General features: G+C 43.4%; 98 protein-coding genes, 4 pseudogenes and 1 riboswitch (2 of these 103 only partly in view). Of the genes and pseudogenes, 83 read left to right on the top strand and 19 right to left on the bottom strand.

All coding sequences use genetic code 11. The features are described 5' to 3' along the window. From FZ941_RS02070 to FZ941_RS02050, 5 genes are all read left to right on the top strand, one after another. Positions 1-2052: the 3' portion of an ATP-dependent Clp protease ATP-binding subunit gene (locus FZ941_RS02070; protein ID WP_148886657.1), read on the top strand. It extends 192 nt beyond the left edge of the window; 2052 of the gene's 2244 nt are visible here — the last part of the coding sequence; the start codon falls outside the window, past its left edge; it ends in the stop codon at positions 2050-2052. 208 nt (positions 2053-2260) lie between these two features. Beyond that, positions 2261-3601, top strand: coding sequence for a dihydrolipoyl dehydrogenase (gene lpdA / locus FZ941_RS02065; protein WP_148886656.1), 1341 nt, complete (start codon positions 2261-2263; stop codon positions 3599-3601). A 15-nt stretch (positions 3602-3616) separates the two neighbouring features. After that, positions 3617-4690: a thiamine pyrophosphate-dependent dehydrogenase E1 component subunit alpha gene (locus FZ941_RS02060; RefSeq protein ID WP_148886655.1), complete on the top strand. Its 1074-nt coding sequence runs from the start codon at positions 3617-3619 to the stop codon at positions 4688-4690. 18 nt (positions 4691-4708) lie between these two features. Continuing rightward, positions 4709-5740: an alpha-ketoacid dehydrogenase subunit beta gene (locus tag FZ941_RS02055; RefSeq protein ID WP_148886654.1), complete on the top strand. Its 1032-nt coding sequence runs from the start codon at positions 4709-4711 to the stop codon at positions 5738-5740. A 13-nt stretch (positions 5741-5753) separates the two neighbouring features. Continuing rightward, positions 5754-7013, top strand: a complete 1260-nt coding sequence (locus FZ941_RS02050) for a dihydrolipoamide acetyltransferase family protein (protein ID WP_148886653.1) — start codon at positions 5754-5756, stop codon at positions 7011-7013. A gap of 87 nt (positions 7014-7100) precedes the next feature. On the opposite strand, the pseudogene FZ941_RS02045 reads toward FZ941_RS02050, so the two are convergent. Continuing rightward, positions 7101-7289 (bottom strand): annotated as a pseudogene (locus tag FZ941_RS02045) (4-oxalocrotonate tautomerase); the annotation flags it as partial. Positions 7290-7449: 160 nt separating this feature from the next. Between FZ941_RS02045 and FZ941_RS02040 the strand changes: the two are divergent. The 31 genes and pseudogenes from FZ941_RS02040 (at position 7450) to FZ941_RS01890 (ending at position 39154) form a co-directional block, all read left to right on the top strand. Next, entirely contained in the window at positions 7450-8022 is a 573-nt protein-coding gene (locus FZ941_RS02040; protein WP_005589825.1) for a thymidine kinase, read from the top strand. A 35-nt stretch (positions 8023-8057) separates the two neighbouring features. Then, positions 8058-9137, top strand: a complete 1080-nt coding sequence (gene prfA, locus FZ941_RS02035) for a peptide chain release factor 1 (RefSeq protein WP_148886651.1) — start codon at positions 8058-8060, stop codon at positions 9135-9137. Next, positions 9137-9967 carry a peptide chain release factor N(5)-glutamine methyltransferase gene (gene prmC / locus FZ941_RS02030; protein WP_148886650.1) on the top strand — a complete coding sequence of 277 codons (831 nt, stop codon included), beginning with the start codon at positions 9137-9139 and terminating at the stop codon, positions 9965-9967. The genes prfA and prmC overlap by 1 nt, the downstream gene beginning before the upstream one ends. Continuing rightward, positions 9960-10550 carry an L-threonylcarbamoyladenylate synthase gene (locus tag FZ941_RS02025; protein ID WP_148886649.1) on the top strand — a complete coding sequence of 197 codons (591 nt, stop codon included), beginning with the start codon at positions 9960-9962 and terminating at the stop codon, positions 10548-10550. Before prmC ends, FZ941_RS02025 begins: the two co-directional genes overlap by 8 nt. Before the next feature lie 47 nt (positions 10551-10597). Then, positions 10598-11860, top strand: coding sequence for a serine hydroxymethyltransferase (glyA, locus tag FZ941_RS02020; RefSeq protein ID WP_148886648.1), 1263 nt, complete (start codon positions 10598-10600; stop codon positions 11858-11860). Position 11861: 1 nt separating this feature from the next. After that, positions 11862-12836 carry a nucleoid-associated protein gene (locus tag FZ941_RS02015; protein ID WP_148886647.1) on the top strand — a complete coding sequence of 325 codons (975 nt, stop codon included), beginning with the start codon at positions 11862-11864 and terminating at the stop codon, positions 12834-12836. Beyond that, positions 12836-13438: a lysozyme family protein gene (locus tag FZ941_RS02010; RefSeq protein ID WP_125371729.1), complete on the top strand. Its 603-nt coding sequence runs from the start codon at positions 12836-12838 to the stop codon at positions 13436-13438. Before FZ941_RS02015 ends, FZ941_RS02010 begins: the two co-directional genes overlap by 1 nt. 221 nt (positions 13439-13659) lie before the next feature. Then, complete coding sequence (locus FZ941_RS02005) at positions 13660-14157, top strand: GAF domain-containing protein (RefSeq protein ID WP_148886646.1); 498 nt, start codon at positions 13660-13662, stop codon at positions 14155-14157. Then, positions 14157-15821 carry a DNA polymerase III subunit gamma/tau gene (gene dnaX / locus FZ941_RS02000; protein WP_148886645.1) on the top strand — a complete coding sequence of 555 codons (1665 nt, stop codon included), beginning with the start codon at positions 14157-14159 and terminating at the stop codon, positions 15819-15821. Before FZ941_RS02005 ends, dnaX begins: the two co-directional genes overlap by 1 nt. Before the next feature lie 38 nt (positions 15822-15859). Then, positions 15860-16051, top strand: coding sequence for a DUF3272 family protein (locus FZ941_RS01995; RefSeq protein ID WP_148886644.1), 192 nt, complete (start codon positions 15860-15862; stop codon positions 16049-16051). 211 nt (positions 16052-16262) lie between these two features. Next, positions 16263-17546 (top strand): 3-phosphoshikimate 1-carboxyvinyltransferase, encoded by a 1284-nt coding sequence (gene aroA, locus FZ941_RS01990; protein ID WP_148886643.1) that lies wholly within the window; start codon positions 16263-16265, stop codon positions 17544-17546. Then, a complete protein-coding gene (locus FZ941_RS01985; RefSeq protein ID WP_148886642.1) occupies positions 17539-18015 on the top strand; it encodes a shikimate kinase in 477 nt (158 codons plus the stop codon). The genes aroA and FZ941_RS01985 overlap by 8 nt, the downstream gene beginning before the upstream one ends. Further along, positions 18012-18860, top strand: a complete 849-nt coding sequence (gene pheA, locus FZ941_RS01980) for a prephenate dehydratase (protein WP_148886641.1) — start codon at positions 18012-18014, stop codon at positions 18858-18860. The genes FZ941_RS01985 and pheA overlap by 4 nt, the downstream gene beginning before the upstream one ends. Beyond that, a complete protein-coding gene (locus FZ941_RS01975) occupies positions 18857-20194 on the top strand; it encodes an LCP family protein (RefSeq protein ID WP_148886640.1) in 1338 nt (445 codons plus the stop codon). The genes pheA and FZ941_RS01975 overlap by 4 nt, the downstream gene beginning before the upstream one ends. Positions 20195-20377: 183 nt before the next feature. Beyond that, positions 20378-21733, top strand: a complete 1356-nt coding sequence (rlmD, locus tag FZ941_RS01970; protein WP_148886639.1) for a 23S rRNA (uracil(1939)-C(5))-methyltransferase RlmD — start codon at positions 20378-20380, stop codon at positions 21731-21733. A gap of 331 nt (positions 21734-22064) precedes the next feature. Continuing rightward, positions 22065-23393 (top strand): annotated as a pseudogene (locus tag FZ941_RS01965) (terminase large subunit); the annotation flags it as partial. 106 nt (positions 23394-23499) lie between these two features. Beyond that, positions 23500-23988, top strand: a complete 489-nt coding sequence (locus FZ941_RS01960; protein WP_148886638.1) for a hypothetical protein — start codon at positions 23500-23502, stop codon at positions 23986-23988. Positions 23989-24100: 112 nt separating this feature from the next. Continuing rightward, the gene (locus FZ941_RS01955) at positions 24101-25387 is read left to right on the top strand and encodes a phage portal protein (RefSeq protein ID WP_148886637.1); all 1287 of its coding nucleotides are present in this window, start codon (positions 24101-24103) and stop codon (positions 25385-25387) included. A 212-nt stretch (positions 25388-25599) separates the two neighbouring features. Further along, entirely contained in the window at positions 25600-25974 is a 375-nt protein-coding gene (locus FZ941_RS01945) for a hypothetical protein (protein ID WP_148886636.1), read from the top strand. A 241-nt stretch (positions 25975-26215) separates the two neighbouring features. Further along, positions 26216-27982, top strand: a complete 1767-nt coding sequence (locus FZ941_RS01940) for a glycoside hydrolase family 13 protein (RefSeq protein WP_125381746.1) — start codon at positions 26216-26218, stop codon at positions 27980-27982. Positions 27983-28138: 156 nt separating this feature from the next. Continuing rightward, the gene (locus FZ941_RS01935) at positions 28139-28450 is read left to right on the top strand and encodes a hypothetical protein (protein WP_048763436.1); all 312 of its coding nucleotides are present in this window, start codon (positions 28139-28141) and stop codon (positions 28448-28450) included. Positions 28451-28692: 242 nt separating this feature from the next. Next, positions 28693-29580 carry a DUF4300 family protein gene (locus FZ941_RS01930; RefSeq protein ID WP_148886635.1) on the top strand — a complete coding sequence of 296 codons (888 nt, stop codon included), beginning with the start codon at positions 28693-28695 and terminating at the stop codon, positions 29578-29580. Positions 29581-29612: 32 nt separating this feature from the next. Beyond that, a complete protein-coding gene (locus FZ941_RS10590; RefSeq protein ID WP_187418366.1) occupies positions 29613-29789 on the top strand; it encodes a hypothetical protein in 177 nt (58 codons plus the stop codon). 8 nt (positions 29790-29797) lie between these two features. Next, entirely contained in the window at positions 29798-30253 is a 456-nt protein-coding gene (locus FZ941_RS01925; RefSeq protein ID WP_148886634.1) for a hypothetical protein, read from the top strand. 134 nt (positions 30254-30387) lie between these two features. Beyond that, a complete protein-coding gene (locus FZ941_RS01920) occupies positions 30388-30900 on the top strand; it encodes a DUF6630 family protein (RefSeq protein ID WP_148886633.1) in 513 nt (170 codons plus the stop codon). A 192-nt stretch (positions 30901-31092) separates the two neighbouring features. Next, positions 31093-32520: a helix-turn-helix domain-containing protein gene (locus FZ941_RS01915; RefSeq protein ID WP_148886632.1), complete on the top strand. Its 1428-nt coding sequence runs from the start codon at positions 31093-31095 to the stop codon at positions 32518-32520. A gap of 157 nt (positions 32521-32677) precedes the next feature. Further along, on the top strand, positions 32678-34186 hold the full coding sequence (gene glpK / locus FZ941_RS01910) for a glycerol kinase GlpK (protein ID WP_125381751.1): 1509 nt from the start codon (positions 32678-32680) through the stop codon (positions 34184-34186). 67 nt (positions 34187-34253) lie between these two features. Continuing rightward, positions 34254-36080, top strand: coding sequence for a type 1 glycerol-3-phosphate oxidase (gene glpO / locus FZ941_RS01905; RefSeq protein WP_148886631.1), 1827 nt, complete (start codon positions 34254-34256; stop codon positions 36078-36080). A gap of 73 nt (positions 36081-36153) precedes the next feature. After that, positions 36154-36855, top strand: a complete 702-nt coding sequence (locus tag FZ941_RS01900; protein ID WP_148886630.1) for an MIP/aquaporin family protein — start codon at positions 36154-36156, stop codon at positions 36853-36855. Positions 36856-37046: 191 nt separating this feature from the next. Then, complete coding sequence (locus tag FZ941_RS01895) at positions 37047-38084, top strand: M42 family metallopeptidase (protein WP_148886869.1); 1038 nt, start codon at positions 37047-37049, stop codon at positions 38082-38084. A 230-nt stretch (positions 38085-38314) separates the two neighbouring features. After that, positions 38315-39154, top strand: coding sequence for an alpha/beta fold hydrolase (locus FZ941_RS01890; protein WP_262366260.1), 840 nt, complete (start codon positions 38315-38317; stop codon positions 39152-39154). A 72-nt stretch (positions 39155-39226) separates the two neighbouring features. Here FZ941_RS01890 and FZ941_RS01885 read toward each other — a convergent pair whose 3' ends face one another. After that, on the bottom strand, positions 39227-40675 hold the full coding sequence (locus FZ941_RS01885; RefSeq protein ID WP_148886628.1) for an alpha-amylase: 1449 nt from the start codon (positions 40673-40675) through the stop codon (positions 39227-39229). A gap of 179 nt (positions 40676-40854) precedes the next feature. Here FZ941_RS01885 and FZ941_RS01880 point away from each other — a divergent pair, with 179 nt between their 5' ends. The 4 genes from FZ941_RS01880 to FZ941_RS01865 all read left to right on the top strand — a co-directional run bounded on the left by FZ941_RS01880 (position 40855) and on the right by FZ941_RS01865 (position 48122). Continuing rightward, the gene (locus FZ941_RS01880) at positions 40855-43899 is read left to right on the top strand and encodes a CocE/NonD family hydrolase (protein ID WP_148886627.1); all 3045 of its coding nucleotides are present in this window, start codon (positions 40855-40857) and stop codon (positions 43897-43899) included. A gap of 125 nt (positions 43900-44024) precedes the next feature. Further along, positions 44025-45638: a M20/M25/M40 family metallo-hydrolase gene (locus tag FZ941_RS01875; RefSeq protein ID WP_148886626.1), complete on the top strand. Its 1614-nt coding sequence runs from the start codon at positions 44025-44027 to the stop codon at positions 45636-45638. 110 nt (positions 45639-45748) lie between these two features. Continuing rightward, positions 45749-46492: an ABC transporter ATP-binding protein gene (locus FZ941_RS01870; protein WP_015604772.1), complete on the top strand. Its 744-nt coding sequence runs from the start codon at positions 45749-45751 to the stop codon at positions 46490-46492. Beyond that, positions 46482-48122, top strand: a complete 1641-nt coding sequence (locus FZ941_RS01865) for a hypothetical protein (protein ID WP_148886625.1) — start codon at positions 46482-46484, stop codon at positions 48120-48122. Before FZ941_RS01870 ends, FZ941_RS01865 begins: the two co-directional genes overlap by 11 nt. A 118-nt stretch (positions 48123-48240) precedes the next feature. Here the strand turns inward: FZ941_RS01865 and FZ941_RS01860 are convergent, their stop codons facing one another. The 3 genes from FZ941_RS01860 to FZ941_RS01850 all read right to left on the bottom strand — a co-directional run bounded on the left by FZ941_RS01860 (position 48241) and on the right by FZ941_RS01850 (position 50270). Further along, the gene (locus tag FZ941_RS01860; protein WP_222861806.1) at positions 48241-48987 is read right to left on the bottom strand and encodes a CPBP family intramembrane glutamic endopeptidase; all 747 of its coding nucleotides are present in this window, start codon (positions 48985-48987) and stop codon (positions 48241-48243) included. Between the two features lie 190 nt (positions 48988-49177). Continuing rightward, complete coding sequence (locus FZ941_RS01855; RefSeq protein ID WP_048791816.1) at positions 49178-49825, bottom strand: hemolysin III family protein; 648 nt, start codon at positions 49823-49825, stop codon at positions 49178-49180. Next, positions 49809-50270, bottom strand: coding sequence for a DUF1836 domain-containing protein (locus FZ941_RS01850; protein ID WP_187418365.1), 462 nt, complete (start codon positions 50268-50270; stop codon positions 49809-49811). Before FZ941_RS01850 ends, FZ941_RS01855 begins: the two co-directional genes overlap by 17 nt. Before the next feature lie 155 nt (positions 50271-50425). On the opposite strand from FZ941_RS01850, the gene yaaA reads away from it, so the two are divergent. Further along, on the top strand, positions 50426-51154 hold the full coding sequence (gene yaaA, locus FZ941_RS01845; RefSeq protein WP_148886623.1) for a peroxide stress protein YaaA: 729 nt from the start codon (positions 50426-50428) through the stop codon (positions 51152-51154). 244 nt (positions 51155-51398) lie between these two features. Here yaaA and FZ941_RS01840 read toward each other — a convergent pair whose 3' ends face one another. The 4 genes from FZ941_RS01840 to coaA form a co-directional block, all read right to left on the bottom strand. Next, positions 51399-52127 carry a TraX family protein gene (locus FZ941_RS01840; protein ID WP_148886622.1) on the bottom strand — a complete coding sequence of 243 codons (729 nt, stop codon included), beginning with the start codon at positions 52125-52127 and terminating at the stop codon, positions 51399-51401. Positions 52128-52429: 302 nt separating this feature from the next. Beyond that, positions 52430-52948 (bottom strand): DNA topology modulation protein, encoded by a 519-nt coding sequence (locus FZ941_RS01835; protein ID WP_148886621.1) that lies wholly within the window; start codon positions 52946-52948, stop codon positions 52430-52432. A gap of 65 nt (positions 52949-53013) precedes the next feature. Further along, complete coding sequence (rpsT, locus tag FZ941_RS01830; protein ID WP_001274000.1) at positions 53014-53250, bottom strand: 30S ribosomal protein S20; 237 nt, start codon at positions 53248-53250, stop codon at positions 53014-53016. A gap of 70 nt (positions 53251-53320) precedes the next feature. Beyond that, positions 53321-54241, bottom strand: coding sequence for a type I pantothenate kinase (gene coaA / locus FZ941_RS01825; RefSeq protein WP_148886620.1), 921 nt, complete (start codon positions 54239-54241; stop codon positions 53321-53323). Positions 54242-54335: 94 nt separating this feature from the next. Here coaA and FZ941_RS01820 point away from each other — a divergent pair, with 94 nt between their 5' ends. From FZ941_RS01820 to FZ941_RS01785, 8 genes are all read left to right on the top strand, one after another. Next, positions 54336-54923, top strand: coding sequence for a class I SAM-dependent methyltransferase (locus tag FZ941_RS01820; RefSeq protein ID WP_148886619.1), 588 nt, complete (start codon positions 54336-54338; stop codon positions 54921-54923). A 2-nt stretch (positions 54924-54925) separates the two neighbouring features. Further along, complete coding sequence (locus FZ941_RS01815; RefSeq protein ID WP_148886618.1) at positions 54926-56203, top strand: pyrimidine-nucleoside phosphorylase; 1278 nt, start codon at positions 54926-54928, stop codon at positions 56201-56203. Positions 56204-56220: 17 nt separating this feature from the next. Continuing rightward, on the top strand, positions 56221-56883 hold the full coding sequence (gene deoC / locus FZ941_RS01810; RefSeq protein WP_148886617.1) for a deoxyribose-phosphate aldolase: 663 nt from the start codon (positions 56221-56223) through the stop codon (positions 56881-56883). Next, the gene (locus FZ941_RS01805) at positions 56870-57259 is read left to right on the top strand and encodes a cytidine deaminase (RefSeq protein ID WP_045497048.1); all 390 of its coding nucleotides are present in this window, start codon (positions 56870-56872) and stop codon (positions 57257-57259) included. Before deoC ends, FZ941_RS01805 begins: the two co-directional genes overlap by 14 nt. Positions 57260-57330: 71 nt before the next feature. Next, positions 57331-58386 carry a BMP family protein gene (locus tag FZ941_RS01800; protein WP_061911253.1) on the top strand — a complete coding sequence of 352 codons (1056 nt, stop codon included), beginning with the start codon at positions 57331-57333 and terminating at the stop codon, positions 58384-58386. A gap of 136 nt (positions 58387-58522) precedes the next feature. Beyond that, on the top strand, positions 58523-60037 hold the full coding sequence (locus tag FZ941_RS01795; RefSeq protein WP_045497051.1) for an ABC transporter ATP-binding protein: 1515 nt from the start codon (positions 58523-58525) through the stop codon (positions 60035-60037). Positions 60038-60050: 13 nt separating this feature from the next. Then, on the top strand, positions 60051-61145 hold the full coding sequence (locus FZ941_RS01790) for an ABC transporter permease (RefSeq protein ID WP_148886616.1): 1095 nt from the start codon (positions 60051-60053) through the stop codon (positions 61143-61145). A gap of 1 nt (position 61146) precedes the next feature. Next, entirely contained in the window at positions 61147-62103 is a 957-nt protein-coding gene (locus tag FZ941_RS01785; protein WP_061911259.1) for an ABC transporter permease, read from the top strand. Between the two features lie 262 nt (positions 62104-62365). Here FZ941_RS01785 and FZ941_RS01780 read toward each other — a convergent pair whose 3' ends face one another. After that, positions 62366-63298, bottom strand: coding sequence for a polysaccharide deacetylase family protein (locus FZ941_RS01780; protein ID WP_148886615.1), 933 nt, complete (start codon positions 63296-63298; stop codon positions 62366-62368). Between the two features lie 132 nt (positions 63299-63430). Between FZ941_RS01780 and FZ941_RS01775 the strand changes: the two genes are divergently transcribed. From FZ941_RS01775 to FZ941_RS01735, 8 genes are all read left to right on the top strand, one after another. Further along, positions 63431-64717: a homoserine dehydrogenase gene (locus tag FZ941_RS01775; protein ID WP_148886614.1), complete on the top strand. Its 1287-nt coding sequence runs from the start codon at positions 63431-63433 to the stop codon at positions 64715-64717. 1 nt (position 64718) lies between these two features. Further along, positions 64719-65585: a homoserine kinase gene (gene thrB / locus FZ941_RS01770; RefSeq protein ID WP_148886613.1), complete on the top strand. Its 867-nt coding sequence runs from the start codon at positions 64719-64721 to the stop codon at positions 65583-65585. Positions 65586-65751: 166 nt separating this feature from the next. Continuing rightward, positions 65752-66654, top strand: a complete 903-nt coding sequence (gene murB / locus FZ941_RS01765) for a UDP-N-acetylmuramate dehydrogenase (protein ID WP_148886612.1) — start codon at positions 65752-65754, stop codon at positions 66652-66654. A gap of 202 nt (positions 66655-66856) precedes the next feature. Then, positions 66857-68014 carry an ABC transporter ATP-binding protein gene (locus tag FZ941_RS01760; protein ID WP_048763121.1) on the top strand — a complete coding sequence of 386 codons (1158 nt, stop codon included), beginning with the start codon at positions 66857-66859 and terminating at the stop codon, positions 68012-68014. Then, positions 67995-68801: an ABC transporter permease gene (locus FZ941_RS01755; protein WP_148886611.1), complete on the top strand. Its 807-nt coding sequence runs from the start codon at positions 67995-67997 to the stop codon at positions 68799-68801. Before FZ941_RS01760 ends, FZ941_RS01755 begins: the two co-directional genes overlap by 20 nt. Then, a complete protein-coding gene (locus FZ941_RS01750; protein ID WP_005590157.1) occupies positions 68798-69571 on the top strand; it encodes an ABC transporter permease in 774 nt (257 codons plus the stop codon). Before FZ941_RS01755 ends, FZ941_RS01750 begins: the two co-directional genes overlap by 4 nt. Further along, entirely contained in the window at positions 69568-70638 is a 1071-nt protein-coding gene (locus FZ941_RS01745) for an ABC transporter substrate-binding protein (RefSeq protein WP_148886610.1), read from the top strand. The genes FZ941_RS01750 and FZ941_RS01745 overlap by 4 nt, the downstream gene beginning before the upstream one ends. Positions 70639-70926: 288 nt before the next feature. Then, positions 70927-72078, top strand: coding sequence for an iron-containing alcohol dehydrogenase (locus FZ941_RS01735; RefSeq protein WP_148886609.1), 1152 nt, complete (start codon positions 70927-70929; stop codon positions 72076-72078). Between the two features lie 112 nt (positions 72079-72190). Here the strand turns inward: FZ941_RS01735 and FZ941_RS01730 are convergent, their stop codons facing one another. Next, positions 72191-73006 carry a Cof-type HAD-IIB family hydrolase gene (locus FZ941_RS01730; RefSeq protein WP_148886608.1) on the bottom strand — a complete coding sequence of 272 codons (816 nt, stop codon included), beginning with the start codon at positions 73004-73006 and terminating at the stop codon, positions 72191-72193. Between the two features lie 137 nt (positions 73007-73143). On the opposite strand from FZ941_RS01730, the gene proB reads away from it, so the two are divergent. The 7 genes from proB (at position 73144) to FZ941_RS01675 (ending at position 89347) form a co-directional block, all read left to right on the top strand. Continuing rightward, positions 73144-74253 carry a glutamate 5-kinase gene (gene proB / locus FZ941_RS01725; RefSeq protein WP_148886607.1) on the top strand — a complete coding sequence of 370 codons (1110 nt, stop codon included), beginning with the start codon at positions 73144-73146 and terminating at the stop codon, positions 74251-74253. Positions 74254-74349: 96 nt separating this feature from the next. Then, positions 74350-75612, top strand: coding sequence for a glutamate-5-semialdehyde dehydrogenase (locus tag FZ941_RS01720; RefSeq protein WP_148886606.1), 1263 nt, complete (start codon positions 74350-74352; stop codon positions 75610-75612). A 2-nt stretch (positions 75613-75614) separates the two neighbouring features. After that, complete coding sequence (proC, locus tag FZ941_RS01715; RefSeq protein ID WP_148886867.1) at positions 75615-76415, top strand: pyrroline-5-carboxylate reductase; 801 nt, start codon at positions 75615-75617, stop codon at positions 76413-76415. A gap of 387 nt (positions 76416-76802) precedes the next feature. Continuing rightward, the gene (locus tag FZ941_RS01705; RefSeq protein WP_148886605.1) at positions 76803-78074 is read left to right on the top strand and encodes a DUF2130 domain-containing protein; all 1272 of its coding nucleotides are present in this window, start codon (positions 76803-76805) and stop codon (positions 78072-78074) included. A gap of 11 nt (positions 78075-78085) precedes the next feature. Beyond that, positions 78086-78964 (top strand): tRNA pseudouridine(55) synthase TruB, encoded by an 879-nt coding sequence (truB, locus tag FZ941_RS01700; protein WP_148886604.1) that lies wholly within the window; start codon positions 78086-78088, stop codon positions 78962-78964. 284 nt (positions 78965-79248) lie between these two features. Further along, the gene (locus tag FZ941_RS10850) at positions 79249-88083 is read left to right on the top strand and encodes an LPXTG cell wall anchor domain-containing protein (protein ID WP_222861805.1); all 8835 of its coding nucleotides are present in this window, start codon (positions 79249-79251) and stop codon (positions 88081-88083) included. A gap of 115 nt (positions 88084-88198) precedes the next feature. Then, positions 88199-89347 carry a glycosyltransferase gene (locus FZ941_RS01675; RefSeq protein WP_148886603.1) on the top strand — a complete coding sequence of 383 codons (1149 nt, stop codon included), beginning with the start codon at positions 88199-88201 and terminating at the stop codon, positions 89345-89347. A 325-nt stretch (positions 89348-89672) separates the two neighbouring features. Here the strand turns inward: FZ941_RS01675 and pepT are convergent, their stop codons facing one another. After that, positions 89673-90896, bottom strand: coding sequence for a peptidase T (pepT, locus tag FZ941_RS01665; protein ID WP_015604808.1), 1224 nt, complete (start codon positions 90894-90896; stop codon positions 89673-89675). A gap of 283 nt (positions 90897-91179) precedes the next feature. On the opposite strand from pepT, the gene FZ941_RS01660 reads away from it, so the two are divergent. The 4 genes from FZ941_RS01660 to FZ941_RS01645 all read left to right on the top strand — a co-directional run bounded on the left by FZ941_RS01660 (position 91180) and on the right by FZ941_RS01645 (position 96092). Beyond that, entirely contained in the window at positions 91180-91812 is a 633-nt protein-coding gene (locus FZ941_RS01660) for a copper homeostasis protein CutC (protein WP_148886602.1), read from the top strand. An 11-nt stretch (positions 91813-91823) separates the two neighbouring features. Continuing rightward, positions 91824-92495, top strand: a complete 672-nt coding sequence (locus tag FZ941_RS01655) for an MmcQ/YjbR family DNA-binding protein (RefSeq protein WP_148886601.1) — start codon at positions 91824-91826, stop codon at positions 92493-92495. Positions 92496-92607: 112 nt separating this feature from the next. After that, positions 92608-94356: an ABC transporter ATP-binding protein gene (locus tag FZ941_RS01650; RefSeq protein ID WP_148886600.1), complete on the top strand. Its 1749-nt coding sequence runs from the start codon at positions 92608-92610 to the stop codon at positions 94354-94356. Further along, positions 94353-96092, top strand: coding sequence for an ABC transporter ATP-binding protein (locus tag FZ941_RS01645; RefSeq protein ID WP_148886599.1), 1740 nt, complete (start codon positions 94353-94355; stop codon positions 96090-96092). Before FZ941_RS01650 ends, FZ941_RS01645 begins: the two co-directional genes overlap by 4 nt. 187 nt (positions 96093-96279) lie before the next feature. Here FZ941_RS01645 and FZ941_RS01635 read toward each other — a convergent pair whose 3' ends face one another. From FZ941_RS01635 to FZ941_RS01625, 3 genes are all read right to left on the bottom strand, one after another. Next, the gene (locus tag FZ941_RS01635) at positions 96280-97569 is read right to left on the bottom strand and encodes a PLP-dependent aminotransferase family protein (RefSeq protein WP_148886598.1); all 1290 of its coding nucleotides are present in this window, start codon (positions 97567-97569) and stop codon (positions 96280-96282) included. Positions 97570-97707: 138 nt separating this feature from the next. After that, on the bottom strand, positions 97708-98220 hold the full coding sequence (locus tag FZ941_RS01630) for a transcription repressor NadR (RefSeq protein ID WP_148886597.1): 513 nt from the start codon (positions 98218-98220) through the stop codon (positions 97708-97710). Between the two features lie 38 nt (positions 98221-98258). Then, positions 98259-98783, bottom strand: coding sequence for an ECF transporter S component (locus tag FZ941_RS01625; RefSeq protein WP_148886596.1), 525 nt, complete (start codon positions 98781-98783; stop codon positions 98259-98261). Positions 98784-98992: 209 nt separating this feature from the next. Between FZ941_RS01625 and FZ941_RS01620 the strand changes: the two genes are divergently transcribed. The 5 genes from FZ941_RS01620 to FZ941_RS01600 all read left to right on the top strand — a co-directional run bounded on the left by FZ941_RS01620 (position 98993) and on the right by FZ941_RS01600 (position 103030). Then, a complete protein-coding gene (locus FZ941_RS01620) occupies positions 98993-99331 on the top strand; it encodes a zinc ribbon domain-containing protein YjdM (RefSeq protein ID WP_148886595.1) in 339 nt (112 codons plus the stop codon). 8 nt (positions 99332-99339) lie between these two features. Beyond that, complete coding sequence (locus FZ941_RS01615; protein WP_148886594.1) at positions 99340-99966, top strand: Pr6Pr family membrane protein; 627 nt, start codon at positions 99340-99342, stop codon at positions 99964-99966. A gap of 285 nt (positions 99967-100251) precedes the next feature. Then, positions 100252-100779, top strand: coding sequence for a bifunctional pyr operon transcriptional regulator/uracil phosphoribosyltransferase PyrR (gene pyrR / locus FZ941_RS01610; RefSeq protein ID WP_148886593.1), 528 nt, complete (start codon positions 100252-100254; stop codon positions 100777-100779). Further along, the gene (locus tag FZ941_RS01605; protein ID WP_045497156.1) at positions 100776-102056 is read left to right on the top strand and encodes a uracil-xanthine permease family protein; all 1281 of its coding nucleotides are present in this window, start codon (positions 100776-100778) and stop codon (positions 102054-102056) included. The genes pyrR and FZ941_RS01605 overlap by 4 nt, the downstream gene beginning before the upstream one ends. 56 nt (positions 102057-102112) lie before the next feature. Further along, positions 102113-103030 carry an aspartate carbamoyltransferase catalytic subunit gene (locus tag FZ941_RS01600; protein WP_148886592.1) on the top strand — a complete coding sequence of 306 codons (918 nt, stop codon included), beginning with the start codon at positions 102113-102115 and terminating at the stop codon, positions 103028-103030. Between the two features lie 146 nt (positions 103031-103176). On the opposite strand, the gene FZ941_RS01595 is transcribed toward FZ941_RS01600, so the two are convergent. Together FZ941_RS01595 and FZ941_RS01590 are read right to left on the bottom strand one after the other, a co-directional pair. After that, positions 103177-103743 (bottom strand): LytS/YhcK type 5TM receptor domain-containing protein, encoded by a 567-nt coding sequence (locus FZ941_RS01595; RefSeq protein ID WP_148886591.1) that lies wholly within the window; start codon positions 103741-103743, stop codon positions 103177-103179. 4 nt (positions 103744-103747) lie between these two features. Continuing rightward, positions 103748-104725: a nucleoside hydrolase gene (locus FZ941_RS01590; RefSeq protein ID WP_148886590.1), complete on the bottom strand. Its 978-nt coding sequence runs from the start codon at positions 104723-104725 to the stop codon at positions 103748-103750. Between the two features lie 121 nt (positions 104726-104846). Then, positions 104847-104891, bottom strand: a riboswitch (PreQ1 riboswitch). Between the two features lie 133 nt (positions 104892-105024). On the opposite strand from FZ941_RS01590, the gene FZ941_RS01585 reads away from it, so the two are divergent. From FZ941_RS01585 to whiA, 4 genes are all read left to right on the top strand, one after another. After that, entirely contained in the window at positions 105025-105405 is a 381-nt protein-coding gene (locus FZ941_RS01585; protein ID WP_015604822.1) for a RidA family protein, read from the top strand. Positions 105406-105473: 68 nt separating this feature from the next. Next, positions 105474-106364 carry an RNase adapter RapZ gene (rapZ, locus tag FZ941_RS01580; protein ID WP_148886589.1) on the top strand — a complete coding sequence of 297 codons (891 nt, stop codon included), beginning with the start codon at positions 105474-105476 and terminating at the stop codon, positions 106362-106364. After that, entirely contained in the window at positions 106361-107338 is a 978-nt protein-coding gene (locus tag FZ941_RS01575; protein WP_148886588.1) for a YvcK family protein, read from the top strand. Before rapZ ends, FZ941_RS01575 begins: the two co-directional genes overlap by 4 nt. Beyond that, complete coding sequence (gene whiA / locus FZ941_RS01570; RefSeq protein WP_148886587.1) at positions 107335-108246, top strand: DNA-binding protein WhiA; 912 nt, start codon at positions 107335-107337, stop codon at positions 108244-108246. Before FZ941_RS01575 ends, whiA begins: the two co-directional genes overlap by 4 nt. 32 nt (positions 108247-108278) lie before the next feature. On the opposite strand, the gene FZ941_RS01565 is transcribed toward whiA, so the two are convergent. Further along, positions 108279-109247, bottom strand: a complete 969-nt coding sequence (locus FZ941_RS01565; protein ID WP_148886586.1) for an NAD(P)/FAD-dependent oxidoreductase — start codon at positions 109245-109247, stop codon at positions 108279-108281. Positions 109248-109357: 110 nt separating this feature from the next. After that, positions 109358-110674: an FAD-containing oxidoreductase gene (locus tag FZ941_RS01560; RefSeq protein WP_148886585.1), complete on the bottom strand. Its 1317-nt coding sequence runs from the start codon at positions 110672-110674 to the stop codon at positions 109358-109360. A 192-nt stretch (positions 110675-110866) separates the two neighbouring features. Between FZ941_RS01560 and FZ941_RS01555 the strand changes: the two genes are divergently transcribed. From FZ941_RS01555 to FZ941_RS01530, 6 genes and pseudogenes are all read left to right on the top strand, one after another. After that, the gene (locus FZ941_RS01555) at positions 110867-111223 is read left to right on the top strand and encodes a DUF1304 domain-containing protein (RefSeq protein WP_148886584.1); all 357 of its coding nucleotides are present in this window, start codon (positions 110867-110869) and stop codon (positions 111221-111223) included. Between the two features lie 111 nt (positions 111224-111334). Further along, positions 111335-111712 (top strand): BlaI/MecI/CopY family transcriptional regulator, encoded by a 378-nt coding sequence (locus tag FZ941_RS01550; RefSeq protein WP_005592027.1) that lies wholly within the window; start codon positions 111335-111337, stop codon positions 111710-111712. Positions 111713-111727: 15 nt separating this feature from the next. Beyond that, positions 111728-113223 (top strand): annotated as a pseudogene (locus FZ941_RS01545) (M56 family metallopeptidase). A 299-nt stretch (positions 113224-113522) separates the two neighbouring features. Beyond that, positions 113523-114254: pseudogene (locus tag FZ941_RS01540) on the top strand (polyphosphate polymerase domain-containing protein). Between the two features lie 11 nt (positions 114255-114265). Then, positions 114266-114763 carry a DUF4956 domain-containing protein gene (locus tag FZ941_RS01535; RefSeq protein ID WP_148886583.1) on the top strand — a complete coding sequence of 166 codons (498 nt, stop codon included), beginning with the start codon at positions 114266-114268 and terminating at the stop codon, positions 114761-114763. 180 nt (positions 114764-114943) lie between these two features. Continuing rightward, positions 114944-115343 carry the 5' portion of a class I SAM-dependent methyltransferase gene (locus FZ941_RS01530; protein WP_398587555.1) on the top strand. Its footprint extends 173 nt past the window's final position, so 400 of the gene's 573 nt are visible here — the first part of the coding sequence; its start codon is at positions 114944-114946; its stop codon lies beyond the right edge, outside the window.

The raw sequence follows: 115343 nt of genomic DNA, 5'->3' as shown, positions 1-115343 counted from the left end.
GAACTAGCCAAGATTCCTGTATTTTCACATACGGACAAGAACCGATTTGGACGTCAGTATAGCCAGCGTCTCAAGAATCTTTTGGATGATGCGGAGGCTGAGAGGGCGGAACTGAGGGACGAGGTAGTAACAGTAGAACACCTGATTCTCAGTCTATTTCATCAGCAGCGAAATCCGATAACTGTCTTTTTGAAGCAGGCAGGGATTGATAAGGAGCTGGTTGCGAAAAAGTTGAATAAGGTTCGCCAAGGCAAACGAGCTGTCTCTTCCAGTCAGGAGAGTCGCTATCAAGCCCTGAGCAAATATGCAACTAACTTTAATCAGTGGCTGGCTGACCAGACCGATAGACAGGTAATTGGTCGAAAAGACGAAATTGGCGATATTATCCGTGTGCTGTGTAGGAAAGAGAAAAGCAATGCCATTCTCCTAGGCTTTCCAGGCGTTGGAAAATCCAAAGTGATAGAGGGATTTGTTGGAAGATTACTTGCAGATGATGTTCCAGAACATTTATTGGGAAAGGAAGTTTTTAAGTTAAATCTAGGCGGACTGATTGCCGGGACTAAATACAGAGGAGAGTTTGAAGAGCGCTTCAAGGCTGTTTTGGATGAGGTGCTGGCTGCTAAGGGGAAGATTATTCTTTATATTGAGGATATCCACCAAATCGTGACAGCAGGTCGGACAGAGGGCTCTCTTGATGCAGGCAATCTTTTAAAGCCGCTCTTGGCTCAAGGACAGATTAATATCATCGGCACAACGACTTTTGCTGCCTATCGAGAGAGCTTCGAGCTAGATCAAGCTTTGGAGGGGCGTTTCCAGCGGATTCGCATTGAGGAGCCTGATCAAGATAAGGCATTGACAATTCTGCAAGGACTGCGGCAGAATTACCAGGACTTTCACGGAGTTTCCCTGACGGATGAAGCTCTGCAGGCAGCGATTAGTCTTTCAATTCGTTATCTGTCAGATCGTTATTTACCTGATAAGGCACTGGACTTGATTGATGAGGCTTGTGCTGTCAAGAAAATCCAGCTAGCTCAAGCGGGAACTAATCAGCCAGACGTCAGTCGTGAGGATATAGCCAGTATCGTAGAGCGCATAACGGGAATCAAAGTGCAGGGAATCATGGACAATGAGCGCGAACACCTGTTAAATCTAGACAAGCTCCTGCGCCAGAGAATTGTAGGGCAAGACCAAGCTGTTCAAAAGGTTTCGGAGGCCATTTTACGCTCGAGAGCAGGAATTCAAAATCCAAAGCGTCCTATTGGTTCGTTTCTCTTTCTGGGGCCGACTGGAGTCGGAAAGACTGCTCTGGCAAAAGCCCTTGCTGAGCGGCTGTTTGGCAATGAGCTGGAAATGGTTCGACTGGATATGTCTGAATACATGGAAAAACATGCCGTGGCTCGTTTAGTTGGTCCGCCACCAGGCTACGTAGGATTTGAAGAGGGAGGACAGCTGACAGAAGCTGTTCGTAGGAGGCTTTATTCGATTGTCTTGCTGGATGAAATTGAGAAAGCCCATCCGGATGTATTCAACACTCTGCTGCAAGTCTTGGACGAAGGACGGTTGACAGACTCTAAAGGGCGTACTATTGATTTTAAAAATACTATTTTGATTATGACAAGCAATATTGGCTCCCAGCAGATTTTGGAAATTCTCAAAAATGAACAGGGACTGACTGCTGAAACGCAGGAAGAAGTTCTGTCCCTTCTGCAACATAGCTTTAGACCAGAGTTTTTAAATCGGATTGACGAGACGGTTATTTTCAACCCTTTGAGGGCAGAAGATATGATTAATATCGTAAAAATTATGGTTCAGCAACTTCAGGAAAGGTTGAAACATCAGAAGATTCAGCTTCATCTGAGCGAAGAAGTTTATGCTTTTTTAGCCCAGAAAGGTTACCAACCAGAGTTTGGTGCTCGTCCTATTCAAAGAAGCATTATGCGCTATCTCGAAACGCCTTTGGCTCGTTATTTGGTAGAAAATAAGGAAACAACTGAAATGACAGTTCAAGTCAGTTTGAAGGATAGGCAACTGGATTTTAATTATTTGGTATAAGTCTCTTCTGAAAAAGTAAGCGCTTACTTTTCGTAGACAAAGAAAAATACAGAAAGGAGGTTCATAGTTTCTGAGCAGACTCTATCCTGAGATTTTGAAATGAGTCTTAGAAATACGAAAAATAATGAGATACTTTTTGTATCTATAGCCGACAGCAATCATTTTGATTGTTTGAGCACCCTTTGCGTTTTATGAAAGGAGGCCTGTTTTGTCTGTTTATGATGTTTTGATTATCGGTGCTGGACCGGGCGGTTATGTGGCTGCTGAAGAAGCTGCTCGTTTGGGCAAGAAAGTGGCTGTGGTAGAAAAGAAGTCTATCGGCGGAACCTGCCTGAATGTGGGATGTATACCGTCTAAGGCCTATCTCCAGCACGGTCATTGGTTGCTGACAATGGAGGAAGCTAGGCGTTATGGAATTGAGAGCAAGCTTGAAAGGATTGATTTTGAGAAATTGGTAGACCGAAAGAATCAGGTTGTTGCCAGTTTGCAATCTGGAATTCATGCTAGCTTTAAGTCTTTAGGTATTGAGTACATAGAAGGTCAGGCCAAGTTTGTCAAAGACCGAACTTTCTCCGTCAATGGTAAAGAAATCAGTGGCAAAGATGTGATTTTGGCAACTGGCAGTTATCCTTTTGTGCCTCCTATCAAGGGATTGGAACAGGTTGATTATCTAACGACGGATACGTTTTTTGACTTGAGGGATCTTCCTGAGAAGTTGGTCATTATCGGAGGTGGCGTTATCGCAATTGAGCTAGCTTTCGCTATGGCTCCTCTGGGTGTTGAGGTCACTGTTATCGAGGTTGCGCCGGAAATTCTTTTGACTGAAGAAGGAGATGCGCGACATGTGATTCAAAAGAAACTAAAGAAAATGGGGGTGATGATTTACCAAGGAGCGCAGATAAAGGAAGTAACTGCTAATTCTGTCCTACTTGAGAACGAGCAGGTTGCTTTCGACCATCTTTTAATCGCTACTGGCCGCAAACCAAACCTAGAGCTAGCGCAGGATATGGGTTTAGCCTTGACAGAACGGAATTTTGTCAAGGTAGATCAATACTACGAAACATCCAAAGAGCATATTTATGCTATCGGTGATCTCTTGGAATCTTATATGCTGGCTCACGTAGCTAGTGCAGAAGGGATAAAGGCTGTAAAAGCTATCTGCCGGAGAGCTGAAGAAGCAGTTGATCCGCTGAGTGTTCCCCGTTCACTCTACACCAATCCTGAAGTAGCTTCTTTTGGTCTCAGCAAGGAAGAGGCTGAGCAGGCCGGCTATGATGTTCTGGTCGAGAAGCTACCTTTCTCTTATAATGGGCGGGCTATCGCAATAGGTGAGACGGAGGGCTATGTCAAGCTAATCTCAGAAAAGCAATACCATCTTCTGCTAGGTGCAGTCATCGTCGGTCCGAACGGTACAGATCTTTTGCAGAATTTGATTTTGCTGAGGCAGGCTGAAGCAACGCTGGATCAAGTTCTTGAAACAGTTTTTGCTCATCCTACCACATCAGAACTAATACAAGAGGTCGCTAAAAGACTCGTTCAGGACGATTAATGAGGAGGTAAAAATATGTCAAATTATAAAGATTTACCACAACAATTGAGCAAAACAAGAAACCAAAGTGCTGTATCGGAGCTAGTCGATTTAAAGGTCCATGATGCTACCGAAGTTGAGGTTGAGCAGATTTCCAAAGAAAAAGCCAAGACCATGTATAAAACCATGTGGGATATCCGTAATTTTGAGGAAAATACCCGGCGTTTCTTTGCTGCAGGACAGATTCCTGGTTTTGTTCACCTTTATGCTGGAGAGGAAGCGATTGCTACTGGCGTCTGTGCCAATCTGACAGACAAGGACTATATTACCAGTACTCACCGGGGACACGGTCACTGTGTTGCTAAGGGCGGTGATTTAAAGGGAATGATGGCAGAAATTTTTGGCAAGGAGACTGGGCTTGGAAAAGGAAAAGGAGGATCTATGCACATCGCCGATTTGGACAAGGGAATTCTCGGTGCCAATGGTATGGTTGGTGGAGGCTTTGGTCTAGCTACCGGTGCTGCTATGCGAAACAAGTACTTGAAAACCGATAGTGTGGCTGTCTGCTTCTTTGGTGATGGTGCAGCCAATGAAGGGAATTTCCATGAATGTCTCAACATGGCAGCAATTTGGAAACTGCCGGTTATCTTTGTCAATGAAAACAACCTCTTTGCAGAATCAACACCGCAATGGTATTCTTCAGCATCTGGCACCATTGCTGAAAGAGCAGCTGCTTATAATATGCCTGGCATCCGAGTTAATGGTAAGGATTTATTCGCTGTCTACCAAGTAGCCAAGGAAGCTGTAGAGCGGGCTCGTAGAGGTGCAGGACCTACCTTAATTGAAGCTGTAACATATCGCGATCATGGTCACTTTGAAGGGGATGAGCAGAAGTATAAGGCTTTGGAAGGTGAAGAAAAAGACTGGGCTAATGTGGATGCTCTAGATGTCTTCCGTGACTACGCTATCGAGCACGGCCTCTTGACCGAAGAGGAACTTGATACCATCTTAGAAGAGTCTCGAAAGGATGTGGAAGAAGCTATCAAATTTGCTCAAGACAGTCCGATTCCTCGTTCCGAGTCTCTGCTGGAAGATGTATTTGCTGATTGATAGAAGGAGGTTGATCAAATGGCTAGACAACTGTTATTTATGAAAGCAATCAATGAAGCGCTGGATCAGGCAATGGCAAAAGATGACACCGTAATCCTTCTGGGAGAAGATATTGCTGGCGGTGTAACAATCAAGCACTTGGAAGAAGAAAACGAAGATGCTTGGGGCGGTGTAATGGGTGTGACCAAGGGACTCATGCCAAAATACGGCCGAGAGCGGGTGATTGATACTCCGATTTCTGAGCATGGATACGTGTCAGCTTCTGTTGGAATGGCTCTGACTGGCTTGCGGCCAGTACCGGAGCTGATGTTCAATGACTTTATCGGTTTCTGCTTTGACGCCATTCTGGGGCAAGGCTCAAAAATGCGCTATATGTTTGGCGGTAAGGCCAAGGTTCCGATGACAATGCGGACCATGCATGGGGCAGGAGCTTCGGCTGCAGCTCAACACTCGGGTTCATATTACGGTCTCTTTGGATCTATTCCTGGTATAAAGGTAGTTGTTCCAGCAACTCCGTATGATGCTAAAGGGTTACTGCTGGCTTCCATTGAAGACGACAATATCGTGATTTATTCAGAAGATAAGACTCTCTATGGTATCAAGGGAGAGGTACCAGAAGAATATTATACAGTTCCAATTGGAAAGGCTACTGTCCGCCGTGAAGGAACAGACCTCACTATCGTTACTATCGGTAAAATGCTTTATGTTGCTTACGAGGTAGCGGATCGCTTGGAAAAAGATGGTATTTCGGTTGAAGTGATTGACTTGAGAACGGTAGCCCCTTGGGATGAGGAGACTGTCTTTGAATCAGTCAAGAAAACTGGACGGCTGATTATCGTTGATGAATCCAACCCTCATAATAACACAGCGACAGATATTGCAGCAGCAGTGACAGACAAATGCTTTGACTATCTGGACGGCCCAGTGAAATGCGTCTGCGCGCCAAATGTGCCAGTACCATTTGCAGTGAATTTGGAACAGCTCTATATCCCTAATGCTGATAAGGTTTTGACTGTTGCTGCAGAATTGATTGACGATCTGAAGAGATAGAAGGGAGGCAAGTATGGCTACAGAAATTGTAATGCCTAAGCTAGGCTTAACAATGACCGAAGGTCTGATAAATAACTGGCTGGTCAAGGAAGGCGACACCGTAGCTGCTGGTCAGCCTGTCTTGGAAATCAGTTCTGAAAAATTGACCAGCGATGTAGAGGCGCCAAGCGCAGGAGTGATTTTAAAAATTATCAGTCAGGCGGGCGATACTGTCCCGTGCAAGAAAGTAATTGCATGGATTGGTGAAGCGGGAGAATCTATTCCAGGAATGGAGACGGAAGAAGTCTCTGCGAATAAATCAGAAAGTGATAAGGGAGCAGTTGATTCAAAGCCAGAGCTAGCTGAAAAAACTGTGGCAGCAAGTTCCAACACTGTTGGAAAAAGTGAACAGGGACGTATTTTTATCACTCCGCTGGCCCGAAAGATTGCTAAGGAAAAAGGATATGATATTTCCATGATTTCAGGAACGGGAGGCAAGGGCCGCATTACCCGACGGGATGTGGAAAACTATAAACCAGAGGCGCTTCCAAACCAAACACCTGAAAATAGCTCTGCGATCCTTCAGCCGGCTAGTCAGGCTGACTACGGCGCAGGATTGACAGGCATTCGCAAGACTATTGCGGAGCGGATGATGACCAGTCTCCAGACATCGGCTCAGGTGACCTTGCACCGTAAGGTGTATATCAGCAAGCTGATGACCTTTAGACAGGATATGAAAGATAAGGTGGCTTCTCCGCTAGAAAATGGCGAAATCAGCATCACGACTCTGCTGACAAAGGCAGTTGCCAAGGCGTTGAAAGATCACCCTCAGCTCAACGCTTGGTATTTCAATGGTCAGTATCAGGAAGTAGAAGATATTCATATCGGTATTGCGACTGCGCTTAGTGATGGTCTGGTGGTGCCAGTCATTCGTCACGTGGATAAGCTAACGCTGGCTGACTTAGGCTTAGCTATCAAAACAGAGGCCAACCAAGCTCGTAAAGGCACTTTAGATCCAGCTCTTTACTCAGGTTCAACCTTCAGTATTACCAATCTCGGGGGAGCAGGGATTGAGTATTTCACTCCTATCCTAAATACTCCAGAAGTGGCGATTTTAGGAGTTGGTGCCCTGCAAACGGCGCTGGCTCTTGACAGCCAAGGACAGGTCTATGAGCAGAAATTCCTGCCGCTCAGCCTGACTTTTGACCATCAAGTCGTAGATGGTCAGCCTGCAGCGGAGTTTCTAGCCAGTTTAGCGGACAAGTTGGAATCTCCTTACGACTTGGTTTTCTGATAAAAGAATGAATGAAGAATTTCATTCCTGAATGATAAAGAAAAAGGCCAGCAGTTTGTATCCCTATACACTGCCGGCTTTTCTTTTTTATTTTTCCCTCATTTCACCTTGAGGGAAGTAAGTGCCTTCTGGCATGTCGTTGATGATGACATGAACAGCAGACTGAGGTGCGCCAGTATTTCTGACAACGGCTTCTGTGACTTCTTTAGCCAAGGCCTTCTTTTGTTCCAAGCTACGACCTTCAAATAAATCAATTCTGACAAATGGCATATGATTTCTCCTTTTCTTTTGCTAATCTTATTTTATCATAAATTAGGTTTTAAAGAGTTGTGAATTGTGGTAAAATAATAGGAAGTATGGTCGGTCTTTCCAGCAGAGTTTATGGACAGCGCTGAAAGTCTTAGAAAGACAATACTTAGAGAGAATGTAAGAATAAATGGCTCAGTTATATTATAAATATGGCACAATGAATTCGGGCAAGACGATTGAAATTTTGAAAGTGGCCCACAACTACGAGGAGCAGGGGAAAAGCGTGGTCATCATGACCTCGGCTGTCGATACACGTGATGGCTTTGGCGTTGTTTCCAGCCGCATCGGCATGAAGCGAGCTGCAATGGCAATCGAGGACCAGACAGATATTTTTGGCTATATTCAAAGCTTGCCTGAAAAGCCTTACTGCGTTTTGATTGATGAGGCCCAGTTTTTGAAACGCCATCATGTCTATGATTTGGCTAGAGTGGTGGATGAGTTAGATGTTCCAGTCATGGCTTTTGGTCTGAAAAATGACTTTCGCAATGAACTCTTTGAAGGTTCCAAGCACCTCTTGCTTCTGGCTGATAAGATTGACGAAATCAAGACCATTTGCCAATATTGCTCTAAAAAGGCAACCATGGTTTTGCGGACGGATAACGGGAAACCTGTCTATGATGGCGAACAGATCAAAATCGGTGGTCATGAGACCTATATTTCTGTATGCCGCAAGCATTATTTCAATCCACCCATTAAGTAGAATGAATTAGAAAATCAAGGAGATAGATTACAAAGATGAATATTTATGACCAGTTACAGGCAGTGGAAGACCGCTATGAAGAGCTTGGAGAATTGCTCAGTGACCCGGATGTGGTATCAGATACCAAGCGTTTCATGGAATTATCAAAGGAAGAAGCAAGTAGCCGTGATACGGTAACAGCCTACCGCGAATACAAGCAAGTTCTTCAAAACATTATTGACGCTGAAGAGATGATTAAGGAGTCTGGTGACGATGCCGACTTGGAAGAAATGGCCAAGCAAGAACTCAAAGATGCCAAAGCTGAAAAAGAAGCATACGAAGAAAAACTGAAAATTTTGCTTCTTCCAAAGGATCCAAACGATGACAAGAACATCATCCTTGAAATTCGTGGGGCAGCAGGAGGTGATGAGGCAGCACTTTTCGCTGGTGACCTTCTAACTATGTATCAGAAGTACGCTGAAGCTCAAGGCTGGCGCTTTGAAGTCATGGAAGCTTCTATGAACGGTGTCGGTGGTTTCAAAGAAGTGGTTGCCATGGTTTCTGGTCAGTCTGTTTACTCTAAACTCAAGTATGAATCAGGTGCCCACCGTGTGCAACGGGTTCCTGTGACAGAAAGCCAAGGCCGTGTTCATACTTCGACAGCTACCGTTTTAGTCATGCCAGAAATCGAAGAAGTAGAATACGATATTGATCCAAAAGACCTTCGTGTTGACATCTACCACGCATCTGGTGCTGGTGGACAGAACGTCAATAAGGTTGCGACTGCCGTTCGTATCGTTCACTTGCCAACCAATATCAAGGTTGAGATGCAGGAAGAACGTACCCAGCAGAAGAACCGTGAGAAGGCCATGAAAATTATCCGTGCGCGTGTGGCTGACCATTTTGCCCAGATTGCCCAAGATGAGCAAGACGCTGAGCGTAAATCGACAATTGGAACTGGTGACCGTTCAGAGCGAATCCGTACTTATAATTTCCCTCAAAACCGTGTCACAGACCACCGTATCGGCTTGACCCTGCAAAAGCTAGATACCATCTTGTCTGGTAAATTGGACGAAGTTGTAGATGCCTTGGTACTCTATGACCAAACGCAAAAACTAGAAGAGCTGAATAAATAATGACATTAGCTCAATATTTGTCTGAGTTAGAGCAGGAGCTGATAGCAGCGGGAGAAGAAGCGGAAAGCCTGTCTTTCGTTTATCGGGCACTCAATGACCTCTCCTTTACTGACTTTGTTTTCAAGCTTCGGGCAGAGGTCAGTCAGGAAGACCGTGATCAGCTAAAAGCGATTCAAGAGCAACTGCTTGCTCACAAGCCAGCCCAGTATATTATTGGTAGCAGTGATTTTCACGGTTTGACTCTCAAGGTTGATGAGCGGGTATTGATTCCAAGGCCTGAGACGGAGGAGCTAGTGGAGCTGATTTTGTCGGAGAATCCTGAAAAATCCTTGTCAGTCTTGGATATCGGAACGGGGAGCGGAGCCATTGCTCTTGCACTGGCAAACGGCCGTCCAGACTGGCAGATTACTGCTTCTGATCTCTCTCAAGATGCTCTTGCCTTGGCAGCAGAAAACGCTCAGTCCTGTGGCCTCAATCTTACTTTTGTCCAATCTGATTGCTTCGATGGTATCAGTGGGAAATTTGACATCATTGTCTCAAACCCGCCCTATATTTCAGAAGCGGATAAGGACGAAGTCGGTCTCAACGTTCTAGTTTCTGAGCCTCACATGGCCCTCTTCGCGGAGGAGGATGGCTATGCCGTCTATCGGAAAATAGCCGAGCAGGCAGAGGAGCATCTCACAGAAAAAGGAAAGATCTATCTGGAAATTGGTTACAAGCAAGGAGGCGGCGTCAGGGAGTTATTTAAAAACTCCTTCCCGCAAAAGCGAATCCGAGTCTTGCAGGATCAATTTGGCAAAGATAGAATGGTGGCGATGGACAATGGATAAGATAGAAAAGACTCTGGCAGCAGGTGGAGCGGTCGTCCTGCCTACGGAAACGGTGTATGGCCTCTTTGCCCAGGCTTTGAACGAAGAGGCAGTCGAACGAGTCTATGAATTAAAACGAAGACCCCGTGACAAGGCTCTCAATCTCAATGTGGCTAGCTTGGAAGAAGTTTACCGTTTTTCTAAGAACCAGCCCAGTTATCTAGAAAAACTCTATCACGCCTTTCTACCTGGACCACTGACAATTATCCTCCAAGCCACTGACCGAGTGCCTGCTTGGATAAACTCTGGTATGGAAACCGTAGGCTTTCGAATTCCAAAGCATCCAGTTACGCTGGACTTGATTCGGAAGTACGGACCCTTGATAGGTCCATCCGCCAATCTTTCTGGAAAAGCCAGTGGAACTGATTTCCAGCAGATTATGCTGGATTTTCAAGAGCAAGTCTCGGGAGTAGAAGATGATGCTTCCTTGACAGGTCAGGATTCAACCATTCTGGACTTGTCTGGAGAAAAGGCACGTATTTTGCGCCAAGGAGCCGTTACCCGCGAGGATATTCTCGCCCAAGTAAGTGATATAACATTTTAACTTTTAGGAGCCTAGCGCCCTATTTTCTCAAAAGAAGGAGACACCTTATGATTTTTGACCAAGAAGACTACAAAGCATTTGACAAAGAACTCTGGGATGCCATTGCCAGTGAGGAAGAGCGTCAGCAACATAATATCGAGCTGATCGCTTCAGAAAATGTCGTTTCTAAAGCTGTTATGGCTGCTCAAGGTTCTATTTTGACCAATAAATACGCTGAGGGCTACCCAGGTCGTCGCTATTATGGTGGAACAGACGTAGTGGATGTCGTAGAGAGTTTGGCAATTGAGCGCGCTAAGGAAATCTTTGGTGCCAAATTTGCCAATGTACAACCTCACTCAGGCAGTCAGGCCAATTGCGCTGCTTATATGGCTTTGATTGAGCCGGGTGATACAGTGATGGGCATGGATTTGTCTGCTGGTGGTCACTTGACCCATGGTGCTCCAGTAAGCTTCTCTGGCCAAACCTACAATTTTGTGTCCTATAGTGTTGACCCAGAAACAGAATTACTGGACTTTGATGCCATCCTCCAGCAAGCCAAGGAAGTACAGCCTAAACTGATTGTTGCGGGGGCTTCAGCCTACTCTCATATCATTGATTTTTCAAAATTCCGTGAAATCGCTGATGCAGTCGGTGCTAAGCTGATGGTCGATATGGCTCACATCGCTGGCTTGGTTGCTGCAGGTCTCCATCCAAGTCCCGTGCCTTATGCGGACATCACAACTACGACGACCCACAAGACCTTGCGCGGGCCTCGCGGTGGTTTGATTTTGACAAATGATGAAGACTTAGCTAAGAAAATCAATTCAGCTATCTTCCCTGGCATTCAGGGTGGGCCATTAGAGCATGTCATCGCAGCCAAAGCAGTGGCTTTTAAAGAAGTTCTTGATCCAGCTTTCAAGGTTTATGCCCAGCAGATTTTGGACAATGCCCAAGCCATGGCCCAAGTCTTCCGTCAGCATGATAATTTCCGTGTGATTTCTGACGGAACTGAAAATCACCTTTTCTTGGTGGATGTTACTAAGGTTGTAGAAAATGGGAAAGTAGCTCAAAATCTCTTGGATGAGGTTAACATTACGCTCAATAAAAATTCCATCCCTTACGAGACTTTGTCGCCATTTAAAACCAGCGGAATTCGTATCGGTACAGCAGCCATTGCAGCTCGAGGCTTTGGTGTAACAGAAAGTATCAAGGTAGCAGAGCTCATTATCAAGGCTCTGGAAAACGCTGAAAATGAAGCGGTGCTCAATCAAGTGCGAGCGGAAGTTCGCGAACTGACGGATGCTTTTCCGCTCTATGAAGGTTTGAACTAAGATGGACATTTACGTAAAAAAAGCCATCATTCATCAATTCAGCCCAGCTGATACGGACTTGCTGTTGGCGGATAAGTTTCTTAATATCACTCCCAAGATTGAAGAATACCTGCGTAAGAAAATCGAGCGAGTTTATTCTGATGAGGCTAAAACAGGCATTTTCGATCCTGAAAATGTCTTTTTGGCCCAACTTTCGGACGACTTATTGGAAACATCCGTGACGGTGGCCAAGCTTTGGCAGGAAGAGTTTTCGGTCAGTGAGAACCAGAAAACCAACGATTTGATTTTCGTTCAGTTTGAGAAAGAAGGGGTGGAGCACTTTGCTTTTCTGCGGATTGCTCTGCGGGAAACCCTGACTCACTTGGGTGGCGAGGTGGACAATCCTATCAAGCTGACACAGAACAACTTGCCTGGATTTGGTACGGGTGCGGACGAGGCTCTGGTTATCAATCTCAAATCTCGCAAGTACCATCTGATTGAAAAGCGCATCAAGTACAATGGCGCCTTTCTCAACTATTTTTCTGACAATCTCTTGCAGGTTAGTCCTAAGATTTCACCAAAAAAATCCATCAAAACGCTGGAAAAAACGGCTCAAAAGATTGCTGAAAGTTTTAACAAAGACGATTTTCAGTTCCAGTCTAAGGTCAAATCCAGCATTTTCAAAAATCTGGAGGAAAACGAAGAATTATCTCCTGAAAAGCTGGCAGACGAGCTGTTTGACAGCAATCTGACAGCCAGACTTACCTTTATTGACCAAGTTAAGGAAACCGTACCAGAGCCAATCAAGTTTGATGAGATTGACAGCAGTCGCCAGAAAAAGAAGTTTGAAAATCAAAAATTATCCCTCTCTAATGGAATAGAGCTAATCGTTCCCAATAATGTCTATCAGGATGCTGAATCTGTGGAATTTATCCAGAATGACAACGGGACTTACTCTATTCTCATCAAAAATATCGAGGATATACAAAGTAAATAATGTTTAAATTTATCAGAAGATTGATTTTGCTCATCATTCTGGCTGCCATCGCGATAAAAGGCTATCAAGTCCATCGTGATGTTAAGCAGGTTATGACCTATCAAAGCTTGGTTAGAGAAGTGCTAGACGAGCAGGACACAGCGGCTAATGAAGAGCTAGTCCTAGCTATGATCTACACGGAAACCAAGGGAAGAAACAACGACCTCATGCAGTCTAGTGAGAGTGCAACAGGTGAAATCAATTCAATTACAGACAATAAAGAAAGTGTCCGGCAAGGTATTCAGACTTTATCAGACAATCTAGAACTGGCCAGCGAGAAAAAGGTAGATGTTTGGACAGCGGTTCAGGCCTACAATTTTGGTCAGGCCTATATCGACTATGTGGCGCAAAATGGTGGTGAGAATACGCTCGAGCTAGCGAAAAAATACTCAAAAGAAGTAGTTGCTCCGAGTCTTGGTAATGTGACTGGAAAAACCTATTCATACTATAATATACTTTCCATTTTTTACGGGCCCAAGCTTTATATCAATGGTGGAAACTATTATTATTCACGGCAGGTGCGACTAAATATGTACCTTATCCGCTTTATGGGTTGGCTGTAAACAGATGATTTGAGTATAGCTTGCCTTTCTATAGGAATAAGAGGTTGGGATGGATAATCTCAGCTTCTTATTTTTGCAGAAGGACAAATAAGGATTAGGTCTCTCTTTTGTAGTCGTCAGAATAAGAAAATATCTTTCAACTTGAGCTTCGAACTAGAAAAGAAGCTAAAAAAATTTTATTTTTTCTTCTGTAGGACGGGCTTTTTGATATAATAGAAAGTATGAATAAAAAGGAAAAAATTTCAAATTATCAACTGTTACTGGCTCAGCTGGAAGCCTTGCTGGATGGGGAGACCAATGCTTTGGCCAATCTATCCAATGCTAGCGCCCTGCTCAATCAAGCCCTGCCTAATTCTGTTTTTACTGGTTTCTATCTTTTTGATGGGAGCGAGCTGATTTTGGGGCCTTTTCAGGGCGGTGTTTCCTGTGTCCATATTGCGCTAGGCAAGGGTGTCTGTGGTGAATCTGCGGAGAAAAAGCAGACGATTATCGTGGATGATGTGACCCAGCATGCCAACTATATCTCCTGCGATAGCCGGGCTAAGAGCGAAATTGTGGTGCCCATGGTAAAAGACGGTAGCCTGCTGGGGGTGCTGGATTTGGATTCGGCTTTGACGGGTGACTATGATAAGGTAGATCAGGAATATCTGGAAAAGTTCGTCCAGATTTTGCTTGAAAAAACGACTTGGAATTTTGAAATGTTTGGAGAAAAAGCCTAATGTATCAAGCTTTATATCGAAAGTACCGCAGTCAGACCTTTGGTCAGCTTGTGGGTCAGCAAGTAGTAGCCACTACTCTGCGGCAGGCTGTGGAGCAAGGGAAAATCAGCCATGCCTATCTTTTTTCTGGCCCACGCGGAACAGGGAAGACCAGTGTTGCCAAGATTTTTGCCAAGGCTATGAACTGTCCGAATCAAAAGGACGGCGAGCCCTGCAATGACTGTTACATCTGTCAGGCTATCACTGAGGGAAGTCTTGAAGACGTCATCGAAATTGACGCGGCTTCTAATAATGGGGTCGATGAGATTCGTGATATTCGGGACAAGTCCACTTATGCGCCCAGTCTAGCCAAGCACAAGGTCTATATCATTGACGAAGTGCACATGCTCTCAACGGGAGCTTTTAATGCCTTGCTTAAGACCTTGGAAGAACCGACAGAAAATGTGGTTTTTATCCTAGCAACGACAGAGCTGCATAAGATTCCAGCGACCATTCTTTCCCGTGTCCAGCGTTTTGAGTTTAAGTCTATCAAGACGCAGGACATTATTGGTCATATTGAGTGGATTTTGGAGCAGGAAGGCATTGATTTTGAGAAGGAAGGTGTGCAGATTATTGCCCGTCGAGCGGAAGGTGGTATGCGGGATGCCCTGTCGATTCTCGATCAGGCTCTTAGCTTGACTCAGGAAAATCGTTTGACCACAGACATAGCTGAAGAAATCACTGGCTCTATCAGTTTGGGAGCCTTGGATGCCTACGTAGCAGCCTTGATTGCTCATGATGCAGTCACAGCCTTGGATAATCTCAATCTGATTTTTGACAGTGGCAAAAACATGGCCCGTTTTGTGACGGACCTCCTGCAATACCTGCGTGATTTGCTCATTGTCAAAACTGGTGGGGAAAATCATCATGCTAGCGAGCTCTTTCTGGAAAACCTCAAGACACCGCAGGAGACTCTCTTTGCCATGATTGAGATGGCGACCAAGAGTCTAGCAGACATCAAGAATAGCCTGCAACCTAAGATTTATACAGAAATGATGACCATTCGACTGGCCGAGGAAAAAGCCAGCTCAGATCAGATTCCTGACAACTTGGCAGAAGAACTGTCTAATCTCAAGCAGGAAATCCAGCAGCTCAAGCAGCAATTGGCCAATGTCGGCAGTCAGCCAGCTCCAGCAGCTAAGAAATCAGAGGCACGACCTCAGAAGGCTAAGACCTATCGAGTAGACCGCAATAAGGTCAATGCCATCTTGGAAGAAGCGGTGGAAAATCCTGACTTGGCTCGCAGAAATTTGACTAAGCTGCAAAATGCTTGGGGTGAAATCATCGAGAGTCTGGCAGGAGCGGACAAGGCTCTGCTCATTGGTTCGCAGCCAGTTGCAGCCAATGAAAATCATGCTATTTTGGCCTTTGAGTCTCATTTCAATGCTGAGCAAACCATGAAAAGAGAAAATCTCAATACCATGTTTGGGAATCTGCTCAGCAATGCTGCTGGCTTTTCACCAGATATTCTGGCCATTTCCCTAGAGGATTGGACTCAAATTCGGGCAGAATTTTCAGCTAGAAGTCGTAGCAATAAAGCAGAAGTAGCTGAAAAGCAGGAAGAAAGCTGGATACCGGAAGGCTTTGATTTTCTAGCGGAAAAAATCACTGTTCAAGATGATTGAATTTAGATTTTTATGATTTTTCATGCTATAATGGAAGAATGAATAGACGACAATTTATAGTAATGGCGGCTTTTACAGCCCTAGAAACATATTTTTTTAATGAAGCAATCATGTCTGAGAACTATCTGATGGCTATTTTCTGGGCCGTTCTGATTGGTCGCAATCTGCAGATTAGCTATGTCATGGGGCGGATTATGGATGAGATTGATAAGCATTTAAGACACAAATAATGGCTAAATCAGAGATTGACTAGAGCAAGAGTCTAGCACTCTCGTGGTTTTGACAAGGAATAAAGGGAGGCTGAGAGATGATTGTCGCAGCCTCTTTTATCATGTAGAAAAGGCAAAAAAGACTATGGAGTGGGAATGAATACAATAAATTTTTAGAAAATTGCTATTTTTATGATAAAATAGAAGTTAGTAGCAATTGAAAGGGGCATCTATGAAGTTAAGAACAAAGGCAAAAGGTTTGAATGGTCGTATCCGTGTACCGGGCGACAAATCAATCAGTCACCGTTCGATTATGTTCGGGAGCTTGGCCAAGGGCCTTACAGTGGTTCACGATATTTTGAGAGGTGAAGATGTCCTTTCTACAATGCAAGTATTTCGTGATTTAGGCGTCAAGATTGAAGACGACGGAAAGACTGTCAAGATCCATGGTGTTGGTTTTGATGTCCTCAAGGCGCCGCACAATAAATTAGATATGGGCAATTCAGGAACCTCTATCCGCTTGATTTCGGGTGTCTTGGCCGGTCAGGATTTTGCAGCAGAGATGTTTGGGGATGATAGTTTGTCCAAACGTCCGATGGATCGGGTAACCCTGCCCCTTAGTCAAATGGGTGTGGACATTTGGGGGCAGACAGAACGAGATTTACCGCCACTTCACATCCATGGCAGAAAAGATTTAAAGCCTATCCATTACCAGCTGCCAGTGGCTTCCGCTCAAGTTAAATCAGCCTTGATTTTTGCAGCTTTACAGGCTCAAGGCGAGTCAGTCATTATTGAAAAGGAAATTACCCGTAACCATACAGAGGATATGATTGTTCAATTTGGTGGTCAAATTGAGGTCAAGGGCAAGGAAATCCGTGTTCAGGGTGGTCAGACCTTTACAGGGCAAGAAGTGAGAGTGCCTGGTGATATTTCCAGTGCAGCCTTCTGGCTGGTTGCAGGCTTGATTCTGCCCCATTCCAAAATCGTTCTTGAAAATGTTGGAATCAATGAAACTCGGACGGGGATTCTTGATGTTATCAAGGCAATGGGCGGTAAGATGACCCTTTCTAATATAGATGAGGTAGCCAAATCCGCCACGATTACTGTTGAGACTTCTGAGCTGAAGGGAACGGAGATTGGCGGAGAGATTATTCCGCGCTTGATAGACGAGCTTCCGATTATTGCCCTTTTAGCCACCCAAGCTGAGGGCGGAACGGTGATCCGAGATGCCGAGGAGTTAAAGGTCAAAGAAACCGATCGGATTCAGGTTGTCGCAGATGCTTTAAATAGCATGGGAGCAGCCATTACTCCCACAGCAGATGGCATGATTATCGATGGAAAAACGCCTCTTCATGGTGCAACCATTAATACGTTTGGTGATCATCGTATAGGAATGATGGCAGCCATTGCGGCTCTGTTAGTTTCGGATGGAGAGGTGGAGCTGGAGCGGGCAGAGGCTATCAATACCAGCTATCCAAGCTTCTTCTCAGACTTGGAGGGCTTAGTGAATGGCTAAGATTTTACTTGGATTCATGGGAGCGGGAAAATCAACGATTGCGAGAGCCTTGTCAGCAGATTTTCTGGATATGGATGAGCTGATTGTCCAAAAAATCGGCATGTCCATCCAAGAGTATTTTACTCAATATGGTGAACCAGCCTTTCGGAAAATTGAAGCTGAAGTCTTGGCTGAGTGTATCCAGCAGGATGTCGTGCTTTCTACGGGAGGCGGTGTCGTCTTGAGCCCCCAAAACCGTGAATTATTAGCCGAAAATGTCCAAAATATTTATCTGAAAGCTGACTTTGAGACCCTCTTTCGTCGGATTGAGCAAGATCAGGAAAATCAGCGCCCCTTGTATCTGACCAAGAGCAAGGCAGATTTGCAGGAGATTTTTGAACAACGGCAGGCTCTCTATGAGGCGGTCGCGACACAGACAATTGACGTGGTAGGAAAAACGCCACAAGAAATTATTGAGGAAATTCAATGAGAGTAGCATTTTTAGGACCCAAGGGCTCCTTTTCCCATCATGTTGCCCAAGAAGCCTTTCCCCAAGCAGACTTGGTGCCTTATCAAAACATCACAGAAGTGATGAAGGCTTATGAAGGGAAAGAGGTAGATTATTCGGTTGTTCCTGTGGAAAATTCGATTGAAGGAAGCGTCCATGAGACCTTGGATTATCTTTTCCATCAAGCTGAGATTCAAGCAGTGGCAGAGATTGTTCAGCCCATTAAGCAGCAGTTATTGGCGACTAGCCTAGATAAGCCCATTGAGAAGGTCTTTTCTCATCCTCAGGCGCTTGCTCAGGGGAAGGGATATATTCGCCAGCATTATCCAGAAGCAGCGATTGAAATTACAGCTAGTACAGCCTATGCGGCTCGTTTTGTGGCTGAGCATCCTGACCAACCTTTCGCCGCTATTGCGCCGCGGACTGCAGCAGTCGAGTATGGTCTGCAAGTGGTGGCCCAAGATATTCAGGAAATGGAGGAAAATTTTACTCGTTTCTGGATTTTAGGACAGACCACTCCCACTCTTAGGCTTGAAAAGCAAGAGGAAAAACAGAGTTTGGCTTTGACTTTGCCAGACAATCTGCCCGGTGCCTTGTATAAGGCCTTATCAACATTTGCTTGGCGTGGCATTGACCTGACAAAAATTGAAAGCCGCCCTCTTAAAACAGCCCTAGGGGAATATTTCTTTATTATTGATATTGATAATGAACGGAAAGAATTAGTGGATTTTGCTTACCAAGAGCTTGCTACACTTGGTATCACCTTTAAAATTCTAGGCAGTTATCCCGTTTTTCAAATTCAGGATTATAGATTGGAGCAGAGATGAGAGAAACAGAAAATCTGAGTCGACACGAGCAGTTAAGGCTGGATTATCTCCATACAAACTATTACTATCTTAACGAACATGAAAAAGAGGAGTATAATTACCTCCGCCAAAAGTCGAAAGGACGGTCAGATGTTGCGCAAAAGCCGTCTACCAAGCAGACCGTGCAGGCTTCTCCAGAGGATTCGAAGACGGACTCATCCGGCTTGTTACCCAAATACCCGGGTAAAGGCTCTCTTAGCAGAAGCCAAAAGAATTCCCGCAATTCTTTAAAGCAAGAAGCGAAAAAATCAACTCAGAAACCTCCGAGAACCTACAAAAAAATTCGTCCTAAGCGCGTGCTGATGTGGCTCCTTATTTTTGTGCTTTTGGTTGTTTCTGGCATGCTCTTTATGTTTTTCAAAGGCTTAAATACAGCGAGACCAGGAAATCTTAAAGCAGCTGATGTTGAGTACTTTGATGGGCATGATGCTCGAGATGGAATCAACATTCTTGTTTTAGGAACAGACGGCCGAATTGGAGAAAATTCAACGGAGACTCGGACCGATTCAATCATGGTCTTGAACGTTGGCAATAAAGACCATAAAATGAAGTTGGTCAGCTTTATGCGTGATACCTTGATTCATATTGACGGTGTCAGCAATTCCTACACGGAGCCTACGGATGATGATTATTATGATCAAAAATTGAACTCCGCCTATACTTTTGGTGAACAAGACAATCATCGTGGAGCTGAGGCAGTTCGTCAAGCTTTGAAAGATAACTTCGATATTGACATTAAATACTATGCTCTAGTGGACTTTAACACCTTTGCGACTGCAATTGACACCCTCTTTCCAAATGGTGTATTTATGGATGCTAAATTTTCGACCATTGATGGCGAAAAGGTCACAGAAGTGGAAGTTCCAGATGATTTGAACATGAAGGATGGAGTGGTTCCTACTCAAACCATCAAGGTTGGTCGTCAGCACATGGACGGGCGAACGCTCTTAAACTATGCCCGCTTCCGTAAGGACGATGAGGGTGACTTTGGACGTACACGTCGCCAGCAAGAAGTTCTGACTGCTATCATGCAGCAGATAAAAGACCCTACCAAGCTTTTTACAGGATCTGAAGCATTAGGAAAAGTTTTTGCCTTGACCTCGACCAATGTACCTCAGAGTTTTATTTGGTCACAAGGCTTATCCTTGGTGCTTGATTCACGCAATGGGATAGAGCGCCTCACTATACCAGAACTAGGCGACTGGACGGATACCTATGATATGTATGGTGGACAAGGACTCTTGATTGATTTTGAAGCCTATAAAGAAAGATTGAAACAAATGGGATTAAGATAGGGCTCTTATGATATAATGGGAAGTGGCAGATTTTGTCTCTTCCTTTTCTTTTTGGGAAAATAGCAGAGCAGAAATGTGAACATATTTTCCAATAGGAAGAAAGAAATAAACAGTAGAAAATCCTGTGATTCCCTGCTTTAGTATCATTGCAGTTGAGCGCAGGATTGATTAGAAAGTAAAGAAATGTTAAAAAAGAACGATATTATTGAAGTAGAAATTGTAGATCTGAGTCATGAGGGAGCAGGTGTGGCCAAGGTAGACGGCCGTGTCTTTTTCATTGAAAATGCCCTGCCGGGTGAAGTGATCCGCATGCGCGTCCTCAAGGTCAATAAAAAAATCGGCTTTGGCCGAGTTGAGGAGTTTTTGAAGAAGTCTGATCAGCGCAATGAGCATGTCGATTTGGCCTATCTGCGGACTGGAATTGCTGATTTAGGGCACTTGTCCTACCCAGCCCAGCTAGCTTTTAAAGGCAAGCAAGTGCAGGACTGTCTTTATAAAATCGCTGGTATTTCGGATGTGGAAGTGCTGGAGACACTGGGCATGGATCATCCACTGGCCTACCGTAATAAAGCTCAAGTGCCAGTTCGTCGTGTCAATGGCCAACTAGAAACGGGCTTTTTCCGAAAAAATTCCCATGACCTCCTGCCGATTGAGGATTTTTACATTCAGGATCCAGTTATCGACCAAGTCATCGTTTTTGTACGTGACTTGCTGCGTCGTTTCGACCTCAAGCCTTACGATGAAAAGGAAGGTACTGGCCTGATTCGCAATCTGGTTGTCCGTCGCGGCCATTATTCTGGTGAAATCATGGTGATTTTGGTGACCAGTCGGCCTAAGATTTTCCGAGTGGATCAGCTAATTGAGCGTTTGATAGAGGCCTTCCCAGCTATCAAGTCCATCATGCAAAATATCAACGACCAGTCGGGCAATGCCATTTTCGGACGAGAATTCCGGACTCTCTACGGCCAAGACTTTATCACTGACAGCATGCTGGGCAAGCAGTTCCAGATTGCTGCGCCAGCTTTTTACCAAGTCAATACCGAGATGGCAGAGAAGCTTTATCAGACGGCCTTCGACTTTGCTGATTTTAAAAAAGAGGATATTGTGCTAGATGCCTACTCGGGCATTGGCACCATTGGTCTGTCGCTGGCTGACCGAGTTCAGCAGGTCTATGGAGTCGAGGTCATTCCTGAGGCTGTGGAAAATAGTCAGCGAAACGCAGAGCTCAACGGTATCACCAATGCCAGCTATGTTTGCGCCCCTGCAGAAAAAGCCATCCAAACTTGGCTGGATCAGGGAATCAAGGCAGATGTCATCCTAGTCGATCCGCCGCGAAAGGGCCTGACAGAAAGCTTTATCACTTCTAGTGTCAGCATGGAGCCCCAGCGGATTGTCTATATCTCCTGCAATCCTGCCACCATGGCGCGTGATATCAAACTCTATCAAGAGCTAGGCTACGAACTAAAGAAAATCCAGCCAGTTGACCTCTTTCCGCAGACGCATCACGTGGAGTGTGTAGCTTTGCTGGTAAAAGCGTAAAAACCTTGTAACGAAAGGGATAATCAAAAGCCTTGATTGCAAGGCTTTTTGTATTGAGGTGGGGAAGTATCAGCGTGAGAATACAAGTTGAGTATCTTGATGTGATAGTCTGATAGGCTGTCAATCTATTTCCATAAACCCTAGGGGGTACGGAGTTGTTACCACAGACTAGGCGTTAACGGGAATAAACGTATCCCCTATTAATAAAACTCAAGCAAGGTTTGATCTAGGGAGATAAGTATAAGTTAGATGATACAATTTAATTCAATAAAAGCCTTGAAATTTTAATCTTTCAAGGCTTTTATTTAGGGATGTAGATAGATTTCAAGTTATCGCTCTTTATCTACTTTATGCAGATAATGAAGCTAGTGCAGAAGTTTATGGTGCTGCATGTGACCGAAATCAAGCCTCTATTGTATTCGATGTAGCAAAACAAATGGTAGTAATGAGTCGACCTTTAGAGAAACGTTCAAAAATAATGGGTGCTACGAAACGAATTATCAACTACTCTAATGCAGGTTTCTATCAAGCTTTGTCCGCTGAAACTGGTACAAAACATGGTCTCAACGTTTCAGGACTCGTGTTTGACGAAATTCATGCGCAAACCAATCGCCACCTCTATGATGTCTTAACTAAAGGTTCAGGGGATGCACGAGAACAACCACTATTCTTTATCATTACTACTGCAGGAACAGATAAGAATTCAATTTGTTACGAGTTACACACAAAAGCACTTGATATTTTAAAGGGCAGAAAGAATGATACATCTTTTTATCCTGTCGTTTATGGTTTATCTGATGAAGAGGACTGGAATGACGAAAGTAATTGGTTAAAGGCTAATCCGTCATTAGGTCATACCATTGGATTTGACCGTGTTAGAGAAGCCTATAAACAAGCACTTGATAATCCTGCTGAAGAAAATGTATTCAAGCAACTACGACTAAATATGTGGACAAATGCTACGGTTGCTTGGATTCCTGAACATGTATACAACAAAGGGGATGCACCAATCAATTTTGAAAGTTTGAAAGGTCGTGAGTGTTATGCAGGGCTAGACTTGTCGAGTACATCCGATATCACAGCCTTTGTTTTAGTTTTTCCACCTAGGAATGGATTAGAAAATTACATCATCATACCATATTTCTGGTTACCAAAAGATACTCTTGAACTTCGTTGTCGTAGGGATCATGTTTTGTACGATGTGTGGGAACGGCAAGGTTATCTAAAGACGACAGAGGGTAATGTTGTTCATTATGGATTTATTGAGAAGTTCATTGAGGAATTATCAAAGATATACAATATAAAAGAAATCGCCTATGATAGATGGAATGCAACGCAAATGGTGCAGAATCTAGAAGATATGGGGCTGATGATGATTCCTTTTGGTCAGGGGTACAAGGATATGAGTCCACCGTCAAAGGAATTATTAAAACTCATGATGGAAGGTCGTATCCAACATGGAGGACAACCAGTTCTAAAATGGATGTCGCAAAATGTAGTCATGCGCCAAGACCCTGCAGGTAATATTAAACCAGATAAGGAGAAATCAATTGAAAAAATCGATGGAATTGTTGCTCTTATAATGGGGATTGATAGATGTATTCGACACCAAAATAATGATAGTAGTATCTATGATGAGCGAGGAATACTATATTTTTAAATTAGAGATAAATTTATTTATTTATCTCTTGACTTCGAGCTATTTTCATGATAAAATCTTTTTAGAGATAAAATTAAAAACTATCTCTTAGAAAGAGGGTAACTTTATGATTAAAGATTATAAAAAGTTATCAAGAAAGACTGTCATGGACCTTGGAAAATCTATGATAATAGCCGCATTAGAATCCAAGGGTTATTCAGTTAATTTTGAAGGCCCGTATTTACGAGCTCATCTTAATGATGACGACAATGATTTACTTATCTATTGTGCAAGTAAAGAGTTTTCACGAAAAACAAAACGTGAAACAACTCAATTTAAGGTTGAAGACAGTGCAATTAATAAGTTGAAGAATTATGCTGATGAATCTCAAGATGTTTTTAATTTGTGTATTGCATATTCACTAATCAAGTATCAAATTACAGATCTTGAAGTAGTTATTCTTCCAGTTCAAGCAATTGAAAATAATGCTGAGGTTGGGGGTGTATATTCAAGAAGTAGTGAAAAATATTACTACAACTATGATGCAATAAAAAATGATGAATTGCCTCCTGGTGGGATACTAAGGATTTTGTGGAGTTCATCAGGATTAATGTAAAAAAGCATATTTAATGGCTAACCATTATGAAGTATTACTAAAATTGTTCATTTAATTTTTGGAATACCTTTATTTTGGATAGTCTTTTTTATATTCAAAAACGGAGGATTAGATGGGATTTTTAGATTTTATTGGAAGAAAGAGATCGCGAGATAAACCGCATAATAGTTATGAGGGGCAGGACTTTTCCTATTTTTTTGGACGAACTTCTAGTGGTGAAAATGTCGATGAATTTAAAGCAATGCAGACTACAGCTGTTTATGCTTGTGTACGAATATTAGCCGAAGCTGTCGCATCTCTACCCATTCATATTTACGAAAGAACATCTAATGGGAGGGAGAAAAAATTTGAACACCCTCTTTATTTCCTGCTTCACGATGAACCAAATCCAGAGATGTATTCTTTTGTGTTTCGTGAAACTTTGATGACTCATCTTTTGATATGGGGAAATGCCTATATTCAAATCATAAGGGATAACAGCGGTCAGGTTATCAGTTTGTATCCCTTGTTACCAGATAAAATGTCAGTACACCGTGATGAAAGTGGGAAACTTTACTACAAATATCAACGTCAGACCGAAGAAAATCCAAATTTCAAGGATAAAGGCAGTGTTATTTTAAAACAAGAAGATGTCCTTCACATTCCAGGACTTGGTTTTGATGGATTGATTGGCTATTCTCCCATCGCATTAGCAAAGAACGCAATTGGGATGACTTTGGCTACAGAGAATTACGGAGCATCATTCTTTAAAAATGGTGCAAATTCAGGTGGTGTATTGGAACATCCAGAGATTTTGAAGGATCCAAAAAGAGTACGTGATTCTTGGAATGCGGTTTATAACGGTGTAACAAATGCACATAAAGTCGCAGTTCTAGAAGAAGGGATGAAGTACACTCAAATAGGTATTCCTCCAGAAGAAGCGCAATTCTTACAGACTCGGAAGTTTCAAATCAATGAGATCGCACGTTTGTATAGAATACCACCACATATGATTGGTGATTTAGAAAAATCTTCATTTTCAAATATCGAGCAACAATCACTAGAGTTTGTCAAATATACATTAGACCCTTGGGTAGTTCGTTTAGAACAGGCCTTCAAGAGGTCTCTTTTTTTACCTGAAGAAAAGAAGAAGTACTTTGTTAAGTTCAACGTAGATGGTTTATTACGTGGAGATTATCAAAGTCGTATGAGTGGGTATGCTATTGCAAGACAGAATGGCTGGCTATCTACAAATGATATTCGAGAACTTGAAGATTTAAATCTTTTAACAGATGAAGAAGGAGGAAATCTTTATTTGATTAACGGAAATATGACTAAATTAAAAGATGCTGGTGGTTTTATGACAAAACAAGTAATTGAACAACCTCAAGAAAAACCAAAGGAGGAAGAAGATGCGTAAATTTTGGAGCTTTTCAGACGAAGGGAATATTTAATTCAATATATGATGAGTTACCTGCACCAAAACCAAAGAAAAATAAATATTGACAGAATTCCATTTTGAGTCCTACAAACGCACCGTTATCATCACATATTTTACTGTTGATTTGTAATATATATTTAATAATTTCAAAAGCGTATCGGGAATGTGTTTTATATAGCGTGAGTTGATTTATGTTTTCAATATTGGGTGCAGTATTATTTGGAGTTATAGCAATTATGACAGTTCTTGTTGCTTACGGTCTGCCTTTGGGCGAATATACAATGGGTGGACAACATAAAATCTTACCTAAGAAATTTAGACTTGCGGCAGTCATTTCGGTGGCTATCCAAATTTTTGCCATGATAATTATTTTGCAAGCTGGAGGTATTATTCCCTTGTGGTTGTCTTTCAAGGTTACTAGATTTATTTATTTTTTCTTTGCCGCTTACCTATCTTTGAATACGATTATGAACATGATTTCAAAAAGTAAGAAAGAAAAATATGTAATGACTCCGATTTCACTTATAGCCGGAATATGTTTTTGGATAACAGCATTGCAGATGTAGCATGTAGAAAATGATGTTGAACGCAGATAGTTAATAGCATGAACTTTTACATAGAATTTTAAAGAATATATTGTGTTATGTTTTGGAAAGAACATTATAAGCCTTGTTTTCAAGGCTTTTTACTATGTACCCAAACAACATCTTGCATTCATATTTTTAAAGTGATATACTAGGGCTATGTTTTGAAATCGTTTGCACAAAGTTGAGATAACCTTATAATGAGAAATCTAGGAGAGAAAATATGGAATTGTCAGCTATTTACCACAGACCAGAGTCGGAGTATGCTTATCTTTACAAAGATAAGACAATGCACATTCGCATTCGGACGAAAAGGGGAGATATCGAAAGTATAGCCTTGCACTATGGAGATTCTTTTATCTTTATGGAGGATCATTATGAGGACAGCGAGGAAATGGTCAAAGTAACTTCTGATGCTTTGTTTGATTATTGGCAGGTGGAGATTTCAGTTGGTTACGCGCGACTCCAGTATCTCTTTGAGATTAAGGATAAGCAAGGCCAGAGTATCTTGTATGGCGATAAGGGTTGTGTTGAAAACACGCTAGAAAACCTTCATTATGAAGGAAACGGATTTAAAGTTCCTTATATTCATGAGATTGATGCTTGCCATGTACCTGACTGGGTAGCAGATACGGTTTGGTACCAGATTTTTCCAGAACGCTTTGCAAATGGAAATCCTGAGATTTCACCAGAAGGAGCGCTAGCTTGGGATTCGTCGATCACGCCTAAAAGTGAAGATTTCTTTGGTGGAGATTTACAGGGAATTATTGACCATCTAGATTACTTGCAGGACTTGGGCATTACAGGTCTTTATCTCTGTCCTATCTTTGAATCTCCGAGCAATCACAAGTATAATACGACAGATTACTTTGAGATTGACCGTCATTTTGGAGACAAGGAAACCTTCCGTCAACTGGTGGAGCAAGCCCATCAACGTGGCATGAAGGTGATGCTGGACGCTGTTTTTAACCATATCGGCGACCAATCTCCACAGTGGCAGGATGTCCTCAAACACGGTGAAAATTCTGTTTATAAAGACTGGTTCCATGTTCAAGAGTTCCCAGTGACAAAGGATAAGCTTGCAAATCCAAGAAAGCTCCCTTACCATACCTTTGCTTTTGAGAGCTATATGCCCAAGCTAAATACAGCAAATCCTCAAGTGAGGGACTATTTGTTGAGCGTTGCGACCTACTGGATTGAAGAGTTTGACATCGATGCTTGGCGGCTGGATGTGGCCAACGAAGTCGACCACCAGTTTTGGAGGGATTTCCGTAAGGCTGTCTTGGCTAAAAAGCCTGACCTTTATATTCTTGGAGAAGTCTGGCACACGTCTCAGCCTTGGCTAAATGGTGATGAGTTCCATGCGGTCATGAACTATCCTCTCTCTGACAGTATCAAGGATTATTTCTTGCGTGGGGTTAAGAAGACCGGTCAATTCATTGATGAGATCAATGGTCAGTCTATGTATTATAGACAGCAGATTTCGGAAGTGATGTTTAATCTTCTGGATTCGCACGATACGGAGCGCATTCTAGCCACTGCCAAGGGAGATGTCCAACTCGTTAAATCTGCCCTTGCCTGCCTCTTTTTACAAAGGGGAACACCGTGTTTCTACTATGGAACCGAGCTAGAATTAGACGGAGGGCCAGATCCAGATTGTCGTCGTGTTATGCCTTGGGAACGTGTTTCCAGTGACAATGACATGCTCGATTTCATGAAGAAATTGATTCGGCTTCGTAAGAGTGTTTCAGACATTATCCAGCATGTGAAATACAGTCTAGAAGAGATCAAGCCTGATGTGCTGTCTCTGGAATGGGATTATGATGGTCAAAAGGTCCGAGCAATTTTTAACCAATCAGGAGAAAATTATCTTGTAGAGAGTGATTCTGCAACTCTAGCAAGTCATTGCCAAATATCGGACGGGCAGCTTCATATCTTACCAAAAGGCTTTGTAATCTTTGTGGAAGTCTTGGAAACTGCTGCAAATTAATTTTTGGAAATCTGACTTAAAGACTTTTCAAAGTTATTCAGCTTTCAAAAAATCCAATCTAAAAGCAGCCTGTTCAAGTTATATATTTGTAGTTTTTAGGGCTTAGGTGTATAATGAGTCCTTAGCAAGTAACTTAGTAGAAAAGAGGAATTCAGAATGGAATTAAAAGATTTTACCGAAAAAGAGCAGGAGCAGATCAAAGAGGGTCTTAGTACAGCCGTCATTAGCGATAAGGAAGCGGCAAAAAAGATTTTGGCTCTGGTGCCACAAGAATGGCTTAAGCGAATTCCCTTCCTTGTTAGAGGGCATGCAACGACCAAGACGGTTGAGCGAGTTGCCAAGCAATATCCAGAACTTTACGCTGTGGCTAAGCAAGCAGGGGAACTTCCTGAAAAGGAGCGTGAGGAATTGCGCGCTATCATGACAGCTATTTTTGAAGAAAAGATGAACAAGCACAAGATTAAGTAGACTTACCAGTGTATAGTGATTCATTTTCTTTAAGTTGGCATTTGGAGTTGGGTACTCTACCTTGTTCATTAATTCATAAATTAAAGTGACTGCACTTTTATCAACTGCAGTCATTTTTTATGTCTTAAGGAAGTTTCTATCCAAGATAGATCTTTTCTTTCTGTTTTCCAGTATTTCTTGATATAATAACAAGAGGAATTATTTGAAGATGAATATAGGAAAGATGTAAAAAGGACGAAAGAATGAAGAAAGTAAAAAAGATCATCTTGATGAGTGCTTGCACATTGGCAATTCTTGGCTTAGCTGCATGTGGGAAGGCACAAAAGCAATCAAACGGCGGTCAAGAGAATCCAATAGTTGGTCAGACTAGCTCAGAAAAATACCCATGGAAGGCGACTTATTCAAATCTAAATAGTCAAAAAAGTGTCGAAGAAGTTAAGAGTCTGTTGGCTGCTGACTTGGATAAAGACAGTGTCGATAACTTTGTCAATCTAGTCAATGACTACAATGGACTTGTCGGCTCTACTGGATTAAGGGGCGATTTCACTAACTTTACCAAAACCGAATATGATGTGGAAAAAATCAATCCTCTCTGGCAGGCCAAGAAGGGTGATTTTATCGGGACAAATTGTCGGATTAATACTTACACTTTGCTGAAAAACAGCATCGAAATCCCTCAAATAGCAAAGGATGACGAACTCTTGTTCATAGATAATGACTCGATTGACAAGGGGAAGCTCTTTGATGCCAAGGATAAGGAAGATTTTAATATCCTATTTTCAAGAGTCAAGACCGAAGCAACCCAAGATGTTAAGGTACATGCTAAGAAGATGGAGGAATATTTCAAACAGTTCAAGTTTAACGAAAAGGCTCGGATGCTTTCTGTCATTGTCCACGACAATCTTGACGGTGACTCTCTCTTTGTAGGGCATGTTGGTGTCTTGGTTCCAGATAAAGACGGATATTTATTTATCGAAAAGCTGACCTTTGAAGAGCCTTATCAGGCAATCAAGTTTGCGACCAAGGAAGATGTCTACAAATACTTGCAGACAAAATATAAAGACTACACAGGGGAAGGACTGGCCAAGCCCTTTATCATGGATAATGATAAGTGGGTAGAGGGGAAATAGAATTTCGAGCTAGCTAAGGGAAGGACATAAAAATGGATAAAAAACAGACATATTTTTCGATTGCCCTTACTCTTATCGGTTTTCTACTTGTGGAAGCAAGTATCTATATCATACCCTATATTGAAGGATTGAAAGAATTAGAAATAGCTGTTTTTGTAATTGGAATTCTTACTTTACTAGGTGTCCTCATCTTATTAGCCAAAGACTAAGAGGCATAATGGTTAAAGAGCAGTACTTACAAATAAAAGATTTAGAAATTATTTTATGGGAATTTATTGGTCATAAAATAGAGGAATTGTCCGTCTTCAAAGCATTATCTGAGAATTTGGACTATCTTAATAGAGAAAAGCTAGACATGGTTGATTCATCCGAAATTCATGATAGCGAAGGTCTTACTATTGTAGACTTGCAGCAAAATGGTAGGGAATTGTTTATTCGCTTTGAAATGGACTTTCAACTAATGGGCTGGGCATCTGCTAGAAATGACTATGCAGCCTATATCCAAGCGAGTCTTGTTGGAAGTTGTCGAGTTGACTTGAAGGCAAAGCTTGGTTTTTCTGTCAAGAATGTAAATGTCCTCACTAAAGCTCAATTATTTGAATATGGCGAAAGATTGATTTCGGATTTAGAACTCCACTACCGAGATATTGAAGGTTCTGAACACTATGGATGATGAAACCTTCTTAAACGAACAAGTGATAATTGCCTAAATCATCAGTCCTATGACTAGGATTAGTCGGGATTACAGATAAAAATTTTTTCAATAACGTTAAAAATATGTCCTTATGGACAAGAAAGGAGTCAGTTATGACAAATGAACTGAACAAAGAAATTTTTACCAGCATGGTTGAACTGCTTACAGAGGACAGCTCTGTCCGTTCTGCTATAGAAACTTGTCTTGCCTCACCGTGGGACTACTTTGATGAAAATATCGATCGCTATGACGATCGTGGGATAGAGGACGATGAGTCAGAAGATACCATCGTTTGGATCGGGATTACGGATGAGTTGATTGAGAGTGGTGACGCCATTGAACTGGATTGGAATTCAATATTAGAAGACTTCACCTATTTCATGAAAGAATTGGCAGATCAAAAGAATCTCCCACTGCAAGATGATTGGCTAGATGAAGATGGAGACATTCCATCATGGTGCAAGGTTTTGGATGAAAAATGGGAGGAAGCAGGCTACTGCCTCGGAGCAATGGACATCGACAGTGACAGCTATGTCATTTTTGTCTGTCGCAGGGAGACTTTGACTGAACTGACTCAATTAGGTCAAAAGGTGGGGTTCCGTTTCGATTTTGCAAAGAATATGTAAATATCGTGCTTAAAAGGATGAACCAAGCTTGATTATGCGTAGGGAAGCCTGAGACAGCTGGGAAAAGTATCCCGCTGGTTCAGGTGTCCTTTTTTCGTTCATGCTTAAAAGGATGTAGCAGATGAAGCAGATTGCTTCGTCTTTTTTTCTTTTTGTGTTAAGCTAAGATTAGCAAACTGAAAGGGTTCTCGGATGTATCTAGCAGACTTAATGGAAAAGAGTGAAGCGGGGCAGTTTATTGTCCTGTCTTATTTACAGCAGCATTCTACATCCAGTTTGAAGGCCGTCATGTCAGAAACCGGCTTCTCGAAAGCAACCTTGACAAAGTACATTAGCCTGATTAACGACAAGGCTAGCAAGCATCATGCAGCCTTATCCATCCAGCTTCAAGACGAAACGCTCAGTCTGTCTATCGGACCGGATACCAAGGGACGGGACATTCGCAGACTTTTTTTGGACAATGCTGTCAAATACCAGATTTTAGACTACCTGCTCTACCATCAGCAGTTTTTAGCTCACCAGTTAGCACAAGAACTCATGATTAGCGAAGCGACCCTCGGCCGCCATATAGCTGGTCTAAATCAGATTTTGTCAGAGTTTGAGCTATCTGTCCAAAATGGCCGCTTGAAAGGGCCTGAGCACCAGATCCGCTACTTTTATTTCTGCCTCTTTCGCAAGGTCTGGTCTGGTCAAGATTGGGAAAAAGAACTTCAAAAACCAGAAAGAAGGCAGGAAGTTGCCGTCTTAGAAGAACTCTGTGGAGCTCAGCTCTCTCAAGGGCAGCGATTGGACTTGGCCCTTTGGGCACATATTACCCAACAACGCCTAAGAGTCAATGCCTGTCAATTTCAAAACATTGAACAGAAAATGCAGGGCTATTTTGAGAATATCTTCTACCAGCGCTTGCATCGCCGGACAAATGATTTCTTTGCCGGGCAGCACATCACTCTGAGTCAGGAAGACGGGGAAATGATGATTTTCTTTTCATTTCTGCTTTCCCATCGGATTTTACCCCTGCACACCATGGAGTATATACTGGGCTTTGGCGGTGAAATTGCCAGCCTGATTACGCAACTGATTCAAGAGATGAAGGGCCAGGACTTGCTAGGGGATTACATCGAGGATCAGGTGACCTACGAACTCAGCCAGCTCTGCGCCCGCGTCTTTCTTTTCCGAGGCTACCTCTTGCAAGACAAATACAAGCATGACTTGGAATTGCGCCATCCTTACTTATGGAGCGAAGACGATTATAGACAAGTGGCAGACACTATTTTTAGCAAACTGCCTATTTTCCAGCAGGGAACATCTCTGGATAAAAAGGTGCTGTGGGATTGGCTCCAGCTGATGGAGTACATTGCTGAAAACGACGGTCAAGTCATCAAGATAGGCATGGACTTGATAGATAGCTTTATCGTTGTTTCCAGGATGACGGCCATTTTAAGACGCTATTTAGAGTACAATCGTTTTATTAGCATTGAATCCTACGACCCAGCTAAAACTTATGACCTCATCATCACCAACAATCCCATTCATCAAACCCAGCAGATTCCCGTCTATTATTTAAAAAATGACTTGGATTTGGAAGATTTGGCTCAAATCCGTCACATGATATTTCATTAAGAAACCTGGAGAAATCTAGGTTTCTTTGTGATTTTCGCACAATCTCCTCAGATTTTTTTAAAATTTAAAAAAAGTTGATAAAAAAGAAAGCGTTTTATTTTATATACTAGTTACTGTAGAGGAAACATCCTCAAGATTTTTACCAGGAGGACAGTTCATGTCACAAGAAAAATACATCATGGCCATTGACCAAGGAACTACTAGTTCACGCGCCATCATCTTTAACAAAAAGGGAGAAAAGGTCAGCTCTAGCCAAAAAGAGTTCACTCAGATTTTCCCTCAAGCTGGTTGGGTTGAGCACAATGCCAATGAAATTTGGAACTCTGTTCAATCAGTTATTGCGGGTGCTTTCATCGAAAGTGGTGTGAAACCAAGTCAAATCGAAGCAATCGGGATTACCAACCAACGTGAAACAACTGTCGTCTGGGATAAAAATACAGGTCTTCCTATCTACAATGCTATCGTTTGGCAATCTCGTCAGACAGCTCCTCTGGCTGAACAGCTGAAAAGCCAAGGCTATATAGAAAAATTCCATAAAAAGACTGGTTTGATTATTGACGCTTACTTCTCTGCTACCAAGGTTCGCTGGATTTTGGACCATGTAGAAGGAGCGCAAGAAAGAGCTGAAAAAGGCGAATTGCTCTTTGGTACTATTGATACTTGGTTGGTTTGGAAATTAACTGACGGCGCAGCTCACGTGACCGACTACTCCAATGCAGCCCGTACCATGCTCTATAACATCAAGGACCTCAAATGGGACGATGAGATTTTGGAAATCCTTAACATTCCAAAGGCTATGCTTCCAGAAGTTCGTTCCAACTCAGAAATCTATGGCAAGACTGCTCCATTCCATTTCTACGGCGGAGAAGTACCAATCTCTGGTATGGCTGGTGACCAACAGGCGGCTCTCTTTGGACAGTTAGCTTTTGAGCCTGGCATGGTTAAAAACACTTATGGAACTGGTTCCTTCATCATCATGAATACTGGTGAAGAGATGCAACTGTCTGAAAACAACCTCTTGACAACTATTGGCTACGGTATCAATGGAAAAGTTTACTATGCTTTGGAAGGTTCTATCTTCATTGCCGGAAGTGCTATTCAATGGCTGCGCGATGGTCTTCGAATGGTGGAGAGTTCACCAGAATCTGAAAAATATGCTCTCAATTCTCACAACAATGACGAAGTCTATGTCGTACCTGCCTTTACAGGTCTAGGCGCTCCCTACTGGGATCAAAATGCCCGCGGATCTGTCTTTGGCTTGACCCGCGGAACCAGCAAGGAAGACTTTATCAAGGCTACTCTGCAATCCATCGCTTACCAAGTACGCGACATCATCGATACCATGCAAGTAGATGCTAAGACTGCTATTCAAGTCCTCAAAGTCGACGGCGGTGCTGCTATGAACAACTTCCTTATGCAGTTCCAGGCTGACATCTTGGGAATCGATATCGCCCGTGCTAAAAACTTAGAAACAACGGCTCTCGGTGCAGCCTTCTTGGCAGGATTGTCAGTAGGCTACTGGAAAGACTTAGATGAACTCCGCACCCTCAATGAAACTGGGGAACTCTTTGAGCCGTCTATGAACGAATCTCGCAAGGAACAACTCTACAAAGGATGGAAAAAAGCAGTTAAGGCAACTCAAGTCTTTGCAGAAATCGACGACTGATACTGATTCTTATTTGTTGATGAAGTTAGTAGAAGCATGAAACGACTAAGTTAGAAAGTGTGTAATTATGGAATTTTCAAAGAAAACACGTGAATTATCGATTAAAAAAATGCAGGAACGCACCTTGGACCTCCTGATTATTGGTGGTGGGATTACCGGTGCTGGGGTAGCCTTGCAAGCAGCAGCTAGCGGACTGGAGACCGGTCTGATTGAAATGCAGGACTTTGCAGAAGGGACTTCTAGCCGTTCTACCAAACTGGTTCACGGTGGCCTTCGTTATCTCAAGCAATTCGACGTAGAAGTGGTATCAGATACAGTTTCTGAGCGTGCTGTGGTTCAACAAATTGCTCCTCACATTCCAAAACCAGACCCAATGCTGCTGCCTGTCTATGAAGAAGAAGGCGCTACTTTCAGCCTCTTCCGTCTCAAGGTAGCTATGGACCTCTATGACCTCTTGGCTGGTGTCAACAACACTCCTGCTGCCAACAAGGTCTTGAGCAAGGAAGAAGTCCTAGAACGGGAACCTGAACTCAAGAAGGAAGGCCTGATTGGTGGCGGTGTCTATCTTGACTTCCGTAACAACGACGCACGCCTGGTAATTGAAAACATCAAACGGGCCAACCAAGACGGCGCCCTGATTGCCAACCATGTCAAGGCAGAAGGCTTCCTCTTTGATGAATCTGGAAAGATTACAGGCGTTGTTGCGCGTGACCTCTTGACAGATGAAGTCTTTGAAATCAAGGCTCGCCTAGTTATCAACACAACTGGACCTTGGAGTGATAAGGTACGCAATCTGTCTAATGACGGTGAGCAATACTCACAAATGCGTCCAACCAAGGGTGTTCACTTGGTGGTTGACTCTAGCAAGATCAAGGTTTCTCAGCCAGTTTACTTTGACACAGGCTTAGGTGATGGCCGGATGGTCTTTGTTCTTCCACGTGAAAACAAAACCTACTTTGGTACGACAGATACTGACTACACTGGTGACCTAGAGTATCCAAAAGTAACACAAGAAGATGTGGATTACCTCTTGGGTATTGTCAATAATCGCTTCCCTGAAGCAAACATCACAATTGACGACATCGAAAGTAGCTGGGCGGGCCTGCGTCCTCTCATTGCAGGAAACAGCGCTTCTGACTACAATGGCGGAAATAACGGTACAATCAGCGATGAAAGCTTTAACGCTCTTATTGCGACTGTTGAAAGCTATCTAGCTAAAGAAAAATCGCGTGAAGATGTTGAGTCTGCTGTCAGCAAGCTTGAAAGCAGTACATCCGAGAAACATTTGGATCCATCTGCCGTATCTCGTGGCTCTAGTTTGGATCGCGATGACAACGGTCTCTTGACCCTTGCTGGCGGTAAGATTACGGACTATCGTAAGATGGCTGAAGGCGCTATGGAGCGTGTCGTTGACATCCTCAGAGCAGAATTTGACCGTAGCTTCAAGCTTATCAATTCTAAGACCTACCCTGTTTCAGGTGGAGAGCTCAACCCAGCAAATGTGGATTCCGAAATCGAAGCTTTTGCGCAACTTGGTGTATCACGCGGCTTAGACAGCAAAGAATCCTTCTATCTTGCAAACCTTTACGGCTCCAATGTTCCTAAAGTCTTTGCCCTCGCTCACAGCATCGAGCAAGCGCCAGGACTTAGCCTAGCGGATACCTTGTCACTGCATTATGCGATGCGTAACGAATTGGCACTCAGCCCAGTAGACTTCCTCCTTCGCCGGACAAATCACATGCTCTTTATGCGGGATAGCTTAGACGCTATTGTTGAGCCTGTTCTGGATGAAATGGGACGATTCTACGATTGGACAGAAGAAGAAAAAGCGGCTTATCGCAATGACCTAGAAGCTGCTCTTGCAAATAATGATTTAGCAGAATTGAAAAAATAGAAAATAGAAGAAGAGGTGGCGGATCAGTTCTCCTGTCCAGCCTCCCCTTCTTTTAAATGGAGTAATATAGACGATGAAAGAAATATTTGGTGAATTTTTAGGAACCCTGCTCTTGCTCCTTTTGGGGAATGGCGTCGTTGCAGGCGTGGTTCTTCCCAAAACTAAGAGCCACAATTCTGGTTGGATTGTGATTACCATGGGGTGGGGGATTGCCGTTGCCATCGCTGCTTTTGTATCTGGCAACCTTGGCCCAGCCCATCTGAATCCTGCTCTAACCATCGGAGTAGCCCTCAAAGGTGATTTGCCTTGGGCATCTGTTCTTCCTTATATCCTTGCGCAGTTTGCAGGAGCTATGGTCGGACAGTTCCTCGTCTTCCTGCAGTTCAAACCTCACTATCTAGCTGAAGAAAATCCAGCTAATATTCTTGGGACATTCAGCACGGGACCAGCTATCAAAGATACCTTCTCAAACCTGATTAGCGAAATCCTTGGAACTTTTGTCCTTGTGCTGACTATCTTCGCTCTAGGACTTTATGAGTTGCAAGCAGGTCTTGGCACATTTGCAGTTGGAACCTTGATTGTCGGGATTGGTCTTTCACTTGGTGGAACAACAGGCTATGCCCTCAACCCAGCTCGTGACTTAGGACCTCGGATCATGCACAGCCTCCTTCCGATTCCAAACAAAGGAAATGGTGATTGGAGCTATGCTTGGATTCCAGTTATCGGACCAATCATTGGTGCTGTCCTTGCAGTAGTAGTCTTCTCCCTATTTTAGAATGAAATAAAGCAATCCTCTTCTCTAAGATTGATACATGCTTGGAGAAGAGGATTTTTGTATAGATTTTCCAATTTTATCGAAGACCTTGCTAAATCAATCTAAAATCAAAGGAAAAGAGCTAGTCAGGACGATATTTGGCAGCGGATTTATGCTATAATTGACAGTATAAATGATTTAAAGGAGTTATGATGAATCAAATTGTTCAATATTTACAAGAATTAACGGCTATCCCTTCTCCAACAGGATTTACAGCTGAGGTTGCGGACCATCTGGTGAAGACACTAGAAGACTTGGGCTATGAGCCTGTTCGGACCAATAAAGGCGGCGTTCATGTTGTGGTTAAGGGGGAAAATGACGCCCAGCATCGGGTCGTGACGGCCCATGTGGATACTCTGGGAGCTATTGTGCGTGCAATCAAGCCAGATGGTCGTCTCAAACTGGATCGGATTGGCGGTTTTCCTTGGAACATGATTGAGGGCGAAAACTGTCTAGTTCATGTGGCCAGCAGTGGCAAGACTATCAGTGGGACTATCTTAGTTCACCAGACTTCCTGCCATGTCTATAAGGATGCTGGGACGGTTGAGCGAACTCAGGACAATATGGAAGTGCGTTTGGATGAAAAGGTGACGAGTGAGAAAGAAACGCGGGATTTAGGAATCGAAGTCGGTGATTTTATTTCCTTCGACCCGCGTACCACGGTTACTGAGTCAGGCTTTATCAAGTCCCGCTTTCTGGATGACAAGGTCAGCGCAGCTATTTTGCTCAATCTTTTGCGCGTTTATAAAGAGGAAAATATTCAGCTACCGGTGACGACTCATTTTGCTTTCAGCGTCTTTGAGGAAGTCGGTCACGGGGCTAATTCCAGCCTACCAGAGCAAGCAGTAGAGTATCTGGCTGTTGATATGGGCGCTATGGGTGACGATCAGCAGACAGATGAGTACACGGTTTCCATATGTGTTAAGGATGCATCAGGACCTTATCACTATGCTTTTCGCCAGCATTTGGTAAATTTAGCCAAGGAGCAGGAGATTCCTTACAAACTGGACATCTATCCATTTTACGGATCGGACGCCTCTGCAGCCATGAGCGCAGGAGCAGAAGTTAAGCACGCTTTGCTAGGCGCTGGCATCGAATCCAGTCACTCTTATGAGCGCACGCATATTGACTCAGTCGTTGCAACTGAGCGCATGGTGGATGCTTATCTGAGAAGTGGCTTGGTGGAGTAATAGTAGAGCATCTAGTCTTGAATAAAAGGCAGAAATCTGATTATCCTATGGAAATCAGAATGGCTGTTCTTGTTTAATCGGTTAAGTCTTCGTAGATGCTTAAAGATATTTGGAAAGTTATGATGTTCAGGTATTTGAAGAAATTCTTTCTGTGTTTGCTTTTTACAATTATAAGTGCTCTGGTCTTAATGTTTACTTATCATCAAATCTGCCTGACTAAAGAGCAGAAAATGCTTGATAAACCCGTAGGGCGCCTGGTTCAAGTAGACGGCAAGAATATGAATGTCTATGTAACTGGTCAGGGAGAGCAGACGCTGGTCTTTTTGGCGGGTGGTGGCACAACGTCCCCTATTCTTGACTTTAAGAGCCTCTATTCTAAATTGGAAAAAGACTATCGGGTTGTTATTGTTGAACGCTTAGGCTATGGCTTCAGTGATGACAGCCAAGGGGATAGCAGAGACATTGACACGGTACTTGCCCAGACGAGGCAGGCTTTACAAAAGGCTGAAATAAAAGGCCCATATATTTTGGTAGCACACTCTATGGCCGGACTAGAAGCGCTTCATTGGGTTGCAAAATATCCAGAAGAAGTCCAAGGCATTATCGGACTGGATATGGCTTTACCGAGGTCTTACACTGATCTGAGCCTCTATCCCTGGGCTTATAAAGGCTTACAAATGGCTGCTAATTTAGGATTAAGTCGGGTATTTTATGATATTGACAAGCAAGTTCCCGCTCTTGCGGTTGGTGATTTGACAGCAAAAGAAAAGCAGGTATACAAGGCCCTTTTCTATCGTCGTCCATTGTCAAATGCTGTATATGAAGAGGTCACTCAGGTCAAGCAAAATGCTGAGGCAGTTTCTAGAGAAAAGCTTCCTGAACTACCGATCTTGCTCTTTTCTTCAAATGGCCAAGGGACTGGCTACAGTCAGGAAGAGTGGCAGAGTTTCCAGAAGGATTTTGCAGCGCAGCATCCACAGACAGAGCTGATTCTACTGGACTACCCTCACTATGTGCATGATTATGCCAGTGATGAGTTATCAGAAAAAATAAAGCGGTTTCTAAAATAGCAAGTTTTATACAAGCTTGAAATACTAGAAAAACGAGAAGGAAAGATTCCCTCTCGTTTTTGAATATACAGATTATTTGACAGACCAGACACTGACTGATTTTTCCTCCACTGGAAATTCTCCCCAGCCTTCTTCGTCAATCGTCACGATTTGAGAGCTCTTGCCCAGATAATCGCTGAATTCTTTTCCAGCCCATTCTGGCCCCAACAGCATACGCTTGCTGCTGGCTTGGTTATTACTGACAACAACAGCGATTGGTTGACCATCGTCCTTGCCTTGGCGAGTCCATCCGATACAGTTGGCATCGTCAAAGTAGTCAGTCTGCTCACCGTAAGCTAGGTTGAGACGAATATCCAAGAGCTTGTCCAGTACGTCTTGGAAGCTCTCTTGGGCAAATTCTCCACTAATACCATAGTAGTCGCCATAAAAGACGCAAGGCAGGCCTTCTTCTCGTAGCAGGATGAGAGCATAGGCTGCTGGCTTGAACCATTCTTCGACAGTGGACTCCAGAGCTTGACCTCGCTGGGTGTCGTGATTGTCCACGAAGGTCACAGCTGACTCAGGATGATTTTTTACTAAAGTATGGTCGAAAATCGTCCGTAGGTCAAAGTCTGCTCCAGCTCGGCTGGCGTCAAAGAAATTATGGTGGAGCTTGACGTCAACAAGATCAAAGCGGTATTCAATATTTTTTAGATAGTCGTTATTAGCTGTCTCATCGCTGTTCCAAAATTCCCCAAAAACATAGAAATCCTCACCGTATTTTGCAGTTATATCGCGGATAAAATTTCTCATAAAGAAGGAGTCAATGTGCTTGACAGCATCCAAACGAAATCCTTGAACGCCTGTTGTTTCGATAAACCAGTAAACCCAGTCGTAGAGGTTTTGAATAACCTCTGGATGCTTGAAGTCAATATCAGCATACATGAGATAGTCATAGTTGCCGTTTTCATTGTCTACAAGCTCATCATCCGCCCAGCCTTTATTGTCTCCTTGGATAAGGAAAATACCTGACTTGTTGTTTTTGGCATCATAGTCCGTACCGGTAAAGTGGTACCAATGCCATTCAAAGTCATTGTAGGTTTTATTGCGGCCTGGGAAGACAAACTTAGTCCAGCCTTTGATTTCGAAAGGTTCTGACAAGACCTTAGTTCGGTCGTTGGAATCTACTTCAACGACAGTAAAACGCTCTTTGTAGTCCGCAGCTGCCTTGTGATTGAGGACTACATCAGCCATGGGTTCAATGCCATTGGCTTTGAGAGTTTGGATAGCTTTTAGGTAGTCCTCCTTAAAACCATATTTGGTGCGGACAGTTCCTTTTTGGTCAAACTCACCTAGGTCGAAGAGATCATAAACTCCATAGCCGACATCATTTGAGCCTGTTGCTTTGAAAGCTGGTGGCATCCAAACCTTGCGGATGCCTTTTGATGCTAGGTGCGGAGCATCCTCCGCCAAGCGATTCCAATGTTGTCCATCATTTGGTAAGTACCATTCAAAATACTGCATTAATGTTTGATTTTCCATACGAGATACCTCAGATTCTTAGGATGGGTCTATTTTACCAAAAGAAGAATGATGACACAAACGTTTATACAAGTTAATTTTATATTTTTTGATGATAAGCTAAAACTAGCATTGAATTTAAAACGCTTACATAGTATAATGGACAAGTAATAAACTTGATAAAAAGAAAGGGGTTTTTTATGAAAAAGAGAGGACTAGTGAGGTTACTCTTATCAGTCTCGTTATTTGCACCTTTGGCCCTAGGCCGGGTTGTTCAAGCCGATGAGGCGAGTCAGGCGAATGTCGAAAGCAAGGAAATTCTTCAAACAGAAGCTATTGCAAAGCCGTCTGAACCGGTATCTTCAGTCCAGCAACCAGCGGTTTTAGAGGTTGAAAGTAAGGAATCGTCGGCTACTGCAAGACCAGAAAAGCAAGAAGAGGAATCGGTCACTGCTGAAAAACCAGTTGTGGACTCTGAAAAGCCTACTTCTTCATTGGAGTCGCCACCTTTAGCTTGGGCTCAAGATGCTAGCTTAGTACCTTCTGCTGTGCCTGCTACTGCCAAAGGACAAGACCTGTCTGCTTATACGGGGAGTCTTTCAAATCCAGCTTTAGCTGATAAGGAACTGACCCTGCAGGAAGCAGTCGATGAGCTCCTGAAATGGGCAGCTGTCAATGAATCTCAGTTAGGCACCAGTGCCCAAGATAGAGTGAATCTAGCCAAGAGCATGGGAATGATTGACAAAGAGGCTGATTTGACAGCCCGCGTACAGGGAAGTAATCTGCAGACTATGTATGCAGTTGCCAAGCGCCTGCATGATGCTTATCGTGCTGAAAAGAAAGCACCGCTCTTTTTGAATGGTCGGGCACAGCCAATTTTCCCATACAGCAGTGGGGCTAAGGAAGATAAGGACTATTCGTATAAGAAAAGCGACATTGTTCGTTTTCCTGTCTATGTTGAGACGGATCATGATACGGATGGAGACGGAAAGCGTGACCTCGTCAAGGCTATCGTACAACTTCCGAAAGCAGTAGCTCAAGGTGATTTTAAGGCTTCGACGATTTTAGAAGCCCGTCCTTACGTCGCAGGGACTTTGGATGAAAACTATGTGACCTTGGAAAGTCTCAATCTGCCGACAAACGGTTCTTATGACATGAAGAGTTTGCACAATAAGCCTGCTAAGCGCCAACCGGTGTCTAGCATGAGCAGTATTGATGCGGCGAAGAAAGCCAAGGCGTCAGATTGGTACTATTATAGCCCTTATGAAGGGATTTATGATTACGAGAATTTGAACTGGTATGATTACTTCCTAGTGCGCGGCTATGCTTTTGTTTCCAGTGCTGGTCTGGGAACTAAGGGTTCAGAAGGCTTCAATACAACTGGATCTGATTTGGAAGTAGAAGCTTTTAAAAATATTGTCGAATGGGTCAACGGTAAACGGACGGCCTACACGGATAAAACTAGCAATATTGAAATCAAGGCTGACTGGGCCAATGGCAAAGTCGGCATGACTGGCCTATCTTGGGCCGGTACGACAACTTTCGGTGTGGCAACAACAGGTGTAGAAGGCCTGAGAACCATCGTTCCAGCCGCAGGAATTGCTAGCTGGTATGATTATTTTAATAGTCAAGGAACAGCCTACAGCAATCCGCCATACAGTGATCTGTCTTGGCTGTCACTCTACGTTTCAACTCGGATGCTTGATCAAGACGATTGGGCTTCAATCTGGAACAAGTATGCTGACTACATCAATCAGCTAAACAAGGACCAAAAAGCTCACGGTCGCAATTATAGCCAAGTTTGGCGAGAACGCGATTATACCCTAAATTCAGGAAAGATAAAGACTAGCGCCCTGCTGGTACATGGCTTAAATGATCACAATGTCAAAACCAAACAGTTTGAGCTTATGTATGATGTCTTGAAAAAAGCGGGACAAAATGTAAAACTCTACCTCCACCAAGGAGACCATGTCCATCCAGCAGCTATCTCTCGAGGTTATGGTATCAAGGCTAACAATCAAGATTTCTACGACTTGCTCAATACTTGGTTCTCTCATTATCTTTACGATGTCAAGAACGATGTTAGCAAGCTTCCTGCTGTTTTGGCACAAAATAACTACGATCCAAATAAATGGACGAGCTATGACAATTGGAAAAGCACTAATCGTTTGATTTTGACAGCTAAGTCCAAACGTCTAGAAGAAACCATTTCCAGTGACTATGCGGGGGCTGGGATTGACACTAGCAAGCGAGATGAAACTGTCAGTCAAGGATCTTCTAAGGCTAACATGACCTTTATGACAGAAGTCAAAGAAGATACGACTATCAAGGGTCATATTCCAGTTCACTTCAAGGCCGCTTTGGCTAAGGGCAGTGGCAAAAATCTGCAGGTCAATGCGCTCTTGGTAGATGTATCAGACCAAGAGTTTGATGTCGTTGGAAATGGTGCTGCTAGTGATAACAGCAAGGCTGGTGACTTCTGGATGGGTAGCAATCTCAGCAATCTGGATGTTAAAAATTTTGCAACAACCAAAACTAAATATAAGGTCATTGCTAAGGGCTGGCTAAACTTAGCCAATCCAGAATCAGGCTATACACCGTCTAGCTCAGAAAAGAGCATTAAGCCAAAAGTCGGCCAATTCCATGATTATACCATGTATTTGCAGCCGAATCTTTACACGGTGAAAAAAGGTCACAAGCTAGCTCTGGTCTTCAATACTTATGACCCTAGCGACTTGACGATTAAGCGTCAGTATGCAGTGACTTTCAAAACGGATTCTATTAGTGCGCTAGTACCGACCGTGGAAGCTAGTCGTTCTCAAAAAGCTGATTATGTAGCAAGTGCCCTTGATACGGAATATGCTAACTTATCTGAAATTATTGGTGAAAAGCTGGTTGCACCAGAAATCAGAGAAGTTCCAGAATACATCTTTGATAGACAGGAGCCGCAACAAGAAGCTCCATCAGTCGATTCAAAGGTTGGACGTAAAGAACATGAGAAAGGCGCGACGGACCATGTGCAGCAATTAGGTAGTCGGAAAGTGGTGCCTCAGGTGCAGCAATTGGCTAGTCAACCAGAAGCGTCTCAAGTGGAGCAGGTAGCCGTTCAACAAGCTCAACAAGCCGCAGCTTCCTTGCCAAAAACCGGTAGCCATTCAGAAAATGGAATGTTCTATCTAGGCTTGGTGCTTCTTGTCAGCACATTGGGGATGTCTGGCCTCGTTAAGAAGTATTCTCGTCGTTAGTCATTACAAGATAAAAGCAGCCAAACATGCCTGACTAGGTAAAGATTGGCTGCTTTTGCCTTATCGTCTTTCAGCTGGCCTTGGCCTGCAAGTCAGAAGTGCCAGCAAACAGAGAGGTAGAAAGAATGAAACAGTATATTCAAGATATTTTTGACCAAAGTATGGCGATTGAAAGTTTTACCCATACTAGTTCTGAGCGGAAGATTGAAGCCTTTCTTCAGGAGCGGATAGGGGAGATTCCTTATTTTCAGGAGCATCCAGAACAGTTTGGCTGCTATCAGATTCCGAATGATTTTTATAACCGCAGTGTCAACTGGGCTCTGGTCAAGCGAGATACGGCTGATACCGTGATTCTTTTTCATCATCATGATACAGTAGACATTGAGGACTTTGGCAGTCTCAAAGACTGGGCTTTTGATAATCAGTCCCTCAAAGAAAAATTGCCCTCTATTTCTTCAGATTCAGATCTTTTAGCGGATATTGCGTCGGACAAGTGGCAGTTTGGTCGGGGATCTTGCGATATGAAAGCGGCTCTGGCCTTGCAGCTGGGAGTAGTGGAAGCATATAGTCAGAGACAGTCTGGTCAGGTTAATTTGCTTTATCTTTCGGTCGGAGATGAGGAATCCTATTCCCAGGGCATGCGAGCAGCAACAGCCCTGCTTGCTGAATTGAAGGAGCGCTTCCAACTTCATTACCTTCTGGCTGTGGATTCTGAGCCTTTTGAAAGCCAGTCAGCGGAGGAAAAGGTGCTTCATGTAGGAACAGTTGGCAAGTTGATGCCAGTTGTCGTGACTCAGGGCATCCTTTCGCATATGAAAGAGCCACTCAAGGGGATCAATGCACTATCCTTGTTGGCCAAGGTTGCTGAAAAAATTGACCTTAATCCGGCTCTATCCGACATGGCCTACGGCGAACGTTCGCCCTTGCCATCTTGGTCCTATCTGCGCGATTTGAAGGAAAATTACGATGTGTCAACAGTGCTGCGTGCTGCCGGCTATTTCAGCGTCCTTTATCTAGAAAAGAGTCCAAGTGAGCTGCTAACGACCATAAAGAATCTCAGTCAGGAAGCAGTGGATGGCTTTTATCAAAACTACTGTCAGTTGCAGAAGGTTTATGAAGAAAGCAAGCTTGTACCAAAACCGTGCGTGCTGACCTATCAGGAATTACTGAAAGAATGCCAAGAAAAAATCGGTTTTGAAGAAACCCTGCAGCAGATTTACGAAGAAGCCCAGCAAGCCTTGCAAGATGGTGTATCCTATCAGGAAATCAGCATTCAAAATATCCAGAAGGTTTTAGATTTCTACGACCGCAAGGAAGCTTTGGTTGTCTTAGCGATCGCACCGCCTTACTATCCATCTATGAATTGTCGCCGCTTGTCAGACAGTCCGATTAGGATTGACAAGGTCATTCAACTCTATCAAGATTATCTGAACAAGGAAGCTGGCTGTCAACTCCAAGTGGATGAATTCTTCATGGGAATCTGTGACCTTAGTTACTGTGCCTTAGAGAAGCCTGCTGCTGAATACCAAGACCTGATTGCCAGTATGCCTGTGCCTGAGAATCTCTATCATTTGGATTTCCCAGAGATTGCGGCCAATCATATCCCCGGTATCAATCTTGGACCATGGGGCAAGGACTTGCATCAGCTGACTGAGCGTGTCTATGAGCAGGACATGCTGGAAACCATTCCCAATTTCTTGCTCTATCTGTTGGAAAATGCTCAATCTTTCAAGGCTTAAAGGATAGTTCTGGCTTGTTTTAAAGCAAAATCCGAACTTTTTCGCAAATTTTAAGACAAATAAGTTTTAAGATAGTATAATAAGCTTAAAACATAGTAAAGGAGTTTCTCATGATTGAATTTAGAGATGTTACAAAAGACTATGATGGCAAGCTGGCGCTTAACCAGCTGAATCTAACCTTGGAAAGCGGTGAGATTGTCGGTCTGATCGGTCACAATGGAGCGGGTAAGTCAACAACCATTAAATCCTTGGTCAGTGTTATCAATCCGACGCAGGGACAAATTTTTGTGGACGGCAAGGAGCTATCCAGTAATCGTCTAGAAATAAAGAAAAAAATCGGCTATGTAGCTGATTCTCCTGACCTTTTCTTGCGACTGACAGCCAATGAATTCTGGGAGCTAGTGGCGACTTCCTACGATATGACCACGGCAGAAGTAGAAGCTCGTTTGGGTGAATTGCTGGCTATCTTTGACTTTGCTAGTCATCGCTATGAAGTGATTGAGTCGTTTTCACACGGTATGCGGCAGAAGGTCTTTGTCATTGGTGCCCTTTTGTCTGATCCAGATATATGGGTCCTGGATGAACCTTTGACGGGCTTGGATCCTCAGGCGGCTTTTGATCTAAAGCAGATGATGCGTGAGCATGCTGACAAGGGCAATACAGTTCTGTTTTCAACTCACGTTTTAGAAGTGGCTGAGCAGCTATGCGATAAGATTGCCATTCTCAAAAAAGGAGAACTAATATTCTACGGAACGGTTGAAGACTTGAAAGCCCAGCATCCAGACCAGTCCCTTGAAACCATCTATCTAGGTCTGGCTGGTCGCAGAGAAGAGGTGAGTCCAGATGCGCTTTAATGCCATTAAAAAATTGGTTGATATCAATATTCTTTATGCGATTCAAGCTTCGCAGTTGCAGCAATATCGCAAGAAGCAAGCAAAGAATCCGGAAGTTAAGGTTAATGTCTCTCAGAAGACCATTCGCATGTACTTGATTTTGGGCTTTGTCTACCTAGTTTTTTTTGGTATCATGAGCGCATTCAATCACATGGTAGGAAATCCAGGCCTTTTTGCTAATATGGTCTCCGTATTTGCTATATTTTCCATGTCGCAGGGCTTCTTGGTTTTCTATAATGTCTTTTATGAAAGCAAGGATTTGCAGTCCTATCGGCCCTATGCCTTTAGTGAATCAGAAATCATTGTCGGAAAGAGCATCTCGGTAGTTCTGACACTCTTGATTGCGATTCTGCCCATGTACAGCTATTTCATCGTTCTTGGTCTTCAAGGCGGAAATCCTTTAGTCGGGCTGCCTATGGCCTTGGTTTCGATTGTCATTTTAAGCTCGGTTATAACTTTTGTCATTTTGATTTTGGTGCATTTTATCACCAAGACAGCCTTCTTTAGAAAGTATAAGACCATCCTATCCAATGTGATTCTGGGTCTAGTTTCCCTAGGCTCGGTAGGTCTCTATATATTTATCAATCAGATGAACAGCCGTAGTATTGCCAGCAATACAATGGTTACACCTTATTTCCCGCCAGTTGTAGCCTTTTACGACTTTATCATCAATCCTCTCAGCTTGACTGCGATTTTAGGAATTTTAGCTTGGCTTGCCGTGGCGGTTCTGCTCTTTTTGGTGGTCAAGTTCAAGGTCATACCAGAATTTTATGAAGCAGCCTTGATGACAGGAGCAGCAGGAAGCAAACGCGAGCGTGTGCACGATATCAATATGGACGAGGCCAAGAATTTTAAGAAGTTCGTCTGGCGCTACCACATTCGGCTACTGAGTGAAGGTTCGGTCATCTTGCAGGCTCTCTTTATGTCGGCACTGATACCTTACATCATCATTTTAAGTATGCTCATGGGGGCGATCAATGCAGGTCTGGATGTTAGTCCGTTCTTGATTCCACGATTTTTACTTCCGCTTATCTTCCTAGCTATGTTTATCGCTACCCTCAATTCGGGTGGGAATAATCTGACCTCTATTGGATTATCCTTGGAGCGGGAAAATTTTGATTATCTGAAGGTCTTGCCTTTTGAGCTCAGAAAATACGTTCGTCTCAAATTTTGGTATCTCTTTGCTATTCAGTCCATTCTACCAGTGATTCTTCTGTTGGTGACCAGTCTTATCTTCCATGTTCATCCGGTGACTTTTCTGGTTATGCTGCTGGTTTGGTTTATTGCCAGTCTAGCTTGGAGCGCTTGGGGCTATCATCGGGATTATAAGCATTTGGTGACCAACTGGTCCAATGTCAACGAGCTAATGACTCGAGATAATAGTATGGGTAAGACCCTATTGGCACTAGCCTTTACCATTGGAGTGATTATCGTAATTGGTGTTCTCTATGCGATTTCATACTCCCTGCCTCTCACTGTTCTCTACCTCCTTTCCCTTCTGCTGATTGTGATTTCTGGACTTGTTTCTTATCTGATCTATCGCTACTATATGAAAAAACTTGATAGCGAAATTGCTAGTTTTAATTGCTAATTGACCATAATAAAAAGCTTAGCAGCGAGGTTACTTGATACCTTGCTGCTAAGCTTTTTAGTTGCGATTATTTTATAGTTTTCCGATATAAACAGTATGTCAGCTGATCTTTATCCTTTTAGGAACGCCAATTAATCAGTACATACATCAAGCTGGAACCAAACATATCTGCCAAGGCGTGCATGAGGAAGAAAGGCAGGAGGTTCTTGACCTTGTACTTGTAAAGGAAATAGTAAAAGAGTCCATAGACCACTCCGATAACCAAGGCCCAGAGCATGCCCTGATAGGTATGGAAAGAGATCCGAATGATGGTAGAGTAGGCCAGCGCCCACCACTTATACTCATCTTTAACAGAGGTCATAAGGCCTAGAAAGAAGAATTCTTCATAGAAGCCATTGAGAAGGCCATAGAGAATGGCCATAGGCGTCAATTCAGCAAATTTCCGGAAGATTTCCAGTAAATCTATATAGGACCAGAGGGTTGGATCAAAGTAATTATATTCGCCACTCAGCGTCATCACGATATCGCCAAAGAATCCTACTGCAACGAAAATCAGAGGTGTCCAGAGCAGAACCGACCAGGTCAGACGGATGGGAAGCTGCTTAAAGTCAAAGCGCCTCAGCAGAAGATAGAGAATGGTCAAGACCAGCATCAGTAGCTGAAGATTGAAATTGCTTGAGAATGCTGCACCTTCGCTAGCTGTATTGCTGACCGTTTCAGTAGCTGCTGTTGAAAAACTAGCTAGGTAAAGCTCAGTTGATCGGTAGATGAACTGACCAAACATGAGTAGAGTAATCACAAGAATATCAAACCATTTCAGCTCTTTCAGAGGCTGCGATGGGCGGATTTTTGATAAAATAGTCATTCGTTTTCCTTCCATAACTGGCAGAATCATTTGCCAAAGATCATCTTTTCTATTTTTATCTTAGCAGAAAAAGCTTAAATTTTTATTATTTTCAAAGTCGCTGATTTTGAGAGGAGATTTTTGCAGACCAGTTGTAGGTTTGGCTGAAGAGCTGCATTATGCTATAGAAAAAACTGCTTGAAAAGCAGTTTTACATGAAATAAACAATAGCTAAGTACTGGAGGGCAGAGGCAGCTAGGATGAAGAGGTGCCAAATCATGTGGAAGTAGGGCTTCTTTTTGGCATAAAAACCAGCACCGACTGTGTAGCAAAGACCGCCTGCTAGCATGAGTCCCCAGAACACTGGTCCAGTTTGTCCGATAATTTGCGGGATGATAAAGATAACCAGCCAACCCATAATTAGATAGAGAGCCAGGCTGAATTTCTCATTGACTTTCTTGGCAAAGATTTTGTAGAGAATACCAAAGATGGTCGTGCCCCACTGAATCGCGATAATCAGATAGCCCCGCCAGTCATTCATGAGTGAAAGGACGACGGGAGTATAGCTGCCCGCGATAGCGATATAAATCATGGAGTGGTCAATAATCCGTAGGATGTATTTGTGGGTAGAGCCATAGGACATGGAGTGGTAAATGGTAGAAGAAAGAAACATGAGGAAAAGGCTAATGACAAAGATAGAAGTGCCAACAGCAGAAACAAGGCCATGCCCTTCATAACTGTAAATAGCAGAGATGGGCAGGAGAATCAGCATCAAAACAGCTCCGACGGCATGGGTGACAGCGTTGGCAATTTCCTCTCCAAAAGAGAGTTGTTTACTGAGTTTAAGCGCGTAGTTCATCGTTATCGGCCTCCTTTTCGGGTACTTGGATAAAGGCGAGGGTTTGCTGGTAGAGTTTTAAGGTCTGACAGGCACTGGCAATGATCGGAGTCACTTCAAGCTTCCGTCCGTTCATATAATCCACAAAATCATTGTAGAGCTCTTCAGACTGGGTCTCAGCATTGAGCATATCTAAAGTAGCAGCAATATCTTGAATAGAAAAAACAGTTTTCAAACTTGTAATGGCAATCAAGCGGGCAACTTGCTGGCGATTGTATTTCTTTTTTAAAGGTTTTTCAAGGTAGCCATGTTTAACATAATTATTTATCATGGATGCCGTCAAGCCTTTGTCAGATGCGGTAAAAGCTGGCTTACAGACCTTGTTGACGTAGAGCAGGACTTGGTCCAGATACAGGTCAAGAACAGGTAATTCATCCCATCTCGGGAACAGATTTTTCGTTTCCAAATTTTAAACTTTCTAATATCTAGTTTTGATAACTAGATATTATCATTTTTGAAAATTAAAGTCAAGAATAAATCCAATTAGTCCAAAATTTGCTATAATCATGAGTAGGGAAAACAGGAAAATGGACTCTGAATCCAAGATGAGAAAGGTAAAATATGAAGATTTTAATTCCGACTGCCAAAGAAATGAATGAAAATCAGAGCTTGCTGGGGCGCTCCCAGTTGACGCCGAAAAGCAAAATCATAATAGAAGAGCTATTGCAATTCTCAGCCAAGGAGCTGGAAAAATTATACAAAATCAGTCCGCAGATGGCCGAAATAGAATACCAGCGAATTCAAAATCTGTGCAAAAATGAAGCAGAGACTTATCCAGCCTTGTACTTATTTGACGGGCTCATGTATCGCAATATCAAGCGAAAAGATTGGACACAAGAGGAAAAATCCTACCTTCAAGACCATTTGCTTTTAACTTCTAGTCTATATGGGCTCATTCCCGCCCTTAGTCCGATTGCCCCTCATCGGCTGGACTTTTTGGTGGGGCTAAAGCCCAATGGTCAAACGCTGAAAAAATTTTGGCGGGACGATTATACAAAAGCAGTAGCGGATGAAGATATGCTGCTTTCGCTCTTGTCTAGTGAATTTGAGGATGTTTTTGACAAATCGGTCAGAGAGAAGATGCTTCGCTTCAAATTTTTAGAAGAAAAGGCTGGTAAACTCAAAAGTCATTCTACCATTTCCAAAAAGGCACGTGGGCAGTTTCTGACTGCTTTGATGGAAACCCAAGTCGATACTCTTGAGCAAATAAAACAGCTCTCTTTTGCAGGTTTTGCCTATCAAGCAGATCTTTCAGATGATAAAGAATTAGTTTTTGTAAAAGAAGAATAAGAAAAGAGGCTAGGACAAAAGTCCGACCTCAAATATAGAAAGCGAATAAAACTACTTTTCTGGTAATCAGAATTCTGCTTTATTCGCTTTTCGCATTTAATTATAGATTAGAGGGGCTTAATAATTAAGATTTTTAAAAATTGAAATCTTTTTGTCCCAAACTCTTTTACTCTATTATTGAGACTTACCAAAAGAAAAATTAACTTAACAGGTATTCTACCGCAACTTTTAACACATTCATTAACTACATTAGAAATAAGAGAAAGACAATTCGAAACAGAGACAGGGCGAGCAAATGAAGGGGATAAAACAAGTAAAATACTTTTCCAATATTGGCCCCTTTTTGACCGTTGTAGAAAGAGGTCACGAGGAGAAACAGAAGACAGGTGGCAGCCAGATCAGCTAGACCATCATAGGAGAAATTGAAGGCCAAAATTAGGATTTGCACACTGCTCAGTGCCAAGACACCGCCAATTTTTCGGAAGATTGGATCTTTAATCTTCGCAAAGGCATAGATACCAAAAACCCCCCCCGCCAGTCCACCGTCAGCAATAATGGACAGGGTAAAACAGAGTAGAATAATTAGAACTTTTCTCCAGGTTGCTGTTTGCTGATCACTGTAATAAAGAGCACAGAGTCCCAAAAAGAGAGTCACAACCGTATTTTGCATAATAAAGCCAAGACCAGTAACCCAGCCCATCAGAGAGAAAGGGATGATACTGATAAGAGCCAGCAGCCCCAATCGTCTCAAATACTTGCTCACATCATGACTGTGCCGATAGCCTTCCGCGATACAAAAGGCAAAGACTGGAAAAGCCAGGCGGCCTATTATGTGCATACTATTGGCCAGCCAGTTAGGAGAGAGGATATTCATATTGGTAGCTAGTGGAAAAGATACCCAGGCGATATGGTCAATCAGCATGGCAAGCATAGCAAGCAGTTTCAAACTGCTATTGTCAATCATTTTTTTCATAGGATCCTCCTTTTTCCTTTCCTATGATACAAGAAAGAGTTTCTTCTTTCCATTTCTTTAGCTTACATTTCTCTCATTTTTCTTACAATTTTGTAAGTTGGAATTTCACCTTTTTACCTCATCGATGAATACTTCTGATTTTTTCTTGACAAATAAGACTGAACGAGGCTGGGACAAAAAGATTTTGATTTTAGGAATTCTTTATTATAAATTTTTAAAATCGATAGATTAGACAAAAAAGCGAACAAGACAGAATCCTGAGTGTCAGATAACTCCGTTTTGTTCGCTTTTTATATTTAAGGTTAGACTTTTGTCCCAGATTCTTTTACATAGTCTGATAATTGTTTTTGATTCTGCAATTCGATGAATTTCTCAGGATAGGTCTGACGAACTTTCTGATAGCGACGTTTAGTCTCTCTTGTCCTGCCATCCCAAAGGATCCAGCGGATGAATTCCCAATCCAGTTTTTCAGTACAGCCAGATGCCATACTCTCTCGCACTTGATTTCGATATTTTAGATAGCGTTTAAAGGCACGATAGAGGCAGTTCCAGCGAGAGAAGTTCAGAAAGATGATTTGGTCAGCCTCTTTCATCCGCCTTTCATAAAAACACCAAGAGTAGTTGCCATCGATGACCCAGGATTGTTCTTGATGGAGGAAATCTGCTAAATCAGTCTTGACTTGTTCTTGACTACGAGTCTGCCAGTCTTCTTCAAACTGGATCGTGTCCAGATGAAGGACGGGAATTTGGTGGAAGTGGCCTAACTGCTGGGCTAAGGTTGACTTGCCAGAGCCGGAGTAGCCGATGATAGCAATCTTCATATAAATTCTCCTTTATAATGAGCAACAAAAAAAGCTCCGTGGAGCTCCTTTGTATGCGCGATGCATTATTTAGCAAGTTTAGCTGAAAGACGTGCTTTATCGCGGCTTGCTTTGTTTTTGTGGATCAAACCTTTTGTTTCTGCTTTATCGATAGCTGAGCTAGCAGCACGGAAAAGTTCTTCAGACGGGTTTGCTTCAAATGCTTTGATTGCAGTACGCATAGCTGATTTTTGAGCTGAGTTTTTTTCGTTTTGTTTAACGTTCAATTCAGCGCGTTTGATAGCTGACTTAATGTTTGCCAAGTTATTCACCTCCATTGAAAATACTAACTATCTAATTATATATGAAAAGTTGTGATTTGACAAGCCTAAATTATTTTTTTAGATAGATTTCATCAATTTCATGATTTTTAGCCTTATGCAAAATCACTTCAGCCCTGTGACGGGTTGGCTCGATATAGTCTAATAGATTCACCAGATTGATTGTTTCCCAGATATTATGGGCAAGTGCCATGACTTCTTCTTCGGGCTGGGTTGTAAAGCGATGATAGTAGTTGTCCGTGTCGTGCTTGGCTAGTGCCAATAATTTTTTAAAACGATCTAGATACCAAGACTCGATATTTTCGACTTCGGCATCTACGTAGATAGAGAAGTCGAAGAAGTCAGTCATATAAAGGCGTTCATTTTGCGGATTTTGGAAAACGTTGATACCTTCTACGATGACAAAGTCAGCTGCCTTAATTTCCTGCTTTTCATTTGGGACAATATCATAAATTTCGTGCGAGTAGACGGGAATTTCATAGTTTTGACCATTTTTAATGCGGTCTAAAAAGTCCAGCAAGAGTTCCATATTATAGCTTTCGGGGAAGCCCTTGCGATTTAAAATGCCTGATTCAATCAAAGTTTTATTGGGATAGAGGAAGCCATCGGTCGTCACCAATTCAACGGTTGCATTTGTGAAAGTTCGTGACAGAAGGATTTGCAGCAGGCGGCTAGTCGTTGATTTTCCAACTGCAACGCTACCAGAAACTCCGATAATAAAGGGTTGTCTTTTGATTTCTTTTTGCAGAAAAATTCCTTTTGAAAAGGCGAGATCCTCTTTGGAACGTTTATAAATCTGAATGAGATTTGTCAGAGGAAGATAAACATCTGTTACATCCTGTAGACTGATTTTGTCATTGAAACTCTTGATAGAATTGAGCTCGGACTCAGTGAGCGGTGGATTTTTCTTTCGATGCAGATTCTGCCAAGTTTGGCGGCTGATTTTTTCAAAATGAAGAAATTCGTTGGTCATAAGTTACTCCTAGTATGATGGATTTTAGTATAACATACTTTTGGAGAAATGAAAACGATTTACAAATCTAGAAAATTTATGATAAAATGGTTTTATGACTAAAATGTATTTTGCAGAAAATCCGGATGCCAAACATGACATTCATGAATTGAAAGTGGAACTATTAGGACAACAGATGACCTTTTTAACGGATGCTGGTGTCTTTAGTAAAAAAATGATCGACTATGGCAGTCGAGTTTTGTTGTCTGCCTTGGAATTTAACAAAAAAGAAACGCTGCTGGATGTCGGCTGCGGTTATGGAACGCTGGGCTTGACTCTGGCTAAAGCGCAAGAGCTAGAAGTCACTCTCGTGGATATCAATCAGCGAGCGCTAGATTTGGCTAGAAAAAATGCGGCTGCGAACCAAGTATCTGCAGATATTTTCCAGTCCAATGTTTACGAACATGTGACCGGACAATTTCATCATATTATCAGCAATCCACCGATTCGGGCCGGTAAGCAAGTGGTGCATGAAGTTATTTCAGGTAGCTATGAACACTTGCTAGCGGATGGGGATTTGACGATTGTTATCCAAAAGAAACAAGGAGCTCCCAGTGCTAAAGCTAAGATGGAAGAAGTGTTTGGCAACTGCGAGACTCTCAAGAAGGACAAAGGCTATTATATCCTAAGGGGTGTGAAATAAAGATGCGGGCAGTTGATATTATTCAAAAGAAACGAGATGGACTAGAGTTGTCCAGTCAAGAGATTGAATGGCTGATTGAAGGGTATGTAGCTGGAACAGTGCCAGATTACCAGATGTCAGCCTTTGCTATGGCTGTTTATTTTAAGGGAATGAATACTAGGGAAATTTCTGATTTGACCATGGCCATGGTGGGAACAGGCCAGCAGTTTGATCTGTCAGCTATTTTAGGGATTAAGGTCGACAAGCACTCGACTGGTGGAGTGGGAGATAAGGTTACCTTAATCTTGGCTCCTCTAGTAGCTAGCTTTGGCGTGCCTGTTGCCAAGATGAGCGGTCGAGGCTTGGGGCATACGGGTGGTACCATAGACAAGCTCGAGTCTGTCAATGGCTACCAGGTAGAGCGCAGTCAGGAAGACTTCATTAAGCAGGTTCAGGATATTGGTGTATCCGTAATCGGTCAGTCAGACCAGCTGGTCAAGGCAGACAAGCTTCTCTATGCTTTGCGTGATGTGACCGCTACTGTTGATACGATTCCTTTGATTGCCAGCTCGGTTATGAGCAAGAAAATCGCCGCTGGTGCAGACAGCATTTTGCTGGATGTGACCGTTGGTGAGGGTGCCTTTATGAAAAATCTAGAGGATGCCCGTATCCTAGCCCGTACTATGGTAGACTTGGGCAAAGCAGTCGGACGCAGGACGGTTGCAGTTATTACGGACATGAGTCAGCCTTTAGGCACTAGCATTGGCAATCGTTTGGAAATCTTAGAAGCACTGGAAATCCTTCAAGGAGAAGGACGCGAAGATATCACGGAGTTTATCTGTGAGCTCGCTCAAATCATGCTTGATTTGGCTAATGTTGAGAAATCTGTTTCTGAAATTAGAGAACATTTGACAAACGGAGCAGCTTTGAAAAAATTTGAAGAGATGATTGCATCTCAAGGTGGAGATCTAGAGGATTTGTATCGACCATCCCAAGCAGCTTATGTGGTCGAAGTGAGAGCAGAGCAATCTGGCTTTATCACAGAGCTTCCAGCTATGGAATTTGGCTTGTTTGCGATGAGATTAGGAGCAGGACGAGCAGTCAAATCTGATAAACTAGATTATGAAACTGGAATCGTGTTTGAAAAGAAGGTTGGCGAAACAGTCGAAATTGGGGAAATTGTCGCAAAAATTTACGCAAATGAAAAAATTTCTCAAGAACTAGTTACAGAATTCCAAAAAAATGTTAGAATAGGTAGTGAAAGCGTTGCAGTAAGCGAGATTGTCGAAGTAATCGCTTAATTCTAGGAGAATTCAACATGAAACTAAACAAATACATTGACCATACGCTTTTGAAAGCTGATGCAAGTCAGGAGCAGATTGAAACCTTAATTGAGGAAGCAAAGAAATACGACTTTGCGAGCGTCTGTGTCAATCCGACTTGGGTGAGTTTTGCTGCGCAAGCACTAAAAGCTACAGATGTTAAAGTCTGTACAGTCATTGGTTTTCCTCTGGGAGCAAATACTCCGGAGATCAAGGCTTTTGAAACGAGTGATGCAATCCAAAACGGAGCGAATGAAGTTGATATGGTCATCAATATCGGTGCTCTAAAGTCTCGAAACTTTGACTTAGTTAAAAGAGACATTCGAGCTGTTGTGGAAGCTGCCAAAGGAACCTTGGTCAAGGTCATTATTGAGACCTGTCTCTTGACAGATGATGAGAAAGTGAAAGCTTGTCAAATTGCTCAGAAAGCTGGTGCGGATTTTGTCAAGACATCTACCGGTTTCTCAACTGGTGGTGCAACCGTTGAGGATGTAGCTTTGCTGCGTAAGACAGTTGGGCCAGATATGGGAGTCAAGGCTTCTGGCGGTGCCCGTTCTTACGAAGATGCACTTGCCTTTATCAAAGCTGGTGCGACTCGCATTGGAGCATCCTCTGGTGTAGCGATTATGGAGGGAGACGTGGCTAATGGCGACTACTGATTTGATTGATTTAGTTGTAGAAACCACGAAGAATGCCTATGTTCCATACTCTCATTTCCCTGTCGGAGCTGTTTTAGTAGCTAAAAATGGTCAAGTTTTCACAGGTGTCAATATCGAAAATGCTAGTTTCGGCTTGACCAATTGTGCAGAGCGAACAGCCATTTTTAAAGCTGTTTCTGAAGGCTTTTTAGACTTTGAGGAATTAATTGTTTACGGAGAAACGGAAAAACCGATCTCTCCGTGTGGTGCCTGCCGCCAAGTAATGGCAGAGTTTTTTAATCAGGATTTACCAGTGACCTTGGTCGCTAAAGATAAATCGACGGTCGTGATGACGGTCAAGGAGTTACTTCCATACTCTTTTACAGACTTAACTTGAGTCTGTTGCTGGTCAACTGACCAAAATTAAACTTGCAACTAAGTTGCACATCTTATATAGGAGGTTCAGAAATGAACAAGAAACAATGGCTAGGTCTTGGTCTAGTGTCTGTCGCAGCAATCGGACTTGCTGCATGTGGGAATCGTGCGTCTAAATCAGATAGCTCTAACGCTAAAACTGATTTAAAAGCTGCTATCGTAACCGATACAGGTGGTGTTGATGATAAATCATTTAACCAATCTGCATGGGAAGGTTTGCAAGCTTGGGGTAAAGAAAATGGTCTTTCAAAAGATAATGGCTATACTTACTTCCAGTCAACTGACGAGTCACAATACGCGAACAACCTAAACCAAGCTGCTACGGATGGTTACAACTTAGTATTTGGTATCGGTTTTGCCCTTCGTGATGCCGTTGAATCTGCTGCTAAAGATAATTCAAGTATTAACTACGTTATTATTGACGATGTGATTGAAGGTCAAAAGAATGTTGCTTCAGCAGTCTTTGCAGATAATGAAGCAGCTTACCTTGCTGGTGTTGCAGCTGCAAAAACGACTAAGACAAAACAAGTTGGTTTCATAGGTGGTATAGAAGGAGCAGTTATCACACGTTTTGAAAAAGGTTTCGAAGCTGGTGTGAAATCAGTTGATCCATCTATCAAGATTAAAGTGGACTATGCTGGCTCATTCGGCGATGCAGCTAAAGGTAAAACAATTGCTGCTGCTCACTATGCTGGTGGTGCGGATGTTGTTTACCAAGTAGCTGGTGGTACTGGTGCTGGAGTATTTAACGAAGCTAAGTCAATCAACGAAACAAGAAATGAAAATGAAAAAGTTTGGGTACTTGGTGTTGACCGTGACCAAACTGAAGAAGGTAAATACAAATCTAAAGATGGTAAAGAATCTAACTTTGTTTTGGCATCAAGCTTGAAACAAGTTGGTAAGACTGTCCAAGACATCGCTAACCAAACAGCTAAAGGTAAATTCCCAGGTGGTAAAACTACAACCTTTGGTTTGAAAGACGGTGGTGTTGATTTGACAACAACCAACCTTTCTGAAGATGCTAAAAAAGCTGTTGAAGAAGCAAAAGCAAAAATCCTTGACGGTAGTATCACAGTTCCTGATAAATAATTGAATGTTGAGCGATCCGACCTACTAGGGTCGCTCATTTTTAAATTCTGACGCCTTTGCATCGGTTAAGCCTACTAGAATAGGAGTCCGAGGAGGTTATATCGACATAAAATGAAATTCTGGAAAGGAAAGAGCCATGACACATGAAAATGTCATTGAAATGCGAGAAATTACCAAGATTTTTGGTGAATTTGTGGCCAATGATAAAATCAATTTGGAACTCCGAAAAGGTGAGATTCACGCTCTTTTAGGAGAAAATGGTGCCGGGAAGTCAACCTTGATGAATATGTTGGCCGGCCTACTTGAGCCGACTAGTGGTGAGATTGTAGTAAACGGAAAGCCAGTTAAGCTGGACTCTCCATCAAAGGCGGCTTCACTTGGTATCGGGATGGTGCATCAGCACTTTATGCTTGTGGAAGCCTTCACTGTTGCTGAAAATATTATTCTTGGAAGTGAGATTACAAAAAATGGTATCTTAGACTTGAAACGCGCTACGCAAGAAATTAAGCGTTTGTCTAAGAAATATGGTTTGTCGGTCGATCCATCTGCCAAGATTGAGGATATTTCTGTTGGAGCCCAACAACGTGTTGAAATTCTGAAGACCCTTTACCGTGGTGCAGATATCCTCATCTTTGACGAACCAACAGCTGTTTTGACACCATCTGAGATTGATGAATTGATGAAAATCATGAAAAATCTGGTCAAGGAAGGTAAGTCTATCATTCTTATTACTCATAAGTTGGATGAAATTCGTGCAGTTTCTGACCGAGTGACTGTTATTCGTCGAGGAAAATCGATTGAAACCGTTGAAATTGCTGGTGCAACCAACCAAGATTTGGCAGAAATGATGGTGGGACGTGCCGTTTCCTTTAAGACGGAGAAGAAACCTTCTAATCCTCAAGAAACGGTTCTTTCCATCAAGAATCTTGTCGTTGAAGAAAATCGCGGCGTTCCAGCTGTTAAGGGACTTTCACTGGATGTTCGTGCTGGTGAGATTGTTGGGATTGCAGGGATTGACGGAAATGGTCAGACAGAGTTGATTCAAGCTATCACAGGACTTAGAAAAGCGAGCTCGGGTGAAATTTTGATCAAGAACCAGTCCGTGATTGGTAAGAAACCACGTCAGATTACAGAGATGAAGGTCAGCCACGTACCTGAAGACCGCCATCGCGATGGTTTGGTGCTGCAGATGTCCATTTCTGAAAATATTGCTTTGCAGACTTACTACAAGGAGCCGCTCAGCAAAAACGGCATCTTGAATTACAATAATATTTACTCTTACGCATGCAATCTGATGAAAGAGTTTGACGTGCGGGCAGCTAGCGAGTATGTACCTGCTTCAGCCCTCTCAGGAGGAAATCAACAGAAGGCTATCATTGCTCGGGAAGTGGATCGTGATCCAGACTTGCTGATTGTTAGTCAGCCTACTCGTGGACTTGATGTCGGAGCGATTGAATATATCCATAAACGCTTGATTGAGGAGCGTACTCAAGGTAAGGCAGTTCTTGTTGTCAGCTTTGAGCTAGATGAAATACTCAACCTTTCTGACAGAATCGCCGTTATCCATGATGGCAAGATTCAAGGAATTGTGACTCCAGAGAAGACTAATAAGCAAGAACTTGGTATTCTCATGGCTGGTGGTAAGATTTAGAAGGGAGATTCAAATGTCTAAAAAAACACAGCAGATCGCAGTTCCCTTAATCTCAGTTCTTTTAGGGATTTTATTAGGAGCGATTGTCATGGCTATCTTTGGCTATGACGCCATCTGGGGATATGAGTCCCTCTTTAAAACGGCATTCGGTTCTTTGAGAAGTTTGGGTGAAATTTCTCGGGCGATGGGACCTCTAGTTCTCATTGGTCTGGGTTTTGCCGTTGCTAGTCGGGCTGGATTTTTCAATGTCGGACTTCCGGGCCAAGCCTTGGCTGGTTGGATTCTAGCTGGTTGGTTTGCCCTTTCCTTCCCTGACCTACCTCGCCCACTGATGTTGCTAGCAACTGTAGTCATTGCTGCAGTGGCTGGTGGGATCATTGGTGCTATACCAGGGGTTCTGCGTGCCTATTTAGGAACGAGTGAGGTCATCGTTACGATTATGATGAACTATATCGTCCTCTTCGTTGGAAATGCTTTCATCCGCAGCTTTCCAAAATCTGTGATGCAGAGTGTTGACTCTAGTAAGCGTGTTGGTGCCAATGCGATTTATCAAACAGAATGGCTGAGAAGTTTGACAGCTAACTCTCGGATGAATATTGGTATTTTCTTTGCCTTGATTGCAGTTGTGCTGATCTGGTATATGTTGAAGAAAACAACGCTTGGTTTTGAAATCCGCGCTGTAGGGCTGAATCCGAATGCATCTGAATACGCAGGGATGTCTTCTAAACGGACCATTATTTTGTCTATGATTATTTCTGGAGCCCTTGCAGGACTTGGAGGAGTAGTAGAAGGACTAGGTACTTATCAGAATGTCTTTGTACAAGGAAGTTCATTGAGCGTTGGTTTCAATGGTATGGCAGTTAGTCTTTTAGCAGCAAACTCTCCAGTTGGTATCCTTTTTGCGGCTTTCCTCTTTGCAGTTCTAAGTGTTGGTGCTCCAGGTATGAACGTGGCTCAGATTCCGACAGAATTAGTCAATATCGTGACAGCTTCGATTATCTTCTTTGTCAGCGCCCATTACTTGATTGAGCGTCTGACTGGTAAGACAGTCTTTGAATTATTTAAAAACCGTAAGCAAGAAGCCAGTAAAGTGAAAGGGGGAAACTAGGATGAGTATTGTAACGATATTAGGTTTATTAGTATCATCTATGCTGATTTATGCGGCTCCCCTGATTTTTACAAGTATCGGTGGAGCTTATTCGGAGCATGCCGGAGTCGTCAATGTCGGCTTGGAAGGGATCATGGTAATGGGAGCATTTACAGGCGTTCTCTTTAACCTGACTTTCGAAAGTAGTTTTGGCAGCTTGACTCCGTGGCTTTCCTTGATTGCTGCTGGTTTGGTCGGAGTGCTCTTCTCCCTTATCCATGCTGTAGCAACCATTAACTTCCGCGCAGACCACGTTGTCAGTGGTACGGTTCTAAACTTGCTAGCACCAGCCTTGGCAGTCTTTCTTGTAAAAGCTATCTACAACAAGGGGCAAACAGACAACATTCAGCGTTCATTTGGTAAATTTAATTTTCCTATTTTGTCTGATATCCCAGTTATAGGAGATATATTCTTCAAACATACAAGTCTGATGGGATATTTGGCCATCGCCTTCTCTTTCCTTGCTTGGTTTATCATGTTTAAGACAAAATTTGGATTGCGCCTTCGCTCAGTTGGAGAACATCCGCAGGCAGCAGATACACTGGGAATCAATGTTTACCTCATGCGCTATTGCGGTGTTATGATTTCTGGTCTGCTTGGTGGTATTGGTGGAGCTATCTATGCTCAGTCAATCTCCGTTAACTTTGCTGTGACAACTATCATAGGTCCAGGATTTATCGCCTTGGCAGCTATGATTTTTGGTAAATGGAGTCCTATCGGTGCTATGTTGGCAAGTCTCTTCTTTGGAGCTTCTCAAAGTTTGGCCGTTATCGGAAACCAATTGCCTCTTCTTTCAAAAGTACCAACAGTTTACCTGCAGATTGCGCCATATGTCTTGACGATTGTGGTTCTTGCAGCCTTCTTTGGTAAAGCTGTTGCTCCGAAAGCAGACGGTATCAACTATATCAAGTCTAAATAACCCTTTACGAGGCTGGGACAAAAGTCCTAGCCTCTCAATTGTCTTTGGATTGTCGAGCAAGACGCAGTGGTTGAGTGGGCTCTACTAGGCTGATTTCATCAGCTTTTACAGCCCTACTCAACTGTGCGGAGGTGGGACGACGAAATCGAATTCTTACGAATGACCGATTTCTGTCCCACTCTCGTTTTTTCCGATTTGAAGAATCTTTTATCAAGAGAAGAAATAGAAAAAGCCTGCTTCGTCTGAAGCAAGCTTTTTAAGATTAGTTCGTTGCGATTTCGTTCAATAAATCTTCTGCAGTAGTGGTTGGGTTAACGCGAACACGATTGAGCGAGAGCAAGCCGTCTGCAAGTGAAGCAAGACCGTGGTTAGTCGTCAATCCCATCTTGTAGCCCAAACTTTCAGCAATCTGCAAGGTCGCATCACTATAACGACCAGATGGATAGGCAACAGTCGTCGTCTTCTGTGATAGATTGTCATCTAAAAAGGCTTTAGAATCACGTAGTTCAAGGGTTTGTTGATCAGCAGTAGCAGTTGATAGATCAGGGTGGTTGACGGTATGGTCTTCAAAGGACATTCCCTTTTCCTTCATTTCTTTGATCTCATCTAGCGTCAGCATATCTTCACGGCCAGCTTGGACAAAGCCAGTAATGACATTGTTGGTTGCCTTCATCTGGTACTTTTGAAGTAGTGGAAAGGCATTGGTGTAAAAGTCTCTCAAACTATCGTCAAAGGTCAGCCAGACTACTTTTTTATTTTCAGGTAGGACATTCTCTGTCAAAGCTTTGTAAGCTTCATCTGGGGTTAAAGTATAATAACCAGCTTCTTTCAGAGCCTGCAAATGACTTTCAAAAGTAGTTGGATCTACAATCAAACCAGCATTGGCTGCCTCAGAGGGATCCATTACATGGATCGCATGGTACATCAAAATTGGAATCTTAACAGGCTCGTCCTGTTTTACCCACTTTATTTTTGAAGCTTCTTCATTTGTTGAGGTAGAGTCTGGCTTTGAGGTGGATTGCACAGTTTGGTTGCCTGAAGAGGATTGTTTGCTAGGAGAGAACTGAGTCTTCCAAAGATATATTCCGCCTAGGATTAGGGCAAGGAGCAAGAAAAGATTGATAATAGAAAAAAGGAATGCCTTTTTCTTAGCTTTATGTCTTTGCATGCGTCTTCCAATGTGTTTATCTGTCATGGTATCTCCTTCTAATCTCATGAGTTTAAAATTTTTACTTACATTATAACAAATATACAAATAGATTTGTAGGCATTTCTATATATTTTTGTTATAATGTTTTTTATATAAGAAATATTCAAGGAGTTCCTCATGTCTATTAAAATTGCTTTACTTGGTTTTGGAACAGTTGCCAGTGGTGTTCCTTTCTTGTTGAAAGAAAATGGAGAAAAGATTGTTCAGGCTGCTCATTCTGAGATTGAAGTTGCTAAAGTTTTGGTCAAGGATGATGCTGAAAAAGAACGTCTTTTGGCAGCTGGAAATGATTACAACTTTGTGACCAATGTGGATGAAATCTTAAATGACAGTGAAATTGCGATCGTAGTGGAGCTGATGGGACGGATTGAACCAGCTAAAACCTTTATCACGCGCGCACTTGAAGCAGGTAAACATGTGGTAACTGCTAACAAAGACTTGCTGGCAGTTCATGGTTCTGAATTGTTAGATATTGCTAAGAAAAATGGCGTTGCTCTCTACTATGAAGCAGCTGTTGCAGGCGGTATCCCTATTTTACGCACCTTGGTTAATTCATTGGCATCTGACAAGATTACCCGCGTTTTGGGCGTGGTCAATGGAACATCTAACTTCATGATGACCAAGATGGTAGAAGAAGGTTGGTCTTATGAGGATGCTCTTGCGGAAGCGCAACGTTTAGGATTTGCTGAGAGCGATCCAACTAACGACGTTGATGGAATTGACGCAGCCTATAAAATGGTTATCCTCAGCCAATTTGCTTTCGGTATGAACATCAAGTTTGAAGACGTCAGCCACCAAGGTATTCGCAACATCACTCCAGAAGATGTCGCTGTTGCTCAAGATTTGGGCTATGTGGTGAAATTGGTCGGCTCAATTGAGGAAACACCATCAGGAATCGCTGCTGAAGTAACACCGACTTTCTTGCCAAAAGCGCATCCGCTGGCTAGCGTAAACGGCGTAATGAATGCGGTCTTTGTCGAGTCAATCGGTATAGGAGAATCCATGTATTATGGCCCAGGTGCAGGTCAAAAACCAACTGCTACCAGTGTCGTTGCGGATATCGTTCGTATCGTCCGTCGCCTAAATGAAGGCACGATTGGCAAAGCTTTCAATGAATTTAGTCGCGAGCTTGTCTTGGCTAAACCTGAGGATGTTAAGAGCAACTATTATTTCTCTATCTTGGCTCCAGATGCCAAGGGTCAAGTCTTGCATTTGGCTGAAATCTTCAATGCTGAAGAAGTTTCCTTCAAGCAAATTCTGCAAGAAGGTACGGATGGTGAAACAGCTCGTGTAGTCATCATCACACATGCTGTCAGCAAGACTCAGCTAGAAAATGTCGTTGCCAAGCTCCGTGAGGTACCAGAGTTTGAATTGCTCAATACCTTTAAAGTATTAGGAGAATAAGATGAAAATTATTGTACCAGCAACCAGTGCCAATATCGGGCCTGGTTTTGACTCAGTTGGTGTCGCAGTCTCCAAATATTTAGAAATCGAAGTCTTGGAAGAAAGTCAGGAGTGGGTTATTGAGCATAACCTCAATCCTCGAATTCCAACGGATAAACGGAATTTACTAATCAAAATTGCCCTGCAATTGGCCCCAGACCTTCAGCCTCACCGCTTAAAAATGACCAGCGATGTTCCTTTGGCGCGCGGTCTTGGCTCTTCCAGCTCCGTTATTGTTGCAGGGATTGAACTGGCCAATCAGTTGGCAAATCTGAACTTATCTGATCATGAAAAGTTGAAAATTGCGACAAAAATCGAAGGGCATCCGGACAATGTCGCACCAGCAATTTATGGAAACTTAGTGATTGCAAGCTCCTTCCAAAATCAAGTTTCGGCTGTCGTGTCAGATTTCCCAGAGGTCAGCTTTATCGCTTTTATTCCCGATTATGAGTTGAGAACAGTTGAAAGCCGCCGTGTCTTGCCTAATCGCCTTTCTTATAAGGAAGCTGTTGCGGCAAGCTCTGTAGCCAATGTCGCTGTTGCAGCACTCTTAAAGGGTGATATGAAAACAGCTGGTTGTGCCATTGAATCTGATCGTTTCCATGAGAGATATCGTCAGCCGCTTATCAAAGAATTTTCTGACATCAAATTCTTAGCTAGAAAACAGGGCGCTTTTGCGACTTATATCTCTGGAGCTGGTCCGACTGTTATGGTTTTATCTCCGAAAGACAAAGCAGAGCAGATTTATCAGCAAATCAAGGAACAAGCTTTTGATGGGGAAGTTTTCCAGTTGCAAGTCGATACTCAGGGTGTACGTGTAGAAAAATAGAAGAGAGTTTGAGGATGACGAACTTGTGGACGCAGTGTTGGTCTACAATCTTCGTTCTCCTCTTTCTTTTTGCTTTGAAAAAGAATCTTAATTTCCCTCCAGTCTATCGTAAATATCATTTAATTTTGATATAATAGAGTGTAATTTGTAAAGAAGAGAGTAAGTCATGCAAAACCTAGAAAAATATTCTGCGGAATTAGAAGGGATCGACATCCGTTTCAATGAACCTTTGAGTCAATACACTTACACAAAGGTGGGCGGAGCTGCCGATTTCTTAGTTTTTCCACGCAACCGTTACGAGTTGGCGCGGATTGTCAAATTGGCCAATCGTGAACATATTCCTTGGTTGGTGCTTGGAAATTCAAGTAACATTATCGTTCGAGATGGCGGTATTCGAGGCTTTGTCATCATGTTTGATAAGCTAAGTAACGTAGCAGTAGATGGCTATACGATTGAGGCAGAAGCCGGTGCCAATCTAACTCAGACTACTCGTATTGCCCTGCATCATAGTTTGACTGGCTTTGAATTTGCCTGTGGCATCCCGGGTAGTGTCGGCGGTGCTGTCTTTATGAATGCTGGCGCTTATGGCGGAGAAATTGCTCATGTGCTCGTTTCCTGCAAGGTCTTGACACCTGAAGGCGAAATTAAGACCTTAGATGCGCGTGATATGCGCTTTGGCTATCGTCATTCACTTATTCAAGAAACTGGCGACATTGTGATTTCAGCTAAGTTTGGTCTGGCACCAGGTGTCCACCAAAACATTCGTCAGGAAATGGAACGTCTGACCTATCTGCGTGAGCTTAAGCAGCCTCTGGAATACCCATCTTGCGGGTCGGTCTTTAAGCGTCCTCTGGGACATTTTGCCGGTCAGCTCATCAGTGAGGCCGGTTTAAAAGGCTATCGAATCGGTGGTGTAGAGGTTTCAGAAAAACATGCTGGTTTCATGATTAATGTCGATCATGGTACAGCTAGCGATTATGAAAAGTTGATTGCTCATGTCATTAAAGTAGTCAAAGAGCATTCAGGTGTCACTCTGGAACGAGAAGTTCGAATTATCGGAGAAGCATAAGAGTCCGATATGTAATGTCTGACTGTTTTTCTAAGATTTGTCTAGATCTTTGGGATAGCCAATATCCATGTGTCATTAGTAAAGGGGGTGAAAGCCTATCGATATCGCAAGTATGCAGGGCCATAGTAGCCCTCGAGAGGTTTTTTTGGTGTGACAGAACCAAAAATCTGTTAATACATGGAAAAGAAGGAATTTATGCCAATTGAAAAAACCAATTATTGAGTTCAAAAACGTTTCGAAGGTTTTTGAAGACAGTAACACCGTCGTTCTCAAAGATATTAACTTTGAATTAGAAGAAGGAAAATTTTATACGCTTCTTGGAGCTTCTGGCTCTGGGAAGTCAACCATCCTTAATATTATTGCAGGACTGCTAGATGCGACAACGGGAGACATCTTTTTGGATGGCGTCCGCATCAATGACATTCCTACCAATAAACGGGATGTTCATACTGTATTCCAGTCCTACGCCCTTTTCCCGCATATGAATGTTTTTGAGAATGTAGCCTTTCCGTTGCGTTTGCGGAAGGTAGACAAAAAAGAAATTGAAGAACGGGTTACTGAAGTTCTGAAAATGGTTCAGCTGGAAGGATATGAGCGCCGTTCAATTCGGAGACTGTCAGGCGGTCAACGCCAGCGGGTAGCCATTGCCCGTGCCATCATCAATCGGCCGCGTGTTGTCCTACTAGACGAGCCTCTTTCTGCGCTGGATTTGAAGTTGCGGACGGATATGCAATACGAGCTCCGTGAACTCCAACAGCGTCTGGGAATCACTTTCGTCTTTGTCACCCACGATCAGGAAGAAGCCCTCGCCATGAGTGACTGGATTTTTGTCATGAATGAAGGGGAGATTGTCCAGTCAGGAACGCCAGTGGATATCTATGATGAGCCGATTAACCACTTTGTTGCGACCTTTATCGGAGAATCAAATATCCTGCCCGGTAAGATGATCGAAGACTACTTGGTCGAGTTCAATGGCAAACGCTTTGAAGCAGTTGACGGAGGCATGCGACCAAACGAATCCGTTGAAGTGGTGATCCGTCCAGAGGATTTGCGCATTACCTTGCCTGAAGAAGGAAAACTGCAGGTTAAAGTGGATACCCAGCTTTTCCGCGGGGTTCATTATGAGATTATTGCCTATGATGAACTCGGAAATGAATGGATGATCCACTCAACCCGCAAGGCCATCGTCGGAGAAGAAATCGGTCTGGACTTTGAGCCAGAGGATATCCATATCATGCGCCTCAATGAAACCGAAGAAGAATTCGATGCTCGGATTGAAGAATACGTAGAAATCGAAGAGCAAGAAGCAGGGCTGATCAACGCCATTGAGGAGGAAAGAGATGAAGAAAACAACCTCTAACCTTTTTATGCTTCCATATTTTCTTTGGATTCTGCTCTTTGTCCTAGCTCCAGTGATAATGATTGTCTGGAAATCATTCTTTAATATCGAAGGGCAGTTCACGCTGGAAAACTATCGGATTTATTTCACGTCGCAGAATTTGACCTATTTGAAAATGAGCTTTAACTCGGTATTTTACGCAGGCATCATCACCTTGGCGACCTTGCTCATTTCTTATCCGACTGCTTATTTTTTGACCCAGCTCAAGCATCGCCAGCTCTGGCTCATGCTGATTGTCCTGCCGACCTGGATCAATCTTTTGCTCAAAGCTTACGCCTTTATCGGCATTTTTGGACAATATGGCTCGGTGAATGAATTTCTGACCTTTATCGGTATCGGTCCCAAGCAGATTCTTTTTACTGACTTTTCTTTTATCTTTGTTGCCAGCTACATTGAGCTGCCCTTTATGATTCTGCCTATTTTCAACGTCTTGGATGATTTGGATCCCAACCTCATCAATGCCAGCTATGACCTAGGTGCCAATCGTTGGCAGACTTTCCGCAATGTGGTCTTTCCGCTTTCAATGAATGGCGTGAGAAGTGGCGTGCAGTCTGTCTTCATTCCCAGTCTCAGCCTCTTCATGCTGACGCGTTTGATCGGTGGGAACCGTGTTATTACGCTGGGGACAGCTATTGAACAGCATTTCTTGACAACGCAAAACTGGGGAATGGGCTCAACAATCGGAGTGGTTCTGATTATTGCCATGCTCTTCACCATGTGGGCAACCAAGGAAAGGAGAGAACGATGAAAAAATTTGCTAATCTCTATTTAGCGATCGTGTTTCTAATCCTTTATCTTCCGATCTTTTATTTGATTGCCTATGCTTTCAATGCTGGCGATGATATGAATAAATTTACTGGCTTTGATCTGGTTCATTTTCAAAAGTTGTTTGAAGATTCACGCTTGATTTTGATTTTGGCGCAGACTTTCTTCTTAGCCTTTCTTTCTTCCCTTATTGCTACTATTATCGGAACTTTTGGTGCTATTTATATTTACCAAGCCCGCAAGAAGTATCAGGATGCTTTCTTATCCATCAATAATATTTTGATGGTGGCGCCTGACGTTATGATTGGGGCTAGCTTCCTGATTCTCTTTACCACGGCTAAATTCCAGTTGGGCTTTGTATCTGTTTTGGCCAGCCACGTTGCCTTTTCAATTCCCATTGTTGTGCTGATGATTTTGCCAAGGCTGAAAGAAATGAATGATGACATGATTAAAGCCGCTTATGATTTGGGAGCGAGCCAAGTCCAGATGCTCAAGGAAATCATGCTTCCTTATCTGACACCAGCTATTATTGCCGGCTACTTTATGGCTTTCACCTACTCACTGGATGACTTTGCTGTAACCTTCTTTGTAACAGGAAATGGTTTCTCGACTCTTTCAGTTGAAATTTATTCCCGTGCACGGCAAGGAATTTCCTTGGAAATCAATGCCCTGTCTGCTCTGGTCTTTCTCTTTAGTATCGTTTTAGTCATTGGCTATTACTTTATCACGCGTGAGAAGGAGGAAGCAGCATGAAAAAACTCTATTCGTTTTTAGCAGGGGTTCTTGCGATTATCCTGATTTTGTGGGGAATTAGCTATCGGATTGAGAGTAAAGCCAACAGCAAGGGCAGTGATAAATTGGTTGTCTATAACTGGGGAGATTACATCGATCCAGACTTGCTGACTGAGTTTACCAAGGAAACAGGTGTGCAGGTCCAGTACGAAACTTTCGACTCCAACGAAGCTATGTACACGAAAATCAAACAGGGTGGAACAACCTACGATATTGCCATCCCGAGTGAGTACATGATTGCCAAGATGATGAAGGAAAACTTGGTTGAGAAATTGGATCATAGCCAGATCAAAGGCTTGGAAAATATTGGTTCAGACTTTTTGGATCAGCCATTTGATCCAGGAAATCAGTATTCCATTCCTTATTTCTGGGGGACGCTGGGAATTGTTTACAATACTAAAATGGTCGAACATGCGCCTGAGCATTGGAACGATCTCTGGAAGCCAGAATACAGAAACTCTATCATGATGATTGACGGAGCCCGCGAAGTCATGGGGATTGGTCTGAACTCGAATGGTCATAGCCTTAACTCCAAAGATGCTGACCAGCTGCAGGAGGCTGTCGATAAGCTTTATACTCTGACGCCCAATATCAAAGCCATCGTCGCTGATGAGATGAAGGGCTACATGATTCAGAATAATGCAGCCATCGGTGTCACCTTCTCTGGTGAAGCTCGCCAAATGCTGGAAGCTAACGAAGATTTGCGCTATGTCGTTCCGACAGAAGCCAGCAACCTTTGGTTTGATAATATCGTCATTCCTAAAACCGTAAAAAATAAAAAAGCTGCCTATCAGTTTATCAATTTCATGCTGAGACCGGAAAATGCTTATAAGAATGCGCTCTATGTCGGCTATTCAACGCCAAACCTTCCTGCTAAGGCCATGCTGCCAGAAGAAGTACAGGAAGATGAGGCTTTCTATCCAACCGAAGAAACCATGAAGCATCTGGAAGTCTATCAGCAATTAGGACCAAAATGGCTCGGAACATACAATGACCTCTATCTTCAAGTCAAAATGTATCGCAAGTAGCCAAAGAGAGTGGGAAAGAAATCGATAATTCGTTAGAATTCGATTTCGTCGTCCCACCTCCGCACAGTTGAGTAGGGCTGTAAAAGCTGATGAAATCAGCGTAGTAGAGCCCACTCAACCACTGCGTCTTGCTCGACAATCCAAAGACAATTGAGAGGCTAGGACTTTTGTCCCAGCCTCTTTTTTATATTTTGACTTGTATAATTCTTTGAAAAGTAGAAGAGAAAGTAGTAAAATTATATTAACATATGCAATAGAGCTTTGTGCTCAATTAAGGAGGAAATCATTATGTCAGTTTTCTACGTTCCATCAGTCAATTTGATTGGTAAAGGTGTCATCAATGAATTTGGCGGTCATGTCAAAGAGTTAGGCTTCAAGAAAGCTCTAATCGTCACAGACCACTACATTGCATCCAGTGATATTTTACCAAAAGTCATCAAGCCGCTAGAAGCAGAAGGCATTGAATATGTGGTTTTTGAAGGTGTAGACCCAAATCCTTCTTGTAAGAATGTCTACGATGGCTTAGCTACTCTTCAGGAAAATGACTGTGATTTTATCATCAGTGTCGGCGGTGGCTCTCCTCAGGATGCTGCTAGCCGTATTTCCATTATGGCGACAAATGGGGGCAAGCCTCAGGATTATGAGGGGCTCCACAAGTCAAAAGAAAAGGGTCTGCCAGTTGTGGCCATCAACACCACGGCGGGCACTTCTGCTGAAATTACCATCAACTATGTCATCACGGACGAAGAACGCAAGGTTAAGATGGTGATGGTTGATAAAAACAGTCTGGCTCTCATCTCTGTCAATGACCCAGAGCTCATGGTTTCCAAACCAGCTAATTTAACTGCAGCGACTGGGATGGATGCTTTGACTCATGCTGTTGAGGCCTTGGTAACTCCTGGTGCTTATGCCGTGACCAAGAAATTGTCTATCGGTGCTATTGAGTTGATTAAGGAATATTTGCCGCGAGCAGTTGCTAATGGTCATGATATAGAAGCGCGTGAAGCTATGGTCAATGCTATTTTCCTTGGCGGAATGTCCTTTAACAATGCAGGTCTAGGCTACGTGCATTCGATGGCTCACCAGCTTGGTGCGGTCTATCATTTGCCTCATGGCGTTTGCTGTGCTATGCTCCTGCCAGTAGTCGAGAGAGAAAATGCCAAACGTGTGCCAGCAGCCTTTAGAAATGTAGCTAAAGCTTTAGGCTTGCATACCGAAGGCAAGACTGATGAAGAATGTGCGGCATATGCCATTTCGGAAATCGAAACCTTGTCCGAAACGGTCGGTATTCCTAAGAAATTGACCGAGCTTGGTATTGAAGAAAAGGACTTTGACTTTGAATACCTTTCTAAGAATGCCTTGATTGATGCTTGCGCACCTAGTAATCCTTTCATGCCGACTTTGGAAGAAACCATCGCTTTATACAAAGAATTGTTTTAAGGCAAAGGAGAAAGGCTCTCCCTCTAAACTTAGTTGATTTATATCAAAAAAAGACAGTTGCTCTCTCCTACAACTGTCTTTTTAATTTATGGAAATGGGATGATGTACAGGATTAGTGTCTTAAGATGAACCTAGCAATAGCTGTAGCAACGCCATTTTCTTCGTTGCTATCTGTTACATAGTCGGCTAAGTCTTTGACATGCTGGCTAGAATTTCCCATGGCAACGCCCAAGCCAGCAAACTGGAGCATTTCAATATCGTTATTAGCATCGCCCAGTGCCATGATTTCCTCAGGATTGATCTTTAAGCGTTGCGCTAGACGCTCTAGGGCAAAGGCTTTGGTAACACCTTTTGGCATCGCCTCGTAGATGACAGGCTGGGAACGGACGCCACTGAATCGCTGGCAGAGTTCCTGCGAGAACTTGGTCTCAAAATCATCTACCTGCTCTGGATTTCCTAGAAACATAGCTTGAAACATTCGATGCTGGCCGCTGCAAGCTTCCTCAAGGCTAATTTCAGTAGGAGTCGTAAAGACGAGGGCCGCATCATCTGTCACAATTTTGCTGGCTTTCTCTCCTACGACGAAGTAATGCTCTTCATCAAACAAGGTCAACTGTACTTGGCTCTGCTCGGCCAAACTGTAGAGGTAGCGAATGTCATCGGGCTTTAATTCTTGCCAATCAACAATCTGCCAATCGCTAGTCTGATGGATAGCGCAGCCATTGTCTACGATGACATATTCATTTTCATTCTCCAAGCCCAGCTCCTGAAAGTAAGGCTTGACACCCACGAGCGGTCTGCCTGTACAGAGGACAAGCTTGACGCCAGCTTGGATAGCTAGGTGAATGGCATCAATATGAGCTTGAGGAATCTTTTTGTCCTCAGTTAGCAAGGTGCCGTCCATATCAAGGGCAATTAGTTTAATCATAGTTTTTCTCCAATAGTATTTGTGAATATTATAGCATATTTTCTATCGCTAAGAGAGCAGAAATGGGAAAAGCTTGTTTTTTTCATTTTTCAAGCCTTGTGGTATAATAAGAAAATCTAGTAAGGAAAAGAGAATCTATGAAAGCAAAGCGTATTGTATTTAAAGTTGGAACGAGCTCGTTGACAAATCCTGACGGTAGCCTGTCGCGGGCAAAGGTGCGGGAAATCACGCATCAATTATCGGTCTTGCATGAAGCAGGGCACGAGTTGATTTTGGTATCGTCTGGAGCCATTGCGGCAGGTTTTTCTTCTCTGGGCTTTAAAAAACGCCCAACCAAGGTAGCCGATAAACAGGCTTCGGCAGCTGTTGGTCAGGGCCTTCTCCTAGAGGAGTACACCACTAACCTGCTCTTGAAGAAGATTGTATCTGCTCAGATCTTGCTGACGCAGGATGATTTTGCGGATAAGCGGCGTTACAAAAATGCTCACCAAGCTCTGTCGGTTCTTCTCAATCGTGGTGCTATTCCCATTATTAATGAAAATGATACTGTTTCTATCGAGGAGCTAAAGGTGGGGGACAATGATACGCTCAGTGCTCAGGTGGCAGCCATGGTTCAGGCGGATCTTTTGGTACTTTTGACAGATGTGGATGGGCTTTACACAGCCAACCCAGCTTCAGATCCAACTGCCCAACGTCTTGAAAGAATTGAGACTATTTCTAGCGATTTGATTGACATGGCAGGCGGGGCAGGCTCCAGCAATGGGACTGGTGGTATGCTGACCAAGATCAAAGCAGCGACTTTGGCGACCATGTCTGGTGTACCAGTTTATATTTGCTCGTCGCTAAAAAGCAATGCTTTATTGGAAGCGGCGAGCCAGACTCGAGACGGGAGCTTTTTCTCAGCGCAGGATAAGGGCTTGAAGACGCAAAAGCAGTGGCTAGCCTTCTATGCCAAGAGCCAAGGTGCTATCTATGTGGATCAGGGAGCGGCACAGGCTCTGCGCTACGATGGTAAAAGCCTTCTGGCATCAGGAATTGTTAAGTTAGAGGGGCATTTTTCTTACCAAGATACAGTGATGGTGTACGAAGAAGAGACTGGTGCGATTTTAGGAAAGGGGCGTGTGCGCTTTGGTAAACCTGCCCTCAAAGACATATTGCGATCTAGCAAACCAAAGGGAGTCGTGATTCATCGTGACGATTGGATCTCTATTACTCCAGAGCTCCAATTGCTCTTTTCTGAATTTTAAGAGAAAATAGGAGCTTACTTATTTCCTTTACACGAACTCTCCAACATCTTCGCCAATAGAAAAAAGGAATTATTGTATCTTACGAAAGGAGGCGCTATGACCTCAACACAAGAATTATTTGAAATTGTTAAAAAGTCAAAAAAATCAATCAACACAGCTACAACCGCTGAGAAAAACCATGCTTTGGAAGAAATGGCAAACCAGCTCTGGCTTTCTCGTGCGGATATTTTAGCAGCCAATGAATTGGATATGGCAGCGGCTAAAGGTAAGATTTCAGATGTGATGCTGGACCGCCTCTATCTGAATGAGGAACGCATTGCTGCCATGGCAGAGGGCATTCGTCAGCTGATTGACTTAGAGGATCCTGTAGGGGAAGTCTTGGAAAGGACTGAGCTTGAGAACGGCCTTGTCATCAGTAAAAAGCGGGTGGCTATGGGCGTGATTGGGATTATCTACGAAAGCCGGCCTAATGTCACTTCTGACGCTGCAGCTCTTGCCCTAAAGAGTGGCAGTGCAGTCGTTCTGAGAAGCGGCAAGAATGCCTATCGAACTGCGTTAGCTATTGTCACGGCTCTGAAAAACGGCTTGGCTCAGACGGAGATTTCGCCAGATTGTATCCAGTTGGTTTCTGATACTAGCCGTGCTTCCGCCCAGGCTATGATGAAGGCCAAGGGCTATCTGGATTTGCTTATTCCGCGTGGAGGTGCAGGACTGATTCAGGCGGTCGTGGAAAATGCCACTGTGCCGGTTATTGAGACTGGTACCGGAATTGTCCATATCTATGTAGATAAGGATGCTGACCAAGATCAGGCTTTGGCGATTATTGAGAATGCCAAGACCAGTCGCCCCTCTGTCTGCAATGCTATGGAAGTACTACTGGTTCATGAAGAGATTGCAGCTGACTTTTTGCCACGTTTGCAGAAGATCTTGGTGACTGATCGTGATGCTGCACAAGAAAATTCTGTTGAATTACGTTTGGATGAGAAAGCGGCACAGTATATCTCGGGCTCGCAAGCTAAACCAGAAGATTTTGACACAGAATTCTTGGACTATATCTTAGCGGTCAAGCTGGTTTCCTCGCTGGAAGAAGCGGTGGAGCATATTGAAGCTCACAGCACCCATCACTCGGACGCCATTGTGACGGAGAAGGCTGAAGCGGCGGCTTACTTCACAGAGCAGGTGGATAGCGCGGCAGTTTATGTCAATGCTTCAACCCGCTTTACAGACGGCGGTCAATTTGGCCTTGGCTGCGAAATGGGGATTTCCACTCAGAAATTGCACGCCAGAGGCCCTATGGGGCTAAAAGAGTTGACCAGCTATAAATACGTCATCCAAGGGACTGGTCAAGTGAGGAAATAATGATGAAAATTGGATTTATAGGTCTGGGGAATATGGGCGGCAGTCTTGCTCGCCTAGTTGCCCAAGACGAAAGATTTAGAAGTGAATTACTACTGGCTAACCGCAGTCGAGACAAAGCTGAAAAGATTGCTGCAGAAGTTGGTGGACAGCCGGTCAGTAATGCAGAAGTTTTTGCTCAGGCAGAGGTGATTTTTCTGGGAATCAAACCAGCTCAATTTGCTGACTTGTTGACTGAGTATCAGGAAATTCTAGAAAAACGGGAGTCTCTTTTGCTGGTTTCCATGGCTGCTGGTCTGCCCTTGGAAAAATTGGAAAAAATGATACCTAGCCACCATCGTTGGATTCGGATCATGCCTAATACACCAGTAGCTGTCGGCGAGGGCGTTATTACCTATGCTTTATCCCAGCAGGCAAATCAAGCGGATGAAGACTTGTTGCGGGAGCTTCTGTCATCTGCTGGCCTTCTAGTCAAACTAGAGGAAAAGCAGTTGGATGCGGCGACAGCTCTTGCTGGTTGTGGACCAGCCTTCGTTTATCTCTTTATAGAGGCTTTAGCGGATGCAGGTGTCCGAGCAGGACTCAGTCGCGACGTATCGCTGCATCTAGCCAATCAGACCCTTTTAGGCGCTGCCAAGCTAAGTCAGGTCAGTGGCCAACATCCGGCCCAGCTCAAAGATCAGGTCTGCAGTCCGGCCGGTTCGACCATTGCCGGGGTGGCTAGTTTGGAACAAAATGTTTTTCGAGGAACGGTCATGGCTGCCGTTCAAGCTGCCTACAAGAGGACGCAGGAGTTGGGGAAATAAAGAATCTACCGACTTTGAGCTGCTTCCTTAAGGTTGGAAGTAAAAAATCTAACTTTCATGGGCAGGTCTTAGCGTAAACTAGGGAATAGCAAGGGAAAGATGTCGTTCTAGAAGATTATGGATAAAGTAGTGAAATTCCCTGAACAAGCTAGAGTGGGACAGAAATCGGTAATTCGTTAGAATTCGATTTCGTCGTCCCACCTCCGCACAGTTGAGTAGGGCTGTAAAAGCTGATGAAATCAGCGTAGTAGAGCCCACTCAACCACTGCGTCTTGCTCGACAATCCAAAGACAATTGAGAGGCTAGAACTTTTGTCCCAGCCTCGTTTTTCATTTAAAGGGAAGAATGGTATAATGAAGTAGAGAAAAATCTTGAATGAGGTACCCCATGAACGAAATCAAATGCCCTAACTGCGGGGAGGTTTTTACAGTCAATGAAAGCCAGTACAGTGAGCTTTTGTCGCAGGTGCGGACAGCGGAGTTTGACAAGGAGATCCATGCTCGGATTGAGCAGGAGCTGGCTTTAGCAGAGCAAAAATCCCAGAATGCTCAACAAGCTCTACTATCTCAGAAAGAGCAGGAAATCAGCAAACTTCAAAGTCAAATTGCTCAGTTTGAAACCCAGCAGGAATTGGCAAAGAAAGAGGCGGAGCAGGCAGCAAGTCTTCAATTGCAGGAGAAAGATAAGGAAGTTCAGCAACTAAAAAATCAGCTGACAACTCTGCGCTTGGAGCATGAAAATCAACTGCAAAAGACCTTGTCTGCGCTGGAAAAAGAGCGCGACGAGGTTAAGAATCAGCTAGTTTTGCAAGAAAAGGAAGCAGCGCTGGCTCAGACCTCGCTTAAAGAGCGCTATGAGGTAGAGCTGCGGCAGAAAGATGAGACCATAGAGTTCTATAAGGATTTCAAAGCCAAGCAGTCTACTAAAATGATTGGCGAGAGTTTGGAACAGCACTGTGAGTACGAGTTTAACAAGAACCGTATGGCCATGTTTCCGCGAGCGGAGTTTGGCAAGGACAATGATGCCAGAACAGGCAGCAAGGGTGACTACATTTACCGTGAGGTGGATGAAAATGGTGTAGAAATCCTCTCTATCATGTTTGAGATGAAAAATGAAGGCGATGAGACAGCGACCAAGAAGAAAAATGAGCATTTTTTCAAAGAGCTGGATAAGGACCGGCGGGAGAAAGGCTGTGAGTATGCTATTCTGGTGACACTTCTTGAGGCTGACAGCGAGCTCTACAATTCGGGTATTGTCGATGTATCTTATGCCTATGAGAAGATGTATGTCATCCGGCCTCAGTTCTTTCTGCCTATGATTACCCTCTTGCGTAATGCTGCGCTTAACTCGCTCAAGTACAAGCAGGAACTGGCCTTGGTGCGGGAGCAGAATATTGATATTACGCATTTTGAGGAAGATTTAGATGCCTTTAAAGTAGCTTTCGCCAAGAACTATCAGTCTGCTTCGACCAACTTTGGCAAGGCCATCGATGAGATTGACAAGGCTATCCGTCGGATGGAAGAAATCAAGAAATTCTTGACAACCTCTGAAAACCAGCTGCGCTTAGCAAACAACAAACTGGACGACGTCTCTGTCAAAAAATTGACACGCAAAAATCCTACCATGAAAGCTAAGTTTGAAGCTCTGAAGGAGAAGTAAGAAATTAAGATATGAACGGAATTATCAACTTAAGAAAAGAAGCGGGCATGACCTCGCATGATGCGGTCTTTAAGCTGCGCAAGATTTTAAAAACCAAGAAAATTGGTCACGGGGGCACCTTGGATCCAGATGTGGTTGGAGTGCTTCCGATTGCTGTAGGCAAGGCGACGCGCTTGGTTGAGTTCATGCAGGAGGAAGGCAAGGTCTATGAGGGAGAAATCACGCTGGGCTGCTCAACAACGACAGAGGATGCCAGCGGGGATATCCTAGAGCAAACGCCAGTGACGGAGCTTTTAGAAGAAGCCCTCATCGATGAAGCGATGGAGTCCATGACTGGTGAGATTCGTCAGATTCCGCCCATGTACTCAGCAGTCAAGGTCAATGGCCGCAAGCTTTATGAGTATGCAAGAGAGGGTCAAGAAGTGGAGCGGCCAGAGCGGCAGGTGACCATCTATAGTTTCGAGCGCATCAGTCCGATTTTCTATGAAGATGAACAAGCCCGCTTCCGCTTTCGAGTCAAGTGTAGCAAGGGGACCTATGTCCGAACTCTATCTGTTGATTTGGGAGCAAAGCTTGGCTTAGCCAGTCACATGTCTCAGTTGACACGGACTTCTTCAGCAGGTATGAGCTTAGATGATGCTTTGACCTTGGATGAAATAGCGGAGCGAGTAGCAGTGGAGGATTTTACATTTCTACAGCCTCTGGAGTTGGGGACAGGTGATCTACCAAAGATTGAACTAACGGAAGAACAGCTCGAAGAAGTGCGCCACGGGCGTTTTATTCCCATTGAAAATGCCGAGATTATCTTAGCAGCTTTTCATAAAGGTAAGCTTATCGCCATCTTAGAAAAAAGGGAAGAAGCTTATAAACCTAAAAAAGTTTTTCTTTGATCATATGAAAATATCAGAGTCCTGAAATTTATTTTCAGGATTTTTTATATAACTTGAATAATCAAATAAATATTGAAGTTAAAAATGGTCAGAAATTTTGTCTTAAAAGGCATAGAAGACGCTTGTATATCTTAGTACATGTTTTGAAATAAGAATACTCCAAATTTAGGCATTTTGGTAAAAAATGATAGAGAAAAAACAGGGGATTATCATTGCTTAAATCCTACTTATATGGTACACTTGGGAGAGTGACAATTTTAGAATAATAAGGAGGGTTCCAATACATGGGACAAGACTGGAAGAAGATAGAAAGGCAACGTTTTACGATTCGTAAGACGAGAGCATGGGGAGCATGTTCTGTTTTTCTAGGATCAAGTATTTTCTTTCTAGGAGGGGGAGTTGCAAGTGCGCAAGAAGTTAGTCCTTCTGCACAAGACCAAGCATCTCAAGTAGCAGAAGCTGCTAGAGTTTCAGATGAAAAAGAGTCTGAGAAACCGGCAACTGAAGCGCAAGCCGAGCCTGAAAAGAATGCTGTGTCAGCAAGTGCAAATGATCAAGCAACTGAATCCAAAGATCAAGCTGCACCGAGCACTGAAGAAGTAGCTAAAACGGAAGAAGCAGTTGTTTCAAAAGACGAGAAGTCAGAAGAAACAAGCGCTCCGAAAGAAGCTAAAGCAGAAGAAAAGGCTGAGCTAAAAGAAGAAAAAACAGAACCAAAAACACCAAGTTCTGAAGCTAATGCAGCCTCACAACCTAAGCGTTCAGGCACATCAGGATTCAGAAGTGTTAGTGGTACATCAGGATTCCGAAATACTGGTGCTGCTCGCCAAGGATCTGACTATACTGTTACTCAAGATGGTAATCTAGCTACAGTTCAAGCTAATGCCTTGAAAACTCAGCTGGATAGAGCAGCGTCAGAGAACTTGCCAGTTACACCGAACCAGCTTAGAAATTTTGGAACCGCAACAACTGACGAAGAGAGACGCAGATTAGAACGTCAAGCAGCTGATCTTCAAAATGCTGAAGCTCAGGCAATGAATAAAAAAATCTCTGATTACTTGACGGCTAAACAAAGAGCTCAACAATTAACAGGTAGAGAAGGAAGCTTGCAACAAATTGCTCCTCAAAACCTCGTTTTCTCTGATGAGCCAAACGCAACAGCTAAGATTAGGCTGGCACAAGGAGACTGGTTTGTCAAAGACAGTACGCTCACATCTCGAAATCAATATGTTCGTGAAGCTTTGGATAGTCGAAGCTACAGTGAGTGGCGAGACGGGACAACTACTCAACCGAATGCAGTTATCACTAGAGCCGATACAAGCCAACCGGCAGCAGAGCGAATCATCAAGGATCAAACAGATGCTTACTACATGGTTCATACGCAAGTTGGTAGAACTACAACAGTAGAGTACACCTTGCACAACTCATTTGCCGGTGGTCGACCTATTACGAAAGCTATTGCTAGATATACGCCTAAGAAGAGTTCTGCTTATGATGATAGTATGGTCATGGCTATCCATAAAGACCCAACTATGACAGTTTGGAATGGCTCTAGCTATGATCGTAAAGGAACTGGTAACCAATTGCATATGGAATGGGAATTCTATTATGCAGATGGTACTAAGGTGGACTTCGGTAAAACACCAGGTGTTGTTTCTTTCGCTTCACGTAACCACCACGGGAATGATATTTACGCTGAGATTTATGGTAATTTGAGCTCAAATATGCAGAATGTACAAATTGTAGGTTCTTCTATCGTTCCACAGGCAAATGGTTGGTACTATGCAAATGGTAAGAATAACTCTTATAAAGGCCAAACTGAATATCAATGGGACCAACAAGGGAATCCAAATGAATTCTGGGGAGCGGGTGCTGCAAAAGTTACAAGTGGTACATCATTGAGCTTTGATATTGCTACTACTAATCCTGGTCAGCACTGGCCACGTCCAATTCGCCAATGGTTCTCATTTAATACCAACGTAAAAGCGAATAACGTCGTAACTAACCCTAATTTGACTTATACTCCTGCAGCATATGTCAATGAAGTTCCAGCACCAGAACCAGAAAAGTCTTATGACAGATTTGTCATGGATATTCCACATAATGTCAGAGTCGTAGATTATGAGAATGCCACTCCAGATCAAAAACGCGCCTTTGACAATCAAACTGGTTCTCAGATTGTTTACCAACAAGGTAAAGACGGACAAGTTATTGTTGTAGGACCAAAACCAGAAAACCTAAATGACGTACCAAATCCTAAGTTTACAGCTCAAGAACTTGAGACACTTAAAAATGGTGGAACTGTAAGAGGATTTAAGGGGCACAATTACGTTGATCCTGTAGATACCATCATGGTTGTCAAACGTAATGCGGGACCAACTGGGCCTAAGGGTGATAAAGGCGCAACTGGAGCCACAGGTGCAACCGGTGCAGCAGGACCAAAAGGCGATAAAGGCGCAACTGGCGCAACTGGAGCCACCGGTGCAGCAGGACCAAAAGGTGATAAGGGTGCTACAGGCGCAACTGGAGCCACAGGCGCAGCAGGACCAAAAGGCGATAAGGGCACAACTGGAGCTACAGGTGCCACCGGTGCAGCAGGACCAAAAGGTGATAAGGGAGCTACAGGCGCAACTGGAGCTACAGGAGCTACAGGAGCCACAGGCGCAGCAGGCCCGAAAGGTGATAAAGGCGCAACTGGAGCTACAGGAGCGACCGGCGCTGCAGGACCAAAAGGTGATAAGGGCGCAACTGGCGCAACTGGCGCAACCGGAGCCACCGGTGCAGCAGGACCAAAAGGTGATAAAGGCGCAACTGGCGCTACCGGAGCGACCGGCGCTGCAGGACCGAAAGGTGACAAAGGCGCAACTGGAGCTAAAGGTGATAAAGGTGAAACCGGAGCAACAGGTGCCACTGGTGCTACAGGAGCGACTGGAGCAAAAGGTGAAGATGGTAAGCCATCATTGGCGCAAGTCGTAGACAACAACGATGGTACTCATACTGTTAAAGTGGGTCTAGACAAGAACGGCAATGGTCAATTGGATCCAGATGAAGTAACATCATCTACTATCGTTAAAGACGGTAAGGATGGTAAGTCTCCATTAGCTAAGGTTGTGGATAACAATAATGGCACACACACAGTTCAAGTCGGTCTTGATAAGAATGGTAATGGTCAGTTGGATCCAGATGAAGTGACATCTTCAACTATCATCAAAGATGGTAAGGATGGAAAAGCTGGTGCAACTGGTGCTACAGGTGCCACTGGTGCAGATGGAAAAGATGGTAAGCCATCATTGGCGCAAGTCGTAGACAACAACGACGGCACACACACTGTTAAAGTTGGTCTGGATAAGAACGGCAATGGCCAGTTAGATCCAGACGAAGTAACCTCATCTACCATCGTTAAAGACGGTAAGGATGGTAAGTCTCCATTAGCTAAAGTTGTAGACAACAACAATGGCACGCACACTGTTCAAGTCGGTCTTGATAAGAACGGTAATGGCCAGTTGGATCCAGATGAAGTGACATCTTCTACAGTCATTAAAGATGGAAAAGCTGGCGCAACCGGTGCTACAGGAGCGACCGGAGCTAAAGGCGATAAAGGTGCAACTGGAGCTACAGGAGCGACCGGAGCTAAAGGCGATAAAGGTGAAACCGGAGCTACAGGAGCAACTGGGGCCAAAGGTGAAGATGGCAAGCCGTCATTGGCTCAAGTCGTAGACAATAACGACGGTACTCACACTGTTAAAGTTGGTCTTGATAAGAACAATAACGGCCAATTGGATCCAGACGAAGTAACCTCATCTACCATCGTTAAAGACGGTAAGGATGGTAAATCTCCACTAGCTAAGGTTGTTGATAACAACGACGGCACCCATACTGTTCAAGTCGGACTCGATAAGAACAATAATGGCCAGTTGGATCCAGATGAAGTGACATCTTCTACAGTCATTAAAGATGGAAAAGCTGGCGCAACCGGTGCTACCGGAGCGACCGGAGCCAAAGGCGATAAAGGTGAAACTGGAGCAACAGGCGCAACTGGAGCTAAAGGCGAAGATGGTAAGCCATCATTGGCGCAAGTCGTAGACAACAACGACGGCACACACACTGTTAAAGTTGGTCTTGATAAGAACAATAACGGCCAATTGGATCCAGACGAAGTAACCTCATCTACCATCGTTAAAGACGGTAAGGATGGTAAATCTCCACTAGCTAAGGTTGTTGATAACAACAACGGCACCCATACTGTTCAAGTCGGACTCGATAAGAACAATAACGGCCAGTTGGATCCAGATGAAGTGACATCTTCTACAGTCATTAAAGATGGAAAAGCTGGCGCAACCGGAGCTACAGGAGCGACCGGAGCTAAAGGCGATAAAGGTGAAACTGGCGCCACAGGAGCAACTGGAGCTAAAGGCGAAGATGGTAAGCCATCATTGGCGCAAGTCGTAGACAACAACGACGGCACACACACTGTTAAAGTTGGTCTTGATAAGAACAATAACGGCCAATTGGATCCAGACGAAGTAACCTCATCTACCATCGTTAAAGACGGTAAGGATGGTAAATCTCCACTAGCTAAGGTTGTTGATAACAACAACGGCACCCATACTGTTCAAGTCGGACTCGATAAGAACAATAACGGCCAGTTGGATCCAGATGAAGTGACATCTTCTACAGTCATTAAAGATGGAAAAGCTGGTGCAACCGGTGCTACAGGAGCGACCGGAGCTAAAGGCGATAAAGGTGAAACCGGAGCTACAGGCGCAACTGGGGCCAAAGGTGAAGATGGCAAGCCGTCATTGGCTCAAGTCGTAGACAATAACGACGGTACTCACACTGTTAAAGTTGGTCTTGATAAGAACGGCAACGGTCAGTTGGATCCAGACGAAGTAACTTCATCTACCATCGTTAAAGACGGTAAGGATGGTAAGTCTCCATTAGCTAAGGTTGTCGATAACAACAATGGTACTCATACTGTTCAAGTCGGACTCGATAAGAACGGCAATGGCCAATTGGATCCAGATGAAGTGACATCTTCTACAGTCATTAAAGATGGAAAAGCTGGAGCCACAGGTGCCACTGGTGCTACCGGAGCTAAAGGTGATAAAGGTGAAACCGGAGCTACAGGCGCAACAGGTGCCAAAGGTGAAGATGGCAAGCCGTCATTGGCTCAAGTCGTAGACAATAACGACGGTACTCACACTGTTAAAGTTGGTCTTGATAAGAACGGCAACGGTCAATTGGATCCAGACGAAGTAACTTCATCTACCATCGTTAAAGACGGAAAAGCTGGTGCAACCGGTGCTACAGGTGCGACCGGAGCTAAAGGTGATAAAGGTGAAACTGGAGCTAAAGGCGAAGATGGTAAGCCATCATTGGCGCAAGTCGTAGACAACAACGACGGCACACACACTGTTAAAGTTGGTCTTGATAAGAACGGCAACGGCCAGTTAGATCCAGACGAAGTAACATCATCTACAATCATCAAAGATGGTAAGGATGGAAAAGCTGGTGCAACCGGTGCTACAGGCGCGACCGGAGCTAAAGGCGAAGATGGTAAGCCATCATTAGCCCAAGTCGTAGACAACAACGACGGCACACACACTGTTAAAGTTGGTCTTGATAAGAACAATAACGGCCAATTGGATCCAGACGAAGTGACATCTTCTACCATCGTTAAAGACGGTAAGGATGGTAAATCTCCACTAGCTAAGGTTGTTGATAACAACAACGGCACTCATACTGTTCAAGTCGGACTCGATAAGAACAATAACGGTCAGTTGGATCCAGATGAAGTGACATCTTCTACAGTCATTAAAGATGGAAAAGCTGGTGCAACCGGTGCTACAGGTGCGACCGGAGCTAAAGGTGATAAAGGTGAAACTGGAGCTAAAGGCGAAGATGGTAAGCCATCATTGGCGCAAGTCGTAGACAACAACGACGGTACTCATACTGTTAAAGTTGGACTGGATAAGAATGGCAACGGCCAATTGGATCCAGACGAAGTAACTTCTTCAACAATCGTTAAAGACGGAAAAGATGGTAAATCTCCACTAGCTAAGGTTGTTGATAACAACAATGGTACCCATACTGTTCAAGTCGGACTTGATAAGAACAATAATGGTCAGCTTGATCCAGATGAAGTGACATCTTCTACAGTCATTAAAGATGGAAAAGCTGGCGCAACTGGTGCTACTGGCGCAACAGGTGCCACTGGAGCTAAGGGTGATAAAGGTGAAACTGGAGCTACAGGCGCGACCGGAGCTAAAGGTGAAGATGGCAAGCCGTCATTGGCTCAAGTCGTAGACAATAACGATGGCACTCATACTGTTCAAGTCGGACTCGATAAGAACAATAACGGTCAGTTGGATCCGGACGAAGTAACATCTTCAACTATCATCAAAGATGGTAAGGATGGAAAAGCTGGCGCAACCGGTGCTACAGGAGCAACTGGAGCTAAGGGTGAAGATGGTAAATCATCATTAACTGAAGTAGTTGATAACCACGACGGTACTCATACTGTTAAAGTTGGAATCGATAAGAACGGTGATGGTAAACTTGATCCAAGCGAAGTAACGTCAACGACTATCGTTAAAGATGGTGTAACTGGCGCTACAGGAGCAACCGGTGCAACTGGTGCAGATGGAAAAGATGGTAAATCATCATTAACTGAAGTAGTTGATAACCACGACGGTACTCATACTGTTAAAGTTGGACTCGATAAGAACGGCGACGGTAAACTTGATCCAAGTGAAGTAACGTCAACGACTATCGTTAAAGACGGTGCAACTGGAGCGGATGGTAAACCATCATTGGCTAAGGTTGTAGACAATAACGATGGCACTCATACTGTTCAAGTCGGACTCGATAAGAACAATAACGGTCAGTTGGATCCGGACGAAGTAACATCTTCAACTATCATCAAAGATGGTAAGGATGGTAAAGCTGGCGCAACCGGTGCTACAGGAGCAACTGGAGCTAAGGGAGAAGATGGTAAGTCTCCATTAGCTGAAGTCGTTAACAACAATGACGGTACTCATACTGTTAAAGTTGGAATCGATAAGAACGGTGATGGTAAACTTGATCCAAGTGAAGTAACGTCAACGACTATCGTTAAAGATGGTGCCACAGGTGCCACAGGTGCTACAGGAGCGACCGGTGCAGATGGAAAAGATGGTAAATCATCATTAACTGAAGTAGTTGATAACCACGACGGTACTCATACTGTTAAAGTTGGACTCGATAAGAACGGCGACGGTAAACTTGATCCAAGCGAAGTAACGTCAACGACTATCGTTAAAGATGGTGTAACTGGCGCTACAGGAGCGACCGGTGCAACTGGTGCAGATGGAAAAGATGGTAAATCATCATTAACTGAAGTAGTGGATAACCACGACGGTACTCATACTGTTAAAGTTGGACTCGATAAGAACGGCGACGGTAAACTTGATCCAAGTGAAGTAACGTCAACGACTATCGTTAAAGACGGTGCAACTGGAGCGGATGGTAAACCATCATTGGCTAAGGTTGTAGACAATAACGATGGCACTCATACTGTTCAAGTCGGACTCGATAAGAACAATAACGGTCAGTTGGATCCGGACGAAGTAACATCTTCAACTATCATCAAAGATGGTAAGGATGGTAAAGCTGGCGCAACCGGTGCTACAGGAGCAACTGGAGCTAAGGGTGAAGATGGTAAATCATCATTAACTGAAGTAGTTGATAACCACGACGGTACTCATACTGTTAAAGTTGGACTCGATAAGAACGGCGACGGTAAACTTGATCCAAGCGAAGTAACGTCAACGACTATCGTTAAAGATGGTGCAACTGGTGCAGATGGAAAAGATGGTAAATCATCATTAACTGAAGTAGTTGATAACCACGACGGTACTCATACTGTTAAAGTTGGTCTTGATAAGAATGGCGACGGTAAGCTTGATCCAAGTGAAGTAACGTCAACGACTATCGTTAAAGACGGTGCCACAGGTGCTACAGGAGCGACCGGAGCTAAGGGCAATAAAGGTGAAGATGGTAAATCCTCATTAACTGAAGTGGTTAACAACAACGACGGTACGCATACTGTTAAGGTCGGTCTTGATAAGAACGGCGACGGTAAGCTTGATCCAAGTGAAGTAACGTCAATGACTATCGTGAAAGACGGTAAAGATGGCAAGACACCATTAGCAGAAGTAGTTGACAATCAAAATGGAACACACACCATTAAGATTGGATTTGATACAAATGGCAATGGTAAGCTTGATCCAGAAGAAGTAACCTCTGCTACAATCGTCAAAGATGGCAAAGACGGAAAAGATGGTAAGGACGGCAAAGACGGAAAAGATGGTCAAAGCTCTCTTGTAACTATCGTTGAAAATGGAGATGGCACTGTTACTATTCTTGTTGGAATTGATAAGAATAATAATGGTAAGGTTGATCCTGATGAAGTAACATCTTCTACAATTATCAGAAATGGTAAAGATGGCAAGGATGGTAAAGACGGCAAAGACGGAAAAGATGGTAAGGACGGTAAAGATGGCAAGGGTGTAACCGGTCCAACCGGTCCAACTGGTCCTACCGGTCCAACCGGCCCAACTGGTCCTACAGGCCCAACCGGTCCAACTGGTCCTACAGGCCCAACCGGTCCAACTGGTCCTACAGGTCCAACTGGTCCTACAGGCCCAACCGGTCCAACTGGTCCTACAGGCCCAACCGGTCCAACTGGTCCTACAGGCCCAACCGGTCCAACTGGTCCTACAGGTCCAACTGGTCCTACAGGCCCAACCGGCCCAACTGGTCCTACAGGTCCAACCGGTCCAACCGGCCCAACTGGTCCAACTGGCCCTACAGGTCCAACTGGTCCAACAAAACCAGTAGTTCCAACTGATCCAACTGGTCCTACTAAACCAATAAAACCAGTAGTTCCAACCGATCCAACAGTTCCGGCTAAGCCAACAAAACCTGCAGGAACAACCAAAGTAGTAGCTAAGTCAGGAACACTCCCTAATACTGGTGACAATAGCAACCATGAAGTAGGTGTTGTGGGTGCAGGCCTTCTATCTGCTGCACTTCTAGCTGCCTTAGGTGTTTCTAAGCGAAAAGAAGAAGAACTCTAAGATATTCCCTTTGTAAACTTTAAGGGATATCAAGTTTAGAGTAAAACAGAGGCTATTAGAATTGTAAATTCTATTAGCCTCTAGTTTTGTTGTATTAATGTTTTGGAGGAATTGAATGTCATCAATTGTATTGAATATGATTGTAAAAAATGAAGCCCATATAATTTTGGAAACGCTCCAAAATTTAGTCAATTCGATTACTTTTGACTACTGGGTCATTTCTGACACTGGATCCACAGATGGAACGGAAAACCTCATTTTGAACTTTTTTAGTGAGGTAGGGATTCCGGGAGAGTTGTATAAAGATGAATGGCAGAACTTTGCGCACAATAGAAATGTTGCCTTAGACCATGCAAGAGGAAAGGGAGACTATGTTCTTACCTTTGATGCAGATGACAGGATTGAAGGGAATTTAAAAATTTCTACTGATCTGGAAGCAGATGCCTATTATCTTAATTTTTCAGATGAGAGCGGAACTCTTTCATTTCGTCGCGTAGCCATTTTTAAAAATAGGCCAGAAGTCTATTGGCGAGGGGTCGTGCATGAATTTATTGAATTGCCTGAGGGTGCCACTTATGGAAATCTTGTCGGACCTTATTCAGTCATTGCAAGAACTAGAGGTGCACGAAGCCTAGATGGTGCTAAATATTTTAATGATGCAACTTTACTTGCAAATGCTGTTCATAATAAGCAAGACCCTGATTTAGAGCCCAGATATACCTTTTACTGCGGGAGATCATATCGTGGTGCAGGCTTAAATCACGAGGCACTTCCTTGGTTCAAGAAGCGGGCAGATATGACGAATGGATGGTCAGAGGAAGCTTATTATTCTTGTCTAGAGATAGCACAAATTTATGAAAATGAAGGGAAGGCTTTTGAAGGTCGAGAGTATTTGGAAAAAGCTATCCAGATCAATCCTAATCGTGCTGAAGCATGGTCTGAATTAGCTAAATTGTATAGAGAAAAAGGCCAGCATCACATTGCTTTTGCCTATGCTTACATGGCTAAAGATTTAGAATTAAATCCGGATAGTCTATTTAGCTGGGAGACGGTTTATGATTATTGGATTCCGTTTGAGTTGTTAGAAAATGGTGTCAAGATAGGGAATTTTGAAGTTGCCTACCAAGGCTTCAGAGCCTTAATTCTGGCAGGACAAGCTGATACTTATAAAAATTACTATGAATACTTGCCTCAATTTGAACAATATCTAGATAATGAGATTATTGAGAAGATTATAGAAGTAATTAACGGTACAGAAGCTTGATAGCAGCAATGCTAGATAGACTTTTGTCGATTAGAGTGGCTTGATGCAGCCTAAACTTTGAGAGTGGGACAGAAATCGGTAATTCGTTAGAATTCGATTTCGTCGTCTCACCTCCGCACAGTTGAGTAGGGCTGGAAAAGCTGATGAAATCAGCCTAGTAGAGCCCACTCAACCACTGCGTCTTGCTCGACAATCCAAAGACAATTGAGAGGCTAGGACAAAAGTCCTAGCCTCATTTGTTTTGGAGAAGCTGCTATTAGCCTAATTCTTAGTTTTGAAAGGCAGAAAAAAACCAGAAATTCCTCATGAATTTCCGATTTTTTATTTACTCTTGATAGGAAACAATGCCGATGATGGTATCGACAGCGCGTTCCATGGTTTCTAGGCTGACATATTCGAAACGGCCATGCATGTTTTCACCGCCAGCAAAGAGATTAGGTGTCGGGATGCCCATAAAGGAAATTTTTGAGCCATCAGTACCGCCACGGATCGGCTCGATAATCGGCTGGATGTCCAGACTTTCCATGACTGCTTTGGCGATATTGATCGGTGTCATGTCCTTTTCAATGACCTGCTTCATGTTGTAATACTGGTCTTTGAGGGTCAAGATGACGCGCTCGCTGCCCAGCTCTTGGTTCATTTTATCAGCAATAGCCTGCATAGCAGCTTTGCGATTTTCAAAAGCCTCTGTCTCAAAGTCACGAACAATGTAGCTGGCTTGTGCTTCCTCGACTGTACCGGTCAGGTTCATCAGGTGGTAGAAGCCTTGGTATCCCTCAGTCTTCTCTGGTCGGTCGGCTTCTGGCAGCTGGTTATGGAAGTCAATAGCCAGCTGGAGAGCATTGACCATCTGGTCTTTAGCAGTCCCTGGATGGACATTGCGGCCTTGGAAGGTCAGTTCTGCTCCAGCAGCACTAAAGGTTTCGTACTGGAGCTCGCCTAGAGGGCCGCCATCTACTGTGTAGGCGAAGTCTACATCAAAGTCTTCTGCATCAAACTTATCAGCACCGATACCGATTTCTTCGTCTGGTCCAAAGCCAACTCGGATTTCTCCATGCTTGATTTCTGGATGGGCAGATAGGTATTCGATAGCAGTCATGATTTCAGCAATACCTGACTTGTCGTCTGCTCCCAAAAGAGTGGTTCCGTCAGTCGTAATCAGGGTTTGCCCCTTGTATTTATGGAGACTGGCGAAGTCAGCAGGATCTAAGTTAAAGCCAGATTGCCCCAGCGGAATCACACCGCCGTCATAATTTTCAATGACCTGCGGCTGGATGTTTTCTGCGTTGAAGTCAGCCGTATCCATGTGAGAAATAAAGCCGATTTTGCGGGTAAAGCTTGGGTCGTTAGCTGGCAGAGTTCCAATCGCAAAGCCATTGGGCAGGTAGTAGACATTTTCCAAGCCAACCCGCTTCATTTCAGGGATAAGGACATTATTAGCAAAGTCCACCTGACTCTGAGTGCTGGGTGTCGTAGTAGATGTCTCGTCTGAGCGTGTGTTGACCTTGACATAGGTCAGGAAACGATCTAAAAGATTAGGGTATTTCATAAAAGCTCCTTTTTCATTTCATTTAAGTCTATTTTAGCACAATCTTGAACAAAAGACATCCGTAAGTCAACAATTCTATAGTTGAAAAGTCTTGGGAGATGGTCGTAGTGGAGATAACTGAAAATATGACTCATAAGGTTAGGTAATAGAAAATTGTTGCAAGCCTATTAATATAAAATTATTAAGAAAATGCAGTGGCAAATATGCTAGAGGTGCATTTTAAAAGAAATTTTGTGATATAATAAAAAGTAGAAAATCAATATAGTAAATAAGAGGTAGTGCCATGATTTATGAATTTTGTGCAGAGAATGTCACCTTACTAGACAAGGCTTTAAAGGCTGGAGCGAAGCGGGTTGAGCTGTGTGATAACCTATCAGTTGGGGGAACAACGCCTAGCTACGGTGTCATTGAGGCTGCAGTACGAATGGTTCAGCCTTATGATGCGACCGTGATGACAATGATTCGACCTCGCGGTGGGAATTTTGTCTATTCAGATATGGAAATCGAGATAATGCTCTCGGACATTCAAAAGGCACGTGAGGTGGGGAGCCATGGCCTCGTTTTTGGTGTTTTAACGGAAAATAACGAGATTGATTATCCTAAGATGGAACGGCTGCTTGAAGCCGCTCAGGGACTAGATGTGGTCTTCCATATGGCTTTTGATGCTATTCCTGCTGAATATCAGTTTGGAGAGTTAGATTGGCTGGTTGAACATGGAGTGAAGCGGATTTTGACTCATGGCGGGCCAGCGTCAGTGTCTATTCTAGAGCATTTAGCTTGGCTGGATGAATTGATTGAGCATGCGGCAGGGCGGATAGAAATTTTACCTGGTGGTGGAATCAACCTGGAAAATCGTGCTGAGATTGCTGACACTTTGGGTGTTGATCAATTGCACGGCACCAAAGTAGTATTTTAGCAGGCAAGTTCATGTTGGATTTATTTGACAAATACAGGCTGAAGGAAGAAAGTTTGCTGGATTATGGCTTTGTCAGGTCTGGTGCAGAATACAGCTATTCGACCAAGATTATGGCTGGCGACTTCCAGATGGATGTGCTGATTTCCGATGGAGAGCTGGATTTTCAGGTGTTTGACTTGGATACAGGTGACGAATACCGGCAAGTCAAGATGGAAAGTATGGCTGGAGAATTTGTCGGTCAAGTCAGGGCGGCTTGTCAGGAGGTTTTGCTGCACATTCGGCAGCATTGCTTTGAGGAAGTAGGCTTTCTTTATGAGCAAAGTCAGCGACTGAGTAGCTATGTGGCGACTACTTATCAAGGGCAGTTGGAATATCTTTGGGAAAATGCTTCTCGTAAAAGCGCTAATAGAGCCGCTGTTTTTCGCCATCAGGATAGCAAGAAATGGTACGGAGCTTTTTTGACGACCGACTGGTCTAAGTTTGAGAAGGAGCGCAGTGGTCTGATCGAGGTTCTAAATGTCAAGAGTGACCGAGTTGCGGAGCTTATTCAACAAAAAGGGATTTATCCCGCCTTTCATATGAATAAAAAATACTGGCTCAGCCTGCCCTTGGATGGGACCTTGTCGGATCAGCAGCTTTTTGATTTGCTGGATACCAGCTTTGCTCTGACCAAGAAAAAGTGAGCATGATTTACAAGAGTTTCATTTTTAACTGAAATAGCGTATAATAGAGATAATGAGAAACGGACAGTCGGATTAGGGGCTGTCCGTCCTTTGTTTGGAATGAGGAAACGAAATGAATCTTATCAGAAAACTGGACTGGTTTTTTAAACTGGAGAAGCGGAGCTACATGATCGGCATTTTGGCCTTGTCTCTGGTCAGTGTGTTTAATCTGATTCCACCACGAGTCATTGGACAGGTTATTGACCAGATTGCTGGGCGTAGTCTGACTGCCAGAGAACTTGCTTATAATCTTCTCCTTTTGATTTTGTCCGCTTTTATCATGTATGGTTTGCGGTATGTCTGGCGGCTCTATATCTTTGGCACTGCAAATAATCTGGGGCGCATCTTACGCTTTCGCCTTTTTGAACATTTTACGAAAATGTCACCAAGTTTTTATCAAAAATACCGAACGGGTGACCTCATGGCCCATGCGACCAATGATATCAATGCAGTAGTCAGCGTGGCTGGCGGTGGTGTTATGTCAGCGGTAGATGCTTCTATTACGGCCTTGGTGACCCTCATCACCATGTTCTTGGTCTTGGACTGGCGGCTAACCTTGATTTCTATTCTCCCTCTGCCCTTTCTGTCTTGGGGAACCAGCCTGATTGGTCGGAAGAATCACGAGAGCTTTAAAGCGGCTCAGGAGGCTTTTTCCGATCTCAACAATAAAGTTCAGGAGAGCGTAGCGGGGATTAAAGTAACCAAGTCCTTTGGCTATCAGAATGCGGAGACTCAGTCCTTTGCAGCAATCAATCAAGAAGTCTATCAAAAGAATATTTTAGCTGCCAAGTACAATTCTCTGTTTGACCCCATGGTGCTGATTTTTGTCGGCTTATCCTACGTTCTGACTTTGATTTTCGGAGGAATATTTATCTCTCAGGGTCAATTTACAGTCGGTGAACTGGTTACCTTTATGACTTATCTGGATATGCTGGTTTGGCCGCTGCAAGCGATGGGTTACCTAGTGAATATCAGCCAGCGGGGAGCTGTTTCTTATGAACGGATTGAGAACTTGCTGGCGGAGGAGTCGGATGTTAAGGAAGCCCAGCATCCACTTGCCAGTATTCAAAATGGTCGACTGGACTATGAGATAGATTACTTTGCTTATGAGAACGAAGTGACGTTGAAGGATATTCACTTTACATTAGAAAAAGGGCAGACTATGGGAATTGTCGGGCCGACTGGATCTGGGAAGACCACCTTGCTACGCCTTTTGCTGCGGGAGCAGGATATTCAAGAAGGAGCAATTTATCTGAACAGGCACGATATCCGAGAGTATGCTCTTAAGGATCTGCGCGGCCTGATCGGTTATGTGCCTCAGGATCAGATTCTTTTCGCCCTGTCCATTCGGGACAATATCCGCTTCGCCAATCCAGAACTATCAGAAGAGCAAGTCATTCGAGCAGCCCAGCTTTGTGGTGTTTATGAGGATATTAAGGCTATGTCGGACGGTTTGGATACGCTGCTTGGTGAGCGGGGCGTCTCGCTTTCTGGTGGTCAAAAGCAGCGTTTGGCTATGAGCAGAGCCCTCATCATCAATCCAGAAATTTTGATTTTGGATGATTCCTTGTCAGCAGTGGATGCCAAGACCGAGCATGTGATTTTAGAAAATCTCAAGCAGGAGCGAGCTGACAAGACGACCATTATCACCGCCCATCGTCTGTCAGCCATTGTCCATGCAGATTTGATTTTAGTGATGGAGAATGGTCGTATCAAGGAGCGAGGCAATCACCAAGAACTTCTGGCAGCACAGGGGTGGTATGCCCAAACCTATCAAAATCAGCAACTATATGAACGCTTTAAGGAGGAGTCTTCAAAATGACAAAACAATCAACTTTTAGACGCCTCCTAGGCTATATGTGGCGCTACAAATGGATTAGCCTATTGGCTCTAGCTTTTATTTTTGCGACAACTCTGGTGACAACGGCCTTGCCGCTCTTAGCTCGTTCTTATATAGACCAATTTGTCAGCCGAGAAGCAGCCACAAATGGTCTCTATCTGCTGGGAATTTACTATGGCCTCTTTCTTTTGCGTGTACTCCTTACTTTTCTGGGGCAATATGCTTTTGCACGGGTGGCCTACAGCATTGTCCGCGATCTTCGGCAGGAAACTTTTGCGAATATGCAGCAATTAGGCATGGCTTACTTTGACCAGACAGCAGCAGGGGCTATCGTTTCTCGCTTGACCAACGATACCCAGTCAGTGGCTGATATGTTTAGCAGTATTTTTTCAAATTTTCTCAGCTCCATGCTTATCTTGGTGGTGACAATTGCTACCATGCTGGCTCTGAATTGGCGACTGACTCTACTGATTGTCCTCTTTTTGCCTATCATGCTTGGCTCGATTATCCTGTATCAGCGGCTGTCCAATCGCTTGCTCAAACAAGTCCGAGCTAAACTAAGCGACCTCAACGTCAAACTTTCTGAGAGTATTGAAGGGATGCGGATTATCCAAGCCTTTGGTCAGGAAAAGCGGCTGTTAGAAGAATTTGAAGCAATCAATGGGGAACATTTTGACTTTAGCAATCGCTATCTAAATGTGAACAGCCTCTTTTTGCGCCCTGCTATGTCCTTGCTGAAAATCTTGGCTTATGCTCTTATTCTGACTTATTTTGGCTTGAGCTGGCAAGTAGCTGGAGTGACTGCAGGTGTCATGTATGCTTTCATCCAGTATGTCAATCAGCTTTTCAATCCCTTGATCGATGTCATGCAAAATTACTCAGTTCTTCAGACATCCATGGTGGCTGCGGAGCGCGTTTTTGAACTGATGGATCGTCGAGACTTTGAGCCTGAACAAGCGGAAGAAGGACCTGAGATTCAGGCAGGAAATATTGACTTTCAGCATGTGAGCTTTTCCTATGACGGAAAAAGAGAGATTCTAAAGGACATTTCTTTTAGCGTCAAGCAAGGTGAGACGATTGCTTTTGTCGGATCAACGGGGTCGGGAAAATCCTCCATTATCAACCTTTTCCTGCGCTTTTATGAATTTGAGAAAGGTAAGATCCTTATTGATGGCAGAGACATCAGAGACTACAGTCAAGCAGAGTTACGCCGCAATATCGGTCTTGTCTTGCAGGATCCCTTCCTCTACCACGGCACCATTGCCTCCAATATCCGCATGTATCAGGAAAATCTATCGCAAGCGGAGGTCGAAGAAGCAGCTCGCTTTGTTGATGCCCATGACTTTATCAGCCAACTACCTCTGGGATATGATAATCCGGTTACTGAGCGAGGTTCCACCTTCTCTAGTGGCCAACGACAGCTTTTGGCTTTTGCCAGAACCATCGCAACTAAGCCTAAAATCTTGATTTTGGATGAAGCCACTGCCAATATCGATTCGGAGACTGAGGAGCTGATCCAGCATTCTCTCCGGAAAATGCGGCAGGGGCGAACCACCATTGCCATCGCCCATCGGTTGTCCACGATTCAGGATGCCAATTGCATCTACGTTTTAGATAAGGGGCGCATTATTGAGTCTGGTAGCCACGAAGAGCTCTTAGCACAAAATGGGACGTACAAGAAGATGTACCAGTTACAGGCTGGAATGTTGGATGCCTGAAAAACAAGGAAAAATTCAAAGAAAAGAGGCTGGGACAAAAGTTCTAGCCTCTCAATTGTTTTTGGATTGTCGAGCAAGACGCAGTGGTTGAATGGGCTCTACTAGGCTGATTTCATCAGCTTTTACAGCCCTACTCAACTGTGCGGAGGTGGGACGACGAAATCGAATTCTAACGAATTACCGATTTCTATCCCACTCTCTTTTCTAGATAGTCTTTAAATTTTTCCAAATTTTCCTTTAAATCATCAAACCCTAGCTTAGCATAGTGGTAGGGGCAGGTCTGAATGTAGCTGCTTTCAAAAAAGTCCAGCGGCAGCTTGCTGTGTTTGAGGGAGCTGACTGAGGGAAGGGATTGGAGGTTAAAAATCACGCCATCTGTTGTCAACTGGTGGGGCAGAGGGAAATGAAGGTCGTCCAAGAGGAATTGTGCCTTATTTTTTTCAGTTTCCAGCCGGTTCAGCAAGGCTAGGCGATTCTTTTCAAACATCAGATTGTCAATATAGAGGGATAGAGCCTTTTGCATGATGAGGTTACTGTCGTAGTCAACCGCTATTTTATAGGATAGAAAGGTTTCTCGAATATGTGGTGGCAGAGCCAAGGCCGTGATGCGCAGGGCAGGAAAGAGACTGGTAGAAAAAGACTTGATATAGAGGACATGCTGGCTGTCATCTATATAATGAAAGGGTAGTTCCCGCTTGCTGTCAAAGTCAGCCAGATAGTCGTCTTCAACGATATAGACATCATAACGCTCAGCGAGGGCAAGGATTTCTTCCTTTTCCTGACGACTGTATGAATGTCCTAGTGGATAGTGAAAGCGGGGAATCGTATAGAAAAACTTGATCCGCCTTGTTTGAAAAATTCTCTCTAACTCTTTCAGGTCAATCCCAGTCGGTTTACGTTCAATGGTCTCATAAGGCAATTTCTGATTTAGCAGTATATCATTGATTCGGTGGTAGGTGGGCTGCTCAACCAGAATGGTCTCTTTTCTATTAGGGAAGTCAATCTGAGAGAGAATGTAGAGGGCTTGCTGGGTACCGGAAGTCAGAATTAAATTATCTGCAGAAGTGTAAACTGCAGAGTCCAAGAGCAAGCGCTGGACTGACTGTCGCAACTCCTCCAGTCCTTCTTGTTGGGAATAGTAGTTAAAAAGATAGTTTTCTCGACCGATCAGCGTTTCATTGACACACAGGCGGAAGTCTTCATAGGCTTGGTGGCGGTCGTCTGTCACAGCCAGCTCTATATCTTCCTTTTTATTTTGGTCATTTTCCAAGACATAGTAGCCACTCTTAGGTACAGCATAGATGTACTTCTGATAACGAAGTTCAATCAGAGCCTTCTGAGCAGTATCTTTACTGCAATGGTAGCGGTCTGCCAGCTTGCGGACGGAGGGAATCTTTTGCCCCGTAGTAAGCCTTCCCTTGTCAATGTCCCTAATAATTTTATCCATGATAACTTGGTATTTAGCTTTTGCTGCCATTCTGTCCCCCTACAGATTCCTTTCTCTTATTTTACCTTATTTCTAGGAAGTTGACAAAGTCTCTTGTTCATTTAAAATATAAAAACCAGCTTTGACTTTCTTTCAAAACTGGTTCAATCTAGAATATTTGCTTTGCGCTTATTCTTGCAGAAAGCCCAGTCTAGCTAAGGCTTCCTCAATATAGTCTAAGTCCTGCTGAGAGTCTGCCTCGATTAGATGGTAGTGGACTCCATTTGTTAGCTCGGATAAGGCACGAAAATCGCTCTCTGAAATTTGCTCTAAAAATTGCTGCACATCGCGACGGCAGGTCAATTTCAGATAGGTCTGGATTTCCCCATAGACAGGATGCTCAATCATGATATTCTGCACCCGTCCGCCATTATCAACGATGGCCAAAAGTTCGGCTTCGATATCATCCGCCTTGTGTTTGAGTTTAAAAAGTCTGTGAAAATGAGCGGGCTGATTGCTTTCTTTATAGAGATAGCCCCTATTAGTACTGATAATGGGAGTGCCATCGGCTCGCAGTAGGGCAATATCCTGAACGATAATCTGACGAGTGACATGAAATTGTTCCGCCAAAAATTGTCCATTTAAAGGTTGTCGAGCTTCTTTTAAAAGCTCTAATAAATCATTTCTTCGTTTTTTTGTCATAACTTCATTGTAAATCAAATCTCTAGAAGATTCAAGGTTTAGCGAATCTTTTTCAGAGCCTGATAGACAAATTTTGCAATGACAAAGTCAACCATGCTGTGAATGATTGTTCCAAATCCAACTAAACCGAATAGAATATAGAAGGCATTCGCCGGATAGGCTGTCGTAGTGTAAAAGAGAATGCAGACCACTACCTCGCCAAAGGCATGAATCAAGGCCAGCACGAAATTAAATATCCAAGTTTTTTTCTGATTGTCCAGTGTTTCCGGGTGTTTTTGCAGGTAAAGAGCGCCGATAGTCCCGAAGAGCAGGTGAGACAGAGCTCTCAGTGTGATGATGAAAGGAAGACCGGACATGAAAAATCCGATGGTAGAGCCGAGGACGACAATCACTGTCATGAGGGGCGAGATGAACATGGCCAGAAAGATAGCAACGTGACTGGCTAAAGTGAAGGAAGCGGGCGGAATGACAATCTTAATCGGCATAACCAGCGGGATAACAATGGCTAGGGCAGTCAAAAAAGCGGTCAGTGTCATAAACTGATTTTTAGATGTTGGTTTCATAATAAACTCCTTTTATATACTGTATATACACTAGAATAGTACATTGTTTTGTCACAAAAGTCAAGAAAGTTTTTTGAAAATAGAATGATTTTCTGGACTTATTTGTCAAATAAGATAAAATATCGTATAATAAGACGGTAAAATATGGATGCCATTCAGGTTCTGTTCTTTTTCTGAATGTCTGTCCGCCTATAAGGAGAAATGATTTAATGAATAATTTGCCAAATTGCCCAAAATGTAACTCAGAATACGTTTATGAAGACGGTGTCCTCTTGGTTTGCCCAGAATGTGCCTATGAATGGGACCCTGCAGAAGTTGCAGCAGGAGAAGCTGGTCCAGTGGCTATTGATGCGAACGGAAACCAGTTGGCCGATGGGGATACAGTTACCTTAATCAAGGACTTGAAAGTCAAAGGTGCTCCTAAGGATCTCAAACAAGGAACGCGCGTGAAAAATATCCGCATCGTCGAAGGCGACCACAATATTGACTGTAAGATTGACGGATTTGGTGCTATGAAGCTCATGTCAGAATTTGTCAAGAAAATCTGAGAAATCTTATGAATAAAAAATTAATTTTTGCTTATCGCCTTCTTCTTCTGGTTTTGGCTTTTGTCGGAGTCTATCTGGAAATTGCTAAACTTGGCGTGGGAATGCTGATGTACTACACGGTCTTGTCTAATCTTCTGGTTCTGTTATTTACCGCCTATCTTATTTTTAGGATGTGGACAGTCAATAATTGGGAGAGTTCTAAGCTGTTGCGCGTGAAGGGCGGCGTGACCATGTGTATCATGATTACCTGCGTCGTCTATCACTTGCTCCTAGCTCCGATTGCGACAGATTTTTATCGTTTGGAAAATTTCCTTTGCCATTACATTGTGCCTCTCATGTTTTTCTTTGATACTCTTGTATTTGATAAAACTCGGCAGTATCGTTGGTTTGATCCCATTTCTTGGACAGGTGTTCCGCTAATTTACATGATTTTTGCCCTTATTAACGGCTTTTTCTTGAAAATTGATATTCCCAATGCCAAGGATAAACCCTTTCCCTACTTTTTCCTTAATGTCTATAAGCACGGTTGGCCTTATGTGATCAAGATGTGCTTGATTATCTTCGTGGTTTATCTAGTCTTTGGTTATGTTTTCTACGGAATCAAATCTATCTCATTTTCAAAGAAGAAAGCTTAGATTCTTATAATAGGAATAGAAAACAGATGTTCTCTGTTTTTTATTTTGTTGAAATGGATTAGCAATTTATCGTGAAAAAAGTTCATTTTTTTCTTGAAATGGAATTGAAATTGTGGTATAGTTATAAACAATTAAATAGTCCTTTAATTCTATCCAGAGAGATAGGCAAGGAGCAAAGTAAAAATGATGGGTGGAGTGTGACAAGTGCGTCTTGTTTCAGCCTGTCTCTATTTTCTGAGGTCTCCTTGCAAAAGGAGGCTTTTTTAATGTTTTTAGGAGGTTTAGATGAAGACAAAGGAAGTTGTCGATGATATCACCATGAATCGTGCCATCACGCGGATCACCTATGAAATCATCGAGCGCAACAAGGATTTAAGCCAAATCGTTTTGGCAGGCATTAAGACCAGAGGGGTTTTCATTGCCAAGCGGATTCAGCAAAGACTGGCTCAGCTAGAGAAAATTGAGATTCCAGTTTGTGAAGTGGATACAAAGCCCTTCCGAGACGATATCAAGGTCAAGGAAGATACGACAGTGATTCCAGTTGAGATTACTGACCGCGAAGTGATTCTCGTCGACGATGTACTCTATACAGGCCGGACTATCCGTGCAGCCATTGATAATCTTGTCAGCAATGGGCGACCATCACGCGTCAGTCTTGCCGTTCTAGTGGACCGTGGGCACCGTGAGCTACCGATTCGAGCAGACTATGTTGGCAAGAATATTCCGACGAGCCGCCGAGAAGAGATTATTGTTGAAATGACTGAAAAAGATGGTCAGGACCGAGTTCTGATCGTAGAGGAGGAGACAAGATGAGTCAAGAAGTTAAATACGATGTCCATGATATGCCAAAACCTGGTTTACTCTTAGGACTTTCATTCCAGCATTTATTCGCCATGTTTGGTGCGACGGTGTTGGTTCCGATTCTGGTGGGAATTGACCCAGCGGTAGCCCTGTTTTCAAGTGGTTTAGGAACACTGGCCCACTTGACAGTGACCAAGTACAAGATTCCTGCTTATATGGGTTCCAGTTTTGCTTATATCGCTGCCATGCAAATTCTAATGAAGACAGATGGGATTGCTGCGGTTGCGCAAGGTGCTATCACGGGTGGTCTAGTCTACTTTATCGTGGCCCTCATTGTGAAATTCGCAGGTAACGCCTGGATTGATAAGATTTTGCCACCAGTAGTGGTAGGGCCAATCATCATGGTGATTGGTCTGAGTCTAGCGGGTACAGCCGTTGGCGATGTGATGTATAAGACTGTTGGAGACCAGAAGGTTTACGATATCACCTACTTTGCTATCGGGATGGTAACCCTCCTCTGTGTTATTCTCTTTAACATCTACGGTAAGAAAATCGTTGGTATTATCCCGGTACTGCTGGGCTTGATTGTTGGCTATATCTTCGCTCTGATTGTCGGAGCAGTGACAGGTCAGGAGATTATCTCTTTTGCCAACGTGACAAAAGCTTCTTGGTTCCATGTTCCACCAATGAATCTTCCGTTTATAGATTATGATTTTAAATTATATCCAAGTGCAATCCTAACAATGGCACCGATCGCCTTTGTAACGATGACAGAGCACTTTGGACATGTTATGGTTCTGAATAGCTTGACAGGCAAGGATTTCTTTAAAGAGCCTGGTTTGGATAAGACTTTGGCTGGGGATGGTCTAGCTCAGGTCATCGCAGGTATCTTTGGTGCTCCGCCAGTGACTAGCTACGGTGAAAATATCGGGGTTATGGCGCTCAATAAAATCTACAGTGTTTATGTGATTGCTGGTGCTGCTGTATTAGCGATTGTCATGAGTTTTGTTGGAAAAGTATCTGCCCTGCTCCAATCAATTCCAAGTCCAGTTTTGGGAGGCATTTCCATCGCCCTCTTCGGGGTAATTGCTTCCAGCGGTTTGAAAATTCTGATTGAAGCGCAAACCAATTTTGACAACAAAAAGAACCTGCTGATTGCCAGTGTCGTTCTGGTATCTGGTATCGGTGGTCTGACCCTGCAACTATCAGGTCTGCAAGTTTCAGGAGTTGCCTTGTCAACTGTTCTGGGAATTGCCCTCTACCTCATCCTGCCAGAACCTAAAAATTAGGCTGACGAGATTGCTACATTTGTCCAAAGTTTTTAATAAAAAAGGAGTATAACATCATGTCATCAAATCAAATCGCACTTAAAAATCTTGTATCTATGGAACACCTTACGAACGAAGAAGTAATGGCTTTGATCAAGCGCGGGATTGAATTTAAAAACGGCGCAAAGGTTCATTATGGTGAGCAGCATATCGTTGCAAATCTCTTCTTTGAATCTTCAACACGGACTCACAAGGCTTTTGAAGTAGCTGAATTAAAACTTGGATGCGACCTGCTTGACTTTGATGTCAAGACAAGCTCAGTCAACAAGGGAGAAACCTTGTACGACACGATTTTGACTATGTCAGCTCTCGGTGTAGATGTCTGTGTCATCCGTCACCCTGAGGTCGATTACTATAAAGAATTGATCGAAAGTCCAACAATTACAACTTCTATCGTAAATGGTGGTGATGGTTCTGGTCAGCATCCGAGCCAAAGTTTGCTTGACTTGATGACAATTTACCAAGAATTCGGTCATTTTGATGGTTTGAAAGTAGCTATCGCTGGTGACCTTGATCACTCTCGTGTAGCCAAGTCTAATATGCAAATCTTGAAACGTCTTGGTGCCGAGCTCTTCTTTGCTGGTCCAGATGAGTGGAGAAGTGCGGAGTTTGCTGACTATGGAAAGTTCGTAACCATTGATGAAGTGATTGACCAAGTGGACGTGATGATGTTCCTCCGCGTACAGCATGAGCGCCATGACTACAACTCTATTTTCTCTAAGGAAAATTATCATAAACTCCATGGTTTGACGCAAGAGCGCTATGATCGTATGAAGGATACCGCTATCCTGATGCACCCAGCGCCTGTCAATCGCGATGTAGAAATTGCAGACCATTTGGTTGAAGCTCCAAAATCTCGGATTGTAGAACAAATGACAAATGGCGTTTTTGTCAGAATGGCTATCATTGAGGCAGTTCTCAAAGGACGAAATTAATCTCAGATGTAGCTTGGGAGTAGGATTGGACTCAAGAAGAGTCTCCCTATTCCTTTTTTAAACTTAATCTTAAAGACTTATAAAAAAACAAATGTTAAAATCAAAAGAACTACTCGAAATTATGTTTTTTGAGTAGTTCTTTTGATTTATGCATTGTTGGATTTTGCAAAGATTCTTGGGCTGACTTTTTTGAGTTGTGGGATGAAGACCAGACTGACCCCAATAACGATAAGTCGGTCTGCATAGTCGGTCAGTGCTTGGACAATGATGGTGCTGGTGACCAGATCTAGGCCTAAGCCATGTAAGCCCTGAACGATGATGCTGGAACCGCTTGGAGTAATTCCTTTGAAGACTATCACAGTGATCAGAGAGGCCAAAGCAGTAGCTGGCAGGGAAACCAGAAATGTTTTCCAGAGGAGGTTTAGTCTTGGTTTTGAATCAGAAGTGAAAAAGACTGAGACAAGCAGAGCCAAAAGAATGGCTACTGGAGAGAAATAAATAGCAGAAATGTCTGTTGTAAAGGCGCTAATAAGAGCACTGGCAACCGCAGTTCCTACTCCCCAAATAGGTCCTAAAATGAGGCTGGCTAATATCGTTCCAAAAGTATCCAAATAAACAGGAAGTTTTAGAAAAAGAGCGATGTTGGCACCGACATAGTTTAGAGCGATGCAGATAGCTGTAAATGTAATGGTAAATGGTGTTGTTTTTTTCATAATCTTATCCTAAATTTAAAGTTTCTAGATCTTGGCAGATGATTTCCTTTGAAGTGTTGAGTATCACGGAGAGAAAATCCTGAAAGAAGAGGTGGGTGTTTACTTGAGTCAGCACCTTAGCATTGGCTTGCTTACCATAAAAATGATAGGCATCAACCAGCGTTTGTCCCATGGCAATGCCTTCCGTTGCGAGGTCGACGAAGGAGTCAAATCCTTGACAAAGGTCTTCATGTAGAAAATGAGCAACGGCCAATGGGTCGTTGATGACACAGCCGATGATATGTTCATACTCCCAATGAAAATTCCAGTAAAAACGCGTGATTTTCCCGACAAAGTCAGCAACTTCAGGGTTGATAAAACGCATATATTCTAAGAGATTGGGTGTCAAGACAATCTTTCGAGTGACATCTAGACTGACCATTTCAATCTTTTTCCCAAGTTTTTCATAAGCTTCTTGGGCTGCATGTGGATCGCACCAGTAGTTATACTCCGCTACGGGCGAGCAGTTGCCATGCGATTTGTAGGTGCCGCCCATGCTGACAAATCGGTCTAGATGTTGCCCAAGTGTAGGATTGTTCCTAAGAGCCAAGGCAATATTAGTCAAAGGTCCTAGCGCAATGATGGAAGTATCACTATTTTTCTGGAAATAGTCAGCCAGAAAGTCATAAGCTGCTTGTGGTTGGGCTTGGGCGGAACTGCTTCTTGTTATCCCGCTTTCCCCCAATCCATCCATGCCGTGTGTGTCCTGAGCGGAGACGAAGTCACGAACCAAGGGCTTGTCGGCTCCTACATAGACTGGAATATCTAGCCTATTCAGCCTTTCTAAGATTTTAAAGGCATTTTCAAGACCAAGTTCCACTGGGACATTTCCAGCAACTATGGTCAAAGCAACGACCTCTAAGTCAGGGTGTTGTAGGGCATAGAGCAGGGCTAGGCTGTCGTCTATGCCAGGGTCGCAGTCAATAATAACTTTTCTTTTCATAGGTCCTCCTTTTGAGAAATAAAATAAGGCTGAAACCTCAGTCTCAACCTCTCAGTTAGTTCTGCCAAAGCGGCAGCATACCAGAAAAAACTATGCGCAATTACATTACTTTAGAATATAAGGGTACTTAGTTTTTTATACTGGGAAGTTTGCGAACCAGTCCAAAACAAGTGTTTTGAATTATGCATTTACTATCATAAAGAAAAATATCTCAAAAGTCAATGGGAAGGGGGACAAGAATAGTCAGTCTTTTGACTTTATGATATAATAAGTAAGATAAAAGAAATGAGGAGAATACAATGGCAAAAATAGTACAAACAGATAAAGCACCAGCAGCAATCGGACCTTATGTCCAAGGAAAAATCGTCGGCAACCTTTTATTTGCCAGCGGTCAGATTCCTTTGTCACCAGAGACAGGAGAAATTGTAGGAGCAACAATTGAGGAGCAGACCCAGCAAGTTTTGAAAAATGTAGGAGCCATTTTAGAAGCAGCTGGAACAGATTTTGACCATGTGGTCAAGGCAACCTGTTTCCTAAGTGATATCAATGATTTTGTGCCATTTAATGAAGTCTACAAGACAGCCTTTAAGAGCGAGTTTCCAGCTCGTTCGGCAGTAGAAGTGGCTCGCTTGCCTCGTGATGTTAAAATCGAAATCGAAGTCATTGCCGAGATTGTGTAATAAATGCTTGGGGCTGGGAAGTTTCCCGTCCTTTTTTAGAAATAAAATGTTAGATGAAGGGAGAAAGAATGGCTGAACACAAGATTCAATTAGTGATTGTGACAGGAATGAGCGGTGCCGGAAAGACCGTTGCTATCCAGTCTTTTGAGGATTTGGGTTATTTTACCATCGATAATATGCCACCGACCCTAGTACCAAAGTTTTTGCAGCTGGTCGAAGGAACCACTGACAATGACAAACTGGCTCTGGTTGTTGATATGCGGAGTCGCTCCTTCTTTTTAGAAATTCAGGATATTCTGGATGAGCTGGAAAGAAGCACGGAAATTGATTTTAAAATTCTATTTTTGGATGCGGCTGACAAGGAATTGGTGGCTCGCTATAAGGAAACGAGACGCAGTCACCCTTTGGCAGCTGACGGGCGAATTTTAGATGGAATCAAACTGGAGCGCGAACTCTTAGCCCCTCTGAAAAATCTCAGTCAAAACGTTGTAGATACGACGGAACTGACACCACGGGAGCTCAGAAAGACCATCTCTGAACAATTTTCAAACCAGGCTGATCTGCACAGTTTCCGCATCGAAGTTATGAGTTTCGGTTTTAAATATGGTTTGCCTCTGGATGCGGACTTGGTTTTTGATGTACGTTTTCTGCCTAATCCCTACTATAAACCTGAGCTGCGCAATCAGACAGGCTTGGATAAGGATGTCTTTGACTATGTTATGAACCATGCGGAGTCAGAAGAATTTTACCAGAACCTGCTAGGCTTGATTGAGCCGATTTTGCCAGGCTATCAAAAGGAAGGAAAGTCCGTACTGACCATCGCGGTTGGCTGCACGGGCGGACAGCACCGTAGCGTGGCCTTTGCACATCGTTTGGCGGATGATTTAGCGAAAAACTGGCCAGTCAATACCAGTCATCGCGACAAAAATCGTCGGAAGGAAACGGTGAACCGCTCATGAGAAAACCGAGAATTACAGTTATCGGCGGTGGGACAGGAATTTCAGTTATTTTAAACAGCCTGCGGAAAAAGGATGTGGAGATCACAGCCATTGTCACAGTAGCAGATGATGGCGGCAGTTCTGGTGAGCTGCGGAAAAATATCCAGCAGCTGACGCCGCCGGGTGACTTGCGAAATGTTTTGGTGGCCATGTCCGACATGCCAAAGTTTTATGAGAAGGTCTTCCAGTATCGCTTTGCCAAAGGAGACGGCGTTCTAGCAGGTCATCCCCTGGGGAATTTGATTATTGCTGGCATTTCCGAAATGCAGGGTTCGACCTATAATGCCATGCAGCTTCTGACCAAGTTTTTCCATACGACAGGTAAAATCTACCCCTCAAGCGACACTCCGCTGACTTTGCATGCTGTGTTTACAGATGGAACGGAAGTTGTCGGTGAGAGCAATCTAGCTAGTAAGGCTGGTATGATTGAGCGGGTCTATGTGACCAATACCTATGATGATGCAAAGCCTGTTGCTAGTAGAAAGGTGGTCCAGAGTATTTTGGATAGCGATATGGTGGTTCTGGGACCGGGTTCTCTCTTTACCTCCATTTTGCCAAACATCGTAATCGAAGAAATCGGCCAAGCTATTTTGGATACTAAGGCAGAAGTAGCCTATGTTTGCAATATTATGACTCAACGTGGCGAAACCGAGCACTTTTCAGATAGCGACCACGTTCAAGTACTGCATCGTCATTTGGGTAAAAAGTTCATTGATACTGTCTTGGTCAATATCGAGCCAGTTCCGCGCGAGTATATGAACAGCAATAAATTTGATGAATATCTGGTTCAAGTTGAGCATAATTTTCGAGGGCTGCAAGAGCAAGTTCCGCGTGTTATTTCATCGAATTTCCTTCGATTGGAAAATGGCGGAGCTTTCCATGACGGAGAGTTACTTGTGGATGAATTGATGCAGATTATACAGGTGCGCAAATGAGCTTTACAGTGAAGGTAAAAGAAGAGCTTTTAAGCTTATCTGTAAAAGACAAAAACGAGTTGGCTGCCATGATCAAGATGGCTGGTAGCTTGGGAATTTCTTCGTCTGGCCTTACCTTATCCATTTCAACAGAAAATGCTAAGATCGCCCGCCATCTCTATGAGTTGCTGTTGGACCTTTATCAGGTCAAGTCAGAAATTCGCCACCATCAGAAGACTAATCTGCGCAAGAATCGTGTTTACACAGTATTTCTGGATCAGAAAGTGGAAGAAATCCTTTCTGATCTGCACTTGGCTGACTCCTTTTTTGGTATTGAGGTAGGTATTGACCAGGCCATTTTGTCAGATGATGAAGCCAGTCGTTCCTATCTTCGGGGAGCCTTTCTCTCGAATGGCAGCATGCGGGAGCCAGACTCAGGCAAGTACCAACTGGAAATCTTGTCCGTTTATCTGGATCATGCTGAGGACTTGGCTGCCTTGATGCGGCGTTTTCTGCTGGATGCCAAGACAATTGAGCGCAAGAAGGGGGCTGTTACTTATCTGCAGCGAGCTGAAGACATCATGGATTTTCTCATTGTCATCGGGGCTATGGAAGCCATGGCTGAGTTTGAGTCTCTTAAGCTCATGCGGGAAGCGCGCAATGACCTCAATCGAGCCAATAATGCGGAGACAGCGAACATCGCTCGCACGGTCACAGCCAGTATGAAAACGATCAATAATATTGCCAAAATCAGCGATAATATCGGCATTGATAGTCTACCTGTAGACCTGCAGGAGGTAGCTCAGCTTCGTATCCAGCATCCGGACTACTCCATCCAGCAGCTAGCTGATAGTCTGAGCCAGCCACTGACTAAGAGCGGTGTCAATCATCGCTTGAGAAAGATTAATAAAATCGCAGATGAATTATAAAAGCTGCTGAGCTTGAGCTCGGCAGCTGTTTTTTATAGGCTTGTAGAATGTTTGGGCTGAACTTTTTGCTCAGGATAGATATGGTTAATGGCATTGTTGACAGCAGTAGGTGCCTCACCTAGCCCAGTTGCAATCAGGTCAATCTTCCCCTCGTAGCTGCAGCAGTCGCCGGCTGCATAGATTCCTAGCACGGAAGTTTCTTGCTTGCTATTGACCAAAATCTTGTGACGGTTGAGCTCCAAGCCCCAATCTTTGAGATTACCGACAGAGGATTTAAAACCGTAGTTGACAAAGAGATGATCCAGAGGCAAAAGCTGACTATCCTCTCCTTTGACTTGGCTGATTTCCAAATGGGTAATCTTGCCATTTTCGCCGATCAATCGGCTCGGTATAAACGGTGTCTTAATCTCAACACTGGAAGCCTTGAGTTCTTCCACGCTATGCTCCAAAGCCCGGAAGTTATCCCGACGATGAACCAGACTGGTTTCCGCAATCTTTTCAAAAGCTAGCGCCCAGTCAACAGCCGAGTCGCCACCGCCCAGAACAACGACCTTTTTGCTAGCGTACTGGCTGATGTTTGAAACATGATAGTGAAGGTTGCTGTAGCTTTCAGCATCGTCTATCTCCAAAGCCCTCGGTTTGAAAGCACCGCCTCCCATAGCGATGATAATGGTTTTGGTCTGATGCTGGGCTTTAGAAGTCGTAATGGTGAAGTCATCATCAGATTTAACGATATCCAGCACTGTTTCATTGAGGCAAATCTCAGTCTGGAAAGTCTCCAGCTGCTCAATCAGACGCTGTGTCAGTTCTTCGCCACTTAGATTGGTAAAGCCCGGCACATCCAGAATCTTCTTCTCTGGATAGAGAATGGCTGGCTGGCCGCCCAGCTGAGGCAGGGAATCAATGATTTTCACCTTGGCTTGGCGCAAGTGGGCGTAAAATGCAGCGAACAAACCAACTGGACCGCCGCCGACAATCGTAATATCATACAGTTCAGACATAATTTTCCTCAATCTTTTTAAAATAAACTAGCATTATTGTACCACAAAAAGAGGTTGAAATGTAGTTAAATTTTTGTAGGGATTGTAAAAGCCCCATCAGGGGCTTAAGATTAAATAGCAAATAAATCATTGAGGTTTTCAGCCAGAGTTGGATGAGTGAAGATTTGCTTGCTCAAGTAGGTGTAAGGAATCTTATTATCCATGGCTACAGTCAGGATATTGATAATTTCCTGAGCCCCTGCTGAGAAGATTGTTGCTCCAACGATTTCCTTGGTTTCAGTGTTGACAACGGCCTTGAAGGCACCGCGTAAGTCAGCATTGACATGTCCGCGAGGCATAGCTGCGACTGGAATCTCCTTAACTGCAATCGGCAGTCCCTGCTCTTTGGCTTCCTTTTCAGTCAATCCGATTTGAGCCAAAGGCGGTGTGATGAACATGCTGGTAGGAACGTTCTTACGGTCTTCCAGTGTGTAGCTGCCGTCACCAGCCAGATAGCTATAAAGGATACGGAAGTCATCCAATGAGATATAAGTAAACTGCAGACCTCCGTTGACATCGCCCGCTGCAAATACACCAGGTACAGATGTTTCCAAGTGTTTGTTGACCTTGATAGCTCCGCGCTCTGTCAGCTCGATATCTGTATTTTCCAACTGCAGTGGCTCAACATTCGGCTTGCGGCCAGTAGCATAGAGCAGGGCATCAAAGCGGAATTCTCCATCCTCTGTCACAACTACAACTTCGTCACCATCATTTTTAATTTGCTTGGTTTGCACATTTTGCAGGAGTTGGATTCCGTCTTCTTCCATGTATTGCTTAGCCAGAGCAGCGATAGAAGGCTCTACTCGAGGGAGAAAGACAGGTGCAGCATCCAGTACAGTTACTTGACTGCCCAATTTGTTGTAGAGCCCAGCAAACTCTAGGCCGATGTTACCGCCGCCCAGAACTCCTAAACGTTTAGGAAGTTCCTTCAGATTTTGAATGCCAGTTGAGTCATAGACATGCTCGGTTTCAGTCAGTCCTGGAATTGGCAGGACATTGGAAACGGCACCGGTATTGATGACAATAGTTTCAGCAGTCAGTTGCTCTTTCTCATCGCCAGCTGTGATTTCGATGACTTTGTTTGAAAGGAAATGAGCTTCCGCATCGATGATGTCAACACCAGCACCACTGATTGCTGCGTAGTTCTTCCCGTTGAGACGGCTGGTTACAGCATTCTTTTCAGTCATGACTTGGTCGAAAGCCAGGCCTTTTTCAGCTGCGACAAGCAGGGTCTTGGTTGGGATGCAGGCAATATTGATACAGGTTCCCCCGTACATAGCCTTGCTTCGCTCAATCAAAGCAACTTTTTTTCCTTGGGCCGCCATTTTGGCTGCCAATGTTTTACCGGCCTTACCAAAGCCGATGACAATTAAATCATAGGTTAACATAATTTACCTCCATTTTTCAAAAAGATTGTATCACATCTAATCAGAAAATGCTGAGTTTTGCTACGCCTATTTTAAAAATGCAATCTAAAACATTTTAATACACTTTGTCCATTTTATTGGAACTAGATTCTAGCGTTTTTTCTTGCTCCATGTTATACTTTTTTTCGTCATAAATTACTATAAGGAGAAGAAATGTCTATTTTTACACTGATTTTGGCAAGTTTGGTTGCCTTGGAATTTTTCTATATTATGTACCTGGAGACCATCGCAACGACCTCAGCTACGACAGCGCGGGTTTTCGGTATGTCACAAGAGGAGTTGGAGCGGCAGTCGGTCAATACACTTTTCAAAAACCAAGGAGTTTATAACGGGCTGATAGCTGTTTTGGTCTTGATTGCGGCTTTTGTGCAGCCTAGTCCAGTTTGGCTGGGGATTTTTATGGTTTATATCATCTTGGTAGCTGCTTACGGTGCAGTGACTAGCGATCCGAAAATTTTGTTCAAGCAGGGCGGACTAGCAATGTTGACTTTGTTGAGTTTATTTTTCTAAAAAGAGCGGGAAATAGTGATTCCCAGCTCTATTTTTACATAATGATCGACTTTTTTATTAGACATGTGTAGAATAAAATTAGGAAGAGACTTTAGAAAGGATGGGAATATAATGAATCATTCAATTAAACGTTTACCAGATGGTGAATTTGCTATCTTAAAGATTATTTGGCACCTGCCAAATCCAACGACCTCTGCCCAAATTATGGAAAAGCTGGGTGAAGATAACCATTGGAAGCCTCAGACTTTATTGACAGTCTTAGCTCGCTTGACGGAAAAGGGGTTCTTAGAAAGTGTTCGAAAGGGTCGTGAGAGGCAGTATACGGCCTTGATTTCGGAAGAGGAATATTTAGAAGTAGAGACGTCAGACTTTTTGAAGCGCTATAGCGGACATTCCATGGGAGGCTTTGTCAAGACTCTCTTTTCATCTAATTCTTTTTCAGAAAATGAACTGGATGAGCTGCGTAATTTACTGAATCAGAAAGAGTAAGATGAGGTAGTATCCATGAAACAGTTCCTTTTGTCTTTCCTTTTAATCAGTCTATCAACGTCGATTTTGGTTCTGCTGCTGAGCTTGCTCTTTGCAGCCCTCAAGACTAAAATTTCAGTCAAGGTCAAGTATTTTATTTGGATTTTAATCTTGCTGAGTTTTCTGTTCCCATTCCGTCCCCAGTTCGGTTCTGGCTTTATTCGTCTGAGTACTGGCGGAACTGTTCAGACAGCCGTTAGAGCTAGCCAGACAGGAGGAGGGCAAGCTGCCTCTCAAGTGACCGAAAAAGCGAGCCAGGCTAATCTCTGGGAGTCTTTTCTAGGTCTGCCTTGGTTTGAAATATTCTTTGTTATCTGGCTGCTTGGTTGTGCATTTAACCTAGGTAAGTATGCCTATTCTTATATCCGTTTCAAAAAGATGTTGTAACGTTGGGGGACAGAAGTTGAGGATGAAGAGGCCTTGTTCCAGTTGCATTTGATCAAAGAAAAGATGGGCGTTAAAAGCAAGATTCATCTGCTCCACTACCCTATTACACAGAGCCCAATGTTGCTCGGTTTCAGGGATATTTTGATTGTGTTACCGGAGCTGGACTATACGGAGGAGGAGCTGCAGCTGATTTTCCAGCATGAGTTGACCCATTTTCAGCACCGGGATGTCTTGATCAACCTTTTTGCAATTCTCGCTAAGAGCCTACATTGGTTTAATCCAGTGGTTGGTTTTGCTTGTTGGGAAACTCAGGAAGCAGGAGAAATGTACTGCGACTACGATGTTTTGAGTAGAAAAGACACAGCTTGTCGAACTTTTTATGGTGAAACCATTCTGACAATGATTGATCGTAGTAAGAAGACTCCGATTACTTTGACAACTTGTTTTTACTCGGATAAGTTTAATCTTAAGAGGCGGATTATTGGTATCATGGATAGTCGCCTGCCGAAAAAGTTTCTGTCTGCTTCTTTCGTAGTAGCAGTTCCTCTACTTTTACTCTTGACTAGCTCGGTCTTTGCCTTAGAAAATCCAGTCGCACAAGATAGTAAACTTGTCTTAGAGTCTAAGAAAGCGGAAGGACTTAGTCAGCGTCAGGCCTTAGAAACAGTTTTGAAGGAACTTTCTCTGGCTGAAAAGGACATTAAGGATGTGCAGATTTCACGTGAGAAAGGCAATTATAAGATTCTCTTTTCACACGGACAGACGGCCCATGAGATGCTTGTCAATGCCAAGACTGGAAAAGTCGTCCAATCCAATCAGCATACCATTGTCGAAAAGACAGTAACAGTTGAAAAGAGGTTACTCCATCTTCATCTTCTGCAGCGACTCCAGCTGATAGTGGAAGTGGGAATGGGAATGCAGGTCAGATGGGAAGTGTTAGCTCGCCGACTCCTGCGACCAATACTGTGACAAATTCAAATACAAGCACCAGTACAGCACCTGTCCAACCTCCTGCTCAAACTAGCTCCTCAAAGAGTAAGGATAAAGATAGTGACGATGATAAAGACGATGACGATGACGATTAGATAAAAGATTCTACCAATCAGACTTTCTTGAAAGAAGCAGCGATTGGTAGAATTTTTTTATCTTTATTTTTGGTAGAAGCTAGTCTACAACTCATAAATTGAGGTCAATTTTAAAGTTTTTTTAATTTTAGTAATTTTCCCCTTTACTTTTGAAAACTACAAGTGTAGAATATGACCATAAACTACAAATGTAGAATAGAATTTTGAAAATACTGTCCGGAAAGTAGAAAATGGTAGAGCAAGGGCTCTCTTTCTTTTAAAATTATAAACTACATTTGTAGAATAAAAGGAGAATTAAAATGAAACAAAAACAAATCCAAACGAACTTCCAACGTGTTGAAACAAAATACATCTTAGACCGTGCGACCTTGACTCGCTTAGAAGCTGAAATGCATGCTTACCTCATTCCAGATGATTACGCAACGTCTACCATTTCAAATGTCTATTTTGACAATGATGATTTTCAAATGATCCAGGATTCGATTGCTAGAAGAGGTGGTCGTGAAAAGCTACGGATGCGGACTTATGCAGCGGAGCCAACAAAAGATAGTCAGGTATTTTTGGAGATCAAGAAAAAGTCGGAGGATGTCGGCTTCAAGTATCGTCTGGTTTCAAATTTGACTTCGGTTGTTAATTTTATTGAGAAGGGACTTGCAGACCAGACTATTTCTGATGAGCGGGTCAAGACAGAAGTGGAGCTGTTGCAGGAGCGTTATGCAGGCTTAAAATCGAGAATGGTGATTAACTATGACCGTTACTAAATGAAAGGCTCAGAGGACAAAAAAGTTCGTGTGACGGTTGATTCCAATATCCGCTTCCGTGATTATGATATAGACTTGACTTCAGGTCGCCACGGATATCCTCTATTGGAAGAGGATATGGTGATTATGGAAATCAAGGTTCCAGGGGAATATCCTCAGTGGATGTCTGAAATTTTGAATAAATACGGCCTTGAAGATCAGTCCTTCTCAAAATACGGCAAAGTCTACTTAAAATCTAAAGAATTGGTTCCTCAAGCCGTCAAGGTTTAAGGAGAGAAACAATGATTACACAACTATTTAACAGTATCTATTCTTCGGCTGAAGTCAAGGTCAACCCTCTAGCCCTAACAGCCTCCCTCGTGACAGGCTTGATTTTGGGAATCATTTTGGCCATCTTTATGGCGACAGCGATTGGGATTACGACAGGAATGGGTTTCTTAGCTCTAGGAGTTTTTTTCACGCTCCTCATTTCCTTCTTTTGGTTGCTCTTTGAAAAGATGGGTTTTAGTTCGGTTAGTCAAACCAGACGTTATGTACAAATTCAGATTCCATCTGAATTAGACTATGAAGTCCTTTTTGAAGCAATCTTTGAAACAGCCTGCAGAAGCTTTGAGTTGACCTCTGTCCAGTCCGTTGACAATAAGTTTATCGAGTTGGACTATGTGGTTGATTTGAAACCAGATGTAAGCGACCAGCGCCTCATCCAACGCTTCTTGCGCTATGAGAAGATTAAGAATATTTCCTTCTCGAAAGAAGCTAAAAAACGAAAGACCTTGTAAGATAGAAAACAGTCGTTTTGAATGACCTGCATCCCAAAAAGTTATCTTTTGGGATGCAAGTGTTTTGTTGATTGATTTAGCTATGATCTCTCTAAAATGGTATAATATAGCTATCCAGAAGTGGAGGATTGAAGAGTGCTTCATATAATAATTATCATTTCTATCATACTTTTATTACTCATGTTTCATTCTTTGATTCAGCAATCAAAGAACCCTTCAGGTTTTCTAGGAAAACGAATGATGAAATTGTGGAATCGAGCCTATATCCCCATGTTTGTATGGGCAATTCGTCATCTGGATAGGACATTTTACCCTGTAATCTTAGATGTAGGAGTTGGGAATGGTCGTTCAACCATCCTACTGAAAGAAACCTTTCCGCGAAGTACTGTAACTGGAATCGATATTTCAGATACTGCGATAGCTCAAGCCAAACAGATAGGAATGGTCAATCTAAATTTTGAACGAAGAGACGTTAGAGAGACAGGCTTTTCTGATGAAAGTTTTGATTTGATTACAGCTTTTCAAACACATTTTCATTGGCAAGACCTAGATGCTTCTTTTATAGAGCTTCGAAGGATAC

The sequence above is a fragment of the Streptococcus sp. Marseille-P6264 genome (assembly GCF_902460355.1).
In the GTDB taxonomy this organism is placed as follows: Bacteria; Bacillota; Bacilli; order Lactobacillales; family Streptococcaceae; genus Streptococcus.
The sequence above is the reverse complement of the archived record's forward strand: the minus strand, read 5'-3'. Positions and strand labels throughout refer to the sequence as shown.

Bases quoted from the DNA above. Each gene is read 5' to 3' on its own strand.
- FZ941_RS01815 (WP_148886618.1), top strand. From the start codon at position 54,926: ATGCGGGCAGTTGATATTATTCAAAAGAAACGAGATGGACTAGAGTTG.
- FZ941_RS01780 (WP_148886615.1), bottom strand. From the start codon at position 63,298: ATGACAGATAAACACATTGGAAGACGCATGCAAAGACATAAAGCTAAG.
- FZ941_RS01840 (WP_148886622.1), bottom strand. From the start codon at position 52,127: ATGAAAAAAATGATTGACAATAGCAGTTTGAAACTGCTTGCTATGCTT.
- FZ941_RS01735 (WP_148886609.1), top strand. From the start codon at position 70,927: ATGTCAGTTTTCTACGTTCCATCAGTCAATTTGATTGGTAAAGGTGTC.
- FZ941_RS01925 (WP_148886634.1), top strand. From the start codon at position 29,798: ATGGTTAAAGAGCAGTACTTACAAATAAAAGATTTAGAAATTATTTTA.
- rlmD (WP_148886639.1), top strand. From the start codon at position 20,378: ATGTTAAAAAAGAACGATATTATTGAAGTAGAAATTGTAGATCTGAGT.
- glyA (WP_148886648.1), top strand. From the start codon at position 10,598: ATGATTTTTGACCAAGAAGACTACAAAGCATTTGACAAAGAACTCTGG.
- FZ941_RS01900 (WP_148886630.1), top strand. From the start codon at position 36,154: ATGAAAGAAATATTTGGTGAATTTTTAGGAACCCTGCTCTTGCTCCTT.
- FZ941_RS01535 (WP_148886583.1), top strand. From the start codon at position 114,266: ATGATTACACAACTATTTAACAGTATCTATTCTTCGGCTGAAGTCAAG.
- FZ941_RS02050 (WP_148886653.1), top strand. From the start codon at position 5,754: ATGGCTACAGAAATTGTAATGCCTAAGCTAGGCTTAACAATGACCGAA.
- FZ941_RS01955 (WP_148886637.1), top strand. From the start codon at position 24,101: ATGGGATTTTTAGATTTTATTGGAAGAAAGAGATCGCGAGATAAACCG.
- FZ941_RS01975 (WP_148886640.1), top strand. From the start codon at position 18,857: ATGAGAGAAACAGAAAATCTGAGTCGACACGAGCAGTTAAGGCTGGAT.
- FZ941_RS01795 (WP_045497051.1), top strand. From the start codon at position 58,523: ATGACACATGAAAATGTCATTGAAATGCGAGAAATTACCAAGATTTTT.
- prfA (WP_148886651.1), top strand. From the start codon at position 8,058: ATGAATATTTATGACCAGTTACAGGCAGTGGAAGACCGCTATGAAGAG.
- FZ941_RS01995 (WP_148886644.1), top strand. From the start codon at position 15,860: ATGAATAGACGACAATTTATAGTAATGGCGGCTTTTACAGCCCTAGAA.
- FZ941_RS01960 (WP_148886638.1), top strand. From the start codon at position 23,500: ATGATTAAAGATTATAAAAAGTTATCAAGAAAGACTGTCATGGACCTT.
- proC (WP_148886867.1), top strand. From the start codon at position 75,615: ATGAAAATTGGATTTATAGGTCTGGGGAATATGGGCGGCAGTCTTGCT.
- FZ941_RS01595 (WP_148886591.1), bottom strand. From the start codon at position 103,743: ATGAAAAAAACAACACCATTTACCATTACATTTACAGCTATCTGCATC.
- FZ941_RS01885 (WP_148886628.1), bottom strand. From the start codon at position 40,675: ATGGAAAATCAAACATTAATGCAGTATTTTGAATGGTACTTACCAAAT.
- FZ941_RS01855 (WP_048791816.1), bottom strand. From the start codon at position 49,825: ATGAACTACGCGCTTAAACTCAGTAAACAACTCTCTTTTGGAGAGGAA.
- prmC (WP_148886650.1), top strand. From the start codon at position 9,137: ATGACATTAGCTCAATATTTGTCTGAGTTAGAGCAGGAGCTGATAGCA.
- FZ941_RS02040 (WP_005589825.1), top strand. From the start codon at position 7,450: ATGGCTCAGTTATATTATAAATATGGCACAATGAATTCGGGCAAGACG.
- truB (WP_148886604.1), top strand. From the start codon at position 78,086: ATGAACGGAATTATCAACTTAAGAAAAGAAGCGGGCATGACCTCGCAT.
- aroA (WP_148886643.1), top strand. From the start codon at position 16,263: ATGAAGTTAAGAACAAAGGCAAAAGGTTTGAATGGTCGTATCCGTGTA.
- FZ941_RS01555 (WP_148886584.1), top strand. From the start codon at position 110,867: ATGTCTATTTTTACACTGATTTTGGCAAGTTTGGTTGCCTTGGAATTT.
- FZ941_RS01895 (WP_148886869.1), top strand. From the start codon at position 37,047: ATGAATCAAATTGTTCAATATTTACAAGAATTAACGGCTATCCCTTCT.
- glpO (WP_148886631.1), top strand. From the start codon at position 34,254: ATGGAATTTTCAAAGAAAACACGTGAATTATCGATTAAAAAAATGCAG.
- FZ941_RS01600 (WP_148886592.1), top strand. From the start codon at position 102,113: ATGTCATCAAATCAAATCGCACTTAAAAATCTTGTATCTATGGAACAC.
- FZ941_RS01625 (WP_148886596.1), bottom strand. From the start codon at position 98,783: ATGAAACCAACATCTAAAAATCAGTTTATGACACTGACCGCTTTTTTG.
- FZ941_RS01660 (WP_148886602.1), top strand. From the start codon at position 91,180: ATGATTTATGAATTTTGTGCAGAGAATGTCACCTTACTAGACAAGGCT.
- dnaX (WP_148886645.1), top strand. From the start codon at position 14,157: ATGTATCAAGCTTTATATCGAAAGTACCGCAGTCAGACCTTTGGTCAG.
- FZ941_RS01620 (WP_148886595.1), top strand. From the start codon at position 98,993: ATGAATAATTTGCCAAATTGCCCAAAATGTAACTCAGAATACGTTTAT.
- FZ941_RS01730 (WP_148886608.1), bottom strand. From the start codon at position 73,006: ATGATTAAACTAATTGCCCTTGATATGGACGGCACCTTGCTAACTGAG.
- FZ941_RS01935 (WP_048763436.1), top strand. From the start codon at position 28,139: ATGGAATTAAAAGATTTTACCGAAAAAGAGCAGGAGCAGATCAAAGAG.
- FZ941_RS01635 (WP_148886598.1), bottom strand. From the start codon at position 97,569: ATGGCAGCAAAAGCTAAATACCAAGTTATCATGGATAAAATTATTAGG.
- FZ941_RS01630 (WP_148886597.1), bottom strand. From the start codon at position 98,220: ATGACAAAAAAACGAAGAAATGATTTATTAGAGCTTTTAAAAGAAGCT.
- pepT (WP_015604808.1), bottom strand. From the start codon at position 90,896: ATGAAATACCCTAATCTTTTAGATCGTTTCCTGACCTATGTCAAGGTC.
- FZ941_RS01550 (WP_005592027.1), top strand. From the start codon at position 111,335: ATGAATCATTCAATTAAACGTTTACCAGATGGTGAATTTGCTATCTTA.
- FZ941_RS01565 (WP_148886586.1), bottom strand. From the start codon at position 109,247: ATGTCTGAACTGTATGATATTACGATTGTCGGCGGCGGTCCAGTTGGT.
- FZ941_RS01945 (WP_148886636.1), top strand. From the start codon at position 25,600: ATGTTTTCAATATTGGGTGCAGTATTATTTGGAGTTATAGCAATTATG.
- FZ941_RS10850 (WP_222861805.1), top strand. From the start codon at position 79,249: ATGGGACAAGACTGGAAGAAGATAGAAAGGCAACGTTTTACGATTCGT.
- FZ941_RS01745 (WP_148886610.1), top strand. From the start codon at position 69,568: ATGAAAAAACTCTATTCGTTTTTAGCAGGGGTTCTTGCGATTATCCTG.
- FZ941_RS01940 (WP_125381746.1), top strand. From the start codon at position 26,216: ATGGAATTGTCAGCTATTTACCACAGACCAGAGTCGGAGTATGCTTAT.
- pheA (WP_148886641.1), top strand. From the start codon at position 18,012: ATGAGAGTAGCATTTTTAGGACCCAAGGGCTCCTTTTCCCATCATGTT.
- FZ941_RS01985 (WP_148886642.1), top strand. From the start codon at position 17,539: ATGGCTAAGATTTTACTTGGATTCATGGGAGCGGGAAAATCAACGATT.
- pyrR (WP_148886593.1), top strand. From the start codon at position 100,252: ATGAAGACAAAGGAAGTTGTCGATGATATCACCATGAATCGTGCCATC.
- FZ941_RS01755 (WP_148886611.1), top strand. From the start codon at position 67,995: ATGAAGAAAACAACCTCTAACCTTTTTATGCTTCCATATTTTCTTTGG.
- whiA (WP_148886587.1), top strand. From the start codon at position 107,335: ATGAGCTTTACAGTGAAGGTAAAAGAAGAGCTTTTAAGCTTATCTGTA.
- FZ941_RS02015 (WP_148886647.1), top strand. From the start codon at position 11,862: ATGGACATTTACGTAAAAAAAGCCATCATTCATCAATTCAGCCCAGCT.
- murB (WP_148886612.1), top strand. From the start codon at position 65,752: ATGCAAAACCTAGAAAAATATTCTGCGGAATTAGAAGGGATCGACATC.
- FZ941_RS01720 (WP_148886606.1), top strand. From the start codon at position 74,350: ATGACCTCAACACAAGAATTATTTGAAATTGTTAAAAAGTCAAAAAAA.
- FZ941_RS02005 (WP_148886646.1), top strand. From the start codon at position 13,660: ATGAATAAAAAGGAAAAAATTTCAAATTATCAACTGTTACTGGCTCAG.
- FZ941_RS01820 (WP_148886619.1), top strand. From the start codon at position 54,336: ATGACTAAAATGTATTTTGCAGAAAATCCGGATGCCAAACATGACATT.
- FZ941_RS01560 (WP_148886585.1), bottom strand. From the start codon at position 110,674: ATGTTAACCTATGATTTAATTGTCATCGGCTTTGGTAAGGCCGGTAAA.
- coaA (WP_148886620.1), bottom strand. From the start codon at position 54,241: ATGACCAACGAATTTCTTCATTTTGAAAAAATCAGCCGCCAAACTTGG.
- FZ941_RS01915 (WP_148886632.1), top strand. From the start codon at position 31,093: ATGTATCTAGCAGACTTAATGGAAAAGAGTGAAGCGGGGCAGTTTATT.
- FZ941_RS01805 (WP_045497048.1), top strand. From the start codon at position 56,870: ATGGCGACTACTGATTTGATTGATTTAGTTGTAGAAACCACGAAGAAT.
- FZ941_RS01880 (WP_148886627.1), top strand. From the start codon at position 40,855: ATGAAAAAGAGAGGACTAGTGAGGTTACTCTTATCAGTCTCGTTATTT.
- FZ941_RS10590 (WP_187418366.1), top strand. From the start codon at position 29,613: ATGGATAAAAAACAGACATATTTTTCGATTGCCCTTACTCTTATCGGT.
- FZ941_RS01650 (WP_148886600.1), top strand. From the start codon at position 92,608: ATGAATCTTATCAGAAAACTGGACTGGTTTTTTAAACTGGAGAAGCGG.
- FZ941_RS01585 (WP_015604822.1), top strand. From the start codon at position 105,025: ATGGCAAAAATAGTACAAACAGATAAAGCACCAGCAGCAATCGGACCT.
- FZ941_RS01875 (WP_148886626.1), top strand. From the start codon at position 44,025: ATGAAACAGTATATTCAAGATATTTTTGACCAAAGTATGGCGATTGAA.
- FZ941_RS01645 (WP_148886599.1), top strand. From the start codon at position 94,353: ATGACAAAACAATCAACTTTTAGACGCCTCCTAGGCTATATGTGGCGC.
- FZ941_RS01705 (WP_148886605.1), top strand. From the start codon at position 76,803: ATGAACGAAATCAAATGCCCTAACTGCGGGGAGGTTTTTACAGTCAAT.
- FZ941_RS01865 (WP_148886625.1), top strand. From the start codon at position 46,482: ATGCGCTTTAATGCCATTAAAAAATTGGTTGATATCAATATTCTTTAT.
- FZ941_RS01590 (WP_148886590.1), bottom strand. From the start codon at position 104,725: ATGAAAAGAAAAGTTATTATTGACTGCGACCCTGGCATAGACGACAGC.
- FZ941_RS01870 (WP_015604772.1), top strand. From the start codon at position 45,749: ATGATTGAATTTAGAGATGTTACAAAAGACTATGATGGCAAGCTGGCG.
- FZ941_RS01835 (WP_148886621.1), bottom strand. From the start codon at position 52,948: ATGAAGATTGCTATCATCGGCTACTCCGGCTCTGGCAAGTCAACCTTA.
- yaaA (WP_148886623.1), top strand. From the start codon at position 50,426: ATGAAGATTTTAATTCCGACTGCCAAAGAAATGAATGAAAATCAGAGC.
- FZ941_RS01800 (WP_061911253.1), top strand. From the start codon at position 57,331: ATGAACAAGAAACAATGGCTAGGTCTTGGTCTAGTGTCTGTCGCAGCA.
- FZ941_RS01605 (WP_045497156.1), top strand. From the start codon at position 100,776: ATGAGTCAAGAAGTTAAATACGATGTCCATGATATGCCAAAACCTGGT.
- FZ941_RS01775 (WP_148886614.1), top strand. From the start codon at position 63,431: ATGTCTATTAAAATTGCTTTACTTGGTTTTGGAACAGTTGCCAGTGGT.
- FZ941_RS01785 (WP_061911259.1), top strand. From the start codon at position 61,147: ATGAGTATTGTAACGATATTAGGTTTATTAGTATCATCTATGCTGATT.
- FZ941_RS02025 (WP_148886649.1), top strand. From the start codon at position 9,960: ATGGATAAGATAGAAAAGACTCTGGCAGCAGGTGGAGCGGTCGTCCTG.
- proB (WP_148886607.1), top strand. From the start codon at position 73,144: ATGAAAGCAAAGCGTATTGTATTTAAAGTTGGAACGAGCTCGTTGACA.
- FZ941_RS01790 (WP_148886616.1), top strand. From the start codon at position 60,051: ATGTCTAAAAAAACACAGCAGATCGCAGTTCCCTTAATCTCAGTTCTT.
- FZ941_RS01750 (WP_005590157.1), top strand. From the start codon at position 68,798: ATGAAAAAATTTGCTAATCTCTATTTAGCGATCGTGTTTCTAATCCTT.
- FZ941_RS01655 (WP_148886601.1), top strand. From the start codon at position 91,824: ATGTTGGATTTATTTGACAAATACAGGCTGAAGGAAGAAAGTTTGCTG.
- FZ941_RS01575 (WP_148886588.1), top strand. From the start codon at position 106,361: ATGAGAAAACCGAGAATTACAGTTATCGGCGGTGGGACAGGAATTTCA.
- thrB (WP_148886613.1), top strand. From the start codon at position 64,719: ATGAAAATTATTGTACCAGCAACCAGTGCCAATATCGGGCCTGGTTTT.
- rapZ (WP_148886589.1), top strand. From the start codon at position 105,474: ATGGCTGAACACAAGATTCAATTAGTGATTGTGACAGGAATGAGCGGT.
- FZ941_RS02010 (WP_125371729.1), top strand. From the start codon at position 12,836: ATGTTTAAATTTATCAGAAGATTGATTTTGCTCATCATTCTGGCTGCC.
- FZ941_RS02060 (WP_148886655.1), top strand. From the start codon at position 3,617: ATGTCAAATTATAAAGATTTACCACAACAATTGAGCAAAACAAGAAAC.
- glpK (WP_125381751.1), top strand. From the start codon at position 32,678: ATGTCACAAGAAAAATACATCATGGCCATTGACCAAGGAACTACTAGT.
- FZ941_RS01860 (WP_222861806.1), bottom strand. From the start codon at position 48,987: ATGACTATTTTATCAAAAATCCGCCCATCGCAGCCTCTGAAAGAGCTG.
- FZ941_RS01930 (WP_148886635.1), top strand. From the start codon at position 28,693: ATGAAGAAAGTAAAAAAGATCATCTTGATGAGTGCTTGCACATTGGCA.
- deoC (WP_148886617.1), top strand. From the start codon at position 56,221: ATGAAACTAAACAAATACATTGACCATACGCTTTTGAAAGCTGATGCA.
- FZ941_RS01920 (WP_148886633.1), top strand. From the start codon at position 30,388: ATGACAAATGAACTGAACAAAGAAATTTTTACCAGCATGGTTGAACTG.
- FZ941_RS01890 (WP_262366260.1), top strand. From the start codon at position 38,315: ATGCTTGATAAACCCGTAGGGCGCCTGGTTCAAGTAGACGGCAAGAAT.
- FZ941_RS02055 (WP_148886654.1), top strand. From the start codon at position 4,709: ATGGCTAGACAACTGTTATTTATGAAAGCAATCAATGAAGCGCTGGAT.
- FZ941_RS01675 (WP_148886603.1), top strand. From the start codon at position 88,199: ATGTCATCAATTGTATTGAATATGATTGTAAAAAATGAAGCCCATATA.
- FZ941_RS01615 (WP_148886594.1), top strand. From the start codon at position 99,340: ATGAATAAAAAATTAATTTTTGCTTATCGCCTTCTTCTTCTGGTTTTG.